The organism is Gemella haemolysans, from assembly GCF_028308085.1.
In the GTDB taxonomy this organism is placed as follows: Bacteria; Bacillota; Bacilli; order Staphylococcales; family Gemellaceae; genus Gemella; species Gemella haemolysans_D.
The window spans coordinates 1-115,343 of record NZ_JAQMFS010000027.1; the positions used below are offsets into that span (position 1 = coordinate 1).

Below are 115,343 nucleotides of genomic sequence, written 5' to 3' on the forward strand. Positions count from 1 at the left end.
TCAAGCTGTTCTCGCTAAAAAGAAAGAAATAAGATTAAAACGAAAAAATAGGAAAAAAGCTATACTACTTAATATAGCATAGCTTTCTCCTAATTTTCAAAATCAACCGAATTTGACAAAGAACCTTTTTTTACACATCTGTTTAATTTTATTATTTTTTCATTTGTTTTTGAGCTTGTTTTTGAGCTTTTTGCATGTTGCTCATAACTTGGTTAATTTTTTTACGAGATGGTTTTTGTCCCATTTGACTCATCATACTCATAACCATATCTTCGTTGATTTGAGGATTTTTTTCCATGTAGTTCATGAAATTACGTCTTGCTAGGAAGAACCCTCCTACTACACCAGCAAGTAAACAAATTGCTCCAACTAAAATTGTAACTGCAGTTGCACTCATTGTTAATTTCCTTTCTTCTTAGGAGTTATATCTTCTCCGTTTTCATTAATTACTTTTGTATTATCTAATATGTTTCGCATATTAGCTTTAAAATTTTGTAAATATAGTTGTCTATATTTAGCTAGTTCTTCTGATTCCTCAGCTGTTAATTCACGCTCTTTTTTTGTAGCGTTTAATGTATTAATTTTATCAATAATTTCTTTCATTTCCATAATATTATACGCTCATTAACTCATCTTGTTTTTCTTTAGTAACTTTATCGATTTCAGCGACAAATTTATCTGTTACTTTTTGAATATCATCAGAATATCCTTTTAGATCATCTTCAGTAATTTGAGATGATTTTTCTAATTTTTTCATTGAATCCATAGCATCACGACGCACGTTACGTACTGCAACTTTAGCACCTTCTGATTCTTTACCTACTAATTTAGCAAGTTCTTTACGACGTTCTTCAGTTAATGCTGGGAATACAATACGAATAACTGTACCATCATTAGCTGGATTTAATCCTAAATCAGATGCTTGAATAGCTTTTTCGATATCTCCTAATAAAGTTTTTTCATATGGAGAAATAACAAGCATTTTTGGTTCTGGTACAGAAACACCTGCTACTTGGTTAATCGGAGTTGGTACACCATAGTAATCAACTGTTAATCTATCTAAAACAGCTGCACTAGCTTTACCAGCTCTAATTGATGCTAATTCACGACGTAAACTAGCGATGGCTTTTTCCATTCTTTCGTTTAAATTATTCATTATTTGTTCAGGCATAATTGTAAACTCCTAATATAAATTTTATTCAATAATTGTTCCTAAATTAGAATCAGAAACAACTTTAACAATGTTATCTGCTTCATCTATTGAAAAGACAATAATTGGCAGGTGGTTATCCATACAGAATGTAATAGCTGTAGAATCCATAATTGTTAACCCTTTGTTCATAATATCCATGTATGATAACTTATCATATTTTGTTGCTGTACTATCAAGTTTAGGATCAGCAGAGTAAACACCATCTACTCCATTTTTACCCATTAAGATAGCCTCTGCACCTATTTCTTTTGCACGTAAAGCTGCTGTTGTATCTGTAGAGAAGTATGGATTACCTATACCAGCTGCAAAGATAGCAACACGTCTTTTTTCTAGGTGTCTGATTGCACGTCTTCTGATGTAAGGCTCAGCCATTGCTTTCATTTCAACTGATGTTAACACACGTGTATCAACACCTTTTTGCTCTAATGAATCTTGTAGTGCTAATGAGTTCATAACTGTAGCCAACATTCCCATTGAGTCAGCTGTAGCACGTTCCATCCCTAGTTCTTCACCTGTTTTACCACGCCAGATATTTCCACCACCAACAACGATAGCGACTTCTACCCCTTGTTTTACTACTTCAACGATTTGAGAAGTTATTTTATTAACAACTTCAGAATCTATTCCAAATCCTTTTCCACCTGCTAGTGCTTCACCACTAAGTTTATATAAAACTCTTTTATATTTAGTAGCCATTTTTATCCTCCTAATATATTACAGACATTATTGTTTCTACTATGTCAACTTTTTAAAAAAGCACACACAAGAAGTGTGTGCTTAACCTCTTTTAATAGTATATATTAAATAGAGAATTATTATTTGCTAGCGTTAACTTGGCTCATTACTTCTTCAGCAAAGTTATCTTCTTTTTTCTCGATACCTTCACCAACTTCGTAACGTACGAATTTAGCAAGTTTTCCACCTTTTGATGCTACGAATTTTTCAACAGTGAAACTATCGTCTTTAACGAATTTTTGTTTAACAACTGTGATTTCTTCTAAGAATTTGTTAATTCTACCAACGATCATTTTTTCAACGATGTTAGCAGGTTTTCCTTCGTTTAATGCTTGCTCAGTTAATACTTTTTTCTCGTGCTCAAGTACATCAGCTGGTACTTCGCTTTCGTCTAAGTATTTAGGAGCTAAAGCAGCGATGTGCATTGCAACATCTTTAGCTGCTTCTTCATCTGTGCTTCCTTCAACAAGAGTAAGAACACCGATTCTTCCTCCCATGTGAGAGTATGCACCAAATGCATCAGCATCTGTTTTAGAAACAACTTCAAATCTTCTTAATGAAAGTTTTTCACCGATTGTAGCGATTCCTTCATTAATTACTGCTTCAACAGTTCCACCTTGAGCTTCAACTTGAAGAGCTTCTTCTAAAGTTTTTGGTTCAGCTGCTAAGATAGCTTCTGCAACATTTTTTACTAAAGCAACGAATTTTTCGTTTTTAGCAACGAAGTCAGTTTCTGAGTTAATTTCTAAGATAACAGCTTTGTTACCTTTAACTTCGATGTAAGCAAGACCTTCTGCAGCGATTCTATCAGCTTTTTTAGCTGCTTTAGCGATACCATTTTCTCTTAGGTAGTCGATTGCTGCTTCGATATCTCCATCAGTTTGAGTTAGTGCTTTTTTACAGTCCATCATACCAGCACCAGTACGTTCTCTTAATTCTTTTACCAAACTAGCTGTAATTTGTGCCATTTTGATTTGCCTCCGTTATTTTATTTTTATATTTTTTATTATTTATTATCTTTAGATTATTCTTCTGTTGCTTCTACTTCTTCTACGAAAGCTTCTTCAGTTTCTTCGATGTTTCCTTCATTGTAAGCTACAAAAGCGTCTGCCATTTTAGCTGTTAATAATTTAACCGCACGGATAGCGTCATCGTTTGCAGGGATTACGTAATCAACGTCATCTGGATCACAGTTTGTATCTACGATACCCACTACAGGAATTCCTAATTTTTTAGCTTCAGCAATAGCGTTGTGCTCTTTCTTAGGATCTACTACGAAGATTGCATCTGGCATACCTTTCATTTCACGAATTCCACCTAGGAATTTGTTTAATTTATCGTATTCTTTTCTTAATTCGATAACTTCTTTTTTAGGTAATACTTCGAATACTCCATCAGCTTCCATTTTTTCAATTTCAGCGATTCTGTCAATACGTCCTTTAATAGTTTTGTAGTTAGTTAAAGTTCCACCTAACCAACGGTGATTGATGTAGTATTGACCACTTCTTTCAGCTTCTTCTTTAATAGCATCTTGTGCTTGTTTTTTAGTACCTACGAATAACATTTTTCCGCCTTGATCAGCAACTGATTTTACGAATTCGTATGCTTCGTCAACTTTCTTAACTGTTTTTTGTAAGTCGATAATGTAGATACCGTTTCTTTCTGTGAAGATGTATTTGTCCATTTTAGGGTTCCATCTTCTTGTTTGGTGACCGAAGTGTACACCAGCTTCTAATAATTGTTTCATTGAAATAACTGCCATAGTTATTTTCCTCCTTGGTTTTTTCCTCCGACACTCTCTAAGCTTACTGCAAACATAAATGCACCGAGCAGCTACTCAAATGTCGTGTGTTATATTTTTGTTGGTTTTTACTCAACTTTATTAATTATATAGCATAAACAACCAAAAATCAAGTATTTTATTAGACTTTTTACTTATTAATACGATATTCAAAGTAGAGGATATCTAGTTAATAATTTTTATACTTTTATATAGTAAGAAAATATTATTTCATTCTTAATCAAAATAATTTCGTTTAATATCTTGATTTTTTCATTAAGTAGTATTATAATCTATTAGAACGTAATAATTACGAATAACGGAGGAATATTACAAATGAATAAATTTTTTAAACTAATTTCAATTGTTGCTGCATTCGCACTACTTTTAGTCGGATGTTCAAGCAAAACGAATTCTGGAGCTTCAAACTCTGGAAGTAAAACTAAAATTGTTACTTCAGTTAACTTTTATGCAGAAGTAGCTAAGAGTATTGCAGGAGATAAAGCAGAAGTTTCATCTATTATTACTTCAACTTCAGTTGATCCTCATGATTTCGAACCAACAGCTCAAGATGCTAAAGCTGTAGCCGATGCTAACATTGCTATTTTAAACGGTGGTGGTTATGATTCATGGTTTGAAAAACTTACTGCAAATAGTAAAGACATTAAAAAAATTGATGGCGCTAAACTACTAGGACTTAAAGATGGAGATAATGAACACATTTGGTATAATCCTGAAGTAATGAGTAAAGTTGCTGACGAACTTACTAAAGTATTATCAGAAAAAGATTCTTCTAATAAAGATTTCTACGAAAAAAATAGAGATAACTATAAAAAGGAACTTTCTAAAATTACTGATAAAATTAATTCATTAAAAGAAAAAGCAAATGGAAAATCAGTATTAACAACTGAACCTGTTTTTGAATATGCGGTAGATGCATTAGGATTCAAAACTAGTGAACAAGTTAAAAAATTAGCTCAAGCTACTGAAGAAGGTAACGATCCTGCTCCACAAGACTTAAAAGCTATCCAAGAGCAAATTAAATCTAAACAAATTTCATTAATCATAAACAACGTTCAAACTACAAATAAAACTATCGAAGGCTTAATTAGCTTAGCTGAACAAAATAAAGTACCAGTACTTAATGTAACTGAAACACAACCTGATGGTAAAACATACATTGAATGGATGTTAGATCAATATAATAAACTAGAAGAAATCCTAAATGGTGGTTCTGGTGAAAAAGCTTATCATGTTGAAGGTGCTGATGAAGGACACTCTCACGACCACGGTCACGAAGGTCATTCTCATGAAGGACACTCTCATGGAGATAAAGACAAAGATCATGACGACGATCACGAAAAAGAACATAAACATTAATAAGAAGATTAAAAATTAGTCTTCACATATTATAAATATGTAGTATAATATAAAGAAGAGATTCTAAATCGTATCTCTTCTTTTTTATATTCAAAATATAACAAATAAAAATTTAAATAATTTAGGAGATTTTATGACTGAACTTAATATAAAAAATCTCACTTATTCAATAGGAGATAAAACAATTTTAGACAACATTTCTTTTTCTGTATCTTCAGGAGATGTTGTCGCTGTTGTTGGGAAAAACGGTGTTGGTAAAACAACATTACTAAACAATATACTTGAAAAATTAAATAAAACTAATGAGATTACTCTTGTAGGAGAAAACCCAACTCTTGGTTATGTCCCTCAGTTTAGACAAATTGATGAAGAACTTCCTTTATCAGCTAAAGACTTTGTATCATTACCAATTCAAAAAGGATTTCTTCCATGGCTTAGTAAAAAAGAAAAAGAAAGTATTAAAAATGCTTTATCTTTAACAAATTCTATTAAACTAGAAAATAAATCTATAGGTACTCTTTCAGGTGGTGAAAAACAACGTGTTTTCTTGGCTCAAGCACTAGTAAATAAACCTAACTTATTACTTCTTGATGAGTTCACATCTAACCTAGACAAAACTAGTGAAGTGGAATGTATGACTTTGGTTAAAGATATTACAAAAAAAGAAAACATTATTACTCTTTGTATAACTCACGAGCTTTCACTTTTAGATGAGAAATATGTTGATAAAATACTATACCTAGAAAAAGGTTGCTTCAAATTTATCAGTATAGCGGACTATAACAAAGAGAAGAATACACTAAAACTTTGTAAACACTATGTAGGAGATAACAACCATGTTTAATTATGATTTTATGCAAAATGCCTTTATAGCTGGTACAATCGTTGCAATAATGGCAGGATATATAGGTGTGTTTGTGATGGCTAGAAATATGTCATTTATCTCTCATACTCTATCACATGTTGGTTTCGCAGGAGCGGCTTTTGCTGTTTTCTTAGGAATAAATCCAATATACGGATTACTAATCTTTACTATTACAATGTCATATCTTGTTGGTCATCTTAGCGTTAAAGCATTTAGACGAGAAGCTACAGTAAGTGTTATGTTAGGAATCTTTCTTGGACTAGGACTACTGTTCCTATCTTTAACACCGAAGAGCACTAGTTATGTTAATAATATTCTTTTCGGTAGTGTTGTTTCAATTACAAGAGATGATGTTAAATTAATTTTCACACTCGCATTAGCCGTAATTTTATTACTTTCTATTTTCTATAGAAAAATTAAATTTGATTCGTTTGATGCGATTGGAGCAAAAGCTTTAGGACTTAACGGAAAATTTATTTCAATATTTTTCTTAGTTCTATTATCTGTTGCTACTAGTATCACAGTACCAGTAGTAGGAGCATTATTAATGTTCGTACTATTAACGGTACCTGCTAGTGCAGCTAGGTATCTTACTAACAAAGTTGGACTAATGATTGTTATATCAGTTTCATTTGCTCTAATTGGAACATGGGCCGGGATTACACTTTCTTACTATACTTCCCTACCTACTACATTCTTCATTGCAACAATAGAAGCAATCTTCTACTTTGCTAGTTTAGGATATTATAATCTAAAAAGAAAATAATATAAAATCAACCACTGTTACTATCACATTTTATAGTCACAGTGGTTATTAATTATACATTTTTAAAAGTTTTATAACCTAAAAAATGCCCTGGTTTTATTTCTAAAACTAGGGCTTCTTCTCTATCTAGGTTTTACTGAATTTCTAATTCTTTCGTATGCACCTGGTTCAACTTTATCTAGAGAATTTCTAATAATTTCTAGAGTTTTGTTGTAACGATACTCTCTATAATATTGTTCAGCAACTGTTAATTGTTGGTGGAATTCAACATTATCTTTTCTGTATCTATTTGCATAACGAATTAGTTTTTCGATTAACTCGATATCAGTAAGAATGTTATTAACTTCTGATGCATAGATATCAAGTGATTCTTCAGCTTCAGCAACTGCACGTTTTAATAAATCGATATTAATAGGTTCTTTTTTAAGCTCCTCTAATGCATATCTATAACTGTCAGTTACATCTTTATATAAAACGATAAATCTATCACTAAATCCTGGAACACGTGAATTATCTAATTTACGTTTAATAACTTCTTTTTCTTGATTGATGAAGATAAGTTTTTCACGAGCGTGACCTTCTTCTTCACGAAGACTTGTTAGATATCTAGAGTAGTTCGTTTGATCTTCTTCGATTTTTTCTAATCCTTGACCTAGTAATTCTACTTTTTCTTTTAAGTCTTTGTAGTTTAATTTTGGTTGATTATTAATATATACATCGATATCATGTTTAACATCAAGTAAATCACTAAGTTCATCATAATAGTTAGCGACCATTTCTTCATCTTTTTGATAGATTTGGTATCTATTTTTGATTTCTTGAATATTGTTATATAAAGCTTCATTTAGTTTATCTTGTAATTCAAGTTTATTAGTAATTTCTCTATAATTTTCCTCAATATATTTTTTATAATCAAGTTCTTTTTTTAGATCATTAGAAACTTCATCGATAACATCATAAATACCATCAAGAATGTTTTCTATTAAATCTATATCACCAGATTTAACTTTTTCACGTGCATCGCTAAGTTGCCATACACTACTTTCAATTTTACTTGAAATTTCTAGGTGATTAAGTTTAAATCCTTTTTTCTCCATTTCCTCAACTTTTAGTCTTAATGACTGAATTTGAGCTGGACAAGTTTTTTCAATCTCTTTTAACAAATCAGGTAAAACTTCCATTCTTTCTTTAAGATCATCTATTAATACTTTAACAGAATTAATTTTTTCTTGAGCTTCAAGGTATTTACCAGTTGATGTTAAGAGTTTGAAATCATCAAGCTGTGGTGCAATTTCTTTGATACTTTGTTCAAATTGTTCTGCTGCAGCCCCGTATTGATGACGTTTAGCTAATAGTTCTCTATTAAGCTCTTTGTACTCAACTACGATTTCTTCATATAGTTCTCTATTTCTAGGTTCAACTTCTGTCAATTCTTTAATTTCTCTTCTAATTCCAGCAATTCTATCTTTGATATTAGCAATTAATTCACCACTATTCATAATTACTTCATCAGCACGTTTGAAATTAAATTTATCAATATAAGTTTCTGCACTATAAAGATCTCTGTCAAGTTCTTCAATATCGATGCTTTGAATTTCGTACCATTCGCTTTCCCATTGAGAATAAAGTTTTTCAGCTTTACCAGCAATTTCTAGCGCTTTTACTTTTTTCAAATCATCAGATAGTGTTTCTCTCTCTAGCTCATCTTTCATAACTAAAAGAGGGTATAAATCTTGTTTCTTCCTATTTCTGAAGACGAATAGTGCTACTACTCCTCCAAGAACAAGGATACACACAAATAAAAATATATATGTCATATATCTTCCCCCTGAATGTTTTATTTAATTGTTTACGTTTATTAATACAATAACCTAACAAAATTATACCATTTTTATCACAAAAAACAAAGTGTTTCAGTAATTTTTTTAAATTTTTTTCAATTTTTCTTATTAAGAAAATTATTAAATACTTTTAGCATATTTTAAACATCTACTATTTTCCTTTAATAATCTTCATTTTTAAACAATATAAAAATTTTTATTATAGGTATACTATTCTTATCACTTTATTTTTTTTACCTATTATGCGAAAATATAATAAAGTCTTTAAAAGAGGTGTATTATGAATATAGTAGAAAATAAACAATTATTTATCGATCAAGCGACAGCATTAGTTTATGGAGAAGAAAATCTAGTAACTAATCTATCAAATCTATCAGCATTATATAAAGAATACTTACCTAATACTAACTGGGTTGGCTTTTACCTACTAGATGAAAAAAATAACAACTTAGTTTTAGGACCATTCCAAGGCAAGGTAGCATGTACTCGCATACCATTTAACAAAGGAGTTTGTGGACACTGCTTCACTACTCGCGAAACTATTTATGTCGAAGATGTTCACAAGTTTCCTGGACATATTGCTTGCGATAGTGCAACAAATAGTGAACTAGTTGTGCCTATTATTCAAAATAATAAAGTAGTAGCATTACTAGATATTGATTCAATTGAGTTCAATAGATTCTCTAAAGAAGAAGTAGAAGCTTTTTCTGAAGTTACAAAACAAGTTTTTGAGAAAATTAATTTTTAAGATTAATATCAAAGGAGATATACCAAAGCAGTATATCTCCTTATTTTTTATTAGTCTATTATACCTTTGAATCTTAGGTAGTTTTCGTAGTCCATCTCTTTGTTAATTGCACCTTCAGGTGTTAATTCAATTACTCTATTCGCAATTGTTTGAATAAACTCATAGTCATGAGATGTAAAGAACACAGAACCTTTGAAAGCAATAATACCTTCATTGACAGCTGTAATAGATTCTAAGTCAAGGTGGTTTGTAGGTTCATCTAACAGAATAACATTAGCTTTCGATAACATCATCTTAGATAACATACAACGCATTTTTTCTCCCCCTGATAATACATGTGCACGTTTAAGTGCTTCTTCACCAGAGAATAACATTCTTCCTAAGAATGAACGTAAGTATGCTTCACTTTCCTCTTCAGGAGAAGCATATTGACGAAGCCATTCTACTAATGAAAGTTTTAATCCTTCAAAGTATTCAGAGTTATCTTTTGGCATATAACTTCTAGAAGTTGTAATACCCCATTTAACAGTACCACTATCTGGTTCCATTTCACCAGCAAGAATTTTTAGTAATGTAGTTTTAGCTACTTCATCCCCAAGTAAGATAACTTTATCATTAGGGTTCACAGTGAAACTTACATTACTTAACACTTCTTTACCTTCTATAGTTTTACTTACACCTTCAACGATAAGTAAGTCATTTCCGATTTCGCGATCTGGTGTAAAACGAACATATGGATAACGACGGCTACTTGGTTTAATATCATCAAGAGTAATTTTATCAAGCATTTTCTTTCTACTTGTTGCTTGTTTAGATTTAGAAGCATTCGCAGAGAAACGCGCGATGAATTCTTGTAATTCTTTAATTTTTTCTTCTTTTTTCTTGTTGTTATCTTCTGCCATTCTTCTAGCAAGTTGGCTAGATTGATACCAGAAGTCATAGTTACCAACGTAAAGTTGGATTTTACCAAAGTCTAAGTCACAAATGTGAGTACAGATATTATTTAAGAAGTGACGGTCGTGGCTGACTACGATAACAGTGTTCTCAAAGTTAATTAAGAACTCTTCTAACCATTTAATTGCACTAATATCAAGACCGTTGGTAGGCTCATCCAGTAGAAGTACATCTGGATTACCGAATAATGCTTGTGCTAAAAGAACTTTAACCTTAATAGCATTATCAAGCTCACCCATAAGCATATCATGGAACTCTACAGAAATACCTAATCCTTCAAGAAGTTGTGCTGCATCACTTTCTGCAGTCCATCCATCCATTTCAGCGAATTCACCTTCAAGTTCAGCTGCAATGATTCCATCTTCTTCTGTGAATGGATCTTTCATGTAAATTTCATTTTTACGGTTCATAACATCCCAAAGACGTTCATGTCCCATCATTACAACATCGATAACTCTATTTTCTTCATATGCGAAGTGGTTTTGACGAAGTACAGCAAGACGCTCACCTTTTCCTAAAGAAACGTGCCCTTGTTGTGAATCAATTTCACCAGATAATAATTTTAAAAATGTTGTTTTACCTGCTCCATTTGCTCCGATTAACCCGTAGCAGTTACCATTTGTAAATTTTATATTTACGTCTTCAAATAATTTTCTATCTGCAAAACGTAAACCTAAATTTGTTACTTGTAACATTCTTTTCTCCTTTAAATTCTATTTTGCTAAATACCTTGAATACGAATATATTATTCAAAGTTTTTTCACTTAATATAGTTGAAAATTATAAATACTCATATTCATAACCAATCAACTATACTGGGGCGACCCAGTAAATATAATTCTTATAAACTATATTTAACGAGTCGCTCCTTTATACTAATTATTATTCTTCGTCTTTTTCCTTTTTACTAACACTAGCTATTAAGCTTTCAATGTGTAACGCATATTCAGCTGTAGTGTCATATTGGAAAATTAGTTCTGGAAATTTTCTAATTTTAATTTTTTTAGCAACTTCACTTTTTACGAAACCTTTAATTTTTTTAAACGCTTCTTTTGTTTTTTCTTTTTCACGTTCTCCACCTAGTACAGTGTAGAAAACTTTTGCTTGAGAATAATCTCCTGTTAAAGCAACTTCTGTTACAGTAACAAATCCTAAATCATGATTCTTAACTTTTGTAGCTAAGACATAAGTAATTTCTTTTTTAATTTGTTCTGCAAGTCTGTTAACTCTTAGTTCTGACATAAAGTTTGCCTCCTATTTCTTAACTTCTTCCATGATGTATACTTCGAAGACATCTCCTTCTTTAATATCATTGAAGTTTTCAACAGTCATACCACATTCATAACCACTTTGTACTTCTTTAACATCATCTTTAAATCTTCTTAATGTATCAATTTCACCTTCGTAAATTACTACACTATCACGAATTACACGTACTTTACCATCACGTGATACTTTACCTTCAGTTACATAAGCACCAGCAATTGTACCAATTTTTGATACTTTGTATACTTGGCGTACTTCTGCAAGTCCGATAACTTTTTCTACGAATTCTGGATCTAATAATCCTGTCATCGCAGCTTCAATTTCTTCAATAACTTTGTAGATAATGCTGTGTAGACGAATATCTACTTGCTCAGTTTGAGCCATTTGTTTAGCATTATTATCGGGACGTACGTTGAATCCAATAACAACAGCGTTTGATGCTACTGCTAATGTAATGTCAGATTCATTAATCGCACCAACACCTGTGTGGATGATACGCACGTTAACACCTTCAACATCAATCTTAGCTAATGACATTGCTAATGCTTCAACAGAACCTTGTACGTCTGCTTTAATGATAATGTTAAGGTCTTTCATTTCCCCTTGTTTCATTTGCTCGAATAATGTATCTAAAGATACAGCTGAGTTAGCTTGACGAGTAGTTTCAATATATTGTTGTTGACGTTTTTCACCGATTTGACGAGCTGTTTTTTCATCACCAAATACAACGAAACGATCTCCTGCATTAGGAACATCTTGTAAACCAGTAATCTCTACAGGAGTAGATGGTTTAGCAGTTTGGATATTTTTGCTACGGTCATTAATCATAGCACGAACACGTCCAAATGTATTACCAACAACAAGTGGATCTCCAACATTTAGGCTACCATTTTGTACTAGTAATGTAGCTACCGCTCCACGACCTTTATCAAGTTTCGCTTCGATAACTGTACCTAAAGCTAAACGATTTGGATTAGCTTTTAATTCTTGCATTTCAGTTACTAATAAGATATTTTCTAATAATTCATCAATACCTTCACCTTTAAGAGCTGATATTGGTACGAAGATTGTATCTCCACCCCACTCTTCTGAGATTAGTCCGTATTCTACTAATTCATTCATAACTCTATCTGGGTTGGCTTGAGGTTTATCCATTTTGTTTACCGCAACAATAATAGGTACATCAGCTGCTTTAGCGTGGTTAATAGCTTCAATAGTTTGAGGCATTACACCATCATCAGCTGCTACTACTAAGATAGTTACGTCCGTAATTTTAGCTCCACGTGCACGCATTGTTGTGAAGGCTGCGTGACCTGGTGTATCTAAGAAAGTAATCTTCTTATCTTTAGCACGTACTTGATAAGCCCCAATGTGTTGTGTGATACCACCTGCTTCACCAGCTGTAACACGTGAATTTCTGATAGTATCTAGTAATGTTGTTTTACCGTGGTCAACGTGTCCCATAATTGTAACGATCGGAGCTCGTTCTTTAAGATCTTTATCTGCATCTTCAACTTCGAAGTAAAGATCTAAGTCTTCCTTATTAATCTCAACTTCTTCTTGGATTTCTTTACCATAATCCATAGCGATTAACTCGATTTGCTCTAAAGTAAGAGACTGGTTAATATTCGCCATAATTTTTAGTTCCATAAATAATTTTTTAATAAGTTCAGTAGAACCTACATTTAGAACTTCAGATAGTTCCCCAACAGTCATTCCATCTTTAACTAAAATAGTATCTTCTGAGATAGTTTCTTCAGATGGTGCTTCGATAATAGCTGGTTGTTGTTTTTGAGATTTTTTAACTTTCTCTTTTTTTATTTTTTTCTTCTTATTCTTTTTACCTTCATTATTTGAAGATTGTTCATTTTCTGTAGTTTCTTCTTGTTTTTTGAAAACACTATCTAGCTTATCTAACCCCTCTTCTGTTAACATTGACATGTGATTAGATACTTCAATATTAGCATCTTTTAAAACTGCAATAAGGTCTTTTGATTGTTTTCCTACTTCTTTAGCGTACTCATAAATTCTGACTTTTTTCATTACTGTTTTCCTCCTTCTTCTAATAATTGTTTGAATTTTTTTATAAATCCATCATCAGTTATTCCAACAGCTACACGATTATCTCTTCCAATCGCTATGCTTATATTTTCAATCGTTGAAAATTCGATACATTGAACATTGTAGAAATTAGCCTTGTCTGTTAATTTCTTTTTAGTATTCACACCGCAATCTTCAGCAATAACTAACAATTTGATTTTATTATTTTTTAAATTTTTTGTGATTAAATCTTCACCTGTAATAAGTTTACCTGCTCTTTGCATTAAACCTAATAAATTATATGCTTTTATCATTATTTTTGTGGAATTGACTTTCTATAAATTAATCTAATTACTTCGTTATAGATAGGTTCCATAACTTCTGGTGATGCAGAGAAAAATTTCTCTAACTGTTTCTTTTCTTGTGCAGCTTTAATAACTTCTAAATCTGAAACTACATATGCACCACGACCTGCTTGTTTACCTGTAGGGTCAACAGAGATTTCTCCTTCTTTATTTTTAACGATTCGTAATAAATCTTTCTTCGGAAACATCTCATTTGTTAAAATACATTTTCTTGTTGGTATTTTTCTTTTCTTCACAGTCAACACCTCACTATTCAGCAGCTTTTATATCGATTTTCCAACCAGTTAATTTAGCAGCAAGTCGAACGTTTTGACCTTTTTTACCAATTGCTAGAGATAATTGATCATCTTTTACTTTAACATTAGCAATCTTCTCTTCTTCGTCAATATTGATCTCTTCTACTTTCGCAGGAGCTAAAGCATTAGTAATGAATTTAACTGGATCAGCATCCCAAGTAATAATATCAATTTTTTCACCGTTTAGTTCTTCAACGATACGGTTAACACGATCACCTTTATTACCTACACATGCTCCTACAGGATCGATATTTTTATCTTCAGCATAAACAGCTAATTTAGTTCTTTCTCCTGCTTCACGAGATACACTCTTAATCTCTACTGTTCCACTATAAATTTCAGGAACTTCAATCTCGAACAATCTTCTGATGAATTCAGGATGTGATCTAGAAGCTAAAACATGTGGTTTGCTTCCGCGACTTGGGTTATCAACTTTAGCGATGTAAACTTTAATAGGAGTTTGAGGAATGTATGTTTCACCTTTAACTCTTTCATTTTCACCTAAAATAGCTTCAATTTTCCCAAGTTTAACATAAACATATCTTGAGTCGATTCTATCTACAGTCCCTGATAAAATCTCACCTTCATGTTCAATATATTCTTTATATAAAATTTCTTTTTCAGCTTCACGAAGTCTTTGTAATAAAGCTTGTTTAGCAGCTTGTGCACCAACACGACCAAAATCACTTGGTAAATCAACTACTTCGTAAATATCACCAACTTCATATGCAGGATTAATTTTTAATGCATCTTCAAGTGCAAACTCAATTCTATCATCGTAAACTTCTTCAACAACATCTTTTCTTATAATAAATTTATAATCACCTGTTGCTCTGTTGAAATCTACTCTTACATTTTTTGCAGCATTGAAATTCTTTTTATAAGCTGACAATAAAGCTAACTCAATAGCTTCTACTAGAATATCTTCTGCAATTCCTTTTTCTTGTTCAATTAATTTAATAGCTTTAAGCAAATCCTTGCTCATCTTTCTTTCTCCTTTAATAATTAAAATTTAACAGCTAATCTAATTTTAGCGATTTTACTATAGTTAATCGTTGATTTTTTTACTCTTGCTTTATCTTTATATTCAATAGTAATTTCTTCACCCTCAACACCTAGTATATCGCCATAAAACTCTTTTTGATTATCAACTTTTTCATATGTTTTAATATAAACGTGTTTACCTACAGAATTAGTTACTTCTTCAAGATTTCTAAGATCTCTTTCAATACCTGGTGAAGAAACTTCTAGATAATATTTATCACTGATAAAATCTTCTTTATCTAGCTCTTCTGCTAACTTCTCACTTAATAATACACAATCATCAAGTGATAGGCCACCATCTTTATCGAAGTAAATACGTAAGAAGTACTCAGTTCCTTCTTTTACGTATTCAACATCATAAAGAGAAAATTCCGTATTTTCTGTTTGTTTTGTTGCTATAGTTTTAACTTTTTCTACAATACTCATACAGCATACCTCTTTCTTAGTTTTTATTGCAATATAAAAGAGCGGAGAACCTTTCAAAATTCACCACCCTTTCGGTAATTTATTTCAATGTAAATACATTATATCATATGATTTTAAAAAAATCAAATGATAACTACATCTTAGTACGAATCACTTCAATTTTGTATCCATCTGGATCTTTAATGAAGTAGTAGCTTGGCGGGAATCCTGGAAGACCTTTAAGATCTGTTACATCGTATCCAGCCGCCTTGTGTTTTTCGTATAATGCTTCTAAGTCTTCAACAGAGATAGCAATGTGACCATATCCATCCCCTAGTTCATATGCACCGTGATCATAGTTATAAGTTAATTCTAACTCATAATTTGATCCAGGTAATGTTAGATATACTAACGTGAACTTGTATTCAGGAAAGTCTCTTTCACGACTTACTTCAAAGTCAAATGCTTCAGTATAAAATTTAACTGATTCTTTTAAATCTGCTACACGGTAGCAAGTATGCGCCATAGTTTGAACCATTTTTTTCACCTCTTAAAATTTTTTATTATAAAATTGTCCATCCAATTGCAACTGCTCCTAATCCAAGGTGTGTAGAGATAACTGGACTTATTCCATCTATATCTACAGTTACATTCGAATAATTTTCTTCGACATATTTTTTAATTTCTTCAGCTTTGTCTAATGCATCAACGTGCAGAACACACACAGTGATGTGTTCTCCTTCATGTTGTTTATAATATTCATCAAATAATTCATACATTCTTGATACAACTTTTTTATATGTACGAATTTTTTGGAAAGGTACTATCACCTTATCATCAAAATGTAGTAATGGTTTTACTTGAAGTAAACTTCCTACTACTGCTTGAGCTCCACTTAAACGACCACTACGTTGAAGGTGAGATAAATCATCTGCCATAAAATATGCGTCAGATACTTTTTTCATTTCGTTTAAAGCTGAAATGATTTCACTAGAAGTTTTACCTTCTTTAATTAGTTTTGCTGCCTTAATAGCATAATATCCTTCTGGTCTACAAGAAACTTCAGAATCGAAAGGATGTACGTTTAATCCATCAATCATTAATCCAGCTACAGAATATGATGAATATGTTCCGCTTATTCCACTTGATAGTGCAATAGCAATTACATCAGTATACCCTTCTTCTTTTAATTTTTCTAAGCAAGCTACAACTTCCCCAATCGCTGGTTGTGATGTTGTAGGGAAGCTATTGTTAGGATCTTTTAAGTATTCATGATATTTATCAAGTGGCATATCAATAACTTCTTTATATGAATTATTATCAATAATAAGATTTAAATAAACAGTACGAATATCCAGTTCTTTTTTCAAATCTTCTGATAAATATGCAGTTGAATCCATAATTATTGCAATCTTTTCCACATTCTATCCGACTACCTTAAAGATAGCTTTTCCTTTCTTAGAATTTTTCGATATTATAAAGTTCAAGCTCAACCTTAGTCTCTCTACCCATAAGTTCAATCATAACGTCAGCTTTATAATTATGAAGATCTAAGTTTACAACTTTTCCTTCCATGTCTACGAATGGTCCAGAGATTACGCGAACATAATCACCAACCTCAATATCAATATCAACAACATTTGATAATCCCATTTGTTGTAAAATAAAGTTGATTTCTTCTGGTAATAATGGACTAGGTTTTGAACCTCCACCATGAGATCCAACAAATCCAGTTACACCAGGAGTATTTCTAACAACAAACCAAGAATCATCAGTCATTACTAATTCAACAAGTACATAACCTGGGAATGTTTTTCTATTTACTTCTTTTTTCTTTCCAGTTGGAGTTAAGATAGTTTCTTTTTCTTCTGGAACAACGATTCTAAAAATCTTATCTTCCATTCCAAGAGACTCAACTCTTTTTTCAATATTATCTTTAACTTTGTTTTCATAACCAGAATAAGTATGAATTACATACCATTCTTTACTTACTGTATCACTCATAATAACCTCTCTTATCTACTAAAATGTCTAATTCCAGCAGTTATTCCTAAATCTACTACGTAGCTAAATAACATTAATATTCCAACTACTACAATAACAATCAATGTTTTTCTAACAAGTTCATTAAAAGTTGGCCAACTTACTTTACGCATTTCAGCAGCAACATTTTTTAAAAATCTTATCATCTAATTACAAACCTCCCACATAAATTTCTTTACTATTCTACATTTTATAAATTATAACATAGTATAATATATAAGTCTATATATCTATAAAAACAATGCATTCTTGTTCAATATATTATTGTATCATTATTTCATAAACATTTCAATTAAATATAATCTCAAAAAGTACTATATATTGTTGAAATTATCTAGCTAGTAAATCGTAAGCGGCAGTTAATGTATTTCTCATTAACATTGTGATTGTTAAAGGCCCTACCCCTCCTGGAACAGGAGAAATATAAGCAACCTTATCAATAAATTCATCTAGATTTACATCTCCAACTAACTTACCATCTTTATAGTTATTTCCTACATCGATAATAGTACATGTTGGTTTTACTTTTTCTTTTCCACTTAAGAAATGTGCAGCTCCAACACAGCTAACAATAATGTCAGCTTGTTCGATTAAAGATTCTAAATCTTTAGTTCTAGAGTGAGCTGTTATTACAGTTGCATTATTTTGTAAAAGTAAAGTTGAAATTGGTTTACCAACAATATTACTTCTACCTATTACTAATGCAAGTTTCCCAGAGATTTCTTCTCCAGTTGATTTAATCATCTCTAAAATCCCGAGTGGAGTACATGGAATAAGTTTAGCTTCTCCAATTACTAATTTACCTACATTAATTGGATGAAATCCATCAACATCTTTATCCGGACTTACAGCATTTAATACTTTTTCAGCATCAATATGTTTTGGTAATGGTAATTGAACTAAAATTCCATGAACTTTTTTATCTTTATTTAATTTTTCAATTTCAGTTAATAAATCATCAGTAGAAATTTCCTCAGGTAATTCTATTTTTATTGAATTAATATTATTTTCAATACAAGCTTTATGTTTAGAATTAACATAACTTCTTGACGCTTTATTATCTCCGACTAACACAACCGCAAGTGTTGGTTCAACACCTTTTTCTCTTAAAGCAGTTGCTTCGTCTTTAATCTCTCCTCGCAATTTCTTTGCAAGTTCAGTCCCACTAATGATTTTTGTCATTCTTTGTTCCCCTTTTTATTTTTAATTTCGATTGATTTTCTGTCCCGTTTAATAATCTTTTTATATTCTTTTTATGCATATAAATTACAAATACACACATAACCATCATAACCCATTTATCAATACCAACTTCAAAAAAGCCAAGATATCCGATAGCTGTCAAACTGATTAGAATACTTCCTAATGAAACATAACCAGTTAAAAATAGTGTTGAAAAGAATATAGCTAATAATAATAAACTTAACATTGGATAAAGGAAGATAAACACTCCTGATCCTGTAGCTACCGCTTTTCCACCTTTGAAGTTTGCAAAGATAGGAAACACATGCCCTATCATTGCAAAAGCTCCAAATATTGATAGATAATCAACTCTACCAAGCAGCAAAGTTGGAAGAAATGTTGCTATTATCCCCTTAGAAACATCACAGATAAACACTGTTACTCCAGCTTTCTTACCAAGACATCTGAATGTATTTGTCGTTCCTAAGTTTCCACTTCCTAATGTTCTAATATCAGTATTATAAAATACTTTTCCTACGATTAATGCAAATGGTATAGAACCAATTACATATGCTAAAATACAAAATAATATTATTTGTGTAATCATAGACTACCTACCTAATAATTGCTCCGTACGCTGTAAGTGCAGCAAGTACTTTTTCATGAACCGCTGTTACTTCTTCATCTGTTAAAGTTTTTTGTTTATCGCTATAAGTAATAGTTAGAGCCAATGATTTTTTACCTGCTAATAATTCAGCACCAGCATATAAATCGAATAGTTCTACATTAGTAATAAGCTTACTATTTACAGATTCGATTACATTATAAATATTTTGATATTCGTCTTTAACATCAACTAACATAGCTATATCACGTGTAATTTCAGGATATTTCGTTACTTCTTCATATTTAGGTTTAACTTTACTTTCTGAAATCACTTCATCTAAATTAATTTCAAATACATAAGTAGTATTTAGACCAAGTTTATCAGCAACTTGTGGATGAACCTCTCCGATGAAACCAATACGTTTTTCTCCTAAGTATACTTCAGCAAAACGTCCTGGGTGCATTCCTTCAAGAGTAGATTTTTTGTATGTAACTTTTTCTTCTAATCCTAAACGTTCAAATACAACTTCTAGGTATCCTTTAGCTGCGAAGAAATCTAGAGTACTGCTTTCTTTAAGCCATTTAGTTACTCTTTCTTCCCCAGTTAATGCAGCACTTAAATATAATGTTTCTTTAGGTTGAATATTGTCATCACCACTTCCGAAAAATACGCGACCAATTTCTAATAATTTAAGGTCTTTTTGTTTTCTAGCTACGTTATATTGAACTGTATTTAATAATCCTGGAATCAAACTTTGACGTAATGTCGAGTGAGTTTCAGTCATAGGCATTAATAACCTAACTTTATGGTGATCTTCTAAAGTATACCCCGTAGCTTCTTCTTCAGATACTAATGAATAGTTGATAGTATCATTAAATCCTAAGCTAGCATATAGCCCTCGTAGATCACGTACCATTCTTTGAGAATAAGTTAATCCACCTTTAGTAGTTTTAGAGAATTTCGGTAATGTTGATGCTAAATTATCGTATCCATAAATTCTAATAACTTCTTCTACTAAATCTTGTTTAATAGAGATATCAGGTCTTCTTGTCGGTATTTTAACAACTAAGTTTTCTCCTGTTACTTCTACTGTAAAGCTCAATCCTTCAAGAATTGCTACTATTTCTTCAGTTGATAATGTAATTCCCAGATAGTTGTTAATATAAGAAGTTGAAATTTCTACAACTTTCTCTTCTTCTTTATTTACTACTCCAACAGAACTTTCAACTACAGCATTCGGACATAATTCTAAAATTAATTCTACTGCACGAGCAAGTGCTGCTTTTTGCATATTAGGATCAATTCCTTTTTCAAATCTTGCAGAAGAATCACTTCTTAATCCGTGTGCTGCAGAAGTACGACGTACTGATGTAGGATTGAAATATGCAGATTCTAAAATAATGTTTTTAGTTTTTTCACTCACTTCTGAATTTTTACCACCCATTACTCCACCAAGAGCAATCGCACGAGTTCCATCAGTAATTACTAAATCAGTTGTTTGTAATTTTCTTTCTTCTCCATCAAGAGTTTCAAGAACCTCACCTTCTTTAGCATCACGAACTACAATTTTATCTCCTACTAAATCTTTATCAAAAGCATGCATTGGTTGACCAAACTCTAAAAGTACGTAGTTTGTAATATCCACAATATTATTAATTGGACGGATTCCAGAATTCATAAGTCTTGTTTGTAGCCATAATGGAGAATCTTTAACTTCTACATTTTTAACAACTTGACCTACATAGTTTCTACAAGAATCACTTTCAATAGCAACTTGTAATGAAGTTGCTTCATAGTTTTCTTCTTTTTCAACATCTTTAAAATCAACTTTATTATTATATAAAGCACCTAATTCATAAGTAAGACCACGCATACTAAGTGCATCAGCTCTGTTTGGAGTAATTGAAAGATCTAAGATGTAATCATTTAATCCTAACAATTCAACAACATCAGAACCAAGCTCTTGTTCAGTTTCAAAAACGTAGATACCTTCTTGATAATTTTTAGGTACTACGCTCTTAGTTAATCCTAATTCACCTAATGAACAAATCATACCTTGTGATTCTACACCACGAAGTTTAGCTTTTTTAATTTTAATTCCTGGTAATTTTGCTCCAACTTTAGCAACAATTACATATTGTCCAGCATCAACATTTGGCGCACCACAAACAATTTGTAAGTTTTCTTCTTCACCAACGTTTACTTGACATACATTTAATTTTTCAGCATCTGGATGTTTTTCTTTAGACTCAACATAACCAACTACTACGCCAGAAATTTCTTCTGCTAAATACTCAACACCTTCTACTTCAATACCACCACGAGTGATTTTTTCAGCTAATTCATTAGCATTATCTTCAATATTTGTATATTGTTTTAACCAATTATAACTTACTAACATTACTACCTCCTATTAATCGTTTCTATCACTATTGAATTGTTGTAAGAATCTTACATCATTTGTGTAGAAACTTCTAATATCGCTAATACCATATTTTAACATCGCAACACGTTCTGGTCCCATACCAAAAGCAAATCCAGTATAAACTTCTGGATCAAAACCAGCCATTTTTAGAACATTAGGGTGAACCATACCTGCTCCTAAAATTTCTAACCATTTAATGTTTTCTTCATCATCCTCGTTACCCCAAGATACATCAACCTCTACAGATGGTTCAGTAAATGGGAAGAAACTTGGACGTAGACGGATTTTTTTGTTTTCCCCGAATACAGCTTTAATAAAGTGTTCTAAAGTCCCTTTTAAATCACTAAATGTAATATTTTTATCAACTACTAATCCTTCAATTTGTGTAAACTGATGAGAGTGAGTAGCATCATCATTGTCACGACGGAATACTTTACCAGGGCAAATAATCTTGATTGGTCCTTCACCATTAGCTTTTAACATTTCACGAGCTTGAACAGGTGAAGTTTGTGTTCTCATTAACAGCTCATTTGTAATATAGAATGAATCTTGCATATCACGAGCCGGGTGATCTTTTGGTAAGTTTAACATTTCAAAGTTAAACTTGTCAGTTTCAACCTCTGGCCCTTCTGCAACAGAATATCCCATTGAAATAAAGATTTCTTCAATTTCTTGAATAATTTTGTTTAACGGATTTAATCCACCTAGTTGTACTTTTTTACTAGGAAGAGTCACATCAATCTCTTCGCTAGCTAATTTCAACTCTAATGCTACTTTGGCTAGTTCAGCTTTTTTTGCTTCTAAGCTATCATTAATGAACGTTTTCACTTCATTAACAAGTTTCCCAAAAGTTGGTCTTTCTTCTGGTGATAAATCACGTGCACCTTTCATAACTTCTGTTAATGCACCTTTTTTCCCTAAAAATTTAACTCTTAGGTCATAAAGTTTTTTTTCATCTTTAATTGTTTTAACTAATTCTAAATATTCTTTTCTTATATTCTCTAAAGTCATAAGTTCCTCCTTAAAAATTTAATATAAAGACATTGGTATAAGTTCTATTATTTATCCAAAATAAAAAGCCCTCAAGACTAAGTCTCAAGGGACGAATATATCGTGGTACCACCCGCATTTTAAAGCAATTTGCTTCCTTAATATGGTTTTTAACGGGTACCAACCGATTGTACTCATAATCTACTTATACAATTACTCATAAGCTGAAAATATATTCTCAGTTAGTACAACTCTTTCAGTCACGTAGTTGCTCCCTGTTAAAAAACATCCAATATACCGTCTTAATCATCGTTTTTGAAAAATTTTATATTTAAAATGATAATATAAAAACACTTCAATGTCAAGAAATATACGCATTTTCATTGAAAAATCTATAATTTTAAAAATACAAATCACTAAAAATCTAAACTTTAATTATTTAAAATTAATTATTGTTTACATGTTATTAAAATATAAAAAGGTTCTTGGTATAACCAAAAACCTTTCTTAAATTACATTATTTTGTATATTCTTCTACTAATGCTAATACTTCTTCAGTTGTTGAACACATAATAGCTTTATCAACTAACTCTTTCATTTTTTCTAATGATAAGTTTTTGATTTGGCTACGCGCTTGAAGAATTGAAGTAGCTGACATTGAGAATTCATCTAATCCCATACCTAATAGTAATGGAATAGCTAAGCTATCTCCTGCCATTTCCCCACACATTCCAGTCCATTTACCTTCATTGTGAGATGCTTCAATAACATTTTTCACAAGACGTAAGATTGCTGGGTTATATGGTTGGTATAAGTATGAAACTTTTTCACTCATACGGTCTGCAGCCATAGTATATTGAACTAAGTCGTTAGTACCAATTGAGAAGAAGTCAACTTCTTTAGCGAAAATATCAGCAATAACAGCAGTTGATGGAATCTCAACCATGATACCTAATTCGATATCGTTACTTACTGCAACACCTTCAGCTACTAATTTTTCTTTTTCTTCTAAGAATAAAGCTTTAGCAGCTCTAAATTCTTGAACTGTAGCGATCATTGGGAACATTACACAAAGTTTACCGTAAACAGAAGCACGTAATAATGCTCTAAGTTGAGTTCTGAATAAGTCTTTTTCTTCTAGACAAAGACGGATAGCTCTAAACCCTAAGAATGGGTTCATTTCTTTTGGTAAATCTAAGTATGGTAATTCTTTATCTCCACCGATATCTAAAGTACGAACAACAACAGGTTTATCACCCATTCCTTCTAATACAGCTTTGTAAGCTTCGAATTGTTCATCTTCAGTAGGTAGTTGATCACGTCCCATGTATAGGAACTCTGTACGATATAAACCAACAGCTTCCCCACCATTGTTGTTTACACCTTCTAAGTCAGCAGGTGTACCAATGTTTGCAGCTAAAAGAACTTCATGTCCATCTTGAGTTACAGATTTCTCTGTTACTAATTTAGCCCATTCAGCTTTTTGAGCTTCAAATTTAGCGTGTTTTTCTTTTAATTCAGCTGTAGTAGCTTCATCTGGGTTTACATATACAACACCTTCTAATCCGTCAAGAATTAAGATATCTCCATTTTTAACTTCTTCAGTAATTGTACTAGTTCCTACTACTGCAGGAATTTCTAATGATCTAGCCATGATAGCTGAGTGAGAAGTACGTCCACCAATGTTAGTTGCAAATCCTTTAACAAATTGTTTGTTAAGTTGCGCAGTATCAGATGGAGTTAAGTCTTCAGCAATAACGATTACTTCTTCATCAATTAAACTTGGGTTTGGTAAATCTACACCTAGTAAGTGAGCTAAAATACGTTTTGAAACGTCACGAATATCAGCTGCACGTTCTTTCATGTAGTCATTATCCATTGCTTCAAACATAGAAACAAACATGTCTGAAGTTTCTTTTAATGCGTATTCAGCATTAATTTCTTTTGATTGAATATCAGTTTTAACAGTTCCCATGAATTCTGGGTCTTCTAGAATTAATAAGTGAGCTTCAAAAATCGCCGCTTTATCAGCACCTAGATTTTCGTGAGCTTTATCTTTAATAATAGTTAATTCTTTTTTAGAAATTTCAATTGCATCTTCAAAACGTTTAACTTCAGTATCAACGTCTTGAACTTTAACTTCTTTAACTGTTAAATCAGGCTCAACAAAAATGTATGCTTTAGCAAAAGATATCCCTTGAGAAGCTGCAATACCTTTTAGTTGTAACATTTTATGCTAATCCTTCTTTCTTCATTGTTTCTTCTAAAGCTGCTAATGCTTCTGCTTCGTCAGCTCCGTCAGCGTAGATTACGATATCAGCGTCTTTTCCAACTCCAAGACTCATAACACCCATGATTGATTTTAAGTTAACTTTACGTCCGTTGAATTCTAATTCGATGTTTGATTGGAATTTAGAAGCAGCTTGTACTAATAAAGTTGCTGGTCTAGCGTGGATTCCTGTTTCGTCGATTACTTTAAATTCTTTTTGTAACATAGTTATGTCTCCTTTTATTTAAAAAAATATTTACATTCAAATAATACCATATGAAAGCAATATTTACAAGTGTTTTGTACTCATTCACCTTTAAATATCATATGTATTCTATAACAAAGAAAACCATTTCTTTTCCTATAGTAAGCAATCGCATTGAAACTAATGAAAAAATATGAAAACTGATTTTCAATATTAAAATCAAAAAAATAGTCAAATATACTAAAAAAGTATCAATTACAAGAGAAGTAACGATACTTTTTTATATTATATTATGCTGAAATAATTTAAAATCATTATATATTTATTGTTATATTGTAAACTATATAACAAATTTATTATACTAACTCTCCACCAACCTTAATAATTGATTTAAATTTTTCATAATCTTCATGATTTCTATTAAACTCACGAGCATTTTTATTTACTTCTTTAAAATCAATCCCTTGATCTTTTGCTGCAAAGACGCATCCGCAATAACATTGTCTATAAATATTATAATCATTACACATTTCTACAGATCTCTTATATCCATTATTCTTTTTAAAATCTGAAGGTAAATAATAAATTGACACTTGCTCCTGAAGAACATATCCAGCTTCATTAATTACAGTTGCATTTTTCTTAGGACTTAGAGTTAATGCAGATGCAAAATAATCATATCCTAACTCCTCTGCTTTTTGAGCTGATGAATCTAAACGCATTTCATAACAAATATGACATCTATCTCCACCTTCTCTATCTTCTTCATGACCTTTTACTGCACTAATAAATTTACTTGGTGCATACTCATCAGCTAAGAACTTAATTTTCTTATCATTTCTTTTATTAAACTCTTCAACAAAATCTTTTTGTACAAGCATACGTTTAATATATTCTTCTTTCGGATGAATATTTGAATTTGAGAAAAATATAGTTATGTCACTTATCTCTGATAAATACTCAAGTACATAAGTACTACAAGGTGCACAACAAGAGTGAATAAGAATCTTCGGTCTAAAATTTGTTTTTTCCCACTCTTTTATTAATTCCTTTAAGACATTATCATAATTTATTTTTTGATTTTTATGTCTTGTGTTTATAAATTGTTTACTATCGATCATACGAATTCAATCCTTCTAATATTTCTAATATTTTACTAAACAAGTTTAATATACTTTTTAATTTTTTACAATTAATATCATTACTAATTAAAAAGCATTATCAATAAATTAAAAACACGGATATTAATTACTTATACTTTTGAGCTCATAGCAATTTACATCCATGTTTTATTATTATTAACCTTTATAATTTATCCCTAAATGTTGGTATGCTTTAGGTGTTGCACGACGTCCTCTTGGAGTACGCTCAATGAACCCTTCCTTTACTAGATAAGGTTCATATACATCTTCAATAGTTATACTTTCTTCTCCTATTGTTACAGCGATAGTCTCTAATCCAACAGCACGACCATCATATCGTTTAATTAGACATTCTAAAATTTTATAATCAATATTATCAAGTCCTTTAGCATCAACTTGAAGCAAATCTAATGATTCTATCGCTAAATTTTTTGCTATTACACCATCATTCTTAACTTGTGCAAAATCCCTAACACGTTTTAATAACCTATTTGCAATACGAGGTGTACCACGAGATCTCATAGCAATTTCGTAAGAACTCTCTTCATCTATATCACATTCAAAAATATCTGAAGTTCGTTCTATGATATTTTGAAGTTCACTAATAGTATAGAACTCTAAACGACAATGCACTCCGAATCTATCCCTAAGAGGTGCTGTTAAAGCCCCAGCCCTAGTTGTCGCTCCTACTAACGTAAAAGGAGGAAGCTCAATTCTAATACTTCGTGATTCTTCACCTTTTCCTATTACAATATCAAGATAAAAATCTTCCATAGCTGAATATAATATTTCCTCAATTGATCTACTAATTCGATGTATTTCATCAATAAAAAGAACATCGCCCGGTTCTAAACTAGTTAAAATCGCTGCTAAATCCCCAGATTTTTCTATTGCAGGTCCAGAAGTATACTTAATACCTACTTCCATTTCATTTGCAATAATTGTCGCAAGTGTTGTTTTCCCTAATCCTGGAGGCCCATATAATAAACAATGGTCTAGCACCTCACCACGTAATTTCGCAGCTTCTATAAATATTTTCAAATTACTCTTAATTTGTTCTTGCCCTATGTACTGACTTAAAAATTTTGGTCTTAAAGACTGTTCTTCACGTTCTTCACCAAAGTTTTGACTAGCTGATACCATTCTATCTTCCATAATTTCCTCCTTTCACCTACTATGCATTCATCAATAGTTTTAATCCTTGTTTTACATATTCATCTACACCGTCAAACTGATGAGTAGAAAGTTTCTTCTCAATTTTTGTAAGTTCTTTTTTACTATATCCTAGTGCTTCTAGAGCAAGGATTGCATCACTTAGATAATTATTAACAGCCTTTGGTGCACTGCTTATATTCGTCATACTAAAATCAACCTTACCTTGTAAATCAAGAATAATTTGCTGAGCTGATTTTTTCCCAATTCCAGGAAACTTAGTTAAATAAACAGCATCTTGATTTTCAATAGCTCCAATAATTTCTTCACTAGTACCACCAGCTAAAATAGCTAAAGCACTTTTCGGTCCTACACCTTTGACTTTTAATAGAAGTAAAAAGACTTTCTTTTGTTCTTTATTTGAAAAACCATAAAGAACATTTGAATCTTCTCTTACTTGTTGGCTAATAAATACAGTTCTTTCTTCATTCAAGTGATATTCATATGGATTAGCTACTACAACTTCATAGCCTATCCCATTGTTATCTACCACTATATTAGACGGATTTACTTCCGAAATTTTACCTTTAATATACGCGTACATTACATTCACACTCCTGATTGATTATTTTATTATAAAATTAAACGAAAAAAATCTCAAGTGTTTTATTTAATTGATGGGTTTATATCTTTAATTAAAAGAAAAACTTGGCACTAGTAGTACCAAGTTCATTCTATCTATTATTTTACTTTATCTAAATCTACATTCATAACTTTTGCTGTAGCTTCAACTTTTTTATATGCATCTTGATCCACATCAGTAAATCCTGTGATACTGAACATCTTAGTGAACATTTCTTTCATTTTTGGATCTTTTTCAATATCTCTAAGAGCCTTCTCTAATTTTTCTTGAAGCTCTTTATCCATCTTACTAGAAGTCGTAACCATAATACCTGGAATCATATCACTTGTTGCTAATTTTTGAATATCAGTTTTAGCTTGAGGGAAGTCTTTAGCATATCTATCTTCAACTCCATCAAATGTTGCGATTACATCAACATCCTTGTTAAGAAGAAGTTGTAAGCTCTTATCATGTCCACCACTGAATTGATAACTAATATCCTTATCTAAGTTAAGACCAGCATTTACTAACATAGCACCCGGATAGATATATCCTGATGAAGATGAAGGATCAACAAATGCTACTTTTTTACCTTTAACATCTTGAAGAGATTTAATACCTGAGTCTTTTCTTACATATAGTTCAGCAGTATAACCAGGTTTCCCTGTTTTCCCCTTAGATGTTAAAATCGGTTTTGCATTACTTTGTTTTTGAGCAAGTAAAGATGAAAATGGAGGGATAATACCAAAATCAACACTTCCACTACCTAAACCTTCAACTACCCCTATATAATTACTTGCAGTAAAAGCTTCTACTTTTACTCCTAATCTTTCAGATAGATAATCAGAAATCGGCTTAAGATCTTCTACTAACTTCTCACTATTTTTTAGAGGAACAAATCCCATCTTAATAACTTTCTCTTCCTTTTTCGTCTCAGTTTTAGTAGAACATCCTACGATAGAGAAGACAAAAATAAAACTAAATAACGCCAATAATATTTTCTTCATATTATTTCCTCCTCGGTATATTTTATTAATTTGATATAATTTTATCACAAAAAAATTAATATATCTACCTTAAATTTAAATAACAGAAAAATTTAACAGAAATTTTGCTGTTTAAAGAAAAAATGTTCGGTAATTACTAATAAATTTTCAAATATTTGAATAATCTATAATAAAGAATATAATAAAAACCGTAATTTAGGCATAAAAAAAACACCTTTAAAAAGATGATTAAAATTGGAGGCGGCTACCGGATTTGAACCGGTGATCAAGGTTTTGCAGACCCGTGCCTTACCACTTGGCTAAGCCGCCTTATTGTATTTAATTTTAATGGGGCGGCTGAGGGGAATCGAACCCCCGAATGTCGGAACCACAATCCGATGCGTTAACCACTTCGCCACAGCCGCCATATTTAACAACAATATTTATTATACATTTTCCATCAAATTATGTCAAGAACTTTTTAAGATATTTTTTATAGTTCAATCCAAAACACTTATTCTAATAGTAATCTAAATTAATTATACATTTAACTACAAACGCGGATGTTTTATTATATTATTCTTATATCTCAGCTATCTCTTACTATACTTCTCTCATCATGATATAATTAAATTATAAATAAACAGACTGGGAGAATACAATTATGATAATTCTAAATAAAGAAAATGTACAAAAATGTATTACTATGAAAAAAGCGATTGAAATTTGTAAAGAAGCCACAAAAAACTATTGTTTAAATAAGACAGATATTCCGTTGAGAACTCCTATTATATCTGAAAGAAATAATGGACAAGTACTTTTTATGCCAGGAAAAATATCTTCTGAATCAGATAACATTGGAATAAAAATAGTATCGGTTTATCCTGATAATTCTTTAATAAGCTTGCCTTCTGTTCCTTCTACTATGATTACTTTAGACGAAAAGACAGGTATAGTAAATGGAATAATAGATGGAACTTATTTAACAGCTTTACGAACTGCTGCTTTACAAGGTGCTGCTACTGATTTATTATCCAATAAAGATAGCAAAATCGCAACATTAATAGGAACTGGTGGTCAAGCTTTTGAACAAGCTCGAGCTTTACTAACAGTTAGAAATCTATCAGAACTCAGAGTTGTTGCCAGAAATTTTGATAAAACTAAAAAATTTGTAGAAAAGCTAAAGGAAGAACTGAACAATTTCGATACAGTTATTATCGCTTACGAAAATGTTAATGATGCAACAATTGATTCAGATATAATTACCACAGTAACAACTTCTACGACACCAACCTTCTCTGCAAAACACTTAAAACAAGGCGTTCATATTAATGGGATAGGATCATTTACTTACGATATGGTTGAACTTCCTTCTGAGATAATAAATTCTAACAATAAAATTTACTTCGATACAAAAGACGGTGTTCTTAGTGAAGCTGGTGACATACTTCAGCCTCTAGAAAACGAACTAATTTCTCACGGAGATTTCAAAGGAGAACTTGGAGAACTAGTTTTGAATTCTATTGAAGGTCGAACTAGTAAAGATGAAATTACAATCTTCAAATCAGTTGGGAGTGCTGTATTAGATATAGCATGTGCCGACTATATAATAAAAGAGGCCATAAAATCAAATATCGGAACAAAAATTGATATATAAAATGATGTAAAATTAAACTCCTTCCCCATAGAGGGTTAGGAGTTTATTATTTTTACTCATGAATTTCTAAAGGTAATCCATCTGGATCAAAGAAAAATGCCATCTTTTTATTATCAAAATCATCATACCTTAACGATTCATGAACAATACCAAGTTCATCAAATTTTTCTAGTATTTTCTCGACATTATCTACCTTAAACGCCAAATGTCTTAATCCTGTATGTTCTGGATTTGGCATTTTCGGTCTAATTGGTGCATCTTCTTTTATAAAAATTTCTAATACCAAATCACCCTGTTGTACATTTATGATAATGTCATTTTTATTTTTCCTATTATACTCACTTATTACTTTAAATCCTAATTTCTCCACATAAAACTCTCTAGTTTTTTGATAATTAGTTCCAATAATCGCTATATGATGAATATTACTAAACATTAATCTCTTCCTTATTTATATTCCTAACTATTTCTATCGCTTCTGCTAATTGTACAGGATCAACTTCTTCAAAATCCCCTTTTTCTGTGTATCTATAAGTTACATCGTCAGCAGTTGTCGTTACGTCTACTCCATACTTTTTAAATGTTCCATGCACCTGTGTAACCCCTGTTTTAGTAATAATTTTTTCGATATTGTCCGTTGAAATACCAGCACCTGCAAGTATTTCTATATGTTGGCCAAATTTTTCTTGAAGATATTTTAACAACTTAGCACCCCTATTAACATTCGCTCCTAGTCCACTTGTTAAAACTCTAGTACAACCAAGACCTATTAAACGCTGTAGGTTATACTCTGGTTCATCTGAACAGTCAAACGCTCTATGAAAGACACTCTCTGCTCCAAAACTATCACAAAGCTCTATCATCTTCTCAGTTTCAACCCAATCAATCTTCCTATCTTCAGTAAGAAATCCAAAAACAATCCCATTTGCACCATGTTTTAAAAGCTCTTTTGCTTCTCTAAACATTTGTTCTTTTTCTAGTTTCGAATAGCAAAAACCGCCTCCCCTTGGTCTCACCATCGCCATTATAGGAATTTCTACTCCGCTTTCAAGTACCATATCCAAAACTGTAGTAGTAGGAGTTAACCCACCTAGGTAACTTGCGCTTATTAATTCTATTCTATCAGCACCTTCACTTTGTGCAATTAAACAATCTTGAACACTATTTGCACATACTTCGACTTTTATCATAATTTAAATCTCCTTTTATTACTTTAGTTCTATTATAACATAATTCAAAATAACAATAGAAATTTATTCTTTATATATAAATAAGGATACAAGACATAAAATCTCATATCCTTATTGTTAAACGTATTATACTCTATGTTATTCTTCACCAAAAATTGAAGTTCTAAAATCTTTCGTTTTATCAAGATACGCTTTAAAGATTGCTCGTTTTAGTTTAAGAACTCTACTATTTGTGTCAGGGTATAATTTTGCCACATCATCTTCAGCATCTTTTTGAACCGCTTCGTATATTATACTTCTTAACTTACTAATATTATCAATAGTTACCGTCTCTTGACGTACCCAATTATTAGGATTTATAAAGCTAATATTTGTTAATTTATTGAATTTATTTTCTCGTTCTTTATACATTTCTTTTTTGAAATCAGCCCAAGATGAATACTGGTTATTAAATATCTTATTAAGCACTAATTTATCAGTTACCAATCCTACTTCCTTACCGTATGAATTAATTTTGCTTCCATTAGCTTTTGCTTCATTTTCATATTGGTTAGAAATATAAGGTACCATACCTTCTTTATATCCTTTTGCAGCTAATAGTTCAAACGCCATACGACGACCCATTAAATCACCCGGAGTCCCTTTATCATTACTTAAGGCAGAATATATTGGCGAGAAAAGATTGATTGTATAGTATCCATTTCGTTTATACTCACCTTCATCAATATACCCTCTTCTTGTGATTATATCATTATCTATTAAACTATTGAAAGAAGTTAATTTATTAAGCTCATCATGTTTTAATCTACGGACTACATTTGTTGCATAAACATTATTTCCATCAGGATCAGGTTTATACTCATTCTCTATTTTCCTTAATAGATCACCTTTCTCATTAGGACCTAAATTAACTACTGCTTCTCCTTCTAATTTCTCAAGTGTATAAACTAAATCAAATAAGTTATGCATATATTTACGCAAGTCTTCTGCACTATTGAATCGTTGAGTTGGATCTTTCACTTGTAGTCTATTAGCATTTTCCGCTTCATCATATTTTAGTACAGAATTTATCGTGATTGTTGCATCATCTGGATGATCAGGAGCTTGAAGTAATCCTTTTGCATAAAACTCAGGTCCTAATCCACTTCTTCTTCCATATCCTCCAAGATAAATTTCTCTATCTGAGTTATGCGTCATTTCATGAGTATATGTTACTGCACCAGCCTTATCAAGCATACGATAAGCCATATAATAGAATGCATCGCCTGTTGCATAAGCACCATTAGCATTATGAACTACATTATTACCTGCTGGTCCAAAGAAATGTTTAATTGCAGGATGATTAGTAGAGAAATCTGCTTGGCTAACGTCATTATTATTATCATTTCCAAATCTGAAAGAGTCATATACCAAAATACTTCTAAACAATTTATCTTTATCTTTCAGATCTAATATTTTGTACCAATAATCATAGTGATCCCTAAATCGTTTAGCCGCTTCTTTTGCATTTTCTTCTACAAATTTAGTTAATTTATCTCCCTTAGGATATTCAGGACTTCTATATCTATCATAAGCACCAAAACCTATAGTCGAAATATTCGCTATCATGAACACCATTTTTTCTTCTGGTAAAGTTAATAACGGTAAGACCATACTTTGATATTTCCAAGATGGACTTGTTAATCTATCATATACCCCAATAGAATACTCAGTTCCTTGTTCTGATTGTTTTTCTCTTACTTCCTTAATATTAGATTTTTCTTCTACTATATAAGCTTTTGATTGTTTTTTGAACCAGTCGTTATTAGAAACATTTGGTAAGAACACTTTTCTATAACCTTCTAATGCTTTAAATAAACTTTCAGTTCCATAATTTTTCGATAATAATACATTATATGTAATAACATTATTTTTAGCTAATAAATTGTTAAATCCAGATTTACCTAAATCAATAACATTATCTAATGCAGAACTATTAGATTTACCAAAGAAGTCTAGATGATATAATACTAAATCTTTTGCACTTGCATTATCGTATTTAAAATTATACCAACGTTCTAGATATGTTAAACCTAAAAGTAACGCTTCCTTATTATTCTTAATTTTCTCAATTACATAATTATCTATTATCTTATTGTTATTTTCAGCTACTGCGGCATCTGCAGAAAGAAGTTTTGATAAAGTATCTTTTATATTTGCTTTTGTTTTAACAAATTGCTCGTCTAAGTATAATTCCGTATTTTTAACTTTATCTGAGATATCTAATATTTTCTTAACTGCATTAGAGTCATATTGTACAGAATTCAAGTCAGTTAAAACATTATTTACAATATTACTATAGTCATGCAATAGCGTATTAGGAGTATATAATAATCCTTGACCCTCTATATTATACTCAGCAACTTTAGAGAAATCCTCTTTATATGTAATATTTAATACTTGTGATTTATTACCTTCAAAATGTAACAATAATTTATTGATTTCACGTTTATTTTTATTAATATCAGTTATTACTTCATTATTTTTCATAGGAACAACTGATAAAAGTTTTTTAGTAAATAAATCACTGTTACCCCCTACTAAATTACCATACTTAACTATTGTTTCTCTGTTATAGAAAGGAAGTAATTTTTCAATATTTTTATACACTTGTTCTCTCGACTGTTGATAACCTGCTACTTCATTGTAATTAGTAGTGTATCTTGAAGTAAAATCAAAATCTTCTACTTTAGTGCTGTGTTTAGTAACCAATTCTGCTTTTTTCTCTTTTACTTTATCAGCATCTAATACCGTACCTCTTTGTACATCTGAATCTTTAGTCACAAGTTCATCATCCACTTGAACTACATTTACTACTTTATTACCTTTACTACTATAAGCATAATCTTCTTTCATATTATCAAAATTATCACCAGATATAGCATTACCATTTGTTACGTTAACATCACTTAAAACATTTGATAGTTTACCTGAGTTACTTACATCTTGTGAATCTCTATCCCAAAGATTACCAGCAACTCCCCCAACTTTTCCAAAGTGTCGCACATTGTTAACATTTCCTTCAACATAGCTATACTTAATTGTCGCACTTTTCTCAACAACTCCGGCTATACCACCAACAATTTGATCTCCTGATTTTGCATTAGATGCTATATCAATCGATGCTATTGATTTCTCTATAGAAGCAAGCGAACCAGAAAGTTTACCTGCTAAACCACCAATTTCATACCCTGCAGTTGTATCATACGTGTTAGTTATTCTACCTGTAAAACTGCTATTAGAAATTCTAGAGTTATCTACTTTTGAAACCAATCCACCAATTCCACGTTCACCAGCTATAACACCAGATGAATGAACATTAGTAATTGTAGTACCATTATTCGCTTGTTTCGCTATTGTAGCAGCATCTTCTTTAGAAGAAACATTAGCTTCTTTTATTGAAAGATCTTGAATAGTGGCATTACTTAAAGTATTAAATAACGGTTTTTTCAGGTTATATATAGCGTAATGTTTATCTTTGTTCGCACCAATTAATTTACCACTAAAATCTTTATTAACATAACTTTCTTGACCCTCTGAAAGTTCAACTTCACGAGCATCCATAGTAGCTCCTAAACGAAATGTACCATGTGGATCATTATTCATAGCATCTACTAGATTTTTGAATGATGTATAAACTCCTTTTTCGCTTTTTACTGCCTTAGGTAAGTAATACGTATAATTTTCTAATACATTATTATTTTCATGTTGAATTAAATTTTCTGCATGAGCTACTATTTTATATACTTCTTTTCCATCTTTTTCAGCATTAGAAATTTCAGTAACTGGTAAAATAATATCTTTGAAATTTTCTGACTTAACTTTCATAAAGTATTTCGTCGAGTCACTTGGTACATCGTTAAGTGATGTTACATGTCGATACTTACTACCCTCTTTTGAATAAAGTTCAACAGAAGATATATTTCTAAGTTCTAATTTTTTATCAACTTGCTTTTCTTCTTTAATATCATCTTTTTTCTCATCTTTATGACGCTCTAGAGCATCATAGTTAGGTGTAATTTCTTTTCCTTTTATTATACTTCTAATCCAATCTAATTGTGTCGGAGATAGTATTAATCCACCTGAACGGTTCTCAGCACCATTTTGATGAAGTCCGACCACTTCTCCTTTAGAGTTAAAGATTCCTCCACCACTCATACCAGCTTTTCCACCTTGGTACTGAACACCATAAGTATTATTTGCATATTTTTGTTCCATTTCAACAGTTGTATCTTTTAAGTGAGTGTACTCTCCTCTAGGATAACCATAAACATTTAACTTATCATTAACATTTACTTTCGAGTAATTTTCTACTAAGTTCGCGTGTTGTCTTCTTGTAGATTGAGGTAAGGTAACAACAGCCAAATCATAGATAAATCCTTTTGGATAATCTTTTTGATTATAGAAGTGAATGTCCTCTGATGTGAATGAACCTTTTTGTCCATCAGGCGTTTGCCATTCATATGTATTTTTAGCCTTGTCTCCTCTAAATTCACCCATACTATTGTCTGCAGAATTATTAATGAAATTATGTGCTACAGTCAACAATACATTAGGCGCTATAAATGTAGCTGATCCCGTTCCAGACAATGCTTGATTACCTTTAATAAAATTCATTCTAAGTAGTGCACTGGCATTTTTTGGAACATTATTTATTTCTGCTGTATTGCTATTTTCTACAGTAGGTTTTGAATCTTCTGTTTTCAGTGGCTCTATTTTCCCAGTATATTCTTTTGGTGGCTCGATTTTTTCGGGTTCTACTATCGCTCCGGCCTGCACTCCCGTATACTCTTTTGGTGCTTCTCTTTTCTCTGGTTCGACAATTGCACCAGCTTGCACTCCTGTATACTCTTTCGGTGCTTCCGCTTTTTCTGGTTCTACTATTGCTCCGGCTTGCACTCCTGTGTACTCTTTCGGCACTTCTGCTTTCTCAGGTTCTACTATCGCTCCAGCTTGTGCCCCCGTATATTCTTTTGGCGGTTCTACTTTCTCTGGTTCAACTAATTCTCCAGAAGTAACTCCACCGTATTGTGGCTCTACTTTTTCGGGTTCAACTATTGCTCCAGCCTGTACTCCTGTATACTCTTTCGGTGCTTCTGCTTTTTCCGGTTCTACTATAGCTCCGGCCTGCACTCCTGTGTACTCTTTCGGTGCTTCTGCTTTTGCTGGTTCTACTATCGCTCCGGCCTGCACTCCTGTGTACTCTTTTGGCGCTTCTGTTTTTGCTGGTTCTACTATCGCTCCGGCTTGTACCCCGTTATACTCAGGTTTTACTTCAACAGTAGGTTTTACTAATTTTTCACCTTTTTGAGTAATAGTACTAACTGCCTTTTTCGTTCCTTTTTCTATAATTTCTGAAACTGGTGCTTTTGTATTAGTAGAAATTAATTCTTTGGAAACTTCTTTCCCTTCTACAGTAAATACTCTTATAACTTCAGTCTTTTTACCTACTTTTCCATATCGTTTTACTCTTATTGTTCCTTCAGGCAACTGATTATTATTTTCTATAACTTGATTATATTGTATCGGTGTCTCTACTATTTTATCAGTATATAATAATTCAGGTTTAGTCAGCTTTCCAGCCAAAACTTCATCTTGAGGATTCACTGTATTAACCCCTAATACTTTTCTATCCTCATTTTTATTTGTATTCTCTATTACTTTTTTGTTTTCTTTTTTATTATTATTTTCTGATACTTTTTTATTTTCTTTTTTGTCAGTATTAGTTAGTATTGTTTTAGCTTCCTGTTTATTATCTATTACATTTGTATTTGTAATTTCTTTTAACTGCGGTTGATTTTTATCATTTTGTTGTGAAATAACATTTTCTTTACTATCTTCTTTTATTATTTTAGTTTGAGCTTCATTTTTAATAAAGCCAACAAAACTATATCCAGGAATTGCAGAAATCTCTGGTAACTTATCACCCACTTTTAGGTTATAATCCATGTTGTAAACCGATAATTGTAAGTCTTCCATAGCACGAACAGGTAGCTCTAGAGTAGTTGCTCCCATACTCGTAACTAATAGTATTGATAATATTTTGCGTGTTTTATTTTTACCTTTTGCTACAGCGACCACTAATAGACCTAACATACCTCCTAGAAGCATACTTCCTACTCCATAATTTAAACCAGTATTAGGTAATTTATTAAGTTGTGTTGTTTTAGTTGGTTTAAATACTAAGTAATATGTCTCTTCCGTACTATTTACAACATTTGGTACTTCTTTTCTTATTAGTTCCTTTTCTTTATCAGTAAGTTTATCTTCTCCTACATATTTATAGTGGATAATTGCATTATCTGCCGCCTTCACTATATAATCTTCAGGTTGAACAGTCGACATTAAGAAAAAAGATCCTATCGTCATAGAACAAACTCCAACAGTCAATTTTCTTAACGAAAACTTATTATATTTTTCCCCTAAATATTTTCTCAACTTTATACCCTTCTTTCATAATATGATACTAAGATTAATTTTGTTTATAATTAATACATTAATTGTAAGCTTTTTCCATACTAAATGCAAGAAAACAGACATAAGATCGATGTGTTGATGTATTAGTATTTATTTTTAATATAAAATTTACACAATTATAATTAACACTTTAAATTTATGTTAACTCATACTGTATATAGTCATTTCTTCTTCATAAAAAAACTGGAAGCTACTTAATTCACTTCCAGTTTAAATCTATTTATTTAACATACCGGCTTGCAGTTGGTACATTTTATAATAATTACCTTTTAAAGCTATTAACTCTTCATGTGTTCCAGATTCGATAATCTCACCTTTATCTAATACATAGATGCAATTAGAATCTTGTATAGTAGATAATCTATGAGCAATCGCTATAGTCGTTCTACCTTTTCTCATTTTTTCAAGCGAATTTTGAATCAATTCTTCTGTTTCAGAATCAATATTCGCTGTTGCTTCATCAAGAATTAGAATTTTCGGTTTACTTGCTATAGTTCTAGCAAATGTAAGTAGTTGTCTTTCTCCACTAGAAAAAGTTGCCCCTCTTTCAGTAACTATACTATCATACTTATCTTCAAGTTTATCAATAAAGTTATGTGCATCAACGAACTTAGCCGCTTCAATAACATCTTCTCTTGTTAATTTTTCATTATACATCTTAATATTAGACTCTACAGTCCCATGATATAAGAACGGATCTTGAAGAACTAATCCAACACTGTTTCTTAATTCTTTAGAACTATAATCTTTAATATCAACACCGTCAATTAAGATTTCCCCTCTATCATAATCATAAAATCTTAGGAAAAGATTCATAATTGATGATTTACCAGAACCAGTAGCTCCAACAAATGCTATACTTTCTCCATTTTTTACACTAAAGGAAATATTTTTAAGTACATCACGCTTACCATCATATGAGAAACTAACATTCTTAAACTCAATATCACCTCGAGAAATTTTATAATCAGTTTCTCTTTGTTCTGGCTCATATTCTTCATTATCTATAAGTGTGAAAACACGTCCTGCAGAAATTATAGAAGTTTGAAGAATTGAGAAATTTTGCATTAGTTCAATTAACGGATTGAAAAGTTGATTCGTATATTGAATAAATGCATAAATTATCCCGGCTGTAAAGCCAGCACTTTCAAAACTTAGACCAAAGTATGTAACAATAACCCCATACGCTAACACTTTAAATAATGCCATCGCAGGTCGTAGTAATAGACTATCAACTTTTAATGATTTAGTATAATAACGAAGATGCTCATTATTAACCTCACCAAATTCATCTATTAAACGTTGTTCTTGGTTAAATGCTTGAATTATCTTCATACCTTCGATTGACTCAGACAACTTAGTATTCATCTCACTAATTTTCGCTCGAGAAATTTCTACAAGTTTACTAGATAACTTCTGATACATATACACAGAACCAACCATAACAGGAATGAATAAGATCATATATATAGTAAGTTGCCAACTTAAAGCAATCATCGCAGAAAGTGTTACTACAAACATAAGAATAGTATTTAAGAAACTAGAGAAAATCGTACCAAACATATCCGCAACAGCTTGTGTATCATTAGTTAACCTTGATACAACAGAACCTACTGGAGTCTTATCAAAATAAGACATCCCTAATTTTTGTAAGTTTTTAAAACTATCATTTCGTAAATCTCTTACTATACTATGAGCTACTCTTGCAAAGTAGAATTCTCCTAAAAATGTAAATACTACTCTTAGAATAAATAACCCAAAATAAATTATTAATATATATAACCCTGCTTTAGCAATATTTTTTGTAATAAAGTTATCAATATAATACTGAGCTAAAAGAGGAATTGCTGTCGCTACTATAGAAGTTAGTAATATAAATAATAATGCTAATACCGATAGCCCTTTATATCGGAACATATAACGCATTAATCTAAAAAATGTTTTACTTTTCGACATCTTCACTTCCTCCTTTCAAGTTTTCTTCCATCTGTTGACTTTCATAAGTCTCTTTATACCAACCGTTATTTGCTATTAACTCATCGTGAGTACCTTTTTCAATAATAGTATCATCACCTAAAACAATTATTAAGTCAGCTTCAACAACCGCAGATAGTCTGTGAGCTGTAATAATATTTGTCTGACCACTACGTTGTTCTTTTAAGTTTTCTAAAATAATGTGCTCCGTCTTAGCATCAACAGCAGATAAAGAATCATCAAGAATTAATATCTCTGGATTAATAATCAATGCACGACTCATAGCTAAACGTTGTTTTTGACCTCCAGAAAGACTAACACCTTTTTCTCCGACAATTGTATCAAACTTCTCAGGCATAGCCATTATATCCTCATATAAGCCACAGATTTTCGTAATTTCTTCTACCTTTTTATCATCGATTAAAGGGTTAGCAAAACGAATATTTTCTTTAATCGACATAGCGAATAGTACCTGGTCTTGCGGTACATATCCAATAAGTTTTCTTAAATCACTTAGACTGTAGTCAGCAATATCTCGATTATTAAGTAGGATATTCCCCGACTTAATATTAAATTCTCTTAGTAACAATCTTAGTAAAGTAGTTTTACCTGAACCAGTAACACCTACAATACCGAGGGTTTGACCTTTTTCAATAGCAAACTTAATATCTTTCAATATAGTCTTACCTTCTTCAAATTCAAAGTTGTTGATATTATACTCTAATCTTCCATTTTCAGCTTTAACTTTACTGTTTAAATTAGTATTAACATCATTAACTTCATCTAATAAACTCTCAATACGCTTATAAGATACCTCACCACGTTGTGAGATATTATATAACCAACCTATCGCTTGAAGCGGCCATACTAACATATCAAGATACGTAACGAAAGTAACTAACTTACCAACAGATAACTCTCCATTAGAAACAAATATACCACCAAAAACAAGCGTAAGTGTATAAGATAATCCAACGAAGATTAATACCATTGGATCGAATAAAGAATTATACTTAGCAGCAATAACATTCTTTCCGAATACTTTTTTATTAACTTCTTTAAAACTCTTAATTTCATCGTTACCATAACCGAATGATTTCGTAACTTTTATACCTGAAACACTCTCTTGAACCTTATTATTCAAATCAGAAAAAGATTCTTGCGCTTCTTCAAAACTTTCATAGTTTTTATCACCAATATAATTAGTAGCATACGCTAAAAATGGTAAAGGAATAATCGCTATTAAAGTTAATTTGAAATCTATTAAGAATATCATCGTGAACAGCGTAACTAGTGCAGTAATACTTGCATCAACCGCAGACATTACTCCTCCACCTGCAACCATTGCCACAGAGTTTATATCGTTCGTCGCATGTGCCATTAAATCTCCAGTACGGTACTTTTGGAAGAACGAAGGAGACATTTTTGTAAAATGTTCAAAAAGTCTCGATCTTAAAATACGACCTAAGTTATACGCAGCTCCAAAAATGTAAACACGCCAAACATAACGAAGAGCATACATAGCCAGAGCAGCTAATACTAAATAACCAACATTTAAAAATAACTGTCCATTCGTCAGATTACCTGATTCAATTCTATCAATTACTGTACCGATAACTTTCGGTGGAATCAAGTTAAAAATACTTACTAGAATAAGAGCAATTATTCCTATTAAATATCGTTTTTTTTCTAGCTTCATAAACCAAGCTAATTTTCTAAATAAATACATCTACATTCCTCCTTCTCTTTCTTCTAATTTTGAGAAGACCTCTCCGATTTTTCCACTAATAACAAGATCTGCCATATTATCCTGTGGTGTAGAAGTTTTATTAATAACAATTAAATACTTACCTCTAAAATAATGCAATAAGTTAGCAGCAGGATAAACACTTAATGAAGTTCCGCCAATAATCAATACATCAGCTTTTTCTATAAAGTTAATAGCAGCATTAAATACTGTCATATCAAGTTCTTCTTCATAAAGAGTTACATAAGGTTTTATAACCCCACCACATTTATCACAACTAGGTATTTCTTCAGTCTTAGCTAAGAAATCTTCTAAATTATAAAAAGACTTACACTTCGTACAATAGTTTGCATCCACACTTCCATGTAGTTTCAAAACATTTTTACTTCCTGCTTGTTCATGAAGTGTGTCTATATTTTGGGTAACAATAGCTTTTAACTTACCTTGTTTTTCTAACTCCGCTAAATAATAATGTGCCTTATTCGGTTTAGCATCAGGATAGACCAAATGCTTCTTATAAAAATCAAAGAAATCTACAGGATACTTCACAAACATCGTTCTTGATACGAGCTGTTCTGGAGTAAAATGGCGATTAAGTTCCACGCTAAATACACCATTTGCACTTCTAAAATCTGGAATATCAGATTCTGTAGAAACACCAGCACCACCAAAAAATACAATATTGTCATTTGACTTTATTATTTCTCTTAGTTTTTCTATATTATTCATAATACTACCTCCTTATAATATTATAAAAAGCTATTAAAAGAAGGAAACCTAAAATAAGTCTCCTTCTTTATATAAGCTACTAATTAGTTTCTTTATCTTTTTGAGCTTTTAACTCTTTAATACGTTGTTTACGTTCTTCAATACGAGCTTTTTTCTCTTCACGAGAAGCACTCTTAACCGGACCACGAGCGATATGTTCTTTACTATCATTAGTTACAAGGTTCGTAGGTTCTTGTTTCATCTCGATTTCTTCGTGGCGTTCTACTCTAATACGCATTAAGTTAGTAACAACTTCAACTTGAATGTCATCAATCATGTCCTCGAACATTTGGTAACCTTCAGTTTTGTATTCACGAAGTGGATCAATTTGTCCATATGAACGTAGGAAAATCCCTTTTCTAAGTTGATCCATTTGGTCGATATGATCAGTCCATCTATCATCAATTGCATTAAGAAGAATGTATTTCTCGAATGAATTCATAGTTTCATCACCAAGTAACTCACGTTTCTCAGATAACTCTAAATTAATTCTATGTAATACTAATTCACGAATTTCATCATCAGACATTACATCTGAGTATTCACTCTCGGTAATAGGTTTTTGACCTAGGAACTTCTCGTTAAGTGATTTAATGATTTCTTCTGTTTCTTCTTTTTCACTGTGCGCTTCTAAGTTTTCAGTGATATATGCCATAGTTTTATCAACTGCATCACCGATCATTTCTTGAATAATATCAGTAACTACTTCGTTTTCTAATACTTCATTTCTTTCAGCATACATAATTTCACGTTGTTTACGTAATACATCATCATATTGAAGTACTTGTTTACGTGAGTCATAGTTGTTACCTTCAACACGTTTTTGAGCACTTTCTACAGATCTACTTACCATTCTACTTTCAAGTGGTGTATCTACATCTTTACCCATAATTTTTTGTAATCTATCAGCTCCGAAACGAACCATTAGCTCATCTTCTAGAGATAAATAGAATCTACTGTAACCAGGGTCCCCTTGACGTCCTGAACGTCCACGTAGCTGGTTATCAATACGACGAGATTCATGACGTTCTGTACCGATTACGGCAAGACCACCTAATTCACGAACACCATCACCAAGTTTAATATCTGTACCACGACCAGCCATGTTAGTCGCTATTGTTACTGAACCACGTTGACCAGCTTGTTTAATAATTTCTGCTTCACTTTCATTTTGCTTAGCATTAAGCACTTTGTGAGGTACTCCATATCTATATAATAACTTAGATACTAATTCACTCGTTTCAATAGAGACTGTACCTAAAAGAACTGGTTGTCCTTTGTCATAACGTTCTTTAACTTCTTGAGCTACCGCATTGAACTTAGCTTCCATGTTTGAATAAATATAGTCTGGTGCATCAATCCTTTGGATAGGTCTGTTTGTAGGAATAGTTGTTACAAACATGTTGTAAATATTTCTAAATTCCTCTTCTTCTGTTTTACCAGTACCTGTCATACCACTAAGTTTTTTGTACATTCTAAAGAAGTTTTGGAAAGTAATAGTCGCCATTGTTTTACTTTCTTTTTGAATAGGAACACCTTCTTTAGCTTCGATAGCTTGGTGTAATCCTTCAGAGAAACGACGACCAGGCATTGTACGACCTGTAAATTGGTCGACGATTAAGATCTCTCCATCTTCAGCAACTACGTAGTCAACATCTAAAGCCATTGTGTAGTTAGCTTTTAACGCTTGGTTAATGTGGTGAGTTAAATCAACATTTTTTAAATCATAAAGATTTTTTAATCCAAAGTAACTTTCAGCTTTATCAATACCATTTTCAGAAAGTTGAATAGCTTTAGTTTTAATATCTAAAGTATAATCTCCATCACTTCCATCTTCTTCCTCTGCTTTTTTCAGAGTTTTAACGAAAGCATTCGCTACTTGATAAAGTGAAGTTGATTCTTGTCCTTCACCAGAAATAATAAGTGGTGTACGAGCTTCGTCGATAAGAACTGAGTCAACCTCATCGATTACGGCATAGTTTAATGGACGTTGAACACGAGCTTCAACTGTTTTAACCATGTTATCTCTTAAGTAGTCAAATCCTAACTCATTGTTTGTTGAGTATGTAATATCAGCATTGTACGCTGCTCTTTTTTCTTCAGAGTTTAAAGAGTTTAAGTTAAGCCCAACAGAAAGTCCCATATAGTTATAGAAAACTCCCATTTCTTGAGCATCACGTTGAGATAAGTATTCGTTAACTGTAACAACGTGTACCCCTTCTCCAGCTAATGCATTTAAGTATACAGGCATTGTTGCAGTAAGAGTTTTACCTTCCCCTGTTCTCATCTCTGCGATATCCCCACGGTGAAGTGCGATACCACCCATGATTTGAACTTTATATGGTTTCATCCCTAAAGAACGGAATGCCCCTTCACGAGCTGCAGCAAATGCATCTACTAAAATTTTATCTAATATATCCGGTGTTTCTTTACCTTTTTCTTTTTGTTCTTGGATATACGCTTTAAATTCTTCTGTTTTATTTACTAATTGTTCGTCGCTAAGACTTGAATATTCTTCATCTTTAGCTAATACTTTATCAGCTAATTTTGATAAGCTTTTTACTTCTCTTCTGTTAGCATCAAATATTTTTCCTAAAATAGCCATTAACATTTTCCTTCCGACATATTTTTCTATTAAATGATTTTATAATCATATTATAATTCATCTCTTAATTATAACATTCATTTATCTTTAAAGCAACAACAATAACACGATTTTAAGTTGATATTAACTACGTTTTTTATCTAACTAATAAAGCTAAATGAATTTATATATTTTTTGATTTTAAACATACAAAAATTCTAGTAGAACTCCCTCTTAAAATTCTACTAGAGTTTTTTTATTTGTATTTTTTTAGTAAATTTTCTACTTTCTCAACATATAAATCTCGAACATTTTGAGGCGCTAATATTTCTATATCGTTACCTAAAGAGAAAATCCAACCTAAGAAATGACCACTACACATAACCTCTACTGAAGTTTGATAAATATCATCTTTTTTATGAATAATAATATCTTTTCCAAATCTATCAACGATTGCTCCTATTAATGATTCTTTAAACTCTAAAGTCACTTTTTCTAAAGTTCCACCATACATACCAAATATTTTCTTCGAATAACTAGATATATCTTCTTTTTGAAACTTTTCATGACCCACTCTGTCATCATTAGCAATAACAACATTTCGCATTTTATCAACACGATAATTTTTTATCAGCTCTGTCTTAGCATCAAAAGCAACCATATAGTAATTTTCATCATTCCATACAAGAGCGAATGGACTTACATTATAGACTTCACCATTTTTTCTATCAATCATCTGTTTTTTATAATTCCATTGCCAATAATTAAAATCAATTTTCTTATTTTCTGCAATTGCATTGTGAATTGCATCAACATTGTAATAAATATTTTCATTTATATATTTGTTTTCTTCGAAAGAATATACCTGTCTTTGAATTTTCTGAGCTTGTTTTTTACTCGCTAATTTCTTCAATTTTAAAATCAGGTCTCGTGATTTTTTTACAGTTAGAAACTTACTCGCCTGGATTACATCGATTAGCATCTTCACCTCAGCAAGCTCAAATTCTCTTTCCACTAATGCATAGATATTCTCACGACCATTCTTTTCAACAACAATATTAAATCCATAATCTTGTATTAATTCTATATCTTTATATAGAGTTTTTCTCTCAACAATAATTTCTTTTTTCAAGAGTAAAGTAGTTAATTCTTTCACACTTAAATAAGTATTTTCATCGCTATAGTCTCTTAATATTTCTAATAGGTACAATAGCTTTAATTTTTGATATCTTCCTTTTTCCATAAATTTTGCTCCTTATATACACATATGTATATAATAACAACTATTTACGAATTTTTCTATTACTTTTATGTATTTTCACATCTCTATTAACAACTTCTGCGATTACAGAACCTCCAGTAACAAAACAAACTTTTACAAAAAATTTATCTCCAACTTTATCGTAAATTCTTCCTGCACTTTTCGTACCTTTGGCAACAGTTCTACAAGAATTTCCTACATAGCCAACTTTACCGAAAGTTTTCATCATAACTTTAATAGCTTCTTCATCATAGTCGTTATCAAACTCTTTTTCACAACTGATAACATCTCCCACTTTAAAAATTTTATTTCCAAAATAGTGTTCCATCCCTGTAATTGTAATATAATCATTTTCCATTTTAATCACCTCTTCGTTTTGTGATTTAATTATAACAATCTATCTGTCCATTTTTTTGGACTCTATAAAATTTATTAAAAAAAATTAGAACTTAGATTAAATTTAACCTAAGTTCTATATGTAAGTTATTCTATTATTTGTTTAAGATGCTAGCACAACGTGGACATAAACCTTCTTCGTTTACTTCATCTACGATGTTCCAACAACGGTCACAACGATGTCCTTCTGCTTTAGTTACTTTAACAGTAGCAAGATCATAAGCTACACCATCGTTTTCTTTAACAGCAACTTTACTTACGATGAAGAATTGGTTTAAGTTATCAACAGAGTTTAATAACTCAACTACTTCTGCATCATTACTGTATACTTCAACAGCTGCTTCTAGAGATTTACCGATAACTTTTTCATTACGGCTTTCTTCTAATGCTTTATTCACATCATCACGAACTTCAAGAAGTTTATCCCATTTAGCTTCTAACGCAGCATCTTCGATTACGTTTTTAGCTGGGAAGTCAGTTAAGTGAACAGACTCAGCATCTTCGTATGGCATGTTGTCATATACTTCTTCAGCAGTGAATGAAAGAATTGGAGCAAGTAATCTAACAGATTTACTTAATACTGTGTAAAGAACTGTTAGCATACTTAAACGTTTGTGAGAATCTTCACCTTCGATGTAAAGGATGTCTTTACCATAATCTAGGTAGAATGAAGATAATTCAACGTTGAAGAAGTTGATTAATTCAGTAGTAATACTGTTAAATTGATAGTTTTCATAGTAATCTAATACTTTAGCAACAACTTTTTCGAATTTAAGAACCATGTATTTATCTAGTTCTTCAAGGTCTTCATACGCAACAAAATCAGTCTTATTGTTGAAGCTTCCGTTGAATAAGTTTCCTAGTAAGAAACGGAAAGTATTTCTTATTTTTCTGTATGTTTCAGATACTTGTTTTAATATATCTTTAGAGATACGAACGTCTTGAGTATAGTCAACACTTGCAGACCATAGACGGATAATTTCAGCACCTAATTCTTTACCTACATCGTTAGGAGAAATAACGTTACCTAATGATTTACTCATCTTGTTACCATTACCATCCATTACGAATCCAGCAGATACTAACTCTTTATATGGAGCTACTCCTGATACCGCTACAGAAGTGATTAGTGAAGAGTTGAACCATCCACGGTATTGGTCACTTCCTTCTAAGTATAAGTCAGCTGGGTAAGTTAAATCTTCACGAATTGCACAACATCCTTGGTGAGATGTACCAGAGTCGAACCATACGTCCATGATATCCATCTCTTTAGTGAATACTCCGTTTGGACTTCCTGGGTGAGTGTATCCTTCCGGTAATAATTCAGAAGCTTCTTTGTAGAACCAAACATTTGATCCTTCTTCTTCAAAGATTTTCGCTACGTGTTCGATTAATTCGATATCTAAAATTTCTTCTCCGTTTTCAGCGTAGAATACAGGAATTGGCACACCCCATACACGTTGACGACTGATTACCCAGTCTCCACGGTCACGAATCATGTTATATAATCTTGGTTTACCCCATTCACTGTAGAATTTAGTGTTGTCTACAGCTTCAAGTAATTCACTACGGAATGCATCAACAGAACAGAACCATTGTGGTGTAGCTCTGAAGATAATTGGTTTTTTACTTCTCCAGTCATGTGGGTATGAGTGAGTAATATCTTCTTGTTTTAATAATGCTCCAGTTTCATCTAAGTGCGCAATAATGTCTTTGTTCGCATCGAATACGAATTTACCAGCGAATTGTCCAGCTTCTTCTGTAAGAACACCTTGGTTATCAACTGGTGATAATACTCCAAGTTTGTATTGTAATTGACCAACAAGATAGTCATCAACCCCGTGTCCAGGAGCCGTGTGTACTAAACCAGTCCCTGAATCAAGTGTTACATAATCAGCTAAGATTACTGTAGATGTTCTGTCTAAGAATGGGTGTTGACATAGTAAGTACTCTAAGTCTTTACCTACTAATACTTCACCTGTTTCATAGTTTTCCCAACCGAATTTTTCAGCTAAGAATGCTACTCTTTCTTTAGCTACTAAGTAGCTTTCTCCGTTATATTTAACAACTTGGTATTCAAAGTCTGGGTGAACAGCAATACCTAAATTTGCAGGTAATGTCCAAGGAGTAGTTGTCCAAATAACAAACTTAGTTCCTTTTTCTACTGCACCATTTTCACTAACTAAGTCAAAAGCAACATAGATAGATGGTGAAGTGTGATCGTGGTACTCGATTTCAGCTTCAGCTAATGCAGATTCTGATGATGGTGACCAGTAGATAGGTTTTAATCCTTTGTAGATATATCCTTTGTCTACCATTTTACCGAATACACGGATTTGTTCAGCTTCAAATTTTGGATCTAAAGTTAAGTATGGGTTATCCCAATCACCTAATACTCCAAGTTTTTTGAAGTCAGCACGTTGTTTATCAACTTGTTTTAAAGCATAATCTTTACATTTATTTCTAAATTTATTAGCTGGCATAGATTTTCTATCAACACCATTGTTTACTAATACTTGTTCGATTGGAAGACCGTGAGTATCCCAACCTGGGACATATGGTGAAACAAAACCATTCATATTTTTATATTTAACAATAAAGTCTTTTAAGATTTTGTTTAATGCGTGTCCAATGTGAATGTTACCATTCGCATATGGAGGTCCATCGTGAAGTACGTATGAAGGTTTCCCAGCATTTTTTTCTAAAATTTTGTTGTATAAATCCATTTCTTCCCAACGTTTTAGGAATTCAGGTTCTTTATTTGGAAGATTTCCACGCATTGGAAACTTCGTTTTTGGCATTAATAATGTATCTTTTAATTCTACCATTTTTTCTCCTTTCAAAATAAAAAACTCTTAGTAAAAGTTATAGAGGGCGAAATGTATCCACGGTACCACCTCTTTTAACTCCTACCAAGAGCACTTGTTTGTTCTATTAAAATTATTACACAATAAAGTGATAACTCCTATGCTTCTATAAAACTTTCCACCTACCAGTTTCTCTCTAAAACTCCACATAGTCGTCTTGTCTTTATTTACGATATGTATATTATATTACATCAAGATAAAACTTTCAAGTCTTTTATGTGAATTTAATTTGAAATTATCTGAAAATATCATGAAATTAAAAAAAAGACTTTTAAAAACCTGCTATTAGAAAGACTCCATATGTAGAAGTTCTTCTAATAATTGTTCATTTTCAAAAGTCTAATATTTTTTATACTCTTCGATATGCGTTAAAATTCTCCGCAGCATATTTCAAGGCTTTTTCTCTACTAAGTGATGCAGTCACATTAATATTACTTTCAGTAACCTCTATATTATCAACAACAACTGGTAAGTCAAGTGATTTAATAGTAATAGTATTACCGTTAACCCCTGCGCCACTTCCAGTAAGTGCTTCTTTTAAATATTTTTCTAAAGCAAAATTTGGAATAGGCACCTTACCAATTTTAGCATCTTCCAATATTAAATCTACACTATTATTAGCACCAGTTACTTTTATATTAGTATTAATAATTGTATTCCAAGGTCCTAATTTAACAGGTAACTTTGCTTCAATATGATTATCGACCAGCTTATAGTTTCCATCTAGTAATTCCGAACTGGCTGGTACAGCATTCTTAAATATAGATAGAAATGTATTATTATTAATTTTCAATGATGTTTTAATATTTGAATCAACTAATTTAAGATTTGAAATAAAATCTTCATTTAGATCCTCCAACTTAATCTTAGCATCATGATTTGCTAATTTTTCTGAATTATTTATACTTTCACTTGGTGTTAACGCATATGTTGCTCCACCACCAAAAAGAGCTAATACTATTAATAACGCTAGTATTTTTCTTAATACTTTCATCTTTTAAAACTCCTTAGTTATTTTAAATTACATTATACTATAATATACCGAACTATACAAATCAAACTAAACAAACTATTTTCTCTATAAATATGTATCACTTCATGATTATATTTAATTTAAATCCTTTTCAATTATAATATTTAATAAGTTCACTTGAAATATCCTTTAATATATGTTAGTATATTTATATATGTTAGTATATTTCAATACTTTGAAAGGAGAAGGATAATATGAATACAAAATTTTTCAAAATACTTAGTTGGGTAGCAACATTCACAGCTATGCTAATGTATATATCATATATACCACAAATTTCAGAAAATATACACGGTCATAAAGGAGACTTTATTCAACCTTTCGTTGCAGGAATAAACTGTACTCTTTGGGTACTTTATGCTCTACTAGGAGAAAAACGTGATTGGCCAATAGTTATAGCCAACTCACCAGGCATAATTTTTGGATTTACAGCTGCATTTACAGCTCTATAATATTATTAATAAACTGGCTTTTTTTAAGTCAGTTTTTTTTTTTAATTTATTCCTAATTTATTATTTCAAAACTAGTAAATTTTAATGTACAAAATATATATTTTACGCTATAATAATTAGTAACCTTTTTAGGTAACGAATACATAAAGGAGATGATGTTTATGAAAGAGAAAATTTCTATTAAGAATTTTACTATGAACGTCCTTAATGGTATCGCCCTAGGAACAGTTCTATGTTTAGTACCAGGTGCCTTGCTTGGTGAACTACTTAAATATATAGGTAAGGTTTATCCTGCACTTGCGTTTTTATCATTATCAATAACAATTTCCAATGCTATGATAGGTTTAGCTTCAGGAATTATTATTGGATTATTCTTTAAATTTACTCCAGTACAAAGTGTATCTATAGGATTAGCTACTCTATTTGCGAGTGGTTCAATTATCCCTACTCCAGACAAAACAGGACTTATGTTAAAAGGTTCTGGAGATATCGTAACTATGATCTTTACAGCTGCATTAGCAACAATATTCATCCTTCTAATTGGAGATAAAGCTAAAAACTATGCTGTAATCATCCTACCTCCATTAACACTTGTTATTATCGGAGGTATTGGTAGATATACACTTCCATTCTTCTCTGGAGTAACTAAATTATTAGGAGATGGAATTAAACACCTACTTACATTACAACCTATCATTCTTACTATTCTTATCGCGATTATTTTCGCGTGTCTTGTAGTTTCTCCAATTACATCAGTTGGGGTAGCTCTCGCGATTAATATAGATGGAATAGCTTCAGGAGCTGCAAACCTTGGAATCTGTGCTTGTGGATTCACACTTGCAATAGCAGGATGGGCAGTTAACTCTAAAGGAGTTTGCTTCGCACACTTTATCGGATCTCCGAAAATCTCGATGGCAAATATTTTTGCTAAGCCAAAAATTATGTTACCGGTCGTTTGTAGTGCTGCTGTTTCAGGAGTATTCGCCGCAATACTAAACATTAAAGGTACATCGATGAGTGCTGGATTTGGATTCAGTGGTCTAGTTGGACCATTAGCACACCTTGCGACTACTGACGGAAGTGCTTTAGAAATATTAAAAGCAGCTATCGTCTTCGCACTAATTCCAATAGTTTCTGGTTTCTTCTTCGTAAAACTATTTACAAAAATTGTACCAATTATTAAACCAGAAGATTACAAACTTAACCTATAAAATAATTTGAGATGGGCTGACCCAAAAGTCCTAAATTTTAATAAAGTGTGTATGAGAACTCATAGACGCAGTGGCTTATTGATATCTAAATTCGCTTTACAAAAGCTTTTTAGATATCTAATAACCTGTGCGGGGTCGACTCGACAAAATCGATCTCTACGAAATCACGATTTTTGAGTCGCTCCCGTCTCCTTTTTTTATTTCCTAATCTAATTAAAGCCTTGCATAAATTAATCTCTTAAATTATAATGATAAAGTATTAATTTTTAAGTTATATATATTATCGACAAATTTAGAAGGAGTAGCTATGCTAGATCTTATTCGAAATAAAAAATTCAATGTCTATAAAACATTAAATATTGTAAATCCCCTAATACCTATTGCTACTGATGAAATGTTTTTACGTACAATTTCTGGGAATGATGAGTGTATTTTACACATGTACACACTACCGAACTCAGCAATAATTGGAGCTCCAGATACACGTGTTCCATTTTTCGACGAAGCATTATTCGCTTTTTATAGAAATAATATTATTCCAGCTGTTAGAAATATCGGAGGGCTAGGGATAATTTCAGATAAAGGTATATTAAATTTATCAATCATTATGAATAAACCAAAAGAAAACTTTTCAATTAATGAAGGTTATGAGCTAATGACAGATTTTATCAAAGCCGTCTTCCCAGAAGGTGCTAACAAAATTGAAGCTATTGAAATAACTAATTCATACTGCCCTGGTGATTATGACCTAAGCATAAATGGAAAGAAATTCGCTGGAATTGCTCAAAGAAAGATCAAAGATTCAGTAGTTGTTTCTATATACATCAGTGTATTTGGAGATCAACAAAAACGTGCTAACATAATGCATGAGTTTTACGATATCGGAATTAAAGACCAACAGATAAATTACAAATATCCAAAAATCGATCCGAACTGTATGGAAACATTAGAAAAACTTCTTCATAAAGAGTTTACTCTAGAGGATGTATATGAAAGAGTTGAAAAAGTACTTTATTCTCTAGACTGTGACCAAGTTGAAGGGGAATACACAGAAGAAATGATAGAAGAATACAACAGTATCTTCGAACAGGCAAAAGAAAGAAATGAAAGTTACTTAGAAGGAAAATGGTAACCTCAGCACTTTATGAAGTCAGAATCTAAAATAATAAACATAAAAAAAGCTAGTCAGAAACAAATTCTAACTAGCTTTATTTATATATATTTATAATAAATGTAAAATCACATTTACCCAAAGCCAACTAAATGGCATAACTAATATCATCGCAGGTACCATATCTACAACCGGAAACATCTTAAGTTTCAATATTCTAAATCCAGCTGCAACCATTAAGAAACCACCACACGCTTTAAAGTCATTAATCATTTCAGGTGTTGTCAGTGGAACTATTAAACCAGCTGATAAAAATAATAACGTAAAAATAACAAATTGTGGTACAGCTATTAGAGATACAATATACCCAAGATTACATGCAAAAATAGCAGCTGTAAAGAAATCCAGAATAGACTTCGTAATTAATAAACTAGGATCCCCTGTTATACCTTCACTAAGACTTCCATATATTCCCATTCCACTAGAACAAAATAACACAATAACCGTAATCAACGTAGCTAAAAATTCAGTCTCTGACATAGAAGTATTTGTTTTTGGAACAACTTTCACCATAAGTTTTTGCAATTTTGCACAAGCTCTATATACTAAATCTCCAAGATTAAAGAATAATCCTACCAATGTCCCTATAATAATCGCGAATATTACCGCTGGCATATATTTCATAAGTCCAATTGACGCTATTCCCATTCCCATTGAACAAAGTCCAAAAATCATATTTAATTGTTCTTTATACTTTTCTGGTAACTTATCTCCTAAAAGAGCTCCAGCTATCCCCCCTAAGAATATAGCAATCGTATTAATCATTATTCCTATTGGCATTCTATATATCCTTTCTCTTTAAACTCTCTATCATAAATACTCCTACATCAATAATGTGAAGGTTAGTAATTTTTTCAAGTTCTTTTTTGATATAAGGAAAATGAGTACATCCAAGAACAACTGCTTCTACATTAGTCAATTCGAAATAATTAAACAGTGTCTTAAAGTTGAAATCATCAACTATTTGTTCAGGTTTATTTCCTTCTTCTATCGCTTTAACAAGCTCCAACATCGATAATCCTAATACACGTAGACGTGGATTCGATACATAAAGATTGTTCTCAACACCCGTAAGACCATGAGAGTTAGCCGCCATTACAGCAAGATACTTATACTCAAGACCTAGATTTCTATACATTTGCATAGGAGTAATAATAGAAATATTCATTTTTTCTGCCAATCTATCGAAATCGACAACAGAACTAAGTGAATTACAATATACAAAGATTACGTCGCAACCTTTCTCTTTTAATTCATCAATAATCTTTACAATAATATTTTCACGTTCTTCATCTTCTAACGCTTGAAACGTAGTTTGTTCTACTGGATTATTAGAAATCGGTACTAAAACTACATCATCATAACCATATGAATTTAGTAACTCAGCACCTAATTTCGAATCAATCGGTGTTCCAGCCATAACCGCTATTTTCATTAAAATTCCTCCTACAACTTAACTATTATTTTTGAAAAATCAGCTTTAATTATAAACTTCTCTTCGATGTTTAAAATTAATAGCAATTATAATAAGTCTATCATCTTCTATTCTTGTTATTAAACGATAATCCCCTATTCTGTATCGCCAATAACCTTTTTTATTACCAACCAGAGCTTTTCCCTTACTTCGCGGATCATCAGTATTACTCAAATTTTTTTCAATCCAATTAAATAAAATCTTTAAAGTTTGTTTATCTAATTTTTTTAAATTTTTTTTTATCGCTTCATCAAAAACAATTTTATACATTATAAATCAAACTCTTTCTTTAAATCATCAAACTCTATTAAAGTTATCTCACCTTTCTCCTCACGACTTTCGAAATCTTTTATAAGTTGTAGATCATACTCATCCTCAATCTTCTCAAGTGCAAGTTGCTTAATAGTAGTAGATAGTTTACCACCGTATAAGCCAGAAATAGAATTAAAAATCTGTTCTTCCTCTTTATTCAATCTTAATGTTAAAGTAGTCATTTTTCTCACCCTCTTAATGTGTTACTTTTGTAATACAATTATACACCTAAATTCTACTTTAAGCAATAATAACTCCCTAATATTTATACAAAAAATGACCCCAGGATTTCTCCTGAGGTCTATAGTTATTTGGAATCAGCTCAAAAATTGCGATTTCAGATAAATCGAATTTATTGAGTCGCCTTCTTTATGGGGCTAAATCAATATATTATTTAATATCAATTTTCAATTCATCATCTACATAATCTAAGTGGATTTCCATTCCATCTTCTATACCATGGCGGATTAATTCAACTGAAAGTTTGTTTTCGATTTGACTTTGGATGAATCGTTTAAGTGGACGAGCACCGAATTTCATATCAAATCCAGCAGTCGCAACCCAACTAGAAATATTATCAGTATATGTTAAAATAATATTTCTATTAGCGATACGTGCAACAAGTTCATTAAGAAGTTTATTAGCGATCCCTTTAATATTATCTTGTGTTAATGGTTTGAAGATAATAATATCATCCATACGGTTAAGGATTTCTGGTTTGAAGTATCCGTAAAGTTGGTTAGTAACATTTTTACGAGTTTCTTCAGAAATTACACCGTCTTTAACTTCTTCTAATAGTTCTAATGAACCAATGTTAGAAGTCATGATAATTATTGTGTTTTTGAAATCTACTACTACACCTTTAGAGTCAGTAAGTGTACCTTCATCAAGAAGTTGAAGTAAGATATTGAACACATCTGGATGAGCTTTTTCAATTTCGTCCATTAAGATAATGCTGTAAGGATTACGTCTTACACTTTCAGTAAGTTGACCACCTTCTTCATAACCGATGTATCCTGGAGGGGCACCGATTAAACGGCTAACTGAGTGTTTTTCCATGTATTCACTCATATCGATACGCACGATGTTACGTTCATCATCGAATAAGTTAAGAGCTAATGCTTTAGCAAGTTCAGTTTTACCTACCCCAGTAGGACCTAAGAATAGGAAGCTACCGATTGGTCTATTAGGATCAGCGATACCAGCACGAGAACGTAAGATTGCATTAGTTACACTCTCTACAGCTTCATCTTGACCAATTACTTTTTCATGAATAGTATCAGCAAGATGTAATAATTTTTCTTTTTCAGTTTCAACTAAACGAGTTACAGGAATACCAGTCATTTGACTTACGATAAATCCAATCTCATCTTCAGTAACTTCTTGTTTTAGAAGTTTGTACTCTTCGTGTTTAGATTTTTCTTCTAATTCTTCTAACTCTTGAGTTAATTTTGGTAAAGTAGAATATTGTAATTCAGAAGCTTTTTCTAAGTCATAGCTATTTTGAGCTTGTTCTAATTCTAATTTAACTCTATCAATTTTTTCACGAAGATTTTTAACAGCTGATAATTTTTCTTTTTCACTATCAACTTGTAATTGAAGTTTATTTTGTTCTTCTTTTAGATTAGCTAACTCTTCTTTTAAGTTTTCTAAACGTCTTTTAGATACATCATCATCTTCACCACTTAGGGCTTTTTCTTCTATTTCAAGTTGCATAACTTTACGATTGATTGTATCTAATTCAGCTGGATTAGAAGAGTTCTCAGTTTTAATAGTTGCACAAGCTTGGTCGATTAAATCGATAGCTTTGTCCGGTAAGAATCTATCGGTAATATATCTGTTAGATAATTCTGCAGCTTCTACAATAGCACGGTCAGAGATTTTCACACCGTGATAAACTTCGAATCTTTCTTTAAGACCACGTAGTATTGAGATTGTGTCTTCTACTGTTGGTTCTTTAACAAGAACTTTTTGGAAACGACGTTCTAATGCAGAGTCTTTTTCGATATATTGACGATATTCATTAAGAGTTGTAGCACCGATACAGTGAAGTTCACCACGAGCAAGCATTGGTTTTAAGATATTACCAGCATCCATAGCTCCATCAGTTTTACCAGCACCAACAAGCATGTGAATTTCATCGATGAATAGAATGATTTTTCCTTCTTGTTCTTTAACTTCTTTTAATACAGCTTTTAGTCGTTCTTCAAACTCACCACGATATTTAGCTCCTGCGACTAAACTAGTAAGGTCAAGTTCGAATACAGTTTTGTCTTTAAGACTTTCAGGTACATCACCACGCACAATACGTTGAGCCAGCGCCTCAACAATCGCAGTTTTACCTACCCCAGGTTCCCCTATCAACACTGGATTATTTTTTGTTTTTCTTGATAAAATTCTAATTACATTTCTTATTTCTTCATCACGTCCTATCACAGGATCAATTTTACCACTACGTGCAGCTTCTACAAGATCACGACCATATTTCTCAAGAACTTCGTAGTTGTTTTCTGGATTTTCGTTCATAACTTTTTTACCTCCTCTGATATTATCGATAACAGCTACTAAATCTTTTAACGTAGTTACCTTATCGATATATTTTTTTACTATACTATTTTTCAAATAACTCGCTAGAACGATATGTTCACACGAAATAAATTTATCTTCATATTTCTCTTTATATTTATTAGCTTCTATTAATAAAGCATTCAAATCATTACTTAAGTAACTAGCATAATTGATATTATCTCCTTCTACACTATTTACCTTCGCAATCTCATTATCTAACTCATGAGTTAAATTCACCTTATCAACATTTACTCTTCCTAATATATCACTATATAAATTACTACCAGTAAGTGCCGCTTTTAAGAACATCTCACTCGTAATACTTTGACTTTTTTTATCTGTTGCAAACTCGGAAGATTTCGCTAAGATTTCTTTCACACTATTAGTAAAACTATTAATATCCATTGTAAATCTCCTTTGATTAAATTATTAGATCAAAAGGTATTTTAATTCGGTGACCAGTATCTCCAATGATAGAAACAGGAGATACAATCTTTAAAAGATACACCTAAACATTCAATAAACTAAAAGTTTTATGGAGTATATTTAAGTTTTATTTTTTTGACCTTCTTTGACCTTAAATAAATTATAGCATGTTTGACCTTTTTTGACAATAGTTTTTTTAAAAAAAATTAAAAAAAGAAAAACATCAGTAATATCATAGTATTACCAATGTTTCACGTTAGATTTTATTTCTTAGAGTTTTGTTTTTTATATAGTAATTCAATAGCTTTATTCAATCTTCCTTCTAATGAATCCCTATGTCTTTCATCTCTTTCTATACCTTCTTGTAGAATAAGTATTTCATTTTCGTAGTCTTTAATTTTTCTATACGCCATAGCATAAGAGCGATATAATGCAGGTGCACTATAACCTTTTTCCCTTGCTATATCAAATAATTTTATAGACTCTTTTATATTTCCTGCTTTTCTTTCATCTTCACCTTCTAGATAAAACGGAAATCCTTCATCAAATCCTCTATCCCAATCATCAATATTCTCTATTTCATTTAATGGAATTCTTTCAGATTTTTTCGTTAATACTACTTGATCAATTTTAATCTTTTCTTTTGTTTTAACCTCAACAGTATCATCAATTTCTTTTGCTTCAAGAAGTAATTCATTCATTTCCGCTTCATCAATACTTGTTGAGTTAACTAAATATTCCTCAAAATCATCATCCAAGCCATACTCTAAAATACTATTCCATCTCTCTATTCCTTCATTATAAGAATCAAAAATATAAGCAGACAATCTATCTAATAACATAGAATTCGAAAAGAATATTCTAGCATAATTAATTCCACCTTCTGTTTCAGTGCAATCTTCATTAACATACTTATTGAAATCTATTCTACTCTTATCACATATAATATATTTACCTTTTTTTTGAATTTTAAATCTTAAGAAATTTACACCATTAACTCTAATATCAACATACTTTGAACTATTCCTAAAAAATGAAATAGTTCCAATGTCTACTCCTCTACTTTTTAGAAAATATAGAATGTGTGCACAAACTTGTAAGTCTTCATCTGTTGGTATATTTTTCTTTTTTCTATAGTTTATTGGACCATCTTTACGTTTTAATCTATATAATTCAATCAAACTTATAAATATTTCACCACATGCCATTGCATCGGTAAGAGCTCTATGTGACTTTTCATTACTTATGTTGAAATATTCTTCCAAAGTACTTTGCTTATAATTTTTTATATCTTCTATATATAATTTTGCTAACTGTAAAGTATCCATATACTTCAATCTTAAACTAATTTGACTTCTATTAAAAGCATATTCTAGAAACCCAAAATCAAAATTAGCATTGTGCGCACAAAAAATTATTCCTCTACTAGCAGGAATCTTAACAAAATCATAAAAAGATTTAATAACTTCATACTCACACAGTTCATTTTTTACCATTTCATTAGTAATACCATTTATACTAGTAATTTTTGCAGAAATTGGAATTTTAGGATTTATAAACATGTTAAACTTATTAATTATCTTTCCGTCTTTAAAATGAGCAGCACCAATTTCCAATATTCTATCTTCATATGAACTTAATCCTGTAGTTTCTAAATCCACAGCAATAAATTCATTTATATCACTAATATCTTCAGTTGATGTAATTTTTCTAAAATCAACAACTATGTTTTCAGGTTGTTTAATAAATCTTTTAAAGAATTTAAATATGTTCATTTACATACTTTCCTTTATAATTAACCTTATTATTCCTTCTCACTTACAAAACCATTTTTTTCTAATAGTTCTTTAGTTACTTTTTCTATTCCTGAAGGTTGTGCATAGAAATCAGCGAATTTCTTAGTCCATGTTTTTGTCTCACGTGCTTCAGCGAAGTCTACCATAGTTTGACGGTATTCTTTTAATACTTCAACATTTGATTTAGGAAATTCATTGTATCCTACATTAGCCGCTTCTGGTAATCTAGGTTTAACTTTCTCCGTAGATAACTCTTCATCTTTCACACCGATACTTAGACCACATAGGAACAGAGCATTTTCTGGAATATTTAGTAATTCAGAAATCTTATCACCAAAACCTCTTACTCCACCACAATAAACAATTCCGTATCCTAAAGACTCAGCAGCTAAAGCAGCATTTTGCATCGCAATACCAACATCTAAAGTACCGATAAGTAGTGGCTCATGTTGATTAGTAATATCAAACTCTCCACCTTCAATATCAAACGCTAATTTAATATTAGTATAATCTAAACAATATAGTAAGAACGCAGCAGAGTTTTCAATATGAGCAGCATTACCAGGGGCTTTATCACGAATTAAATCAGCAATTTGTTGTTTAGTTTCACCTGTTGTTACAATAATACTATAGTGTTGACCATTCATCCAGCTAGATCCTTGTTTAGAACTAGCGATAATTTGCTCAAGATGTTCTTTAGGTAGTTCTTTTCCTTTTACAAAACTACGAGTCGTACGATGATCTAACATCGTTTTAATAACTTCATTCATATGTTACCTCCGAAAATTTCTAGTAATAGTAACTTAATTATAACGTGAAAAAGAATAGAATGAAAGGAAATAGGCTTTTAAAAAGTCTGTCTACTCACTTACAATCTATTCTATCTTTTACTGAAACTCTCTTTTCTATTTTAAAGTTAATTAATATTTCTAATTAAACATTTTCAATACACCAAGTAAATGCTTTAGCTACACGTATATCTGAATTACTAAAATGTCCACCTTTATTCCATTCTAATATTGTATTCATATTATCATTTTTTAATAGTTCTTCTTGTTTTCTAATATTATCTCCAACAGCAGACATTACTTTATTTTTTGTCTTCTCTTCACTGTCACCTAAACTTAGGTAAATAGTGTTACTTAATGGCGTATTATTATTCATAAATTCTCCCCAGCCATTAAACCAAACAGAAGGAGAAGCTGCAGCAATACCTGAAAATGTATTTGACTTATACGCACTCCAAAGACTGAACAAACCTGCCAAAGAATAACCACCTAGAATAAATTTAATTTCAACACCTAGATTATATTTTTCTTTAACCGTTGGTATTAACTTACTTTCAATAAATTCTAAAGTGTCTTTAGCACCTGAACCAAAAGATTTATTTCCAAATGCCGGAGGGGCTTCCCAAGGAGAAAGTTCATTATTCCAATCCTCTATTTTAAAAGCAATAAGCGAGAATAGTTCGTCTGTATTTTTTAGAATTTCTTCTACTTCGTTATCCAATACTTTTATATCATGTTCATCAACAGGTTGAATCAATAAGTATTTTGCAGTATCAGTTATATATCCAATACACTTTTTACTATCTATTACAAAATTCTCTTTTCTAACTTTCATTAATTTCTCTCCTGCAACATTTCTTTATACATATATAATATAATCCTCTTCATTTCTCTTTAAACATCGTCTTCTAACTATATTTAATAGTTTTCTAGTATTCCATTAATACTGGATACTTCATAAGAATTCCTATTAATTCTTAACAAAGCTTATTCTCATTTCTCTATCATTACAAAATTTTCATTTTATAATATATTATTAACTCATGCTACAATGATACCATTTTTAGTAGTAATGTCAATAGCTACACCTAGAATATTACTCAAATTTCGCAAACATAGCAAAAGCCTTTGGAATCGGCTATTCCAAAGACTTTTAATTATTATTTTATATATAAATTGCTAATAATACATACTATTTCATTCTTATGTATACACGTCATGTCATAATTTTTACAGTTAGATACTAATATGTATTATTAAACTAATTTTTCGTAACCTTCCTTAATTTTATTTAATAAGACTGTGTCCGTCAATTCTGTTACTTCACTTAAAACTTCGATAACACCTTTTTCTTTAATTAGTTGTTCAAGTTTTACAGATTGTTCATCTTCTTCAGATTTAAATGTAAGAATATATGAACAAGCTTTTAGTAAAGCACTGTTTGATAATCCTAGTTCTTCTGTTTCTCTAATAGGTTTAATAAATCTTTCATTATAACCTAATTTTCTTATAGGAGTACGACAGATTCTAGAAACATTATCTACGATACGTGGATTTTCGAAGCGTTTTATAGTTTTATTTCTATAAGCTTCCATCTCAGCTTTATCAAATCCCCATTTTTTCTCAAGTAATGCACTAGTTTCTTCTAATACAGCGATGAAATCTTTTCTTACGTCAGCATGTTTAGCGCCATCTGAAACTAATTCAATACCTAAGTAATTCGCTATATAACTTAGCGCCGCATGTCCTGTATTTACCGTAAATAATTTTCTTTCGATAAACGGATTAAGATCTTCTACGTAGTGTACTTGTTCAATATTTCTATTACTTTCTACTTTAATTTTATCCGCTTCTATTACCCATTCACAGAATTTCTCTACTTCAACTAGGAGAACATCATCATGTTTTTGAGCTGGTACGATTCTATCTACTGCTGAATTTGGGAAACCTACATATTTATTAACAAACTCTTGTTCTTGTTCTGAAAGATGTTTGAACACTTCTGTTTTTAAAAATTCAGATCCAGAAATCATATTTTCACAAGCGATAATATCTAATAATTTAGTATTATTATTCGCAACTTTTAATTTTAATCCTTCTGCAATATCTTTTGCTATGATAGGTAGAACATTCGGACCTATAGAAGTAGTAATTAATTCTACCTCACCTATAGCTGTATAAAGTTGCTCTTTTTCTTCAGCAATGTTCAAAGCATCAAAATTATTTAGTTCAACTTCTTCAATATTTTCGTCTAATATTCTAATAGTGTATGTATCTCGACGTTTTAAATCATTAACCACATCTTTATTAATATCTACAAAAGTAATGTGATACCCAGATTTATTTAATAATTCTCCTATGAATCCACGTCCGATATTTCCTGCACCAAAATGTAAATTTTTCATTATAATACCTTCTTACTAATTTTTTATTTTATTATTCAACTTCTGATAATAAAGTAATAACTTCCTCTTCAGTAGCTGCGTTTACTAATTTTATAACATTTTCTTGTTCTGAACAGAAGATTGCTATTTTTGATAATAGTTCTAAGTGCTCCCCGTCTTTACCAGCTATACCGAAAACTATGAACACCATCTTATCTTCTGTATCTTCAGGTTTAGCAAATGAAACTCCTCCTGGAATTTGAATTATAGAAATCCCTGTACTTTTAATTGATTTTTTAGCTTCATCTGTTCCGTGAGGGATCGCAATAAAGTTCCCCATATACGTTGATACGATTTCTTCTCTTTCTAACATCGCAGGAATATAATCACTATCTACATATCCATTTTCTACTAAGATTTCCCCTGCTTTTCTAATAGCTTCTTCTTTATTGCTAATTTCTTGTCCTAATCTAATATCTTTTTTTGTTAAATTCATCTTCATTTCTCCTTCAAGTTTTCTTGTTCTATTTCTTATAAGTTAATTATACCTTTAGTTATCCTCCTCAACAATATCAAAGTCGGCGAAGCACTTTTTGCCAAAATAGAGTTATAAAAAATGACAAAATATAAATTAATCATTTAACCACTTTAGTATACAGCTATATATCACCTTCCTTAGCAACAAAATAGCGACCTGAAATTAACTTCCAAGTCGCTATAATAACTAAAATTATAACTGTAAAATATAATTTTTCAATATTAATTCTATCTTTGTAAAAATAAAATCTTTATTCTGACTAGATAGAGCTTTAGTAAATACCTCATCATCTAATATCGCAATACTAATCTGACTAAGTAAGTCGGTAAATTCTTGTTGATTCTGACTGACCATCACTATAAAATTATCAACATTCTGATCACTACCCACTGAATCCTTCATAACAATACGATCATTTAACGAACTAATAATAACAAATGGTTCTTCGATATCATTATTTAGAGTATGGAAAAGAGCTATATTAGTATTAGGAATAACTACAGAACTCTTATTATGTCTTTCTAATAAACTATTAAAGATTTCATCTTTGTTAGTTATATTCAATACTGAATTTGTCAGTATATCATCTAATATCACTTCATAATCATCTAATTTTTTAGTTTCAACATACTCAATATTTTTCAAAATAATTCTACATGCACTGCTAAGTTTATCAATATTGACAATGTTTTCTCTTTTAACAGTATTATTTCTTTTAAAACTCCTACTAGATAATATTTTTTCGCGAATTAAGTTTATATCTTTTTCTTTTAATATAGTCGGAATTAATAAGTAATCGACATCTTGTTCTAGTTCGATTGAAGATATAACTACATCATAGTTATTAACTAAAGATTTAGTGACTTTACTAGGGATTGTATATTCTAGATTTTTTATCTCTGGAATATTCTTTCTGATCTGACTACCTAATATTTTAGAGCTTCCAATACCACTAGCACATATTACTAGAGCACGAATAAAATTCTTTCTATAAATTTGTTCATAACTAGAAGCAAAATGTATAACAATATAACTTAACTCCGTAGAATTAAACATTATTTCATCAAAAACAACTAACAGTTCTGATTTAATTACAAGATATAGCTCATTGTAATTTTTCAATACAAAATCTTGTAATTCATCATTCTCCTCAGTTAAATTCATCTGATGTCTTTTTATCGCCGATTCAACATGTGCGATAAGACCGCTAGAAAGATTTGTATCTTGCATGAAGTCCACATTCATTTTTTCAGAAACATATTTTATCAATAGGCTTATCTTATATACTAGAGTATATGAATACTTATCATTTAAATATGAAAGTTGTTCGATTAAACGACATGTTTTTAATATTTTGACAAGAAATTGAATTATATCATCTGTAATATCGAAGTCAATTATATCTTTAGAAGCAGTTAGTAGTGATTTTATACTATCATATTCTTGTTTCGTAATATTTTCTTTAATGTCAGTTGGATAAGACATTCGAAGAAAAACTACATTTAAACTTATAAGGATCTTCTTTATACTAGAATCAGTATATATTTTAAACACATCAAGATATTTATTTTGATAAAATACCTTTTTTAAAAAATCAAAGTTCAAGAATTTTGTGAATGGATTACTTGATAAAATACTACGGTCATTTAGTCTAGTAAAAAATTCCTCATCACTAATTTCGTTACATAATAATGAAATTAGCAGTACTCTACGATCTACCTCACTACCTTCTATTTCAATACCATGACCTTTTTTTCTAATTAATGTCAGTTTATAATCAGATAGAATCTTTTCGATAGTTCCTATTGCAGTCGCAACAGTATTATAACTTAACATCAGTTTCTCAGAGATATCTTTAATCGAAGTATCTTCACTTAAAATTAAAAAGCATAATATTAAATTCAGTCTAGTTTCTGTTGAATATGCATAATCTTCAAAACTAGCCTCAAATAGTGAAGAATCTAACTCAGATAAATCACCTTTTAGTAAATATTTAGACTTTTCTTTCGTTAAATCTATTCCAAGTTGATTTAATGAACTCTCTAAGTTTTTAATCTCTCTATAAAGTGTTCTTTCTTTTATTTTTGTAGCCTTAGCTATCTCTTTTATACTAAGTGCTTCATCAGTATTTTTCAACAAAACTTGTAATATTAGTTTTTCACGTTCGTTAAACATATGACCTCCATTCAAAAAATATACAAAACATTCTTTCATAATAAAAATATGACTTCCTCTTAGTAATGCATAGCGCCTTATCTAAGAAGAAGTCATAAACACTACCGTCTCTATTTACAAAATATTATATAGTTATTTTTCTATTTTTGCAAATTCTCAACGATTTCATCGTATTTTGGACTGTTTAGGAAATTATCTACAGATACGTGTAGAGCTTTTCCATTCATTTGTTTCGCTCTTGGCGTTAATTCGTTTTGAGTTACGATTAATAATCCACTTTCTTCATTTAGATTTCTAATCGCTACATTTGTTACTTCATAATCAAGTCCAGCTTTTTTCACTTTGTTACGTAGGATAGAAGCACCCATTGCTGAGCTTCCCATTCCTGCATCACAAGCGAAGATGATTCTTTTAACATCAGCATAAGAAGTTTCACTTGCAGTATCAACTGCTACGTCTTGTCCTTTTGATTCAGCTTTCATGTTGCTAACTTTGCTTTGAGCTGATTCTAAATCTCCTTCACCTTTATCACGTTTTAAGATGATACTTGCGATTACGAATGTTACTAAAGTAGATACTACTACCCCAGCTACTACAGCAAAGTAACTTCCAGTTGCTGTTTGAGCAAGTACTGCTAAAATACTACCTGGTGAAGCTGGAGCACGTAGACCTGCACCTAATAATTGGAATGTTGCTGTACCACTTACTCCACCTGCCATTGCTGCGAAGATTAATGCAGGTTTCATTAAGATGTATGGGAAGTAGATTTCGTGGATACCACCGATGAAGTGGATGATTGCTGCTCCTGGAGCAGAAGCTTTAGCAGAACCTTTTCCAAAGAACATGTAAGCTAATAAGATACCTAATCCAACACCTGGGTTAGCTTCTAATAAGTATAAAACTGATTTACCAGTATTTAATGCTTGTTCAGTTGCGATTGGTGTTAATATACCGTGGTTAATCGCATTGTTTAAGAATAAGATTTTTGCTGGTTCGATAAACACGTTAGCAAGTGGTAATAAATGCGCATTAATGATCACATCTACACCAGCACTAAGTGCATTTGTAATAACTTTAACAATAGGTCCAATTCCAAAGAATCCTAAAATAGCTAAGATAAATCCAAGAATACCAGCTGAGAAGTTGTTTACTAACATCTCTAATCCAGTTTTAATTTTTGGTTGAACTGCTTTGTCAAATTTTTTCATTAGGTGAGCTGCGATAGGTCCCATAACCATAGCTCCTAGGAACATTGGTGTTCCACCTAAACCTTTTTCTGTAATTGTCACTGTTCCAACAATAACACCCATAGTAGCAATCGCCGCTACCACTCCTCCACGTTCATCATGAACGTTTTTACCAGCCGAATAAGAAATTAATAGTGGTAATAGGAAGAATATCATCGGTGCAACTAATGCTGCAAGTTTTGCGTTTGGCATCCATCCTGTAGGTATAAATAATGCAGTAATTAATCCCCAAGCTATGAATGCACCAATGTTAGGCATTACCATACTTGAAAGAGCAGTACCGACTTTTTGAACTAAAACTTTTAAACTACTTTTATTTTCGCTCATAAGTATAAATCTCCTTTTTTTTACTTTTATCTTATGAACTCATTATACATTCTGCCTAGTCAACGAACAATATCAAAGTAGGCAAAATGAATTTTGCCAAATTGAAAACGTAACACAAATACTTTAATACCAGTATTTTAAGAAATAATCTCTGCTTGGTAAAAATATTAAAAATAGTTTAAGTTTATGGTTGACAATGGAAGAAAAGAAAATAATTTCATAAAAAAATTCGGACTGATATCGTATCAATCCGAATAAAATTTATTTTACTGAAAATTCTTGGCTACCTAGTTCTATACGATCCACACCTTTATATGCTGTTAGTTTAACTGGTGTAGTTAAGTCTGTAAGTTCATAAGCTACAGCTCCAGAAACTGTTCCACCTTTTTTTATAAAAAATCTTACCTTGTCATTAAATTAAGTAGTGATTCATAGTTATCTACTACATCATATACTACTTCATTATTACTTATTGCTTTAAAGTGTTTTTTAGCACAATAAATTTTTTATTGTTCAATAGTACGTAATTCTAGTGAATCCATACTTCCTTTTGTTTCAGCTATAAAATAAACATGTTTAACGGAACCTTCATTGAAAGCTATAGCCCAGTCTGGATTATATTTCCCAACTGGTGTTGAAATATAAAAACTATTTGGCAATTTAACATAAACAGCAACACTATTATTTATATCTAAATCACTAGCAAACCTTTTTTCATTTGTCATAAACAATATGGTCATATAAATGTTTTTTTAGTTTTCATTGCATTCACATCTAGTTTACCTTTGATTGTAGCATCTGCGAAAATACTCACATCATATTCTTCTTCCATAACATTGTATGTAATAGCTCAATAACAGCAGTTGCCTTCTCCGAGTTTATAATTGATATGGCTTTTAGTATGAATTCTTCTGGATTAAACTTGAATTGTTCAAATACATAAGGTTTTATGCCTTGTAGTATACGAACAACTGCTTTCCTAGTTAAATCCGTACCCTCTACAATTTTTCCTATTAAATCATACTTTACATTAAATCCTACGATTGAATGATCTGTGTAATTATTTGCTTCTTCTCTAACTAATGATTTACCAGCTAATAATTCTTCTTTAGACTTAATTTTATTCATCACTCCACTTTCAACTTTAAATTATAGTTTAGTAATTACTAAATTTTGGTCTAAAGCATTAATAGCTTTTTCTATAAGTTCTTCTGTGTCGAAGTCAACTACATAAATAGATTTAGAATTAGTTTTCTTACACAATTCTTTAAATTCTTTCATAGCTAACTTATTCTCATCCAACTTAAGTTCAACATTATTTTGTCTAGCATCTTCAATTGTAAATAATTTGTTGTCATAAACTGAATCTAGAATAGAAACAATTTCATTCACATACGGCATTAACTCATCATCAAATTCAGCTATACCTGTAGCAACTATAGCATCATTTTTCTTATCATATAAACATATCCGTAGCTCTTCATAATAAACTGGTTTCTTTTTATAAGATTCTAATTTACTAACTGTTAATACCTCATCCTCATGGCATGAATTTATGTAATTTACAAAATCTTCAGTGATAGATTTAGCAAATATAAATTTATCAGAAATAATCTGTTTTTCTACATCATCTAGATAATGAACTTACTTAAAATAGACTTCATCAGTATATGTTTCAAGTAAAATCTGATTAAACTAATTTTCATTAAGAACTTTGATATGAGCAGAAGTTTTAAAGTTACATGTTTTCCAAATTATAAATCAGAGGCATCCGTTGGATTCTCTAAATGTTCTTTTTTCTCCATTTTCACCTCATTAATTGATTTCGCCAGATAAAAAATTATAAAACGCATCTAATTCATCAATAACTAACTGAGTAATTTTGTGCTTAAAGAAGTTTTTCTCATTAATTTTATAATTAGTAAGAGCATTAAACAGCTTATCGTTAAAATTATATATCTTATTTTTTTCAAGAAAATCCTCCAAACAAACACTAGCAAGTTTACTCTTATCACAAAGTTTATAAACAACAAAACCAACACTCATCCTAAAGCGAAGCATTACGACATGTTCAATGTCAAGTATACTTTGAGACATCATGGATATATAATGCAAAGAAACAGGATATCTAATATATGGGATACATTCGTATTCCATGCATGATACAATGATACCTAATGCTTGTTGTATAAATCCAAATACAAGCATAAAAAAGTTATATGAGTCTGACCTATTAGGATCTACCATATATTTTGTATCTATCAAAGCAATCCTAAATCTTTCTTTAAAATCTAACATTACATCATCATCTTCAGAAAACATTACTAATCTTCCAATATCGTCACGAGCGAAATGAATAATATCATCGATACTGTTACATTTTTCAAAATATTCATTCAGACTATAAATGTTATTAAAAAGACTAACAAATACTTGTTCTCCAACTTTCTCAAAAGCTTTTTGGTCATTCGATTGATTAAGCAGTCTCAATGGCAATATAAGAATTTCATTATGAATATTTTCTAGCACCTTTAGATTATCTTCTGCAGTCACACTTATTTGTTTGTATAAAAATTCAGCATCCTTCCCTTTTGACATTTCACTTCGTATTAATGAATATTTACTCAGTGGATCATCTAGAATATGCTTATTCCCCATCAGAAGAAATGGTAAGTGCTCATTATCATCAAAATCCATGAACGTAGCAGCTGTGAAGACATAACTGTTTTTACCTGGTAACCAATTCTTTAGATACAGCTTTACCACTTCTATACGTCGTAGCCAAAACAAATTTATTTCATCTAGTGCTTCTGGAGCATAGGTACTTTTAAATTTTGGTAAAAGTGATACAAGTAAATTCTTATATTCTATTTGAATTAAATGAATTTTATTTAATAATAGGTTTGAGTTCATAGTTTATAACCTCATTTAGTAGCTGTTCTGGTATACCATAAAGTTCATTTAGAAATAATATCGTTTTATTCATAATCATCACGCAATCTGGTAAAACCGTCTTTAGCACTATCTCATCTTCAATATCTGGAACACAATGATATTTATGAGCAGGATTATTACACTTTAAAAGCGATGATTCACGAATTGCCCCCCATAAGCCGTGTTCAAAAGAAGAGTCATAATCATAATATAGACCAAATAGACTCTTCTCATTAACACTTTCAGCCTTAGACCTTATATTTTGTTTATCGAAGTATCTTGTATCCATATTAATAAATTCCTCTCCCTTAAATTCATTAACTAGTGTCTCAATATATTTTTCATCAAAGTGAGATTCTTCCAAGCAGTCACTTTCTCTGCGTCTGGCCAAAACTAACTTGTACAATCCCATACCATATAACTGATAATCACGCCAGATATTTTCATGAAAGGCTTCATTTTTCTTTAGATATTTCATCATAATATAATCTTCTATTAAAACACGTATACAACTTCTTCCAGAGATGGAATTAAATAATTGATGTCTATATATCTCTTTTAAACGCTTATAAGAATATGTTGCTATTCCAAGCAAAACATTCATTTTTTCATCAAGCATATTAGATGCAATAAGCAATTCTGAAAGATAAACAAATACCTCATGTAAACTCTCCATGTATGCTGTTATACTTCTATTTTCCTCTGGAAAATTAATAACAAATATATCACATTCTGTCATTTCACTTACACACCTCCAAAAACCTTTTAAATATTCAGAATCGGTATTTTCAAAAGTTAAAATCATCATTTCTAAAGAACGAACTGTAGATCGAGCCATCCACATTATTTCATCAGTGTGCTTTGATGCTGGATATGATATCAGTAGATTTACTTGTTCTTTCAATAGATGCATTTTCCCCGAAAGTAGATTGAAATATACTGCTACAAATCTTATATCAGTTGCTTCATTAGACTGATGATCCATTATTTCACTCATAGTCTCAACAATTGCTTTACATCTATCTTCAATACCTTGTTTATAACTATAAAAGTATTTAGCAAAAACTGGAGCTTGACTATCTGTAAGAAAAATAGTTAACGGTGAAATTGCATCCTTAACTCCTAAAGAAATAATGTATTCATAGATCTCCTCTTGTATATTCGTATCTAGCTTTAATATTTGTGACAATCTTACTGTGTATAAATCTGGAGCTACGTTATGAATTTTAGAAATGATATAATATGATTTTTTCAATCCTTCTTCTCTACCAAAATATTTCAAAATCAAACCAATCCAAATATACTCAGGCATTCTACCATATGTCCATGATTTTTCATCCTCTAATTCTTGCATCAACGGCAAAGAATTTAATGGTGTTATAAACCTCCCCTTTTCAAAAGTATGTTCAGATAATTTACTATTTCTCATCAATATGCTCTCTCCTTCCTTTCTAATTTTCAAATACTTTAATCAAAGATTATATGCATAATTAACCTAAAAAATACATCGATTCATGTTTTATTTCTCTAGTAGAGGGCTTACCCCCCCGTGTTCGTCGCTACTATTTGCCGCTGTCATAATTAATACACTAGACCTAGGTGGAAAGTCGTATAGTAATATCAACACTTATAAATCATAATTTATCTATTAATTACTTAAAATAATTATTTCTTTCCCTCTAATTTTAGAATCTCTCCTACATTATTTCTATTAATCTTTTTCAATTCAAGCATAATTTAATCCCCATTGATTTTTTAATTTGAATATGATATTTATTTTTATAATTATAAAGTAATTTCGTAATGTTTATATCCTATTTTTTAGCATTTCTACCGAACTTCCTACTTAATAAACTTCGTTATTTTACCTTCTTTTTTGTATGTTTCTACTGCTTTTGCTACTCTCTCGAAGTCACGTCTTAAGCTATAAGAATAGATATCTCTGAATAATCTATATCCTAGTTTTTCATTTACTTCGAATGCTAGTGTGTATAGTTCAAATGTTTCCATTGAATCGAAGTTTTCGTGTGCTTTTACTACATCTACTAATATGTCGTCACAATGTTCGACTAATGCTTTTTCTAGTCTGTCATTTAGAAATTTCGATTTTTCTAGAGTATGTTTATACATTTCTCTTGATGTAGTTGAGAAGTCCGCTACTAAACTTTCTCTATCTAGTTTATCATACAGTTCATATCCTAACTGTTCATTTACATCTTTTGCGATTTCTACTAATCTTTCTTCTGATACTGGCTCTAAACTATATGCTGCGTTATTAACTTCCGATAATGCATTGTAGTTTTCTTCTATCGCTTTTTGTAATAATTCTAATTTCATAAAGATCCTCTCAATAGTATTTTTTTCATTTATTCTTACATAATATTATAACATATTTATTATGAATTATTTTATCACTTATTACTAATATTTGTTCTTTATACACTCCCCTGTTAATTCCTTTCTACACCATATATTTTTCATTTAAACGCCTCTTGAAAAATCTTTAATTCTACGTTAAAATTAATGTATTAACTAAGGAGAGTTTGAAATGAGTGAATCGAAAATAATGTTAACTATCGATGATGAATTAAAAAATGAAGCTGAGGATTTATTTTACAGCCTTGGATTAAATCTAGAAACTGCTATTAGCATGTTTCTTACAAAAGCTGTTAATGAAGGTGGAATACCTTTTGAAGTGAAACAAACAAAATACGTTGAAAGTCCAGATTTTATCTCTAGTCACTTCACTATTAAATCAGCTGTATATGAGATTAATGAATACATTAAAGATAGATTCAATGAAGAACCTTCATTTTATCTAGCATGTGAAAATAGAGGTCTTACAGATAATGAAGCTAGTAAATTATTCATTCTATTTTCTAATAATACTGAAGAGATTGATCAAGAAGAGTTCACAGAAAAAAATATTGATAACCTAGTAGAATTATCAACAATCGCCTTCCCTGCATTAAGACGACTATCTGATGAACAACTACGTGATATCGTGAATGCATATATCACAAACTACTATTTAATTAGATAATAAAAACTAAATGATGAACTTTTAGGAGTGATTTTAAAATCAATGAGTATAGATTTTAAATCACTTCTTTTTTTATTTAACTATGTAATTTTGCAAAACGTAAAATTGTATTGGTAGTAGACTTTCAACTTTTACATTTTTCACCTCAAATTGGAAGTTCACTTCCAACTTTTGTCTTATTCGCCTTAAATTGGAAATAGACTTCCAACTTTTATATTTTTCACCTCAAATTGGAAGTTCACTTCCAACTTTTATCTTTTCCCTCTGAATTGGAATTAGAGTTCTAACTCTATTTATTTATTCTTTATTCCATTTCTTCAGATTTTTATTTTTACAATCACTTTATTTTCTGATAAACTATAATTGGAAATAAATAAAACACTTACATTTATGTAAATAAGAGGAGATTAAAATGGGAAAATTTAATAAAAAAATTGTTTCAGTAGCTTCAATTGCCGTAACATTACCCGCATTAATAGGTAGCTATGCAGGTTATCAAAAATTACGTTATAAACGTAGTGCTAAAGCTGGTCTAATCGAGTTATACCTTGGTAATAAATATAAGAAACTAAGAGATATTGATGAAACTAAAAGATTAGAAAAACAAAAAGAAGATAATATTGAAGAAACTGTAAATGTATATGAATTCGATACTAAATCTAAATTTTATACTAGAATTGTTTCTGACAGACAAGTTTGGCATTTAAACAGTTTTAATAATTCTAATTCTACTATTTTCTATATTCATGGTGGTTCTTACGTTCATGAATTTGTAGATATACAATGGGAGATGGCTGATAAAATTGCTCAAGAAGCTGATGCTGAGGTTATTATTCCTGATTACGGACTAGCCCCACTCTATACTTATAAAGATAGCTATGAACTTCTAACAAAATTATATACAGACTACGTTGCTGAGAATCCAGATAAAGATGTCTATATTATGGGAGATAGTGCTGGTGGTGGCTTAGCTCTAGGATTAGTTCAAGACTTTGTTCGAAATAATATTAAACTACCAAAAGGCCTTATTTTACTAAGTCCATGGGTTGATTTAACTATGTCGAATCCTGATATTAAAAAATATATCAAAAAAGATCCTCTACTACACGTAGATACTCTACTAGCTGATGCCAAATCTTGGGCTGGTGATGCAGACTTATCTGATTGGAAAGTTTCTCCATTATACGGTGAGATGAAGAATTTACCAGAGGTATTATTATTCTCAGGAACACGTGAATTATTATATCCTGACATAGCATTATTATCTGAAAAACTTCGTGAAGCAAATGTTAAGACTGAATTCGAAATTGGTAAAAACTTAAACCACGTATACCCTGCCTTCCCAATACCAGAAGCAACTAAAGCCATTTCTAAAATTGTTGAGTTTGTGAAGAGTAAATAGTAAAAATTAAATACAAAAAAGATGTACTCAAAATTATGATTAAAAAATCTATTTTTGAGTGCATCTTTATTTAGTATTATTCTCAACATTTAAAACTATTTTTTAAATTTAAAATATAAAATATTTCAAGAATTACAATCGCTTATTTTCTATTTATACTTAATAGTTTCTTCTGCTATAGCATTCGTTAATAATTGTGAAAAATTAATATTATATTTTACTGCAACATCATTAGCCCATTTAGGAATAGACAATGTCTTTTTAATTAGCGTGCTACTATCTAAATATTCTCTCAAATCCACAACAACCATTGATACAAAGGATTTATTAAGAACATAATAATCCTTCATCTCAGAATCATCTTTAAAAGGAAAATCATCTTCTATTGACAACTCATTTATATTACTTGACTTAGGTAATCTTTCTCCATCTTCCAAATAATCACTAAGGGCTAATCCTAAATAATCTGATGCCATACTAATTGATTCTGCTATACCTATCCCCTGTGTTCCACTTCCTTTTAAATCTGGAAAATAAACATTATAAATCTCTTTTTCTTCACTTTCTTTGTTAAAATAAAAAATTGCTGGATAACTTACTAACATTATATCACCTCATTAATTCGGAGCTGGATTATAATAATCCAGCATCCTTTAATATACCCTTCTCTGTGAATTTATTCAATTCACCTTTCGGGATAATGATAGGTCTCTTCTGTCCAGGTTTTTTCATTTTTACATGAGATCCCTTTCCGCCTTTACATAAAGTAAAACCGTACTTTTTCAACAGTTTAACCATCTCTTCTTGTGTCATCGGCATAATATTTAACCTCCTGACATTTTAACTATACTACGTATTTATACGTATGTCAATTATATTAATCCTATTTTTCAAAATATATTCTACTTAAATTGAATATTTTCAATTTTCCACTTTTTCATCTGCGAATGTCCATTTTTATTCCCTAATGTCCACTTTAAAACCGTTAAAGTCCAGTCTTACTACCTAATATCCACTTTTTTAACCATGAAAGTCCAATTTAACTTCCCAATGTCCACTTTTTTTGGGAAATATCCAGTTTTATTTCCCAACATCCGCTCTCTTTTTCTATTAAAATATATTTTTCAAACTAATTCCTGCTCTATTTATATTTAAGTCGATTACCAATTCAACAAAAACTCGAAACAAAGATTTTTCCTTGCTTCGAGTTCGTTTTTTATTTTCGTTATTATCGTTTTGCGATTTCTTCTAATAACATTTTGTTGATCATTTGTGGGTTGGCTTGTCCTTTTGAGGCTTTCATGATTTGACCTACTAAGAAACCAATCGCACGGTCACGACCGTTTTTGTAGTCTTCGATAGATTTTGGATTGTTATCTAATGCTTCGTTAACCCAAGCTAATAATTGTCCGCTATCTGATACTTGTACAAGACCTTTTTCTTTAACGATTTGTGCAGCATCTCCACCGTGTTCGATAAGTTCTGCGAATACTTTTTTAGCGATTTTACTTGAGATTGTTCCGTCAGTGATTAATTTAATCATTCCTGCTAAACCTTCTGCAGTTAATGCTGTCTCTTTAAGTTCTTTTTGTACTTTGTTTAAGTATGCATTCACATCTACCATTAAGTAGTTAGAAGCTAATTTTGGATCTGCACCTAAAGCTACAGTTTGTTCGAACATATCTGACATTTCTTTTGTTAATGTAAGAACGTGAGCATCGTATGCTGGTAATCCAAGTTCTTCTTGGTATCTTCTTTGACGAGCATCTGGAAGTTCTGGAATAGTTTTTCTTACTTCTTCCATCCATTCATCAGAGATAATCATAGGTACGATATCTGGCTCTGGGAAGTAACGATAATCGTCTGAACCTTCTTTAACACGCATAAGTTTAGTTGTTCCTGTTGTTTCATCGAAACGACGAGTTTCTTGGTTGATTACTCCACCTGAAAGGATAACTTGTTCTTGACGTTTTTCTTCGTACTCTAAACCTTTTTTAACGAAAGTGAATGAGTTTAAGTTTTTAAGCTCAGTTTTTGTACCGAATTCATCTTGACCGTAAGGACGGATTGAGATGTTCGCATCACAACGCATTGATCCTTCTTCCATCTTAACGTCAGATACTTCGATGTATTGAATGATTGAACGTAATTTTTCTAAGTAAGCATATGCTTCTTCTGGAGTTCTGATATCTGGCTCAGATACGATCTCGATAAGTGGTGTCCCTTGACGGTTAAGGTCAACTAAAGAGTAACCATTTTTGTGAGTTAATTTACCAGCATCTTCTTCAAGGTGAGCACGTGTAATACCGATACGTTTAGTTTCTCCGTTTACTTCGATATCAATCCATCCGTTTTCCCCGATTGGTTGGTCAAATTGTGAGATTTGGTATGCTTTCGGGTTATCTGGATAGAAGTAGTTTTTTCTATCGAATTTTGACTCGCGAGCTACTGTCATGTTAAGCGCCATTGCTGCTTTCATTCCCCATTCTACCGCTCTTTTGTTTACTACTGGAAGTACCCCTGGGTATCCTAAGTCGATAACGTTTGTGTTAGTGTTTGGTTCTGCACCAAAGTGAGCTGGAGATGGTGAGAATATTTTTGAATCTGTTTTTAATTCTACATGGACTTCTAGTCCAATTACTGTTTCAAAATGCATCTTGTTTCTCCTATTATAATTCTATTTTTTTATCGTGTAAGTTGTAGTGTTGTTCGAAGTTGTACGCTACATCATATAGTGTAGATTCTGCGAATGGTTTAGCAATAATTTGCATACCGATTGGACGGTTACCTTTGAATCCACATGGAATACTGATACCTGGTAATCCAGCCATGTTTACTGGGATTGTTAAGATATCGTTAGCATAGATTTTAATTGGATCTCCTACTTCTTCTCCAATGTTGAATGCTACTGTTGGAGCAGTTGGTCCAATGATTACATCGTATTCTTCGAATACTTTGTCAAAGTCTTGTTTAATTAGTGTACGAACTTGTTGTGCTTTTTTGTAGTAAGCATCGTAGTATCCTGAAGATAATACGTATGTTCCTAACATAATACGGCGTTTAACCTCAGCTCCAAATCCTTCTCCACGTGTTTTTTTGTAGATTTCTTCAAGGTTCGTTGCGTTTGGACTTCTAAATCCGTAACGAATACCATCGAAACGAGAAAGGTTTGAACTTGCTTCAGCTGAAGCTATGATGTAGTAAGTTGAGATAGCATAGTCTGTGTTTGGAAGACTTACTTCTTCAACGATTGCTCCTTGGCTTTCTAAGTATTTAACACCTTCAAGAACGGCTTTTTTAACATCTTCATCGATTCCAGCACCGAAGTATTCTTTTGGAAGAGCGATTTTCTTACCTTTAATGTCTCCAGTGATGATTTTGCTGAATTCTGGTACTTCTACAGGTGCACTAGTCATATCGTTAGCATCTAATCCTGAGATGATTTCTAATACACGAGCGTTATCTTTTACTGTACGAGTCATTGGTCCGATTTGGTCTAATGAAGAAGCAAATGCGACTAATCCAAAACGAGATACACGTCCGTATGTTGGTTTTAATCCAACGATACCACAGTATGAAGCTGGTTGACGTACAGAACCACCAGTATCACTTCCTAGAGTGAAGCTAACTTGTCCTGCTGCTACCGCTGTAGCTGAACCACCACTTGATCCTCCTGGTACTGCATCTAAGTCATGTGGGTTACGAGTAAGTTTGTAGTAAGATGTTTCTGTAGAACCACCCATTGCGAACTCATCCATGTTTAATTTCCCTAAAAGAATTGGGTTTTCTTTATTAAGTTTGTTCATTACTGTTGCATCATAAATTGGATTGAATCCTTCTAAGATTTTTGATGCACAAGTTGTTTGAATATCTTTTGTAATGATGTTATCTTTAATTCCCATTGGGATACCGAATAGTTTACCTTCTGCGCATCCTTCTTCTTGAGCACGGTCTAACTCTTCAGCTTGTTTTAATGCTACTTCTTCAGTTACTGTAATGAATGAACCTACTTTTTCATCAGTAGCTTTAATTCTGTCCAGTGATTCTTTTACTAAATCACTTGGTTTAATTTCTTTATTTTTAAGTTTAAGTTCTAAACTTTCAATTGATTCATGTAATAAACTCATTAAATTATCTCCTTGTTTTATTCAATAATAGTAGGTACTTTGAATTGTCCTGCTTCAGTCTCGTGAGCATTTTTAAGAACTTCTTCTCTATCCATTCCTGGTTTTGCAACATCCTCACGGAAAACATTCACTAAGTCTAAAACGTGATATGTTGGTTTTACATTTTCTGTCGGTGCGCTGTTGATTGTATTGAATAAATCTACAACTTTTTCTAATTTTTCGATGTACCCATCTACTTCACTTTCTTGGATTTCTAATCTAGAAAGATGAGCGATGTGAGCTACTTGTTCTTTCGTAATTGTTGTCATAAGTGCCTCCATATTTTTTCAATTTTAACTACTAATATTAGCTAAACCTTATATATATTGAAAATAAAAAATCGCCCCACATAGTTATATAACTACATGGGACGAATACTAATTTCGTGGTGCCACCCGAATTCATATCAGTTTCCTGATACCTTTCAATTTATATTCGGTTTTATAAAGAGTGTTGCTTATTTCAATCATTATTATTTAATCTTTCAGCCTATGGATTAAACTCTCTTCTAAAAAAACATGAAATAAAAGTCTCTTTACTAATATTTTATATTACGGTTTACTTAGTCTATATTATACTAATCGACCATTATTGTCAAGGATTTTATTAAAAAAGCACTATGGAGCCATATTAATTTAAATTTTTTGTATTTAAAATAAATTTCAATTTTATCATAAAAAAAGCACCTATTTCCAGGTGCTTCCAATATTCCTATTTGGACGTTCAGTAACCTCGTCATCTCAGGTACCCTCTCGGGTGCGGCAGGAACCTTTCTGCCCTCAAATAGTACTGTTATAAATTATAACATAATTAAGCACTATTAGGCTACAAATTCTCATATATTCACTTAATTCCCATTAAAAGTATTTCTTTATTATTCATTTATTCTAAATAGTCGCAGTAGAAACATCTAATCTTTTCCTCTCCTTGTTCGTTAAGATTAGTGTTTCTGTTGGGAGTGACTCAAAAATCATGATTTCGGAGAAATTGATTTTTTAGAGTCACCCCTGCACAGTTTATTAGATATCTAAAAAGCTTGTATGAGCGTATTTAGATATCAATAAACCACTGCGTCTTTGTTATTATTATTCTCTATTATTTCATTTTTTACTATATTTTTTAATATATCTACCCGATAAATATTTCTTCGTGAATTCTACACTCGAAATATAAACAACTATCTCACCTTTTTATTTGCTTAAATATTGAAAATGGTATAATATGTTGTAGGTATGTTAAATGGGAGTGACTCAAAAATCGTGATTTCGGAGAAATCGATTTTGTCGAGTCACCCCCGCACAGTTTATTAGATATCTAAAAAGCTTTTATAAAGCGTATTTAGATATCAATAAACCACTGCGTCTATGAGTTATCATATGAACTTTGTTAAATTTTATGACTTTTGGGGCAGTCACTTATTTTGGTCTTTTCGATCAAAAATATAATGAAAAAAATTTAAAATATTTGTGAGGTATAAGATGGAAAATTGGGTTGAAATTACAATTCATACTACTAATGAAGCTAGTGAAATAGTTGAGTCTATTCTTTTAGATTATGGTTCAACTGGAGTTGCTATTGAGGATCCTACTACTCTTGAGGAAAACTTACACGATGATTTCGGTACTATTGTTGAACTTAGTCCTGCTGATTATCCTGAAGTTGGAGTTGTTGTTAAAGGATACATTAACGAGCTTAATTTTGATGAAGAAACTTTCAAACGTTTCGAAGCTGAGCTTCTTGCTTTAGGTGAAAATATTAACATTGGAGATTTCTTCAAGATTGAAACTACTATTATTCAAGATAGCGACTGGGAAAATTCTTGGAAAGATTATTTCGATATTCTTAATATCGGTGAAAAGTTCGTTATTGTACCTACATGGCGCGAATATGAAAATACTGAAGATAAATATATTATAAACATTGATCCAGGTATGGCATTTGGTACTGGTGGTCACGAGACTACTTCTCTATGTATTAAAAACCTTGAGAAATATGTTCAAAGAACTGATAATGTTATCGATGTTGGTTGTGGAAGTGGTATTTTAAGTATCGCAGCTAGCTATCTAACTGATGGTAATATTAAAGCTGTTGACTTAGATAAACTTGCTGTCGATGTTTCTTATGAGAACTTCGCTTTAAATAATCTTGAGAAGAGAATCGAAGTTGATCAAGCTAGTCTTCTTACAAAAGAAACTAAAAAATATAATATTATCGTAGCGAACATTCTTGCTCACATCATCGAGCTTATGATTGATGATGCGTATAACTTATTAGAAGATGGTGGTTACTACATCACTTCTGGTATTATAGAAGAGAAGAAAGATGAACTTCTTGAAAAAATGTTAGAACGTGGTTTCAAACTTGTTGAGGAAACTTCTGATAACGGATGGTACTCATTCGTAGTAACTAAATAATACAAACCTACTCTTAATTTTATATAGAATATATATGAAATTAGGAGTTTTTTTTAATATTACTATGAAATATGTTAAATTTATTTTATAATAGTAATGAAAGCACTTTAAAAGGAGAGATGTTATGAGTAATAATAATTCAAAGCCAAATAATAATAATAATAATAATAATCAAAATCAGAATACTAATCAAAATTATAGCAACTATAATCAAAATGATTATAACGAACAAAATAGCTATAATAACCAATATCAAAATTATAATAATCAAGGTTATCAAGAGGGGTATAATAACCAGTACCAAAATTATAATGAACAAAGTTATCAAGGAAGCTATAATCAACAATACCAAAATTATAATAACTCGAATCAGCAATATCAAAATAATCAACAGTACGATTATTCAAATCAAAATTACCAAACTAATAATCAATATAATTATGGTAATCAACAAAATAATAACCAACAGTATCAAAATTACTCAGGTTCATCAAATAATCAACAATACCAAAACTACAATAATGCAAATGGCCAACAAGGTTACAATCAACAATATCAAAATTATAACAATCCTGGTCAATATCAACAAAATACTCAAAACAATGGACAGTTCTATCAAAACAATAATAGACCAAATAATTCACAAGGATTTGATCCTAATAAGAAAAAGAAAAGTAAACTTGTTCCTATAGTTTCTAGTATTCTTGGCATTGTTCTACTTAGTGGTGGTGGATTATACTACTATTCGAAATCTACTAATAAACCTATCTCTAGCATTTTTTCTTTTGGGAAGAAATCAGATGAAGAACTTTATACTCCTGTTCTTGAAAAATATAAGAAAGCAATGGACTCTGGTGAGGTGAAATCTGATTCTGAGGTTAATAATTTCGCAATCGAAAATTATAATTCAAAAGGAAAAAATAAAGATTACATCAGGTATGTATATTATGATATTGATGGTAATGGTAGAAATGAATTACTTATCTGCGATAAAGATAATCTAAATAGTCCTTTTGCGATATATTCTTATGATAATAGTAATAAAGTTAATTTAATTTACCAAGTTGAATCTGGTAATGATATTTCAAAATCTGTATTCTATAATGATAAATCTATTTGGATACATGATACTACGAACAACAATGACACATATGTTGTGTATAAATTGAAAGATGATGGTTCAAAATTCGAAAAAGTTCATGATATTAACTCTGCCGAGTATAAAAAAATTAACAAAAAATTTAAAGATTCAATTTCTTCTGAAGAGTTTGAATCTAAAGATGAATTCTTCAAAAAATATGCAATCCCTACTGATAAGATTGATTTTTCTAAATTGGGATATAAAGCATTATATTACTACAATGATCCTAATGCACAAGAAGAACAAAAAAATAGTGATAAAGAAAAACAAGAAAACAAACCTGAATTCACTAATTCTCAACTTGCCTTAATCGGTAGAGCTCTTTTCTATGACTCTATGGACTCACTTAAATCTCTACGTCTAGATTACGATACTGGATTCACGATGTCAGAACATAATGGTATTTTAGCCACTTCTTTAGGTACAGGTGGAAGTATCATACAGGTTGTAAAAAATGATACTGGTATTGATATTAGAGTTCTTGATTATGATAAACCAGCTGCACAACGTGATTTTAAAGTCTATAAATCAGTAACATACAAAGAAATAAAAGAAAAATTATCAAAAGAAGATATCGATAAAATTAACAAAATAATTGAAGAATATAAACACACTAGAAATTATGAAAAAGGACAATTTAATATTAAAGATTAATATTGCATCTTCCTTACCTGCTATTCGGGTGAGGATTTTTTTCATATATTTTCTTATAATATTTTGAAAATAGTTAATCTTATTTTATAATAGTAATTAAATGAAGTTTATAGGAGAGTTTCTATGAGTAATAAAGTTAAACAAGATAACAATAACAACAATAATAACTTTGATAATAAGCAACATCTAAATAATAATTTAGAAAGCCAAGCTAATTATGGCCAACAATATCCTAAAAATATAAATAACCAACAATATCAAAGTAATAACAGCACACCTAATGGTCAACAGGCCTATAACGGTCAATATCAGAATTTTAATAACAATAATAGGTCTCGTCAACCATACAATAACCAATACCAAAATCAATATAATAATGGACATATACAAAATAATAATTATAACAATCAAGGTTACTATCAAAACCCTAATATTCAATATAGTCAACCAAGATTTAATCAGGAGAAGAAGAAACGTTCAAAATTTGTTCCAATAATTTCTAGTATTCTTGGGGTTATTCTAATTAGTGGTGGTTTATATTATTATTCAAAAACCACAAATCAAAATTTAACTAGTATTTTCTCGTTTGGTAAAAAGGAAAAAGAGAAAGACATTTACTCACCTATTCTAAAGAAATATAAAGAAGCTATGGATAGCGGAGAACAACAGTTTGATTATGAAATTAATAATCGTGTAATTGAACGATATAATGCGACTTCTAAAAATAAGGATTATGTAGAGTATAGTTACGATGATATTGATAATGATGGAAAAAATGAGCTTCTTGTTTTCGAAAAAGATAATTATGCTAGTCCAGCAGCAATTTATTCTTATGATGAACAGAGTAAAATTAATGTTATTTACAAAGCTGAAACTAAATCTATTCAACCTACAACTTTCTACAAAAATAAATTAATAGTAGTTCAAGACAATGAAGGTTCTAACGATAGATACACGATTTATCAGTTTAAAGATAATGGTCTAAGATATGAAATGGTTCATGACATAGACTTCGGCAAACCAAAAGATTTAAGTGGAAAATATAAGGATTCTATTACCAAAGAAGAATTTGATTCTAAAGATGAGTTCTTTAAAAAATATCCTCTTTCAGGTGAAAAAATTGAATTTTCTAAGTTAGATCATCAATCTGTTTATAGCTCTATTAATGAATCTAGTAGTAGCAATAATAACGAAAAAGAGAAAGAGAAAAAAGTTGAGGATAAACCTAAATATACTAAAATGCAACTTGCTTTAATCGCTCGTGCTATTATGGCTGGTTCAACTGATCCTCAAGTAGGAACATTAGATTATAATACTTATTTCTCTATTCGTACTTCTAAAAATGGTGTTGTTTCTGACTTTAGCACAAGAGCAAGTGTTGTTAATGTTAATATTCGAGAAAACGACATTCAGATTATAGTGGTTGACTACTCTTCTCCAAATCGAATGTACGATGTTGCTAAAACTGTAACTTATAAAGAGATTCAAGATACATTCAAAAAAGAAGATATGGATAGAATAAATAAAATTATTGAGGAGTATAAGAAAACTAAGAGTTATGAAAATAATAAGATTGAGGAATAATGGATACTAACATAAGTATGTTACATTATTAAATAAAAATATTATGAGGGAGCGTCTCGATAAAATTGATTTCTCTGAAATCATAATTTTTGAGGCACTTCCTCTTTTTTTATAACTTTCAAATAATACTTTGAAAATACTTAATCTTATCTTATAATATAATTGAATATATTTATCCGGGAGAAACAAAATGAGTAAAAATAATGATAACTACAATAATCAACGAAATCCTAATCATAATAATGTAAATAGCGAACAGCAAGGTTATAACCAAAGCTATTCAAACTACAATAACCAGCAAGAATTCAATCAACAATATCAAAACTACAATAATAATCAACAATACACTAATTATAATAGTGTAAATAATGAGCAGCAAGGTTATAATCAGCAATACCATAACTATAATAACGGACAACAGGGATTTAATCAACAATACCAAAACTACAGTGATCAACAAAATCCTAATTTTATGAATGTTCCTCAAAATCTTAATAATAACTTTAACCCTAACCATAAAAAACGTTCAAAGTTTGTTCCAATCATATCAACTATACTTGGACTTGTATTAATTGGTAGTGGTGGTTTATACTACTATTCAAAAACTACTAATAAATCTATCTCTAGTATTTTTTCTACTAGTAAAAATGATGATGAAATTTACGCTCCTATACTAGAGAAATACAAAAAATCTATGGATAATAATGAATTAGGAGAAAATTCTGAAGTTAATAAGTTCGCTATTAAAAATTATGATGAATATGGTAAAGAGAAAAATTATATAACTTATAGTTATTATGATGTAGATGAAGATGGTAAAAATGAATTAGTTATTGCTGAAAAAGATAAACCTAACAGTCCATTTGCTGTTTATTCATATAATTCAAACAAAATTATAGTACTATATCAAGCTGAGTCTAGAAATGATATTCCTCGTGCTAATTTCTATAAAGATAGAACTATATGGATTCACACAAAAGAAAAAGACTTTGATAGATATGTCGTCTATAAATTAAATGATAAAAAAGATAAATACGATAAAATACATGATATTACAATATCTGAGAAAGAAAAAAAAGATGGAAAATATCTTGATACAATATCAAATAATCAATTCAGTAGTCTAGAAGACTTCTTAAAAAATAATAAAAAATCAAATGATAAACTAGACTTCTCAAAATCTGATTATAGATCAGTATATACTTACAATGAAAATAAAAATAATTCTTCAGAAGATAACAAAGAAACATCAAAAGTAGAATACACGAATTCACAACTTACTTTAATAGGACGAGCTCTTCTAGCGAATTCAACTAACTTTGATGAAATTACTATTAACTATGAATCACCATTTATAATGTCAGAAGATAATGGAAAATTTTCATCAAGTATGGGAACAGGTGGCAGTACAGTTCAGGTTATCAAAACTAATGATGGTATAGAAATACAAACACTAGACTATGATAAACCCGTTGATCAACGTGATTTTAAAACAGTTAAGAAAGCAACATATAAAGAAATTAAAGAAAAAATTACAGAAAAAGATTTAGAAAGAATAAATAGTATGATTGAGCAATATAAAAAAACTAAAAGTTATCAAGAAAATAAATATAGAATCAAAGATTAAGACACTTTTCTTCTATTAGGTCATTAAAAAATAAGAACTCCTAAGTAGAATTTCTACCTAGGAGTTCTCTTTATATATTTTTAATTAGCTTTTGGTAATTCAATAGCATTCGCTGTTGAACCTTTTGTTAACATATCATTTAAGTTATCATAACTGATTTCAATCATGTTTGATAAAGCTTCATCTGTATTAGAACCAACGTGTGGTGTAACTAATACTTTCGGATATAAGTCAACTAATTCTCTAACTACTTGATCTGAGATGTCGTCTCCGTTTTCGAAGTTTTTGAAGAAGAATGCTGCTTCATTTGCGAATACGTCTGTTCCGAATCCATCAAGTTTACCAGATTTAATAGCTTCTAAAATAGCTGCGTTATCTTGTAATTCTCCTCGAGCTGTATTGATTAAGATTGCTCCATTTTTCATTTTCGAGATAAATTCTGCATTTACCATCTTATCATTTTTTCCTGGGAAGTATGGTACGTGTAAGCTTACGATATCACATCTTTCTAATAAGTCGTCCATTTCAACAAATTTAACTACGTGTTTTGCTTCTTCACTTTGGAATACGTCAAATCCGTAAACATCAGCACCCAATCCTTTAAATAGTTTCGCTTCAGTTAAACCGATTTTCCCTGTTCCGATGATACCAACTTTACAGTTACGAATTTCTTTACTGAACATTGTTCCATCTACACGGAAGTCATATTTTGATGTTTTGTTAACTGTGTGAGCAACGTGTCTTAGTAATGACATCGCTAATGTTAAAGATAATTCTGCAATTGCGTTTGGAGAATATCCTGGTACACGAGCAACACTCATATTGTAATCAGCTGCTGCTTGAAGATCGATGTGGTTGAATCCTACTGTACGAGTAAATACATATTTAATTCCGTACTCGTTCATTTTTTCAATATTAGTTCTATCAGCAACACAGTTACCACGTAAAATTACGGCATCCATTCCTTCAGCTGTATCAATATTATCGTGATTTAATAATTCTTCTACAAGTTTTAATTCAAAATTATATTTGTTTAGTTTTTCAAAAAATGGTACTTCATTTGGTCTAACACCATAACATACAACTTTTAATGTCATTTTCATTTCCTTCTTTCTTTTTTTTTTATTATTAAAAACTAGACGAGACTGCTTATCGGCAACCCCGTCTTTTCATTATTACCGATTATAAAAATCTATCTTTTATATTAATGGAAAATTCCAAGTGAACCGATAATTTGTACAATTACGATCCATACTGGAGTAAGGATAACTGCTCCTAATGTTCCAAGTAATGATGCATTAGATGCTAATACTGCATCTTTATCAAAGCTAATAGCATACGCAGCTGCTACTGTTGCTGGAGGTGTTGCCATCATAACTACGATTGTTCCTAAAGCTGTAATGTCAACTGGTAAAACGTGTGTTACAGCTAATACCGCTAAGATTACGATATTAATAGCTGGAATAACGATAAGTTTAACAGCTGTGTAGTACCAAGTTGGTTTGTTTGATAGTGCATCTTTAAATGATACTGAACCTAGTGTAGCTCCGATTGCTAACCATGCTAATGGAGATGCTAAGCTAGATAAGTATGTTAAAATTTGCTTGAATTGTGGTAACGTTTGGTCAAGTCGTAAGAATGCATATTCTTTAACAACTGTTTGTCCATCTTTTACAGTTGATACTGCAACTTGCGGTAAACTTCCTTGGAATAACCAGATGAATAAACCTAGGAATGTTGCGATAACGATTGGATTTAAGAACATTGTCTTAACATTTTTCATCGTCATTTTTAATCCACTCATTTTAATATATCCATATGAGTATAAGAATATACGATATCCAATGTTAAAGATAGATGCGTAAAGTGTTCCAGTTGGACCATAAATAGCTGTTACTATTGGAATTCCGAAGAATGTTGTTGATCCAAAGATAGAAAGAACACGCATTGTATCTTGTTGATCACCTTTAAATTGCATGAATAAAGGTTTACTAATAATAATTAAAACTATGTATACTAAAATACCCCAAATTAATACATTAAGACCTTGTTTTAAACTCTTTTCATTTATATCAACTAAGAACGAGTTAAATGCAAGGGCTGGTAATGAAACTGTAAGTACTACAGAAGTAAGTACTTTCCCGATTGAATCATTAAATACACCCTTTTTACGTAAGAAGTATCCTAATAATATAATAGCTATACTTGAAATAATAGCGGTATTAATTTTTTGATTCGTCAATGTTTTAGTAAAAACATCTAAATAATTCATAACTGTATAAACTCCTTTGAAAAATTATTTTAGTGTACTAATACACTTCTAAGACTTTTTAAGTGTATCATTATATAATAATTTTTCCAACTTTTTTAAACTATTCAAAGTTATTTAATTAAAATAAAAATAACTAGAAAAACCTAAAATAAGCTTTTTATAAAACTTAAATTAAATATTTCTAGTTATTTTTTATATTCCATTATCATAGATAATGTTTATTTTTTTGTCTTTTCCCGCGGCTATTTTTACTAATATAATGTCCGCATCACATTGATACAGTTATAACAATTTATCAATCTTACTATCAGATACTACCGTAAATACTGATACAGGTCTTCCTGATGTGTAGTACTCAGCATCTTCACTTAGAACATTGATATTAACAAGATGATTTAAATATTTTCTAATTGTAATTCTTGAAATATCTAAAGCATCTGCTACTTGTTGTGTTGTAAATCCTGTTTCTTGTTCTTTGATATTTTCTAATACTTTTTTCAATGTTATTCTAGATAGACCTTTTGGCAAGCTGTCTTCCTCTTCCTCTACTCTTCCAGAATTTAAGTAATCGTCGATTAAGTCTTGATTAATTTTCTCTTTAGATAATAGTTTCATATAATCTTGAACTTTATCTATTGCTTGAGAAAATCTTTCATATGTGAATGGTTTTACTAGATAATCTACTACCCCATTTGTTAACGCTGCTTCAACTGTTTGAACATCGTTTGCCGCTGTAATCATTATTATTGGATAACCTTTTAATTCCGGTAAAAATTCAATACCTTGTCCGTCTGCTAAATAGTTATCTAAAATTATTAAATCAGTATCAGAATTTGCTAGAAACTCTTTCGCTTCCTCTAATGTTGACACATGGTTTAGGTCATTAGATATTTCTTTTCTTTTAAAATATTCTTTGTGTATCATTGCTACCATTGGATCATCTTCAATTATTAGTATTTTCAATTTTTTATTCCTCCTCGATTGATAATTCTATTGTAAATGTCGTTTTTCCTACTTCACTTTCCACGTCTATTAGTCCGTTATATTTTTTAACGATAGTATCAACGGCATTTAATCCATATCCTCTATTTTCTCCTTTAGTCGAATATCCTCTTTCAAATACATTCTCCAATTTATCCTTGCTAATACCACAACCATTATCATACACTTTACAAAGTAATATATTTTCTTCGGTATTTAAGTATAGGTAAACTATAATTTTCCCATCATTTTCACCTGACATTGATTCCATCGAATTATCAATTAGCACTCCTAGTATAATTAGTAATTCATTATATAACTCATCTAATCCTTCTTTATTTAAAAGCATTGAATCTGAATCTATTAATAGTGATATACCTTTTTGTTTTGCTTCTCTGACTTTCGCCAGTAGGAATCCTGCTATAGATGGAACTTTAATAGTTTCTGAAATATAACCTATTTTTTCGTGATAATCATCTTTTAAATATGCTATATATTTCTCAACTTCATCGTAAGATTTCATCTCTATTAAGCCATGGAGTACATGAAGTTTATTCATGAAATGATGACTCTGTTCACGAAGACTATCATTATATTTCTCAGTACCACTTAGCTCTGTGATTAATTTTTTCATTTCACTTTGGTCACGTAGAGTAATAACAGCACCATATAATTTATCATTTTGATAAATTGCATTTCTATTAACTAATACTTCTATATGGTTTAATACTATCAACTCATCACGACTGCTAACTTTGTCTTCTATTATAGATTTAAAGAATATTTGATAAAGTTCATCAGGAATAATTTCACCTTTTTTAACTTTTGAATACCCTGCTTTATCTAATAACTGATTAGCACTACTATTTTTCACAATTATTTTTTTATTTATATCAATCCCTATTATAGCTTCAGAAACATGATCTGATATTAGATTTTTTTCAATATAATTATATGCAATTTCTTCAGGTTCATAGTTTAGTAACACGCGCTTCAATCGTCTACTATACATTATGGCCATAATTATCGCAAACACTATACCTATCATTAATGAAAATAGAATTTTTTCTTGTGAATGTGCGATTTGTTTCTCTACTGTTTTCTTCGTATAACCAACACATACAACACCGACATTTTTACCATCTTCATCTTTAATAGCTGTAAAAAATCTTAATCCTTCCCCTAAATGACCAGATTGTTTACTATAGTGATCTCCAGCTGTAAATGTTAAACTGACATCTTCTATATTAGAAAACTTTTCACCTATAAACTGTTCCTTTGGATGACTATACCTTGTAAAAGTCTCGTCCATGATAACAACGAAGTCTGTTCCTGTTTCTTCCATTACCCTATTTGCAAATTTTTGAATCGCTAATGTTTTTCTATGATGTATAATATCGTCTTTTACCCGATAATCACTAGCTACTACTTTCGCAGTTGAATATATCTTTTGACGAATAATTTCATTTTCTCGTTGTTTTATATATTCTCTTACAAAAAAAGAAGTTACCAATAGGGATATGACTACCAAACTCGTCATTACTAACATTAACCTAGTTAATGTTCGTTGTTTTTTTTTCAAGTTTTTATCACTCCTCATATATTTTTAAAACTTTCTCTTGACATTATTAATTATAAGGTAAAATGCCTATATTTTCAAGCAAACACTACTCTTTTAAACCTTAGTTATACTTTAAAATATCAATATTATGAAAATATCTTTTAATAATGTAAATTTTCATTTTTATTTTACATAATTTATTTTTTATAACATTTTTATCTCACTACGAAATCAATATATTTATTGATCTCATATAATATATTTAATAATTTACTATATAAAAAAATTTTAATCTAATTTATATTATTTTTACTTGAATAATTATGTATACTATGCTAGTATTTTAGTAATGCGAATTTTGCAGTAATTAGAAAAATTATATTATTAGGAGGTTCTTAATGGAGAAGGACGCAAAAAAGATATTTTGGTACACTCTAGCCTTCATGGCATTCTCTACGGTTTGGGCGTTCGGGAATGTTGTTAACGGATACTCTGAATTCGGCGGATTAAAATCTATAGTTTCTTGGATTTTAATTTTTGTTATATACTTTATTCCGTATTCATTAATCGTTGGTGAGCTAGGTTCTACTTTTAAAGATGCAGGTGGAGGTGTTAGTTCTTGGATAAGTTCTACACATGGTAAATTACTTGCTTACTATACTGGATGGACAATGTGGGTAGTACACATGCCTTACATTTCACAAAAACCATCTCGTATTATCGCAGCATTTAGCTGGACAGTATTCCGTGATAATCGTATTAGTAAAATGAATATCACATATTTACAAATTGCTTCACTAGTAATTTTCTTAATTGCTTTATTCTTAGCAGCTCGTGGAGTTAACTTAATTAAGAAAATGGCTATGTTAGCTGGATCTTCAATGTTTATTATGTCATTATTATTCGTTGTTATGGCTATCACAGCACCATCAATTACTGGAGCAAAAACATTTAAAATCGATTGGTCATTAGATACATTCATGCCAACATTTGATATTAAATACCTTACTTCGATTGCCATATTAGTCTTTGCAGTTGGTGGTTGTGAGAAGATTTCACCTTATGTTAATAAGATGAAAAACCCTTCTAAAGACTTCCCACGTGGAATGATCGCCTTAGTTGTTATGGTTTGTACAACAGCTATCTTAGGTACATTTGCCCTTGCGTTAATGTTTGATACAAATAATATCCCTAAAGACTTACTTACTAACGGAACTTACTATGCTTTCCAAACTTTAGGTAATTATTACGGTGTTGGTAACTTATTCTTAGTTATCTATGCAATAGTTGATTTAATCGGACAAATTTCTGTTGTTATTATCTCAATCGATGCACCACTTCGTATGTTATTAAGTAGTGCAGACGAGAAATATATTCCTAAGAAATTATTAGTTAAGAACGAAAATGATGTTTATGTAAATGGTCTAAAACTTGTAGGAGTTATCGTTTCTATCTTACTAATTATCCCTATGTTCGGAATTAAAGAAGTTAATGATTTATTCAGATGGTTGGTTAAACTTAATGCTGTTACTATGCCATTACGTTACCTATGGGTATTTGCCGCATATATCTTCTTGAAAAAATCAGCTGAAAAATTCCAATCTGAATACAAATTTGTTAAGAATAAATTTGTAGGTATGGGACTTGGGGCTTGGTGTTTCTTCTTAACTGCTTTTGCTTGTATTTCAGGTATGTATACACCAGAAAGTACATTCCAAACAGTTATGAACATTGCAACTCCAATCGTTCTACTTTCATTAGGATTAATCATGCCTTACTTAGCAAGAAAAAATAACAAATAATATCTATTAAATAAGAAGTAACTTGAAACATTAGTTACTTCTTATTTTTTATTCTCTTTTTCTCTAATATAATGTGAAATTTATAATTTTTATAGTTATTTTTAGATTATATTTCCCCTCCAATTCTTGATTTTCTTTAAAAAACTTTTTATAATATTAATTATAAGATAACAAGGAGAAATGTTTATGAATAAAAATAATAATAATTCGCCAACTAACAACAATAATCAAAATGATAATTATGAAAATTATAATCAAAATAGTGAACAAAATTATAATGAATATTATCAAAATAATAACCAATATTATAATCAAAATTCAAATCAATACTTTGAACAAGATCCTAATCTAGGAAACTATAATCAACAGTACAATAATTATAATCAAGAATATAACAACTACAACCAAAATTATTATAATAACCAAAATTATAACAACTATAATCAAGATTATAGTCAATATAATTCTCAAGGTAATTTTGGACAAGAACAATATTCAAATGATTATAACTACAACACTCAAAATACAAATCAGTATTATAATAATTATCAACAAGATAATTCTCAGAACTTCGGTTATTCTGAACAAAGTAATACACAAAATAACTACAATCAAAACTATCAACAAGATACTTTTAATTATACTCAACAAAATACTAATGCGCAAACTAACTATGAGCAAGATTATCAAGTGAATAATAATCAGAACCTTAACTATTCAGACCAAGATAAAACACAAGTAAACTATAATCAAGGTTATCAACAAAATAATACTACAAGTTCTTATGGTAGTTACAATCAAGCGTCTGCTTCAAATGAACAAAAAGCTGTTGAAAATTATAATGTAAATCAAACAAGATCAAATAATACTGATTCGCAAGTAAATACTCAAACTTATAGTTCTACTCAACAAGATTATTCAGGAAATTATCAACAAAATTCTTATCAAAATCAAAACATTCAAAATAGAGAGAATATCCCTCCTATTCCTCCAGTTATGAATCCAAAGAATTTAAACAATTCTCCTAAACAACCCAAGAAAAAATCAAAAAGGAAATTAGTCGTAACCATCTCATCTGTACTAGCTTTACTATTACTTGCTGGTGGTGGATATTATTTTTACTCTAAACATTCTAAACCAAAAGTAGTAAACGAGAATGAAATATATGGAACAATTATTCAAAAATATAAAGATGCTATTAACAATCCTGACAATGCAGATAGCTCTATTAATGTTGAAGCATTAAAAGCTGCTCTTAAAGAGAAGAAAAATGATGATTATATTAAATATGTTTTCTACGATATCGATGGTAATGGTAGAAAAGAACTTATTATCTCTAGAAATGATAAACCTAATAATCCATTCGATATTTATACATTTGATAAAAAACATAAAGTTATAAGATTATTTAATCCTGAGACTATCGACAGTGCTATTCTTAATAAACTTGGTGTTGATGGTTCTAATAACAACTCTGGTTCAGCAGTATTTAAAGATAAAACTATAAGAATTAGAAAATTTGATAAAGATACAGGAGAATATAATTTCTTAAAATTCTCTAAAGATAGAGATAAATTAGAAAAAACAAATGTCATTACTTTCACTGGTCTAGATACTGATGACAGTAAATACAAAGACATTACAAATAATAAAGAATACAATTCTAAGAAAGAATTTAATGATGCTTTCCCTATTTCCGAAGTGATGAAATTTGATAATGAAAATTGGCAATCAGTGAAAAAATTCGGAGAAAGTTCTTCTAACGATAACAATGATAAAAAAGAAGAGAAAAAAGACAATAATCAACGTAAGAAACCTGATAACTACGAAACTGCTTATGCTAGTGTACTAAAAAATTATAAAGATGCTATAAGTAGCGGTAAAAATGATGCTAAAGATGTTAATACAGTAGCTATCACTAATTATAAAGTTTTTGGTGAAAAACAAGTTGGTAATAGCTTCCTAAACTACGGATTCTTCGACATAAATGGTGACGGAATTGATGAACTATTGCTATTCACTGAAGATAGTAAGGATAAACCAAATGAGTATAGTCCAATGGATGTCTATACTCTAGACAAAGATAATAAAGTAGTACGTATTACACCTGAAAGAGTGAATGGAGAACGAATAACACTTTCAATAACTAAGGATAAAATTTTCCAAGTATATGGTTCAGGTGGTGCAAAAGTCCATGGATATACATTCTATAAACTAAACAATGATGGTTTAGCTCTTGAAAAAATAGATGCTTTTGATTTCGATGCTGAAACTAATTCAAAAGTTTATAAGAGATCATATCCTTCTGGTAAAAACGAAGAAATCCCAGTAAATGATTTTAGAGATAAAATGGTAAATCCTAATAATAACATGAAATTTGATTTCGGAAAACGTAAGAGTATTTTCGATTACAAAGGATAAAATATAAAGGGGATAACAAAAAAAAACTAAAATTTAACAAAATTCATAGGATAACTCATAGACGCAGTGGTTTATTGATATCTAAATTCACTTTATAAAAGCTTTTTAGATATCTAATAAACTGTACGGGAGTAACTCTAAAAAATCGATTTCTCAGAAATCTCAATTTTTGAGTCACTTCCTTTTACTTAAGGTAAGTTGTAAATTATAGTGCTGAAATTAAATAAAAGAAGAGGGGCTCTAAGTTGAACCTCTCTTCTTTAGCTATTATTCTAAACCTTCTACATAGCTATACGCGCTTTGAGCTGCAATAGCACCATCAGAAGCTGCTGTGATTACTTGGCGAATTTCTTTTACTCGAACATCACCAGCTGCAAAGATTCCTGGTACTGCTGATTCTAATCTTTCGTTAGTTGGAATATAACCAGCTTCATCAGTAATTCCTAAATCTCTGAAGTCTTGTGTTTGTGGTAACATACCAACATAGATAAACACACCATCAGCTGGAATTGAACTTTCTTCTCCAGTTTTTACATTTCTGATTTCAATTGATGAAACTTTTCTTTCACCTTTGATTTCATATGCTACACTATCCCATACAAATTCGATATTTTCTTTAGCAAATGCTCTATCTTGAAGAATTTTTTGTGCACGTAATTCATCACGTCTGTGAACTATCGTAACTTTTGCCGCTAAATTAGAAAGATATAAAGCTTCTTCTACCGCTGAATCCCCTCCACCGATAACTACTACTTCTTTGTTTCTAAAGAATGCACCGTCACATACCGCGCAGTAACTTACACCTTTTCCTGAGAACTGTTCTTCACCAGGAACATCAAGATTTCTATGCTCTGAACCTGTCGCAATAATTATTGATTTAGCAACATATTCTTTTTCTCCTGCAACAACATATTTAAGTCCGTCTTTTTCACCAACTTTTGTAATATTACCAAAAGCAAATTCTGTTCCGAATTTTTTAGAGTGTTCGAACATTTTTTCTGATAGTTCAGGACCTGTTACCATTTCATATCCTGTGTAGTTTTCAATTTCTTCTGTTGAAAGCATTTGACCACCTGGATATTTTCTTTCTAACATCAACACTGACATATTCGCACGTGATGCGTAGATTGAAGCTGTCATACCTGCTGGACCTGCTCCAACGATAATTAAGTCATAAATTTTTTCTGACATATTTTCCACCTTCTTTTTTATGATTCTCTATACAAAATCTTCTTATCTTTGAACTTTGTATTAAGCACTATTAAGTATATCAAACTTCCTACCACAAATACTAGCGAAAGGACTTGAGATACTCTAAGACTTCCGATATAAAGTGAGTCTGTTCTCATTCCTTCTACAATGAATCTCTCTACTCCATATAAAATTAAATATGCAGCAAATACTTCACTTTGAGCTAATTTATTACGTATTAATAATAGTATTACTAGTGCTATTAAACACCATAAACTTTCATATAAGAATGTTGGTTGACGATATGCACCATCAATATACATGTTCTCAATAATGAAGTTCGGTATAAATCTGTTTTCTAAATATTGTTTAGTAACAATTTCACCGTATGCTTCATGGTTGAAGAAGTTCCCCCAACGTCCTAACATTTGTCCTACTAATAAGCTTGGAGCTATTATATCTAATAGTTTGATTATTTTAACTCCTCTTCTTCTCGCAAAGAAGTAAAGAACTATGAATCCTCCTATTAAACCACCGTAAATGGCTATTCCACCATCCCAGATAGCTATCATACTACTAAAGTCTCCAGCGTAATACTCCCATCTAAATATTACATAGTAAGCACGAGCAAAGATAAATGCTATTGGTAAAGCTATTAGTAATAGGTCTAACATTGTATCCTGTTTTAATCCTCGTTTAGTCGCTTCTCTATCTGCAAGCAAGTACGCAAAAAATACCGTTGTTGCAATTATTATTCCATACCAATATACGGGCTTTGAAAATAGATGAAATGCAACTGGATCTAAGAAACCTAATGTCATTTTAGTTCACCCCATTATTCTTATTATTTTGTTTTATTTCTTCTGCTAATTTTGAGGTAAACTCTTTAGCAGTATTGATTCCCATTTGATTTAATCTGTAGTTCATGGCAGCTGATTCAATAATGATGGCTACATTTCGTCCAGGTCTTACTGGGATTGTTTTCTTTTCTATTTGTGAATTAAGAATTTCTCTACGTTCATCTCCTAATCCTATACGATCGTATTGTTTTTGATCATTCCATGTTTCTAGGTGAATATTAAGTTGTAATCTTTTATCACTTCGTACCGCACCAGTACCGAATAATGTCATTACGTTTATAATACCTAAACCACGAATTTCTAATAAGTGTTTTATAAGAGTTGATTCACAGCTTCCTATTAAGAAACCTTGTTCAATTTCTTTTATATCAACTCTATCATCCGCTACTAATCTGTGTCCACGTTTTATAAGCTCAAGAGCTATTTCACTCTTACCTATTCCACTTTCTCCTGTTATTAATACTCCAATACCATAAACTTCGATAAATACACCATGAACTGAAGTTGTAGGGGCAAAAACCTTTTGAAGATAATTAGTGATATTCCCCATTAGTTTTGTCGTATCTTGTTTACTTCTTAATACTGGAGTATCATATTTATCTGCCGCTTCTTTAAGTTCTTCAGGAACTTCCAGACCACGTGAAATTATAATACATGGAGTTATTCTTGTACAAAGCATACGCATTCTTGATTTTTTTTCAATTTCTGGAATTAGTTTAAAAAATGATAATTCACTAGTTCCTAGAATTTGTACCCTCTGTGGTGAATAATGAGAGAAATATCCTGCAAGTTGCAAGGCTGGACGAGATAACTCTTCTGTTGTTATCTCTCTATCTAATCCTTTTTCACCACTAACAATTTCTAGATTTAAAATTTCTACAAGATCTTTCGTTGTAATTTTTGGCATAATTATTATTTCCTTTTATTTATTTTTGAATGTTCTAATTATTATCTTTCTATCGTTTGTATTTAATATAAAATTAAATAGCATAATAATTATCACCAAACCAAATGCTGTCCAAAAAGACATTATCTCAAAATGTGGTGATAATATATAAGAAACTAAATACACTAATAACGTCCTTACCAATAGTGAAAAAAGTCCAAAACTAAATATTGTTATCATTATACTAATCAACAATAATGGTCGAATTAGCACAAATAAAATCGTAATAAGCAATGCTCCAAGAAAACCATATACTGGATGATCAACTCGTAAACTTCCTTTAGTCAAACCAGAAAAGGCAATTACAATAAATGTATTTAATATGACCTTTTTTATTATAGGCCAATATAATATTTTAAATATCTGCATATTTTTCCTTCTTGTTTATTATTTAAATAAAGTAGAAAGTGAGAAACATTGTCCTCACTTTCTTAAACATTATTTTTTAGTAATTATTTTGAAAACTCTTCTGTAATCTGAGGAACTACTTGTTTTTTACGAGATACAACACCTTCTAGTGTCATAAAGTCATTTTCAAGAGTTTTTCCAAATGCAGCAGCTACTTTATCTTGTTTGTCACCTAATACTAATACTTCTGAATCTGAAGTTAAGATATTTGTGATTACAAACACGTATGCTGATAATCCTTTAGAATCTAATTCTGCTTTAATAGCTGTTTCTAGTTCTGCTTTTCTTTCTGCTACTTCATTAGCATCTACAGTATTAATTTGAGCTACTACAAGTTTATCTTCACCTAAAACGAACTCTTTAGCATCTAGTGAGATTAAAGTTTCAGCAGTTTTATCAGTTGTTGAAGCACCTGCTTTTAACATAGCTAATCCGTATTCTTCTAAGTTAACTTCTGCGATAGCTGCTAATTCTTCTGCTGCTACTTTATCACGTAATGTGCATGTTGGTGATTTGAATAATAATGAATCAGAAATAATAGCTGATAACATTAATCCTGCCATTTGTTTATCGATGTGAACACTTTGTTCTTCATAGATTTTTTTTAGGATTGTAGCTGTACATCCTAGTGGCTCTGCACGGTAGTAAAGTGGAGCTGCAGTTTCGAAGTTAGCAATACGGTGGTGGTCGATTACTTCACGAATTACCGCTTTTTCAATTCCATTAACTGATTGTTGGAATTCATTGTGGTCAACTAAAATAACTTGTTGCCCTTCTGCTACTTCTTCAACTAAACGTGGTTCAAAAACGTTGAAATGCTCAAGTGCATATCTTGTTTCATCATTGATTTCTCCAAGTCTTACAGCTTCTGTATCCATTCCTTGAATTCTTTTTAAGTTGTTGTATACGATACTTGAACAAATTGTATCAGTATCTGGATTTTTATGTCCAAAAATTAAAATATTTGTCATTTTATAACTCCTTATTTTCTTATTTATACTTAATTATATTTTACCTTTTTTTAGTGATTATTTCAAACTTATTTTAATAAATTATAAGCTTTTTTTCGCTAAACTTAAGTCTACGTGACAGTATCCTGTAGGGTTTTTTTCTAAGTATTTTTGGTGATACTCTTCAGCATCGATATAGTTATTTACCGCTTCTACTTCTACAGCGATTTTCTTAGAATAATTTTTTTGTTGTTCTTCTATAAACTTAACAGCTTCGTCTCTTGTTTCTTCATCTACGTAGTAAATACCAGTTCTGTATTGGCGACCTCTATCTCCACCTTGCTTATTAACGCTTACTGGATCGATAATTCTAAAGTAATGACGAAGTACATCATTTAATGGTAATACTGAGTTATCATATGTTAAGTAAATTACTTCTGCGTGATCTGTAGATTTAATATTTTGATAAGTAGTTTCTGCAGTCTGACCATTACTATATCCAACTCTTGTAGATAAAACTCCATCAAGTTGCGCAAAGTAACCTTCTACTCCCCAGAAACATCCACCTGCTAAATATATTTCTTTTTTCATGGTTTAGTTCCTCACAATCTTAAATCAAAATTAAATTTTATTAACTATAATTATACTATAAAACGCTAACTTTTAATATAATAATGCACTTCTATTGTATACTAATTACATCAAATATTTGACATTCATAGTGTATTTATATAATTTTACAAAAATAAAGACAAGTACATAACAAAGGTTGTACTTGTCTAGTATATATATGTTTTATCTATTTATTTTCTATTCTGTAGTATGAGTTTCTTCAAACACTCTATGTTCAACTCTATAATTATGAAATATTGCATTTAATTCTGCTCCGATAATTAGTATATATCCTGTAATATACAACCAAATAATAAACGCCATAAATGCTCCGATTGTTCCATATGTTTTAATATAACTAGAAAAATGATCTATGTAGTATCCGAATAGTCTACTTATTAAAGTCCAAGAAACTGTCGCAAATATAGATCCTGGTAAAATACTAATAGCTTTTAGTTTTAAGTTTGGTCCCATTATATATAAAAATACAAATACTATAAATGTAAATAGTATCGGGAAACTATAATTTAAAACTGACCATAAATTATAAAATCCTTCATCTAGATTAAATTTGTGGAACAATAAGTATGTAAGTTGTTTTCCAAATACTACAAGTGCAAGAACTACGAACATTCCTACTAAAAACAACGCTGTAATCACTACACTAATCAATTTTGTTACTATCCATATTCTTCCATCTCTAACTCTAAAGGCATTATTAAAAGCAATAATTATTCCATAAATACCACTAGAAGCCGACCATAAAGTAAATACAATCCCCACTGTGATAATCGTATTGTTCTTATTATTTAATACTTCAGAAATCATATCAAAAAGATAATTACCTAGGTCCCCAGGGGCAAAGTTTTGAATCTTTTCTAATAGAAATTGTTGGTCAATTTTAAAATATGGAGTTAAAGCTAACGCAACAATTAACATGGGGAATAATGATAAAATAAAATAATAACTTAAATTTGCAGATAGTAATGATATTTCATCATACATAAGACGATAATACATTTCTTTTACAAATTTTTTTATTGTTAATTTACCTTTTGGATTATCATCATAAAATGAATAATTTTTTTCTGGTATAAACATAATCTTATAAAATAAATTTAGCTACAGTCTTTGCAGCTTTATAATACATTGGTAATGAAGATACTGAAAGTATGTTTAAACCTCCAACAGGAAACTTAGATTTTCCTGTTACAACATATCCTTTTTCTTCTAAATACTTTTTAGCTTCTTCTACTTTTGCACGTTCTTCTGAACTAAGATTTTCTTTTTTGTGAAATACAGTAGCTGCTAATGCTCCTGCACCTACTAGTCCTAACAATAATTTTTTACCCATTAAAATCTCCTTAAAATTTAATTTTAAATTTTTGACAATATAATAATATTTTAAACCATTTAGTTAAACAAAGCAACAAATATTATAATTTTCTATAACACTAATTGATATACATTAAATCATACCTCTCTCTATTAGAAATTAATTAACATGTAATAACAAAACATCCTAACCTCATTATTTGAGATTAGGATGTATGTATATTATTTAGATTTGCTGTTTTCTTGAAGTTGCTGTACTATTTTCTTATCATAATAATCGTTCAAATTTTTCAAACTATACATTTTATTTATGTATATTCCTATAATACTAAAGAGGACTGTTATTACTAACAAGGTTACTAATAGTGAGGCGACTATGGCATTTGCTTTTTTATGATTTATTCTAAAGTTCATAGTTTACTCACCTTCCTTATTATGTTCATTATGATCATGTTCTTCATCTTTATTTTTATTTTCTTTTTCCTCTTTAGCTTTTTCTGCTTTCTCTTTCTTTTCTTTTTCTTTCTCTTTGTCAGTTTTTTCATCTTTAACTTTTAAAAACATCTCTCGTTCGTGATCACTTTTATCAACAATTGAAACATGTATTATGTCATTTTCTTGTGATAAAGAATAACTCTTCATATTTTTTAAAACAAGAATATATCCCGCAAAGTTATTAGAATCTTTGAACTTATCTATATATATTCTACCACCTCTAAAGTTTATCCTTACATCCTCTACATCATCTTTACTTTTCATTAAGATGTAATTACTTTCTTGATAAACTTTAGCACTATTGTTATACGTTTCTAATATTTTCTTATGAGCAAGAGCATATTCGTAATTAGAATAATCTAGAAATCTTTTTGAAGTCATCATAGTTGTTTGTATTATTAACATAAGTAGTAAAGTTAAAATTATTAATAGAAACAGTGATACAGTTAATTCTAGCAAGGTAAAAGCTTTTTTATTCTTAACTATAGCTAATTTTTTCACCAGTATGTTCATCCTCTATTCTAGCTGATTTTTCATCTACACTTATGTAATAGTCACCTCTTGTCACTGTGAACGTGTGATCTTTGTAGTGACTACAAATCTCCTCATATAATATTTCCTTCATTTCTAATTCTTTTTCTATCTTATTTAGATTTGAGTATTGGCGAACCATATTCGGAACCAAAAACACGAATAATAATGAGCATATAAACAACGCTCCTATCATTTCAACAAAGGTAAACGCTTCTTTGTTATACTTCATCCAGTGTTATGTATCCAGTATCTAAATGAACAATAATTCTATATCTACTATTATCAAACTGTACATCTACAGTATTTGCCTTAGATACTAGATTTCCCTTCCTGTATTCAAATGTAACCGAGGCTCCTCCTAATTTTGGTTTTCCTACTCTTTTAATTTTTTTCCAATGCTCATGATCATCATAAAATGTATCGTATTTATCATCGTTCACAAAAAAGATGATGAATGTTCTTCTTTCATTCAAGCTTCTTGTTTGTACATTGTATATTTCAGAAACAAGCTCATTAACCGCTAATCTTTCTTGATATTTTTCATAAGTGTTTATTGATATTCTAGATAATATTATTACTATTATACTTACAATCATTAATACAGCTAACATTTCTACCAAAGAAAATGCCCCGTTATTTTTGTAATGTTGCTTTACCATTGGCTATTACTATTTTTTTACCATTTGGTGCTGTACTAGCTTTGTCTGCTGGGCCATCTAAATAATGTTTTTCCACTAGTTTTTCGAAAGTAACATCTTTATCTTTTTCATTAATTTCATAAGCTGTTACTTGGGATTGGACTGTTTTTTCATAAGCTTCAGAGCTTTTATCTTTTGCAGTGTCTATATTCTTAGTAATATTGGGTATTATAAGAATTAGAAGTATTGCGATTATAAATAGCACGATCAACATCTCTATAAGTGTGAACGCTTCTTTGTTTTTTAACTTTTTAATAATATTTTCCATATATTCCTCCTTATCTAAGAGAGCTAGCCATATTAAATATCGGTAAAAGAATAACCATGTACAATCCGACAATAACTACGGCTAAAATACCAAATAAAATAGGTTGTAACTTTTTCAAGTTTTTATCTAACGATGTTAGAAAAGTATCTAGCATCAGTTCACTAAATAGTTTTAATTCTTTATCAATCAAACCATTATTTTTTCCATGGCTTACAAATTTCCTCATAGACTTATCAAAGTATTTAATCTTTCCGATTGCATCCTCGAAGCCTATACCTTGATCTAACTCATTTAAAATATCTTTAGAAAAAAGCGTCAAGTAATAATCATAGTCTTCTTCAACCATTACTTCTAAAGCTGTTTTTAAAGAAAATCCACTCATAAGAAATAAACTTAATTCCATAGAAAATCTGTAAGAAAAATATAATTTAGAATAGTTCCTTACTTTAGGAATGTATAAAAGAGATTTTAAAAATAGGTTTGGTTTATATTTAATTGTATAAAAGGTATATCCTATACATATTAGTATAAGTAAAAAAATAATTGAAATAATTTTTGGAATGTAATATAGTGATTTGATTAATATAATAGTTTGGAGATCCATCTTAATATTAGATGAAGTATAGATGTTCTCAAATTGTGGAATTACTAGCGCATTAAACACCATAATTAGGCATATTAATGTGAGTGTTAAAAAAAGTGGATATCGTAGAGTTTTTATTACCTTTTCTTGTTGTATTTTTTTTATTTTTAGATATGTTTCAACTTCGAGTAACATATCTTCTATTCGACCATAATCTTCAGCAAATTTTATTTTACTAACAATTAGTTGTGAATAACCAAGATATCCCAATATATCGGATAATTTACTTCCGTTAGAGAGTTTTTCTTTTATCTTTTTAATTTCGTCATCAGCAACTTCATATTGAATAAGTAAAAATTCTAAAGAATCCTCTAGCATGTATCCATGATCAATTAATTCATATAGACGTTTTATAAAATATATTTTATTCTCTTTGTCTAGAGCTTTTTTAATATCCCCATTTTTCTTTTTCATCAGTAGTGATCAATCCCTTCTCACATGCTAATTGAAATTTTTGCTCTAAAGAGTTTGTGATAATCTTATTATTATCTATATAATCATGAATATCTTCTTTTTTCAATATTTCGGTTACTAATCCTCTTTTTCCATTTGTTAAGTTGACCAATCTTTGAGAAATAATACAAATTATGGTCTGCTTAATATCTTCTAGTGACAGGTTTAAATCTTTCAATCGATTAATTACACCTATAGAATTTTCTGCATGAATTGTACTTAATACTAAATGACCCGAAAAAGATGAGGTAATAACTTGACTCGCTGTTTTAAAATCTCTGATCTCACCGATTACCATTGCATCTGGATCACATCGTAAGATAGATTTTAAAGCATTATCATAATTTATTCCCGCTTTTTCATTCACTTGCATTTGTATTAAAGTTGGTATATTTTTCTCTACAGGATCTTCTACAGTAATTACCTGTTTATCCCTATTAGCAAGTTCACTTGCTAGTTTATACATTGATGTTGATTTTCCGCTTCCTGTTGGTCCTGAAAATAGTATCAAACCATAGGCTCTTTTAGAAAGATCATTTATAAAGTTATTATCTTCCTCAAAGATACTGTAATCAACATCTTCTAATTCATTAATAAAAATCCTCACTACACATCCTTCATTAAGTTCACTTAACGGCAAGGTAGAAACGCGTAAAAAATAATCTTTTTCGTTATAGTTATAAACGAAACGACCACTTTGAGGTTCTTTATTTCTTGAAATATCTATGTTGGCATTAAATTTCAACAAAGATATAATCTGTTCAATCTCCCTATTGGTAAATTTTTCATATTTACTCAGGTGTCCATTCACTCTGAGTTGTATAAAGGAATCCCCTGATATATGTGGGTATATATGGATATCACTGGCTCTTTTTTCTATCGATTCGTTAATTATACGATTCATTAAAAGCTTTACATCAATAGTTACCACCCCATTTCCTAAAGAAAAGGAAAATATAGGCTAAGTATTACTACTTAGCCTATATTTAAAAACTATTAATTTAACTTACTACATTATAACTCTATAGCCTAAGTATTTGAGTCTGTTATAGATTTATATTTCTAGAAAAAGAATATCCCCTAAATCTTCTCAAAACTTCTTCTACTAATTTACAATCCTCACTATCAAGTGACTTAATCATATCAATTACTTCAAAGTGAGTATCTGCCAACTCATCTGGTTCCCCTTTTTCTGTTTTATACCCCACAAGTTCATCTATAGAAACGTTATATAGTTTCGCAATAGATACTAGTGTCGCTACATTAGGTTCGTTTCTACCGTATTCCCAGTTAGCATAAACACCATGAGATGATAACTCTAGTTTATCTGCTACAGTTGACATAGAGTAATTGTTCATTTTTCGAAGTTTTTTCAAGTTTTGTGCCAGTAATGTTCCTTTATTCTTCAAAGTAATCCTCCTTTCTCATCTATAACTATTATACCTTTTTTTTTATAAAAAATCAAATTAAATTATAAATTTTCGAACCTTTTTTTTATACTAATATAAAATACAGTTTGTAAATTATGTGTAATTTTTACAGAAATATTAGTATAAACTCTGATATGTCAACCTTGATAAAAAATAAAACAACGCTATAATTAGCGTTGTTTTCATTCTTTAAATAGGTTTTTCAACAGTTAATATTTTTATATTTTTTAATAAAGTTGTATAAACATAATTGGCTGCTATAAGTCCAGCTACTGATGGGCAAAATGCGTTAGAAGCAGGTGGTATCTTAGCTTTACGTATTTCAGAATCTTGTTTTCCAATTTTTTCTATGTATTCTTTGTTAGCAATTGTTGGACTTTCTGTAGAAAATACTACAGGTACTTTTCCACGAACTCTCTCTTTTTTCAGTTTCGTTCTTATTACTTTTGCTAAAGGACAAACAGTAGTTTTACTAATATCTGCAATTTGAAATTTAGTTGGATCTATTTTATTCGCAGAACCCATTACACTAATTACTGGTATATTGTTAGCTAAACAATATTTTATTAAATGTATTTTAAAAGTTACTGTATCACAAGCATCTATCACGAAATCCAGTGGTTTCTCATAAAATATTGGATAAGTATCTTCTGTGTAGAAGTCTTGAATAGCTATAACTTCACATTCTGGATTAATAGCTAAAATTCTTTTTTTCATCTCTTCGACTTTACTATGTCCTACTGTTTCTGTAGTAGCATGGATTTGTCTATTTACATTAGTAATATCAATATTATCTTTATCCATCAGTACTAAAGAACCAACTCCAGAACGAGCTAATGATTCAGCAGCAAATGATCCTACTCCTCCAACTCCTAGTATACCTACTCTTTTGTTTTTTAATATTTCTAAACCTTCAGTTCCTATTACTAATTCATTTCTTGAAAATTGATGTAACATTTTATTCTCCATATTCTTCTAAAATCAAATAATAAAAAGACTGGAAATTATAATAACCAGTCTAAAAAAAACCAAAACGCCGTAGATTCTTACCTAAATTGGTCCTGATATAATCAGGTGGGTACGATAGCCTTACTTTCTAAAGTCTTCTCAGAGGAAGCATTTTATACTGATAAGCGATTTTCGTTCCCGTTCAAAAAGTGTTAGGCCCGAATGTGAGGTAAGTCATACAAGCGCTTTAGTTTTATATTTATATTTTACCACAGTTAAACTTGTAAAACAACCTCAAAATTTGTATAATCATGTGTTTGTTTTGTGTATTTTAATTCAAAACCTTATTAGTAAAAGGTTTCCATAAGATAAAAATATTTAAAATATTTTTCTAATATTAATTTATTTTAGACTTATTTTATTTAATGTATTTATTTTATTTTAAAAGTTTTTTCAGAAACTTTCCTGTATAACTTTCATTATTTTTTATTAGTTTTTCTGGAGTACATTCTGCTAGAATTGTTCCTCCTCCTACTCCACCTTCTGGACCAAGATCTATTAGGTGATCACAACATTTAATAACATCTAGATTATGTTCAATAACTACAACAGTATTCCCACCATCAACTAACTTATCAATTATTTTAATTAATCGACTAATATCATCAATATGTAAACCTGTTGTCGGTTCATCTAGAATATATAATGTTTTTCCAGTTGATTTCTTGTAAAGTTCACTCGCTAGTTTTACCCTTTGAGCTTCTCCCCCTGATAATGTTGTCGCACTTTGTCCTAATCGTATATAATCTAAACCGACATGAACAAGGGTTTCCAATTTATTTTTTATCTTTGGAATATTTTCGAAAAACTCGTATGCTTCTTTTATCGTCATATCGAGTACATCACTTATACTCTTACCTTTATATTTAACTTCTAAAGTCTCTCTATTGTATCGTTTTCCTTTACATACTTCACACGGTACGTAAACATCTGGTAAGAAGTGCATTTCTATTTTTAATATTCCATCTCCACTACAAGCTTCACAACGACCACCTTTTACATTAAAGCTAAAACGACCTTTTTTGTATCCTCGTAGTTTTGCTTCATTTGTACTAGCGTATAAATCTCGTATATCATCGAATACGCCAGTATAAGTTGCTGGATTACTTCGTGGGGTTCTTCCGATAGGACTTTGGTCTATATCAATAATTTTATCAATATTACCATCAATTCCTTCTACCGATTTTACTACCGTTGTATCAATTTCTTCTTTATTAAGAACATTTTTTACAGAATTAAATAATATCTCATTAACTAGAGTTGATTTTCCACTTCCTGATACTCCTGTAACTCCAATGAATTTACCAAGTGGGAACTTCACATTAACGTCTTTCAAATTATTCTTTCTAGCTTTTTTAATGACTATATTTTCTCCATTACCTTTTCTTCTTTCAGTCGGCACTGGTATTTTTTTACGTCCTGATAAATATGCTCCAGTTATAGAATTTTCATTAGCCATAATTTCTTCTGGTGTTCCAACCGCTACTACTTGACCACCATGTTCACCAGCCTTAGGACCAATGTCAACAATATAGTCACAAGCCATCATTGTATCTTCATCATGTTCAACTACTAATACTGTATTCCCTAAATCTCTCATAGATAACATAGTATTAATTAGTTTTTCATTATCTCTTTGATGTAAACCAATTGACGGCTCATCTAGTATGTATGTAACTCCCATCAGTTTCGAACCAATTTGGGTCGCTAAGCGAATACGTTGAGCTTCTCCTCCTGACAATGTTCCTGAAGATCTATCTAATGTTAGATAATCTAGTCCTACATCATTTAAAAATTGTAATCTTGCTTTAATTTCTTTAAGTACTAATTTTGCGATAGCATAATCTTTTTCACTTAATTTTATATTTTGGAAAAATTCATAGCTATCTTTAATAGACATCTCACAAATTTCTGCGATGTTTTTTCCAGCAACGTAAACCGATAATATCTCCGGTTTTAAACGTTGACCTTTACAGCTACGACATGAATCCTCTTTAATATACTTAGCCATAGCTTCTCTCGTCGCTCTAGTCATTCCTGATTTGTAACGTCTAAGGATGTTATTCGCTACACCTTCAAAATATACTATGCGTGTACGCATAATACCTTCATCATTAATATACTTATGAGTAATTTCTTCTTGATCGTTTCCGTATAATATAATTTGTTGTTGTTCATTTTTCAAATCTTTAAACGGAGTATCCATATCTATTCCGAAGTGCTCACATGCGCATTTTATTAGACTTGGATAGTATGTAGATGTTGCATTATTATAAACTAAAATTGCACCTTCATTTATTGATAAATCTTTATCAATTATTTTATTAATATCAACGGTTTCATGCATTCCTAATCCATCACACTCAGGACATGCTCCTTGAGGATTGTTAAATGAAAAGATACGTGGTTCTAAATCACCTAATGTGAAATCACAATGTTTACAGCTATATTTTGTTGAAAATAACTGAGTAGTTTCTTCTTTCACATCATCTACTTCTACTAAATCATTGTTAGATAGATTTAATGATGTTTCTAACGAATCTGCTAAACGAGTTTCAATTCCTTCTTTGATTACTATTCTATCAATAATTACGCTAATAGAGTGTTTTTTATTTTTATCTAATTCTGGAAGATCACCCACTTCATATAGCTCTCCATCTATTTTGAATCGAATGTATCCGTCTTTAATTAATTTATCTATTAATTTTTTGTGTGTACCTTTTTTATCTTTTATGATAGGTGCCACGATTTGTATTCTGCTACGTTCTGGCATCTGCATAATCGCATCTACGATTTGACTTATTGAACTACTTTCTATCTTCTCATGATGATTTGGACAATAAATTTCTCCTATTCTTGCATAAAGCAAACGTAAGTAATCGTAGATTTCCGTTACTGTCGCAACTGTCGACCTTGGATTTTTCGATGTTGTTTTTTGATTTATTGATATAGCTGGTGATAAACCTTCTATAAGATCAACATCTGGTTTTTCTAAATTACCAAGGAATTGTCTCGCATAGGCGCTAAGACTTTCTACATATCTACGTTGTCCTTCTGCATATATAGTATCAAATGCAAGCGAACTTTTACCACTACCACTTAATCCAGTAATAACAACAAACTGATCACGTGGAATTTCTAAATCTATATTTTTTAGATTATTTTCTCTTGCTCCTTGTATTACTATTTTGTTTTTCTTTTGCATATATTACCTCAATGTTTCTATACAATCAAATTTTATTATTCATTGTAAAATCAATTTTGTGTCCTATTTTTTAGACTCATTTAATTTTACATTAACTCTCTTATTATAACATAAATATAAATGAATATTAAAAAAGAAAGTTTCAATGAAAATACAAAAATTTTGGAATAGTCTTTTAATCTTATAAATAGATATCAAAACATATTAAATTTATAATGAAAAAGATATGAAGCTCTTTTACTGATTTGTTCAATAAAAGAGCTTCATATCAAAAACGTTATTTTAATCCTTTAAAACTATCCATTTTTATTTTTTCCTTACTTATTCCAGCGGATTCTAGAAAATTTTTCATAGTCTCAACATCATCAGGTTTGCCTGATAAAAGATATATTGCTCTATTTCCATACTTATCTACTACCTTTTTAAGTTTATCTTGACTTTGTTCTATACTTCCACTAGTTTCATAAGTAAAATCTTGTCCTTTATTAGATAACTCTGTCAACTCTTTATTAAAGACCTTTACCCTATTATCTAAATGATTTAGTATAATCGAACGTTTAGAACTCCATTCTTTAATAATTGGTCTAATCGCTGCAATACCAACATCAGATGCAAAACACACAATAGGTTCTTGACCATTTACAACCTCTAAGTTTTTATCTAACCAACTAACGTCAACTTTTTCACCAATTTTTAAATTAGTTAGTTCTTGTTTAAACTTACTTCCACTATTTCGAGTCAAAAGAACAATCTCATTTTCATCTGGATTAGATGCAATAGTAAGCCAACGGTTATTTTCCTTTTTATCTTCAATATTAGGAACTGTAACTTTTATATATGAACCTGCATTCCAACTCATATTATTTGGCTTTTCAAATCGAAACACATAAAGATTATCACTTACATTATCTATTGATTTCACAGATATAGTTTGACTACGTCCAAGAAATACGAATATTCCAGACATTATTACTACCAGAATCGCCGCTATAATAAAAATAATAGTTAACATTTTTCTACCTCTTTTCATTTTCTTCCTCTTTCTTAAAATTATAGTTAATATGATGTAGCATAAGATACAGTAATATTACCCAAATTTATAACTCTATTTAAAATACAATTTTTTATAATGAATATTTTCTAAAATTCATTCATTTTTGTTTTAAAAGATAGTGACTCATATATCGAAATTTCTTAAGAAACACGATTTTGTCGAGTCACTTGCCGCATTAGTTTATTAGATATCTAAAAGCATTTATAAAGCGAAAATAAATATCAATAAGCCACTATCTATGTGTTCTCATGTGAATTTAGAACTTTTGTTGCTCCCCATTAAATAATCCTTTTACAAAATAAATTGCTAATCTTTCTGTTGTTTCACTAACATTAGGAATATCTTTTTCCGTAACGTTCATATCTATATAGTTAAAAAGAGTATAAATTTTCAAAATCTCTTGAATCTTTTCTTGAGAATACCCTTCTGTTTGCAATCGATTAGTAAAATTTTCAACTAAAAATTTATAGAATTGATTAGATGCCTTACCTTCTTCTGATGAATAATAGTTGTGTAATTCACTAGAAATAGCAGGATTGTACCACTCTGATAAAATCTTATTAGTTGATATTAAACTTCTTGATTGACCAAAAAGTTGTTCTGTTAGCTTAACTACATCACCTTCCCAATCGATATTGTTTATCATCAGTTGTCGAATACGATTATTTTCTTCTATATAGGTATCTAAAAAAATTGTTTCTTTACTATCATAAAAGTTATAGAAAGAACCTACTGCCATTTTTGCATGTTTTGTTATTTCTGAAATTGACGTTGCTTTGTACCCTTTTTTAGAAAATACCTGATATGCCGCTTCTTTTAAAATCTTTTTTTTATCCATTATAATCACCTCTTGTTCAATGAATGAATTTTTATTTTTATTCATTCATATTTTATCAAATATCCACTTTAAAGTCAATAGTATAATACAATGTAAAATACTTCGTTCTTTAGAAACTATTGAGCTTTTATTAAAGAATTACTTAATTTGTCTATAAAAAAAATAGAGTTAGAGAAAAATTAATTCTCTATAACTCTATTTTTTTGTTACAAGTTTTTTTAAACATTACTTTGTTTTATGTTACGCTATATTATCCATATCATATAGTTTTCTATACTTATCATTTGTTGCGTATAGCTCACTATGAGCTCCATCCATTTCTATTTCTCCATCTTTAATGAAGATTATTCTATCCATATATTCGATAGAGTTTAAATGATGGGTAATCCATACGATTGTTTTATCTTTACTAGATTCAAAAATTGTAGTTAATAATTCATGTTCAGTTTTTGGATCTAACCCAACAGTTGGCTCATCTAATAGTAGTAATTCATTATTTTGAATTATACTTCTAGCAAAAGCGATACGTTGACGTTCTCCACCTGAAAATCTACTTCCGGTTTCGAATACATTAGTATCTATTCCGTCTGGTAAACTTTGAAGCAATTTAGATAATTGTGCTTTTTCTAAACTATCATTAATTTTATTTTCAATTTCAGAATCTTCTACACCTGCATCTAAAAGAGCAAGTTTTAAATTTTCTCTAATAGTCATATCAAATAAATATGGTTTCTGGTTTAATAGTGAAATTTCTGTACCTAACATTTTTTCTGTTGGTTTTTTATCTAGTACAACTATTTCTCCTTTATAGTCAGTATATGTCCCAGTTAATAGTTTTACTAATGTAGATTTACCTACACCACTTCTTCCCAATATCGCTACTTTCTCACCTTTCTTAATTGATAGTGATAAGTTGTTTAATATTGTTTTACCTTCCTCATATTCAAAAGATAAATTTTTGACATCAATAATATTACCATCAGAATTTTTCGCATCAGTTACTTCGATTTGTTCATCGTCTTCTTGATCGTAAAATTCTTTAACACGATTGATCGATACTTCGTAACCTGGTATATGAGCAACAGCTTCACTCGTCATTACAGCAACACTAAGAACAGATAATACCATCATACAAAATGATGCAATATATACATTTTCGATAACATTATTTATCGACATATTCCAACAGCTATAAATCATTAAGAATGCTGTAGCACCAGCAAGTAGGTTTACAAAGTTTTCTCTTAAGTGAACGAATGTTTTAATTTTTCTTTCACGTTTTAGCAGTTTTTCTTCTTTTACTTGATAATCATCCATAAATTCATTTACTTTATTAGAAGAAATCCAGTCACTTAATCCAAAAATTGCACTAGTAAAATCACGATATAAATTATATTTAGCTTCTTTCATAATTTGGAAGTTTTTTCGTGTGATTGTTAATGACACAAATGGAACTACAAATATTATAAATAATCCGAATAAAGATGCTAAGATTGCATAATTCATATCATATCCAAACATAACTGTAATAAATATTACATACAATACTAATGAGATTATACTTGGGAAGATTGTTTTTAAGTAAATATTTTGCATATTTTCAATATCTTCTGAAATAATACCAAGTAAATCTCCAGATTTATATTCTTTCTTAAGTTTTAATGCTTTAGGTTCTAAAATTCTGTACACTCTACTACGCATTTTTTCAATTATTCCTAATACTAAGTTATGACTTACTAATCTTTGAATATAAGCAAATGTTGATTGCGCTAGCGAGAAAGTTCTAGTTAATACAGTTGGAACTTGTAACATTAGGATATTTCCTATACGTAATGAAGCTTTACTAATTAAGAAGCCTGATACATACATTAACGCTGCTCCACTAATAACTGACATTAATCCTAAGAAGATTATTCCACTCATGACAGCTTTATTCTTTTTAAGTTCTTTTCTTACTATTGAATTATTTTTCACTATAGCTACCTCCTACTAGATTAGCTTTTAACTGATCAAATCGAGGTGAATTTTTAAATTCTACGACTTTCTCGAAATCACTAACCCTTCCTTGTTCTAGATTTAACACATAATCTACATTATTTAACCAGTGTAGTCTATGTGTAGCTATAATAACTGTTCTACCTTTAAATAACTCTAGCAGTTTTTCTTTAATTTCGAACTCTGTTTCAATATCCAGGTGACTAGTAGGTTCATCTAGAATAATTATTTCTCT

Annotated in this window: 103 protein-coding genes, 2 tRNA genes and 1 other RNA gene (1 of these 106 running past the window's edge); 16 read left to right on the top strand and 90 right to left on the bottom strand. The window is 30.6% G+C overall.

Annotation, left to right across the window (positions count from 1 at the left end; translation table 11 throughout):
* Window positions 1–151: 151 nt before the first annotated feature.
* From PNO30_RS01685 to rpsB, 6 genes are all read right to left on the bottom strand, one after another.
* Window positions 152–397: a YneF family protein gene (locus PNO30_RS01685; RefSeq protein ID WP_003146143.1), complete on the bottom strand. Its 246-nt coding sequence runs from the start codon at window positions 395–397 to the stop codon at window positions 152–154.
* 2 nt (window positions 398–399) lie between these two features.
* Entirely contained in the window at window positions 400–609 is a 210-nt protein-coding gene (locus tag PNO30_RS01690) for a DUF896 domain-containing protein (RefSeq protein ID WP_271986922.1), read from the bottom strand.
* A 4-nt stretch (window positions 610–613) separates the two neighbouring features.
* A complete protein-coding gene (gene frr / locus PNO30_RS01695; RefSeq protein WP_271966343.1) occupies window positions 614–1,171 on the bottom strand; it encodes a ribosome recycling factor in 558 nt (185 codons plus the stop codon).
* Window positions 1,172–1,195: 24 nt separating this feature from the next.
* Window positions 1,196–1,909 carry a UMP kinase gene (pyrH, locus tag PNO30_RS01700; RefSeq protein ID WP_271986923.1) on the bottom strand — a complete coding sequence of 238 codons (714 nt, stop codon included), beginning with the start codon at window positions 1,907–1,909 and terminating at the stop codon, window positions 1,196–1,198.
* A gap of 119 nt (window positions 1,910–2,028) precedes the next feature.
* Window positions 2,029–2,916: a translation elongation factor Ts gene (gene tsf, locus PNO30_RS01705; RefSeq protein ID WP_271986924.1), complete on the bottom strand. Its 888-nt coding sequence runs from the start codon at window positions 2,914–2,916 to the stop codon at window positions 2,029–2,031.
* Between the two features lie 56 nt (window positions 2,917–2,972).
* Window positions 2,973–3,710, bottom strand: coding sequence for a 30S ribosomal protein S2 (gene rpsB / locus PNO30_RS01710; RefSeq protein WP_271966346.1), 738 nt, complete (start codon window positions 3,708–3,710; stop codon window positions 2,973–2,975).
* A gap of 354 nt (window positions 3,711–4,064) precedes the next feature.
* Here rpsB and PNO30_RS01715 point away from each other — a divergent pair, with 354 nt between their 5' ends.
* From PNO30_RS01715 to PNO30_RS01725, 3 genes are all read left to right on the top strand, one after another.
* A complete protein-coding gene (locus tag PNO30_RS01715) occupies window positions 4,065–5,108 on the top strand; it encodes a metal ABC transporter solute-binding protein, Zn/Mn family (protein WP_271986926.1) in 1,044 nt (347 codons plus the stop codon).
* A gap of 133 nt (window positions 5,109–5,241) precedes the next feature.
* Window positions 5,242–5,952 (top strand): metal ABC transporter ATP-binding protein, encoded by a 711-nt coding sequence (locus PNO30_RS01720; protein ID WP_271986927.1) that lies wholly within the window; start codon window positions 5,242–5,244, stop codon window positions 5,950–5,952.
* Window positions 5,945–6,739 carry a metal ABC transporter permease gene (locus tag PNO30_RS01725; RefSeq protein WP_271986928.1) on the top strand — a complete coding sequence of 265 codons (795 nt, stop codon included), beginning with the start codon at window positions 5,945–5,947 and terminating at the stop codon, window positions 6,737–6,739. Before PNO30_RS01720 ends, PNO30_RS01725 begins: the two co-directional genes overlap by 8 nt.
* Before the next feature lie 122 nt (window positions 6,740–6,861).
* Here PNO30_RS01725 and PNO30_RS01730 read toward each other — a convergent pair whose 3' ends face one another.
* Entirely contained in the window at window positions 6,862–8,556 is a 1,695-nt protein-coding gene (locus tag PNO30_RS01730; RefSeq protein ID WP_271986929.1) for a septation ring formation regulator EzrA, read from the bottom strand.
* Between the two features lie 304 nt (window positions 8,557–8,860).
* Here PNO30_RS01730 and PNO30_RS01735 point away from each other — a divergent pair, with 304 nt between their 5' ends.
* Entirely contained in the window at window positions 8,861–9,328 is a 468-nt protein-coding gene (locus tag PNO30_RS01735) for a GAF domain-containing protein (protein ID WP_271986930.1), read from the top strand.
* Between the two features lie 50 nt (window positions 9,329–9,378).
* On the opposite strand, the gene PNO30_RS01740 is transcribed toward PNO30_RS01735, so the two are convergent.
* The 23 genes from PNO30_RS01740 to PNO30_RS01850 form a co-directional block, all read right to left on the bottom strand.
* Window positions 9,379–10,977, bottom strand: coding sequence for an ABC-F family ATP-binding cassette domain-containing protein (locus PNO30_RS01740; protein WP_271986931.1), 1,599 nt, complete (start codon window positions 10,975–10,977; stop codon window positions 9,379–9,381).
* Between the two features lie 187 nt (window positions 10,978–11,164).
* The gene (rbfA, locus tag PNO30_RS01745) at window positions 11,165–11,524 is read right to left on the bottom strand and encodes a 30S ribosome-binding factor RbfA (RefSeq protein WP_048801943.1); all 360 of its coding nucleotides are present in this window, start codon (window positions 11,522–11,524) and stop codon (window positions 11,165–11,167) included.
* 12 nt (window positions 11,525–11,536) lie between these two features.
* Entirely contained in the window at window positions 11,537–13,591 is a 2,055-nt protein-coding gene (infB, locus tag PNO30_RS01750) for a translation initiation factor IF-2 (RefSeq protein WP_271986932.1), read from the bottom strand.
* Entirely contained in the window at window positions 13,591–13,902 is a 312-nt protein-coding gene (locus PNO30_RS01755; protein WP_204643429.1) for a L7Ae/L30e/S12e/Gadd45 family ribosomal protein, read from the bottom strand. The genes infB and PNO30_RS01755 overlap by 1 nt, the downstream gene beginning before the upstream one ends.
* Window positions 13,902–14,189 carry an RNase P modulator RnpM gene (rnpM, locus tag PNO30_RS01760; RefSeq protein ID WP_048801940.1) on the bottom strand — a complete coding sequence of 96 codons (288 nt, stop codon included), beginning with the start codon at window positions 14,187–14,189 and terminating at the stop codon, window positions 13,902–13,904. The genes PNO30_RS01755 and rnpM overlap by 1 nt, the downstream gene beginning before the upstream one ends.
* A 13-nt stretch (window positions 14,190–14,202) precedes the next feature.
* Window positions 14,203–15,234, bottom strand: a complete 1,032-nt coding sequence (nusA, locus tag PNO30_RS01765) for a transcription termination factor NusA (protein WP_271966355.1) — start codon at window positions 15,232–15,234, stop codon at window positions 14,203–14,205.
* Between the two features lie 20 nt (window positions 15,235–15,254).
* Window positions 15,255–15,719 carry a ribosome maturation factor RimP gene (gene rimP, locus PNO30_RS01770; protein ID WP_271986934.1) on the bottom strand — a complete coding sequence of 155 codons (465 nt, stop codon included), beginning with the start codon at window positions 15,717–15,719 and terminating at the stop codon, window positions 15,255–15,257.
* A gap of 133 nt (window positions 15,720–15,852) precedes the next feature.
* Window positions 15,853–16,236 (bottom strand): VOC family protein, encoded by a 384-nt coding sequence (locus PNO30_RS01775; protein ID WP_271986935.1) that lies wholly within the window; start codon window positions 16,234–16,236, stop codon window positions 15,853–15,855.
* A gap of 25 nt (window positions 16,237–16,261) precedes the next feature.
* Window positions 16,262–17,119 carry a DegV family protein gene (locus PNO30_RS01780; RefSeq protein ID WP_204643419.1) on the bottom strand — a complete coding sequence of 286 codons (858 nt, stop codon included), beginning with the start codon at window positions 17,117–17,119 and terminating at the stop codon, window positions 16,262–16,264.
* A 37-nt stretch (window positions 17,120–17,156) separates the two neighbouring features.
* A complete protein-coding gene (nusG, locus tag PNO30_RS01785; protein ID WP_003144927.1) occupies window positions 17,157–17,702 on the bottom strand; it encodes a transcription termination/antitermination protein NusG in 546 nt (181 codons plus the stop codon).
* A gap of 11 nt (window positions 17,703–17,713) precedes the next feature.
* A complete protein-coding gene (secE, locus tag PNO30_RS01790) occupies window positions 17,714–17,887 on the bottom strand; it encodes a preprotein translocase subunit SecE (RefSeq protein ID WP_271986936.1) in 174 nt (57 codons plus the stop codon).
* Between the two features lie 184 nt (window positions 17,888–18,071).
* Window positions 18,072–18,923, bottom strand: a complete 852-nt coding sequence (locus PNO30_RS01795; RefSeq protein ID WP_271986937.1) for a bifunctional 5,10-methylenetetrahydrofolate dehydrogenase/5,10-methenyltetrahydrofolate cyclohydrolase — start codon at window positions 18,921–18,923, stop codon at window positions 18,072–18,074.
* Window positions 18,907–19,530, bottom strand: coding sequence for a glycerol-3-phosphate 1-O-acyltransferase PlsY (gene plsY / locus PNO30_RS01800; protein WP_271986938.1), 624 nt, complete (start codon window positions 19,528–19,530; stop codon window positions 18,907–18,909). Before plsY ends, PNO30_RS01795 begins: the two co-directional genes overlap by 17 nt.
* Window positions 19,531–19,537: 7 nt before the next feature.
* Window positions 19,538–21,931: a phenylalanine--tRNA ligase subunit beta gene (gene pheT / locus PNO30_RS01805; RefSeq protein ID WP_271986939.1), complete on the bottom strand. Its 2,394-nt coding sequence runs from the start codon at window positions 21,929–21,931 to the stop codon at window positions 19,538–19,540.
* 12 nt (window positions 21,932–21,943) lie between these two features.
* Complete coding sequence (gene pheS / locus PNO30_RS01810) at window positions 21,944–22,966, bottom strand: phenylalanine--tRNA ligase subunit alpha (RefSeq protein ID WP_271986940.1); 1,023 nt, start codon at window positions 22,964–22,966, stop codon at window positions 21,944–21,946.
* A 496-nt stretch (window positions 22,967–23,462) separates the two neighbouring features.
* Window positions 23,463–25,175 carry a phosphoenolpyruvate--protein phosphotransferase gene (ptsP, locus tag PNO30_RS01815; RefSeq protein WP_271986941.1) on the bottom strand — a complete coding sequence of 571 codons (1,713 nt, stop codon included), beginning with the start codon at window positions 25,173–25,175 and terminating at the stop codon, window positions 23,463–23,465.
* A 1-nt stretch (window position 25,176) separates the two neighbouring features.
* Window positions 25,177–25,440: a phosphocarrier protein HPr gene (locus PNO30_RS01820; protein ID WP_003145399.1), complete on the bottom strand. Its 264-nt coding sequence runs from the start codon at window positions 25,438–25,440 to the stop codon at window positions 25,177–25,179.
* Between the two features lie 335 nt (window positions 25,441–25,775).
* Window positions 25,776–26,540, bottom strand: a complete 765-nt coding sequence (locus PNO30_RS01825) for an epoxyqueuosine reductase QueH (protein ID WP_271966362.1) — start codon at window positions 26,538–26,540, stop codon at window positions 25,776–25,778.
* Window positions 26,541–26,717: 177 nt separating this feature from the next.
* A complete protein-coding gene (gene ruvB / locus PNO30_RS01830; RefSeq protein WP_271986942.1) occupies window positions 26,718–27,716 on the bottom strand; it encodes a Holliday junction branch migration DNA helicase RuvB in 999 nt (332 codons plus the stop codon).
* 19 nt (window positions 27,717–27,735) lie between these two features.
* Entirely contained in the window at window positions 27,736–28,317 is a 582-nt protein-coding gene (gene ruvA / locus PNO30_RS01835; protein ID WP_271986943.1) for a Holliday junction branch migration protein RuvA, read from the bottom strand.
* Between the two features lie 137 nt (window positions 28,318–28,454).
* Window positions 28,455–29,342, bottom strand: coding sequence for a phosphate/phosphite/phosphonate ABC transporter substrate-binding protein (locus PNO30_RS01840; RefSeq protein ID WP_271986944.1), 888 nt, complete (start codon window positions 29,340–29,342; stop codon window positions 28,455–28,457).
* A 235-nt stretch (window positions 29,343–29,577) separates the two neighbouring features.
* A tRNA-Cys gene (locus PNO30_RS01845) sits at window positions 29,578–29,651 on the bottom strand.
* A 19-nt stretch (window positions 29,652–29,670) separates the two neighbouring features.
* A tRNA-His gene (locus tag PNO30_RS01850) sits at window positions 29,671–29,746 on the bottom strand.
* 239 nt (window positions 29,747–29,985) lie between these two features.
* Here PNO30_RS01850 and PNO30_RS01855 point away from each other — a divergent pair.
* The gene (locus tag PNO30_RS01855; protein WP_271986945.1) at window positions 29,986–30,978 is read left to right on the top strand and encodes an ornithine cyclodeaminase family protein; all 993 of its coding nucleotides are present in this window, start codon (window positions 29,986–29,988) and stop codon (window positions 30,976–30,978) included.
* A 52-nt stretch (window positions 30,979–31,030) separates the two neighbouring features.
* Here PNO30_RS01855 and PNO30_RS01860 read toward each other — a convergent pair whose 3' ends face one another.
* The 11 genes from PNO30_RS01860 to PNO30_RS01910 all read right to left on the bottom strand — a co-directional run bounded on the left by PNO30_RS01860 (window position 31,031) and on the right by PNO30_RS01910 (window position 51,275).
* Window positions 31,031–31,414, bottom strand: coding sequence for a VOC family protein (locus PNO30_RS01860; protein WP_271986946.1), 384 nt, complete (start codon window positions 31,412–31,414; stop codon window positions 31,031–31,033).
* Window positions 31,407–32,168, bottom strand: coding sequence for a copper homeostasis protein CutC (locus PNO30_RS01865; protein WP_271986947.1), 762 nt, complete (start codon window positions 32,166–32,168; stop codon window positions 31,407–31,409). The genes PNO30_RS01860 and PNO30_RS01865 overlap by 8 nt, the downstream gene beginning before the upstream one ends.
* A gap of 138 nt (window positions 32,169–32,306) precedes the next feature.
* Complete coding sequence (locus PNO30_RS01870) at window positions 32,307–38,645, bottom strand: ZmpA/ZmpB/ZmpC family metallo-endopeptidase (RefSeq protein ID WP_271986948.1); 6,339 nt, start codon at window positions 38,643–38,645, stop codon at window positions 32,307–32,309.
* A 255-nt stretch (window positions 38,646–38,900) separates the two neighbouring features.
* Window positions 38,901–40,640, bottom strand: coding sequence for an ABC transporter ATP-binding protein (locus PNO30_RS01875; protein WP_271986949.1), 1,740 nt, complete (start codon window positions 40,638–40,640; stop codon window positions 38,901–38,903).
* Entirely contained in the window at window positions 40,627–42,387 is a 1,761-nt protein-coding gene (locus tag PNO30_RS01880; RefSeq protein ID WP_271986950.1) for an ABC transporter ATP-binding protein, read from the bottom strand. The genes PNO30_RS01875 and PNO30_RS01880 overlap by 14 nt, the downstream gene beginning before the upstream one ends.
* Window positions 42,388–43,134: an NAD-dependent protein deacylase gene (locus PNO30_RS01885; RefSeq protein ID WP_271986951.1), complete on the bottom strand. Its 747-nt coding sequence runs from the start codon at window positions 43,132–43,134 to the stop codon at window positions 42,388–42,390.
* Between the two features lie 79 nt (window positions 43,135–43,213).
* The gene (gene secA, locus PNO30_RS01890) at window positions 43,214–45,778 is read right to left on the bottom strand and encodes a preprotein translocase subunit SecA (RefSeq protein ID WP_271986952.1); all 2,565 of its coding nucleotides are present in this window, start codon (window positions 45,776–45,778) and stop codon (window positions 43,214–43,216) included.
* Between the two features lie 235 nt (window positions 45,779–46,013).
* Window positions 46,014–47,000 carry a helix-turn-helix transcriptional regulator gene (locus tag PNO30_RS01895; protein ID WP_271986953.1) on the bottom strand — a complete coding sequence of 329 codons (987 nt, stop codon included), beginning with the start codon at window positions 46,998–47,000 and terminating at the stop codon, window positions 46,014–46,016.
* Between the two features lie 40 nt (window positions 47,001–47,040).
* Window positions 47,041–47,376 (bottom strand): HIRAN domain-containing protein, encoded by a 336-nt coding sequence (locus PNO30_RS01900; RefSeq protein ID WP_102169689.1) that lies wholly within the window; start codon window positions 47,374–47,376, stop codon window positions 47,041–47,043.
* 133 nt (window positions 47,377–47,509) lie between these two features.
* Window positions 47,510–50,242, bottom strand: a complete 2,733-nt coding sequence (ileS, locus tag PNO30_RS01905; RefSeq protein WP_048802730.1) for an isoleucine--tRNA ligase — start codon at window positions 50,240–50,242, stop codon at window positions 47,510–47,512.
* Between the two features lie 388 nt (window positions 50,243–50,630).
* A complete protein-coding gene (locus tag PNO30_RS01910; RefSeq protein WP_048802729.1) occupies window positions 50,631–51,275 on the bottom strand; it encodes a hypothetical protein in 645 nt (214 codons plus the stop codon).
* 233 nt (window positions 51,276–51,508) lie between these two features.
* Here PNO30_RS01910 and PNO30_RS01915 point away from each other — a divergent pair, with 233 nt between their 5' ends.
* The 3 genes from PNO30_RS01915 (at window position 51,509) to PNO30_RS01925 (ending at window position 54,109) form a co-directional block, all read left to right on the top strand.
* Window positions 51,509–51,766 (top strand): SemiSWEET family transporter, encoded by a 258-nt coding sequence (locus PNO30_RS01915; RefSeq protein WP_271986955.1) that lies wholly within the window; start codon window positions 51,509–51,511, stop codon window positions 51,764–51,766.
* 161 nt (window positions 51,767–51,927) lie between these two features.
* The gene (locus tag PNO30_RS01920; protein WP_048802727.1) at window positions 51,928–52,977 is read left to right on the top strand and encodes a PTS transporter subunit IIC; all 1,050 of its coding nucleotides are present in this window, start codon (window positions 51,928–51,930) and stop codon (window positions 52,975–52,977) included.
* Window positions 52,978–53,284: 307 nt separating this feature from the next.
* Window positions 53,285–54,109 carry a lipoate--protein ligase family protein gene (locus PNO30_RS01925; protein WP_271986956.1) on the top strand — a complete coding sequence of 275 codons (825 nt, stop codon included), beginning with the start codon at window positions 53,285–53,287 and terminating at the stop codon, window positions 54,107–54,109.
* 90 nt (window positions 54,110–54,199) lie between these two features.
* Here the strand turns inward: PNO30_RS01925 and PNO30_RS01930 are convergent, their stop codons facing one another.
* The 18 genes from PNO30_RS01930 to PNO30_RS02015 form a co-directional block, all read right to left on the bottom strand.
* The gene (locus tag PNO30_RS01930; protein ID WP_271966376.1) at window positions 54,200–54,928 is read right to left on the bottom strand and encodes a DUF554 domain-containing protein; all 729 of its coding nucleotides are present in this window, start codon (window positions 54,926–54,928) and stop codon (window positions 54,200–54,202) included.
* Window position 54,929: 1 nt separating this feature from the next.
* On the bottom strand, window positions 54,930–55,583 hold the full coding sequence (locus tag PNO30_RS01935; protein ID WP_271986957.1) for a glutamate racemase: 654 nt from the start codon (window positions 55,581–55,583) through the stop codon (window positions 54,930–54,932).
* Between the two features lie 45 nt (window positions 55,584–55,628).
* Window positions 55,629–55,892 carry a type II toxin-antitoxin system RelE family toxin gene (locus PNO30_RS01940; RefSeq protein WP_271986958.1) on the bottom strand — a complete coding sequence of 88 codons (264 nt, stop codon included), beginning with the start codon at window positions 55,890–55,892 and terminating at the stop codon, window positions 55,629–55,631.
* Window positions 55,892–56,116 carry a type II toxin-antitoxin system RelB family antitoxin gene (gene relB / locus PNO30_RS01945; protein WP_271986959.1) on the bottom strand — a complete coding sequence of 75 codons (225 nt, stop codon included), beginning with the start codon at window positions 56,114–56,116 and terminating at the stop codon, window positions 55,892–55,894. The genes PNO30_RS01940 and relB overlap by 1 nt, the downstream gene beginning before the upstream one ends.
* 208 nt (window positions 56,117–56,324) lie before the next feature.
* A complete protein-coding gene (gene clpB / locus PNO30_RS01950) occupies window positions 56,325–58,907 on the bottom strand; it encodes an ATP-dependent chaperone ClpB (protein WP_271986961.1) in 2,583 nt (860 codons plus the stop codon).
* 284 nt (window positions 58,908–59,191) lie between these two features.
* The gene (locus PNO30_RS01955) at window positions 59,192–60,703 is read right to left on the bottom strand and encodes a 3'-5' exonuclease (protein WP_271986962.1); all 1,512 of its coding nucleotides are present in this window, start codon (window positions 60,701–60,703) and stop codon (window positions 59,192–59,194) included.
* 29 nt (window positions 60,704–60,732) lie between these two features.
* On the bottom strand, window positions 60,733–61,494 hold the full coding sequence (locus PNO30_RS01960) for a nitroreductase family protein (RefSeq protein ID WP_271986963.1): 762 nt from the start codon (window positions 61,492–61,494) through the stop codon (window positions 60,733–60,735).
* 163 nt (window positions 61,495–61,657) lie between these two features.
* Window positions 61,658–62,347, bottom strand: a complete 690-nt coding sequence (locus PNO30_RS01965) for an alpha/beta hydrolase (RefSeq protein WP_271986964.1) — start codon at window positions 62,345–62,347, stop codon at window positions 61,658–61,660.
* A 421-nt stretch (window positions 62,348–62,768) separates the two neighbouring features.
* Window positions 62,769–63,917: a mannitol-1-phosphate 5-dehydrogenase gene (locus tag PNO30_RS01970; protein ID WP_271986965.1), complete on the bottom strand. Its 1,149-nt coding sequence runs from the start codon at window positions 63,915–63,917 to the stop codon at window positions 62,769–62,771.
* A 31-nt stretch (window positions 63,918–63,948) separates the two neighbouring features.
* Window positions 63,949–64,392 (bottom strand): PTS sugar transporter subunit IIA, encoded by a 444-nt coding sequence (locus tag PNO30_RS01975; RefSeq protein ID WP_102169677.1) that lies wholly within the window; start codon window positions 64,390–64,392, stop codon window positions 63,949–63,951.
* 234 nt (window positions 64,393–64,626) lie between these two features.
* Window positions 64,627–66,609 carry a BglG family transcription antiterminator gene (locus tag PNO30_RS01980; RefSeq protein ID WP_271986966.1) on the bottom strand — a complete coding sequence of 661 codons (1,983 nt, stop codon included), beginning with the start codon at window positions 66,607–66,609 and terminating at the stop codon, window positions 64,627–64,629.
* A 140-nt stretch (window positions 66,610–66,749) separates the two neighbouring features.
* Window positions 66,750–68,183: a PTS mannitol transporter subunit IICB gene (locus PNO30_RS01985; RefSeq protein ID WP_271986967.1), complete on the bottom strand. Its 1,434-nt coding sequence runs from the start codon at window positions 68,181–68,183 to the stop codon at window positions 66,750–66,752.
* A gap of 506 nt (window positions 68,184–68,689) precedes the next feature.
* Complete coding sequence (locus PNO30_RS01990) at window positions 68,690–68,908, bottom strand: hypothetical protein (RefSeq protein WP_271986969.1); 219 nt, start codon at window positions 68,906–68,908, stop codon at window positions 68,690–68,692.
* A gap of 85 nt (window positions 68,909–68,993) precedes the next feature.
* Window positions 68,994–69,311 (bottom strand): hypothetical protein, encoded by a 318-nt coding sequence (locus PNO30_RS01995; RefSeq protein WP_271986970.1) that lies wholly within the window; start codon window positions 69,309–69,311, stop codon window positions 68,994–68,996.
* A 21-nt stretch (window positions 69,312–69,332) separates the two neighbouring features.
* Complete coding sequence (locus PNO30_RS02000; RefSeq protein WP_271986971.1) at window positions 69,333–69,584, bottom strand: hypothetical protein; 252 nt, start codon at window positions 69,582–69,584, stop codon at window positions 69,333–69,335.
* Between the two features lie 414 nt (window positions 69,585–69,998).
* Window positions 69,999–70,949, bottom strand: coding sequence for a hypothetical protein (locus PNO30_RS02005; RefSeq protein WP_271986972.1), 951 nt, complete (start codon window positions 70,947–70,949; stop codon window positions 69,999–70,001).
* 121 nt (window positions 70,950–71,070) lie between these two features.
* A complete protein-coding gene (locus PNO30_RS02010; protein ID WP_271986973.1) occupies window positions 71,071–72,546 on the bottom strand; it encodes a DUF5677 domain-containing protein in 1,476 nt (491 codons plus the stop codon).
* A 413-nt stretch (window positions 72,547–72,959) separates the two neighbouring features.
* The gene (locus tag PNO30_RS02015; RefSeq protein WP_271986974.1) at window positions 72,960–73,454 is read right to left on the bottom strand and encodes a hypothetical protein; all 495 of its coding nucleotides are present in this window, start codon (window positions 73,452–73,454) and stop codon (window positions 72,960–72,962) included.
* Window positions 73,455–73,665: 211 nt separating this feature from the next.
* On the opposite strand from PNO30_RS02015, the gene PNO30_RS02020 reads away from it, so the two are divergent.
* Complete coding sequence (locus PNO30_RS02020) at window positions 73,666–74,160, top strand: type II toxin-antitoxin system RelB/DinJ family antitoxin (protein WP_271986975.1); 495 nt, start codon at window positions 73,666–73,668, stop codon at window positions 74,158–74,160.
* Between the two features lie 412 nt (window positions 74,161–74,572).
* A complete protein-coding gene (locus PNO30_RS02025) occupies window positions 74,573–75,562 on the top strand; it encodes an alpha/beta hydrolase fold domain-containing protein (protein ID WP_271986976.1) in 990 nt (329 codons plus the stop codon).
* Window positions 75,563–75,711: 149 nt separating this feature from the next.
* On the opposite strand, the gene PNO30_RS02030 is transcribed toward PNO30_RS02025, so the two are convergent.
* The 5 genes from PNO30_RS02030 to gatC form a co-directional block, all read right to left on the bottom strand.
* Window positions 75,712–76,167: a type II toxin-antitoxin system HicB family antitoxin gene (locus PNO30_RS02030; RefSeq protein WP_271986977.1), complete on the bottom strand. Its 456-nt coding sequence runs from the start codon at window positions 76,165–76,167 to the stop codon at window positions 75,712–75,714.
* Window positions 76,168–76,195: 28 nt separating this feature from the next.
* Complete coding sequence (locus PNO30_RS02035; RefSeq protein ID WP_271966398.1) at window positions 76,196–76,381, bottom strand: type II toxin-antitoxin system HicA family toxin; 186 nt, start codon at window positions 76,379–76,381, stop codon at window positions 76,196–76,198.
* Window positions 76,382–76,790: 409 nt separating this feature from the next.
* Entirely contained in the window at window positions 76,791–78,218 is a 1,428-nt protein-coding gene (gatB, locus tag PNO30_RS02040) for an Asp-tRNA(Asn)/Glu-tRNA(Gln) amidotransferase subunit GatB (RefSeq protein WP_048802959.1), read from the bottom strand.
* Between the two features lie 13 nt (window positions 78,219–78,231).
* A complete protein-coding gene (gene gatA / locus PNO30_RS02045; RefSeq protein ID WP_271986978.1) occupies window positions 78,232–79,689 on the bottom strand; it encodes an Asp-tRNA(Asn)/Glu-tRNA(Gln) amidotransferase subunit GatA in 1,458 nt (485 codons plus the stop codon).
* A 17-nt stretch (window positions 79,690–79,706) separates the two neighbouring features.
* A complete protein-coding gene (gatC, locus tag PNO30_RS02050) occupies window positions 79,707–79,997 on the bottom strand; it encodes an Asp-tRNA(Asn)/Glu-tRNA(Gln) amidotransferase subunit GatC (protein WP_271986979.1) in 291 nt (96 codons plus the stop codon).
* Window positions 79,998–81,206: 1,209 nt separating this feature from the next.
* Between gatC and prmA the strand changes: the two genes are divergently transcribed.
* The 4 genes from prmA (at window position 81,207) to PNO30_RS02070 (ending at window position 87,148) form a co-directional block, all read left to right on the top strand.
* Window positions 81,207–82,142, top strand: coding sequence for a 50S ribosomal protein L11 methyltransferase (gene prmA, locus PNO30_RS02055; protein ID WP_271986981.1), 936 nt, complete (start codon window positions 81,207–81,209; stop codon window positions 82,140–82,142).
* Window positions 82,143–82,266: 124 nt separating this feature from the next.
* Window positions 82,267–83,937, top strand: a complete 1,671-nt coding sequence (locus PNO30_RS02060) for a hypothetical protein (protein WP_271986982.1) — start codon at window positions 82,267–82,269, stop codon at window positions 83,935–83,937.
* Window positions 83,938–84,060: 123 nt separating this feature from the next.
* Window positions 84,061–85,521, top strand: coding sequence for a hypothetical protein (locus tag PNO30_RS02065; protein WP_271986983.1), 1,461 nt, complete (start codon window positions 84,061–84,063; stop codon window positions 85,519–85,521).
* A gap of 190 nt (window positions 85,522–85,711) precedes the next feature.
* Complete coding sequence (locus tag PNO30_RS02070; protein WP_271986985.1) at window positions 85,712–87,148, top strand: hypothetical protein; 1,437 nt, start codon at window positions 85,712–85,714, stop codon at window positions 87,146–87,148.
* Between the two features lie 80 nt (window positions 87,149–87,228).
* Here PNO30_RS02070 and PNO30_RS02075 read toward each other — a convergent pair whose 3' ends face one another.
* From PNO30_RS02075 to PNO30_RS02090, 4 genes are all read right to left on the bottom strand, one after another.
* Entirely contained in the window at window positions 87,229–88,245 is a 1,017-nt protein-coding gene (locus tag PNO30_RS02075) for a 2-hydroxyacid dehydrogenase (RefSeq protein WP_271986986.1), read from the bottom strand.
* 107 nt (window positions 88,246–88,352) lie between these two features.
* Window positions 88,353–89,420, bottom strand: a complete 1,068-nt coding sequence (locus tag PNO30_RS02080) for an AEC family transporter (protein WP_271986987.1) — start codon at window positions 89,418–89,420, stop codon at window positions 88,353–88,355.
* Between the two features lie 282 nt (window positions 89,421–89,702).
* Entirely contained in the window at window positions 89,703–90,383 is a 681-nt protein-coding gene (locus PNO30_RS02085; RefSeq protein WP_271986988.1) for a response regulator, read from the bottom strand.
* Between the two features lie 4 nt (window positions 90,384–90,387).
* Entirely contained in the window at window positions 90,388–91,983 is a 1,596-nt protein-coding gene (locus PNO30_RS02090; protein ID WP_271986989.1) for an ATP-binding protein, read from the bottom strand.
* Between the two features lie 377 nt (window positions 91,984–92,360).
* Between PNO30_RS02090 and PNO30_RS02095 the strand changes: the two genes are divergently transcribed.
* Complete coding sequence (locus PNO30_RS02095) at window positions 92,361–93,764, top strand: APC family permease (RefSeq protein WP_271986990.1); 1,404 nt, start codon at window positions 92,361–92,363, stop codon at window positions 93,762–93,764.
* Window positions 93,765–93,950: 186 nt separating this feature from the next.
* Window positions 93,951–96,185, top strand: a complete 2,235-nt coding sequence (locus PNO30_RS02100; protein WP_271986991.1) for a hypothetical protein — start codon at window positions 93,951–93,953, stop codon at window positions 96,183–96,185.
* Window positions 96,186–96,452: 267 nt separating this feature from the next.
* Here PNO30_RS02100 and trxB read toward each other — a convergent pair whose 3' ends face one another.
* From trxB to cydD, 22 genes are all read right to left on the bottom strand, one after another.
* Window positions 96,453–97,376: a thioredoxin-disulfide reductase gene (gene trxB / locus PNO30_RS02105; protein ID WP_271986992.1), complete on the bottom strand. Its 924-nt coding sequence runs from the start codon at window positions 97,374–97,376 to the stop codon at window positions 96,453–96,455.
* A gap of 17 nt (window positions 97,377–97,393) precedes the next feature.
* On the bottom strand, window positions 97,394–98,197 hold the full coding sequence (gene lgt, locus PNO30_RS02110) for a prolipoprotein diacylglyceryl transferase (protein WP_271986993.1): 804 nt from the start codon (window positions 98,195–98,197) through the stop codon (window positions 97,394–97,396).
* A gap of 1 nt (window position 98,198) precedes the next feature.
* Window positions 98,199–99,143, bottom strand: a complete 945-nt coding sequence (hprK, locus tag PNO30_RS02115; RefSeq protein ID WP_271986994.1) for an HPr(Ser) kinase/phosphatase — start codon at window positions 99,141–99,143, stop codon at window positions 98,199–98,201.
* A gap of 15 nt (window positions 99,144–99,158) precedes the next feature.
* The gene (locus PNO30_RS02120) at window positions 99,159–99,551 is read right to left on the bottom strand and encodes a phage holin family protein (protein ID WP_271986995.1); all 393 of its coding nucleotides are present in this window, start codon (window positions 99,549–99,551) and stop codon (window positions 99,159–99,161) included.
* 83 nt (window positions 99,552–99,634) lie between these two features.
* Window positions 99,635–100,561, bottom strand: coding sequence for a manganese-dependent inorganic pyrophosphatase (locus PNO30_RS02125; protein ID WP_271986996.1), 927 nt, complete (start codon window positions 100,559–100,561; stop codon window positions 99,635–99,637).
* Between the two features lie 81 nt (window positions 100,562–100,642).
* Entirely contained in the window at window positions 100,643–101,131 is a 489-nt protein-coding gene (gene msrA / locus PNO30_RS02130) for a peptide-methionine (S)-S-oxide reductase MsrA (RefSeq protein WP_271986997.1), read from the bottom strand.
* 219 nt (window positions 101,132–101,350) lie between these two features.
* A complete protein-coding gene (locus tag PNO30_RS02135; protein WP_271986998.1) occupies window positions 101,351–102,253 on the bottom strand; it encodes a YihY/virulence factor BrkB family protein in 903 nt (300 codons plus the stop codon).
* Window positions 102,254–102,257: 4 nt separating this feature from the next.
* A complete protein-coding gene (locus tag PNO30_RS02140; RefSeq protein WP_271966421.1) occupies window positions 102,258–102,506 on the bottom strand; it encodes a hypothetical protein in 249 nt (82 codons plus the stop codon).
* A 398-nt stretch (window positions 102,507–102,904) separates the two neighbouring features.
* A complete protein-coding gene (locus tag PNO30_RS02145; RefSeq protein WP_271986999.1) occupies window positions 102,905–103,483 on the bottom strand; it encodes a type IV pilus minor pilin ComGF family protein in 579 nt (192 codons plus the stop codon).
* Window positions 103,461–103,745, bottom strand: a complete 285-nt coding sequence (locus tag PNO30_RS02150) for a type II secretion system protein (protein WP_271987000.1) — start codon at window positions 103,743–103,745, stop codon at window positions 103,461–103,463. The genes PNO30_RS02145 and PNO30_RS02150 overlap by 23 nt, the downstream gene beginning before the upstream one ends.
* Complete coding sequence (locus tag PNO30_RS02155) at window positions 103,735–104,175, bottom strand: prepilin-type N-terminal cleavage/methylation domain-containing protein (protein ID WP_271987001.1); 441 nt, start codon at window positions 104,173–104,175, stop codon at window positions 103,735–103,737. The genes PNO30_RS02150 and PNO30_RS02155 overlap by 11 nt, the downstream gene beginning before the upstream one ends.
* Complete coding sequence (gene comGC / locus PNO30_RS02160) at window positions 104,150–104,482, bottom strand: competence type IV pilus major pilin ComGC (protein WP_271987002.1); 333 nt, start codon at window positions 104,480–104,482, stop codon at window positions 104,150–104,152. Before comGC ends, PNO30_RS02155 begins: the two co-directional genes overlap by 26 nt.
* Before the next feature lie 10 nt (window positions 104,483–104,492).
* Window positions 104,493–105,539: a competence type IV pilus assembly protein ComGB gene (comGB, locus tag PNO30_RS02165; protein ID WP_271964700.1), complete on the bottom strand. Its 1,047-nt coding sequence runs from the start codon at window positions 105,537–105,539 to the stop codon at window positions 104,493–104,495.
* Window positions 105,514–106,482 carry a competence type IV pilus ATPase ComGA gene (gene comGA / locus PNO30_RS02170; protein ID WP_271987036.1) on the bottom strand — a complete coding sequence of 323 codons (969 nt, stop codon included), beginning with the start codon at window positions 106,480–106,482 and terminating at the stop codon, window positions 105,514–105,516. The genes comGB and comGA overlap by 26 nt, the downstream gene beginning before the upstream one ends.
* A 142-nt stretch (window positions 106,483–106,624) precedes the next feature.
* A complete protein-coding gene (locus PNO30_RS02175; protein ID WP_048802987.1) occupies window positions 106,625–106,987 on the bottom strand; it encodes a helix-turn-helix domain-containing protein in 363 nt (120 codons plus the stop codon).
* A gap of 210 nt (window positions 106,988–107,197) precedes the next feature.
* Entirely contained in the window at window positions 107,198–107,965 is a 768-nt protein-coding gene (locus tag PNO30_RS02180) for a tRNA threonylcarbamoyladenosine dehydratase (RefSeq protein ID WP_271987003.1), read from the bottom strand.
* A gap of 64 nt (window positions 107,966–108,029) precedes the next feature.
* Window positions 108,030–108,213, bottom strand: a non-coding RNA gene (gene ssrS / locus PNO30_RS02185) — 6S RNA.
* Between the two features lie 179 nt (window positions 108,214–108,392).
* Window positions 108,393–111,221, bottom strand: a complete 2,829-nt coding sequence (uvrA, locus tag PNO30_RS02190) for an excinuclease ABC subunit UvrA (RefSeq protein WP_271987004.1) — start codon at window positions 111,219–111,221, stop codon at window positions 108,393–108,395.
* Window positions 111,222–111,498: 277 nt separating this feature from the next.
* The gene (locus tag PNO30_RS02195; RefSeq protein WP_271987005.1) at window positions 111,499–112,251 is read right to left on the bottom strand and encodes an FAD-dependent oxidoreductase; all 753 of its coding nucleotides are present in this window, start codon (window positions 112,249–112,251) and stop codon (window positions 111,499–111,501) included.
* A gap of 280 nt (window positions 112,252–112,531) precedes the next feature.
* On the bottom strand, window positions 112,532–113,113 hold the full coding sequence (locus PNO30_RS02200; RefSeq protein ID WP_271987006.1) for a TetR/AcrR family transcriptional regulator: 582 nt from the start codon (window positions 113,111–113,113) through the stop codon (window positions 112,532–112,534).
* Window positions 113,114–113,353: 240 nt separating this feature from the next.
* The gene (cydC, locus tag PNO30_RS02205) at window positions 113,354–115,087 is read right to left on the bottom strand and encodes a thiol reductant ABC exporter subunit CydC (RefSeq protein ID WP_271987007.1); all 1,734 of its coding nucleotides are present in this window, start codon (window positions 115,085–115,087) and stop codon (window positions 113,354–113,356) included.
* Window positions 115,077–115,343, bottom strand: the 3' end of a protein-coding gene (cydD, locus tag PNO30_RS02210) for a thiol reductant ABC exporter subunit CydD (RefSeq protein WP_271987008.1). It continues 1,449 nt past the right edge of the window; 267 of the gene's 1,716 nt are visible here — the last part of the coding sequence; its start codon lies beyond the right edge, outside the window; it ends in the stop codon at window positions 115,077–115,079. Before cydD ends, cydC begins: the two co-directional genes overlap by 11 nt.

What these genes read in the sequence shown, in the direction of transcription:
- PNO30_RS01685 (WP_003146143.1), bottom strand. Translation starts at nt 397, where the DNA reads ATGAGTGCAACTGCAGTTACAATTTTAGTTGGAGCAATTTGTTTACTT.
- PNO30_RS01690 (WP_271986922.1), bottom strand. Translation starts at nt 609, where the DNA reads ATGGAAATGAAAGAAATTATTGATAAAATTAATACATTAAACGCTACA.
- frr (WP_271966343.1), bottom strand. Translation starts at nt 1,171, where the DNA reads ATGCCTGAACAAATAATGAATAATTTAAACGAAAGAATGGAAAAAGCC.
- pyrH (WP_271986923.1), bottom strand. Translation starts at nt 1,909, where the DNA reads ATGGCTACTAAATATAAAAGAGTTTTATATAAACTTAGTGGTGAAGCA.
- tsf (WP_271986924.1), bottom strand. Translation starts at nt 2,916, where the DNA reads ATGGCACAAATTACAGCTAGTTTGGTAAAAGAATTAAGAGAACGTACT.
- rpsB (WP_271966346.1), bottom strand. Translation starts at nt 3,710, where the DNA reads ATGGCAGTTATTTCAATGAAACAATTATTAGAAGCTGGTGTACACTTC.
- PNO30_RS01715 (WP_271986926.1), top strand. Translation starts at nt 4,065, where the DNA reads ATGAATAAATTTTTTAAACTAATTTCAATTGTTGCTGCATTCGCACTA.
- PNO30_RS01720 (WP_271986927.1), top strand. Translation starts at nt 5,242, where the DNA reads ATGACTGAACTTAATATAAAAAATCTCACTTATTCAATAGGAGATAAA.
- PNO30_RS01725 (WP_271986928.1), top strand. Translation starts at nt 5,945, where the DNA reads ATGTTTAATTATGATTTTATGCAAAATGCCTTTATAGCTGGTACAATC.
- PNO30_RS01730 (WP_271986929.1), bottom strand. Translation starts at nt 8,556, where the DNA reads ATGACATATATATTTTTATTTGTGTGTATCCTTGTTCTTGGAGGAGTA.
- PNO30_RS01735 (WP_271986930.1), top strand. Translation starts at nt 8,861, where the DNA reads ATGAATATAGTAGAAAATAAACAATTATTTATCGATCAAGCGACAGCA.
- PNO30_RS01740 (WP_271986931.1), bottom strand. Translation starts at nt 10,977, where the DNA reads ATGTTACAAGTAACAAATTTAGGTTTACGTTTTGCAGATAGAAAATTA.
- rbfA (WP_048801943.1), bottom strand. Translation starts at nt 11,524, where the DNA reads ATGTCAGAACTAAGAGTTAACAGACTTGCAGAACAAATTAAAAAAGAA.
- infB (WP_271986932.1), bottom strand. Translation starts at nt 13,591, where the DNA reads ATGAAAAAAGTCAGAATTTATGAGTACGCTAAAGAAGTAGGAAAACAA.
- PNO30_RS01755 (WP_204643429.1), bottom strand. Translation starts at nt 13,902, where the DNA reads ATGATAAAAGCATATAATTTATTAGGTTTAATGCAAAGAGCAGGTAAA.
- nusA (WP_271966355.1), bottom strand. Translation starts at nt 15,234, where the DNA reads ATGAGCAAGGATTTGCTTAAAGCTATTAAATTAATTGAACAAGAAAAA.
- rimP (WP_271986934.1), bottom strand. Translation starts at nt 15,719, where the DNA reads ATGAGTATTGTAGAAAAAGTTAAAACTATAGCAACAAAACAAACAGAA.
- PNO30_RS01775 (WP_271986935.1), bottom strand. Translation starts at nt 16,236, where the DNA reads ATGGTTCAAACTATGGCGCATACTTGCTACCGTGTAGCAGATTTAAAA.
- nusG (WP_003144927.1), bottom strand. Translation starts at nt 17,702, where the DNA reads ATGAGTGATACAGTAAGTAAAGAATGGTATGTAATTCATACTTATTCT.
- secE (WP_271986936.1), bottom strand. Translation starts at nt 17,887, where the DNA reads ATGATAAGATTTTTAAAAAATGTTGCTGCTGAAATGCGTAAAGTAAGT.
- PNO30_RS01795 (WP_271986937.1), bottom strand. Translation starts at nt 18,923, where the DNA reads ATGACAAAAATCATTAGTGGGACTGAACTTGCAAAGAAATTGCGAGGA.
- plsY (WP_271986938.1), bottom strand. Translation starts at nt 19,530, where the DNA reads ATGATTACACAAATAATATTATTTTGTATTTTAGCATATGTAATTGGT.
- pheT (WP_271986939.1), bottom strand. Translation starts at nt 21,931, where the DNA reads ATGTTAGTAAGTTATAATTGGTTAAAACAATATACAAATATTGAAGAT.
- pheS (WP_271986940.1), bottom strand. Translation starts at nt 22,966, where the DNA reads ATGACTTTAGAGAATATAAGAAAAGAATATTTAGAATTAGTTAAAACA.
- ptsP (WP_271986941.1), bottom strand. Translation starts at nt 25,175, where the DNA reads ATGTTACAACTAAAAGGTATTGCAGCTTCTCAAGGGATATCTTTTGCT.
- PNO30_RS01820 (WP_003145399.1), bottom strand. Translation starts at nt 25,440, where the DNA reads ATGTTACAAAAAGAATTTAAAGTAATCGACGAAACAGGAATCCACGCT.
- PNO30_RS01825 (WP_271966362.1), bottom strand. Translation starts at nt 26,540, where the DNA reads ATGATCGATAGTAAACAATTTATAAACACAAGACATAAAAATCAAAAA.
- ruvB (WP_271986942.1), bottom strand. Translation starts at nt 27,716, where the DNA reads ATGGAAGATAGAATGGTATCAGCTAGTCAAAACTTTGGTGAAGAACGT.
- ruvA (WP_271986943.1), bottom strand. Translation starts at nt 28,317, where the DNA reads ATGTACGCGTATATTAAAGGTAAAATTTCGGAAGTAAATCCGTCTAAT.
- PNO30_RS01840 (WP_271986944.1), bottom strand. Translation starts at nt 29,342, where the DNA reads ATGAAGAAAATATTATTGGCGTTATTTAGTTTTATTTTTGTCTTCTCT.
- PNO30_RS01855 (WP_271986945.1), top strand. Translation starts at nt 29,986, where the DNA reads ATGATAATTCTAAATAAAGAAAATGTACAAAAATGTATTACTATGAAA.
- PNO30_RS01860 (WP_271986946.1), bottom strand. Translation starts at nt 31,414, where the DNA reads ATGTTTAGTAATATTCATCATATAGCGATTATTGGAACTAATTATCAA.
- PNO30_RS01865 (WP_271986947.1), bottom strand. Translation starts at nt 32,168, where the DNA reads ATGATAAAAGTCGAAGTATGTGCAAATAGTGTTCAAGATTGTTTAATT.
- PNO30_RS01875 (WP_271986949.1), bottom strand. Translation starts at nt 40,640, where the DNA reads ATGTCGAAAAGTAAAACATTTTTTAGATTAATGCGTTATATGTTCCGA.
- PNO30_RS01880 (WP_271986950.1), bottom strand. Translation starts at nt 42,387, where the DNA reads ATGTATTTATTTAGAAAATTAGCTTGGTTTATGAAGCTAGAAAAAAAA.
- PNO30_RS01885 (WP_271986951.1), bottom strand. Translation starts at nt 43,134, where the DNA reads ATGAATAATATAGAAAAACTAAGAGAAATAATAAAGTCAAATGACAAT.
- secA (WP_271986952.1), bottom strand. Translation starts at nt 45,778, where the DNA reads ATGGCTATTTTAGGAAAAATATTTGATGCTAACAGAAGAGAAGTAAAA.
- PNO30_RS01895 (WP_271986953.1), bottom strand. Translation starts at nt 47,000, where the DNA reads ATGGAAAAAGGAAGATATCAAAAATTAAAGCTATTGTACCTATTAGAA.
- PNO30_RS01900 (WP_102169689.1), bottom strand. Translation starts at nt 47,376, where the DNA reads ATGGAAAATGATTATATTACAATTACAGGGATGGAACACTATTTTGGA.
- ileS (WP_048802730.1), bottom strand. Translation starts at nt 50,242, where the DNA reads ATGGTAGAATTAAAAGATACATTATTAATGCCAAAAACGAAGTTTCCA.
- PNO30_RS01910 (WP_048802729.1), bottom strand. Translation starts at nt 51,275, where the DNA reads ATGAAAGTATTAAGAAAAATACTAGCGTTATTAATAGTATTAGCTCTT.
- PNO30_RS01915 (WP_271986955.1), top strand. Translation starts at nt 51,509, where the DNA reads ATGAATACAAAATTTTTCAAAATACTTAGTTGGGTAGCAACATTCACA.
- PNO30_RS01920 (WP_048802727.1), top strand. Translation starts at nt 51,928, where the DNA reads ATGAAAGAGAAAATTTCTATTAAGAATTTTACTATGAACGTCCTTAAT.
- PNO30_RS01925 (WP_271986956.1), top strand. Translation starts at nt 53,285, where the DNA reads ATGCTAGATCTTATTCGAAATAAAAAATTCAATGTCTATAAAACATTA.
- PNO30_RS01930 (WP_271966376.1), bottom strand. Translation starts at nt 54,928, where the DNA reads ATGCCAATAGGAATAATGATTAATACGATTGCTATATTCTTAGGGGGG.
- PNO30_RS01935 (WP_271986957.1), bottom strand. Translation starts at nt 55,583, where the DNA reads ATGAAAATAGCGGTTATGGCTGGAACACCGATTGATTCGAAATTAGGT.
- PNO30_RS01940 (WP_271986958.1), bottom strand. Translation starts at nt 55,892, where the DNA reads ATGTATAAAATTGTTTTTGATGAAGCGATAAAAAAAAATTTAAAAAAA.
- relB (WP_271986959.1), bottom strand. Translation starts at nt 56,116, where the DNA reads ATGACTACTTTAACATTAAGATTGAATAAAGAGGAAGAACAGATTTTT.
- clpB (WP_271986961.1), bottom strand. Translation starts at nt 58,907, where the DNA reads ATGGATATTAATAGTTTTACTAATAGTGTGAAAGAAATCTTAGCGAAA.
- PNO30_RS01955 (WP_271986962.1), bottom strand. Translation starts at nt 60,703, where the DNA reads ATGAACATATTTAAATTCTTTAAAAGATTTATTAAACAACCTGAAAAC.
- PNO30_RS01960 (WP_271986963.1), bottom strand. Translation starts at nt 61,494, where the DNA reads ATGAATGAAGTTATTAAAACGATGTTAGATCATCGTACGACTCGTAGT.
- PNO30_RS01965 (WP_271986964.1), bottom strand. Translation starts at nt 62,347, where the DNA reads ATGAAAGTTAGAAAAGAGAATTTTGTAATAGATAGTAAAAAGTGTATT.
- PNO30_RS01970 (WP_271986965.1), bottom strand. Translation starts at nt 63,917, where the DNA reads ATGAAAAATTTACATTTTGGTGCAGGAAATATCGGACGTGGATTCATA.
- PNO30_RS01975 (WP_102169677.1), bottom strand. Translation starts at nt 64,392, where the DNA reads ATGAATTTAACAAAAAAAGATATTAGATTAGGACAAGAAATTAGCAAT.
- PNO30_RS01980 (WP_271986966.1), bottom strand. Translation starts at nt 66,609, where the DNA reads ATGTTTAACGAACGTGAAAAACTAATATTACAAGTTTTGTTGAAAAAT.
- PNO30_RS01985 (WP_271986967.1), bottom strand. Translation starts at nt 68,183, where the DNA reads ATGAGCGAAAATAAAAGTAGTTTAAAAGTTTTAGTTCAAAAAGTCGGT.
- PNO30_RS01990 (WP_271986969.1), bottom strand. Translation starts at nt 68,908, where the DNA reads ATGACAAATGAAAAAAGGTTTGCTAGTGATTTAGATATAAATAATAGT.
- PNO30_RS01995 (WP_271986970.1), bottom strand. Translation starts at nt 69,311, where the DNA reads ATGAATAAAATTAAGTCTAAAGAAGAATTATTAGCTGGTAAATCATTA.
- PNO30_RS02000 (WP_271986971.1), bottom strand. Translation starts at nt 69,584, where the DNA reads ATGCCGTATGTGAATGAAATTGTTTCTATTCTAGATTCAGTTTATGAC.
- PNO30_RS02010 (WP_271986973.1), bottom strand. Translation starts at nt 72,546, where the DNA reads ATGAGAAATAGTAAATTATCTGAACATACTTTTGAAAAGGGGAGGTTT.
- PNO30_RS02015 (WP_271986974.1), bottom strand. Translation starts at nt 73,454, where the DNA reads ATGAAATTAGAATTATTACAAAAAGCGATAGAAGAAAACTACAATGCA.
- PNO30_RS02020 (WP_271986975.1), top strand. Translation starts at nt 73,666, where the DNA reads ATGAGTGAATCGAAAATAATGTTAACTATCGATGATGAATTAAAAAAT.
- PNO30_RS02025 (WP_271986976.1), top strand. Translation starts at nt 74,573, where the DNA reads ATGGGAAAATTTAATAAAAAAATTGTTTCAGTAGCTTCAATTGCCGTA.
- PNO30_RS02030 (WP_271986977.1), bottom strand. Translation starts at nt 76,167, where the DNA reads ATGTTAGTAAGTTATCCAGCAATTTTTTATTTTAACAAAGAAAGTGAA.
- PNO30_RS02035 (WP_271966398.1), bottom strand. Translation starts at nt 76,381, where the DNA reads ATGCCGATGACACAAGAAGAGATGGTTAAACTGTTGAAAAAGTACGGT.
- gatB (WP_048802959.1), bottom strand. Translation starts at nt 78,218, where the DNA reads ATGCATTTTGAAACAGTAATTGGACTAGAAGTCCATGTAGAATTAAAA.
- gatA (WP_271986978.1), bottom strand. Translation starts at nt 79,689, where the DNA reads ATGAGTTTATTACATGAATCAATTGAAAGTTTAGAACTTAAACTTAAA.
- gatC (WP_271986979.1), bottom strand. Translation starts at nt 79,997, where the DNA reads ATGACAACAATTACGAAAGAACAAGTAGCTCACATCGCTCATCTTTCT.
- prmA (WP_271986981.1), top strand. Translation starts at nt 81,207, where the DNA reads ATGGAAAATTGGGTTGAAATTACAATTCATACTACTAATGAAGCTAGT.
- PNO30_RS02060 (WP_271986982.1), top strand. Translation starts at nt 82,267, where the DNA reads ATGAGTAATAATAATTCAAAGCCAAATAATAATAATAATAATAATAAT.
- PNO30_RS02065 (WP_271986983.1), top strand. Translation starts at nt 84,061, where the DNA reads ATGAGTAATAAAGTTAAACAAGATAACAATAACAACAATAATAACTTT.
- PNO30_RS02070 (WP_271986985.1), top strand. Translation starts at nt 85,712, where the DNA reads ATGAGTAAAAATAATGATAACTACAATAATCAACGAAATCCTAATCAT.
- PNO30_RS02075 (WP_271986986.1), bottom strand. Translation starts at nt 88,245, where the DNA reads ATGACATTAAAAGTTGTATGTTATGGTGTTAGACCAAATGAAGTACCA.
- PNO30_RS02080 (WP_271986987.1), bottom strand. Translation starts at nt 89,420, where the DNA reads ATGAATTATTTAGATGTTTTTACTAAAACATTGACGAATCAAAAAATT.
- PNO30_RS02095 (WP_271986990.1), top strand. Translation starts at nt 92,361, where the DNA reads ATGGAGAAGGACGCAAAAAAGATATTTTGGTACACTCTAGCCTTCATG.
- PNO30_RS02100 (WP_271986991.1), top strand. Translation starts at nt 93,951, where the DNA reads ATGAATAAAAATAATAATAATTCGCCAACTAACAACAATAATCAAAAT.
- trxB (WP_271986992.1), bottom strand. Translation starts at nt 97,376, where the DNA reads ATGTCAGAAAAAATTTATGACTTAATTATCGTTGGAGCAGGTCCAGCA.
- lgt (WP_271986993.1), bottom strand. Translation starts at nt 98,197, where the DNA reads ATGACATTAGGTTTCTTAGATCCAGTTGCATTTCATCTATTTTCAAAG.
- hprK (WP_271986994.1), bottom strand. Translation starts at nt 99,143, where the DNA reads ATGCCAAAAATTACAACGAAAGATCTTGTAGAAATTTTAAATCTAGAA.
- PNO30_RS02120 (WP_271986995.1), bottom strand. Translation starts at nt 99,551, where the DNA reads ATGCAGATATTTAAAATATTATATTGGCCTATAATAAAAAAGGTCATA.
- PNO30_RS02125 (WP_271986996.1), bottom strand. Translation starts at nt 100,561, where the DNA reads ATGACAAATATTTTAATTTTTGGACATAAAAATCCAGATACTGATACA.
- msrA (WP_271986997.1), bottom strand. Translation starts at nt 101,131, where the DNA reads ATGAAAAAAGAAATATATTTAGCAGGTGGATGTTTCTGGGGAGTAGAA.
- PNO30_RS02135 (WP_271986998.1), bottom strand. Translation starts at nt 102,253, where the DNA reads ATGTTTATACCAGAAAAAAATTATTCATTTTATGATGATAATCCAAAA.
- PNO30_RS02140 (WP_271966421.1), bottom strand. Translation starts at nt 102,506, where the DNA reads ATGGGTAAAAAATTATTGTTAGGACTAGTAGGTGCAGGAGCATTAGCA.
- PNO30_RS02150 (WP_271987000.1), bottom strand. Translation starts at nt 103,745, where the DNA reads ATGAAGTATAACAAAGAAGCGTTTACCTTTGTTGAAATGATAGGAGCG.
- PNO30_RS02155 (WP_271987001.1), bottom strand. Translation starts at nt 104,175, where the DNA reads ATGGTAAAGCAACATTACAAAAATAACGGGGCATTTTCTTTGGTAGAA.
- comGC (WP_271987002.1), bottom strand. Translation starts at nt 104,482, where the DNA reads ATGGAAAATATTATTAAAAAGTTAAAAAACAAAGAAGCGTTCACACTT.
- comGB (WP_271964700.1), bottom strand. Translation starts at nt 105,539, where the DNA reads ATGAAAAAGAAAAATGGGGATATTAAAAAAGCTCTAGACAAAGAGAAT.
- comGA (WP_271987036.1), bottom strand. Translation starts at nt 106,482, where the DNA reads ATGAATCGTATAATTAACGAATCGATAGAAAAAAGAGCCAGTGATATC.
- PNO30_RS02180 (WP_271987003.1), bottom strand. Translation starts at nt 107,965, where the DNA reads ATGTTACATCAATTTTCAAGAAATGAATTAGTAATAGGAACTGAAGGT.
- uvrA (WP_271987004.1), bottom strand. Translation starts at nt 111,221, where the DNA reads ATGCAAAAGAAAAACAAAATAGTAATACAAGGAGCAAGAGAAAATAAT.
- PNO30_RS02195 (WP_271987005.1), bottom strand. Translation starts at nt 112,251, where the DNA reads ATGAAAAGAGGTAGAAAAATGTTAACTATTATTTTTATTATAGCGGCG.
- PNO30_RS02200 (WP_271987006.1), bottom strand. Translation starts at nt 113,113, where the DNA reads ATGGATAAAAAAAAGATTTTAAAAGAAGCGGCATATCAGGTATTTTCT.